The organism is Stenotrophomonas maltophilia group sp. RNC7 (genome assembly GCF_030910085.1).
GTDB classification, from domain to species: Bacteria; Pseudomonadota; Gammaproteobacteria; order Xanthomonadales; family Xanthomonadaceae; genus Stenotrophomonas; species Stenotrophomonas sepilia.
This window is the reverse complement of sequence record NZ_JAVFVN010000993.1, coordinates 57,672-151,607: the sequence shown is the minus strand read 5'-3', so window position 1 is coordinate 151,607 and position 93,936 is coordinate 57,672. Positions and strand designations below refer to the sequence as shown.

At 66.7% G+C, this 93,936-nt stretch carries 77 protein-coding genes (1 of these 77 cut by a window edge); 37 read left to right on the top strand and 40 right to left on the bottom strand.

Going from position 1 to position 93,936, the window contains the following annotated elements:
• Positions 1 to 153 precede the first annotated feature (153 nt).
• A complete protein-coding gene (locus tag RCF13_RS26080; RefSeq protein ID WP_010483110.1) occupies positions 154 to 333 on the bottom strand; it encodes a 30S ribosomal protein THX in 180 nt (59 codons plus the stop codon).
• 110 nt (positions 334 to 443) lie between these two features.
• Complete coding sequence (locus RCF13_RS26075; RefSeq protein WP_005415804.1) at positions 444 to 857, bottom strand: MerC domain-containing protein; 414 nt, start codon at positions 855 to 857, stop codon at positions 444 to 446.
• 134 nt (positions 858 to 991) lie between these two features.
• Here RCF13_RS26075 and RCF13_RS26070 point away from each other — a divergent pair, with 134 nt between their 5' ends.
• The 4 genes from RCF13_RS26070 to RCF13_RS26055 all read left to right on the top strand — a co-directional run bounded on the left by RCF13_RS26070 (position 992) and on the right by RCF13_RS26055 (position 6,860).
• Positions 992 to 3,199, top strand: a complete 2,208-nt coding sequence (locus tag RCF13_RS26070) for a TonB-dependent receptor (protein WP_134968788.1) — start codon at positions 992 to 994, stop codon at positions 3,197 to 3,199.
• 256 nt (positions 3,200 to 3,455) lie between these two features.
• On the top strand, positions 3,456 to 4,022 hold the full coding sequence (locus RCF13_RS26065; protein WP_005415802.1) for a TetR/AcrR family transcriptional regulator: 567 nt from the start codon (positions 3,456 to 3,458) through the stop codon (positions 4,020 to 4,022).
• Positions 4,022 to 5,695, top strand: coding sequence for an MFS transporter (locus tag RCF13_RS26060; RefSeq protein ID WP_061479519.1), 1,674 nt, complete (start codon positions 4,022 to 4,024; stop codon positions 5,693 to 5,695). Before RCF13_RS26065 ends, RCF13_RS26060 begins: the two co-directional genes overlap by 1 nt.
• 10 nt (positions 5,696 to 5,705) lie before the next feature.
• Entirely contained in the window at positions 5,706 to 6,860 is a 1,155-nt protein-coding gene (locus RCF13_RS26055; protein WP_061479520.1) for an HlyD family secretion protein, read from the top strand.
• A gap of 94 nt (positions 6,861 to 6,954) precedes the next feature.
• On the opposite strand, the gene RCF13_RS26050 is transcribed toward RCF13_RS26055, so the two are convergent.
• The 7 genes from RCF13_RS26050 to creB form a co-directional block, all read right to left on the bottom strand.
• Positions 6,955 to 7,446 (bottom strand): Fur family transcriptional regulator, encoded by a 492-nt coding sequence (locus RCF13_RS26050; protein ID WP_005415799.1) that lies wholly within the window; start codon positions 7,444 to 7,446, stop codon positions 6,955 to 6,957.
• A gap of 34 nt (positions 7,447 to 7,480) precedes the next feature.
• The gene (gene gltX / locus RCF13_RS26045) at positions 7,481 to 8,884 is read right to left on the bottom strand and encodes a glutamate--tRNA ligase (protein WP_134968789.1); all 1,404 of its coding nucleotides are present in this window, start codon (positions 8,882 to 8,884) and stop codon (positions 7,481 to 7,483) included.
• Positions 8,885 to 9,039: 155 nt separating this feature from the next.
• Positions 9,040 to 10,632: a M20/M25/M40 family metallo-hydrolase gene (locus tag RCF13_RS26040; RefSeq protein WP_134968790.1), complete on the bottom strand. Its 1,593-nt coding sequence runs from the start codon at positions 10,630 to 10,632 to the stop codon at positions 9,040 to 9,042.
• A gap of 155 nt (positions 10,633 to 10,787) precedes the next feature.
• Positions 10,788 to 11,198, bottom strand: a complete 411-nt coding sequence (locus RCF13_RS26035) for a hypothetical protein (RefSeq protein ID WP_134968791.1) — start codon at positions 11,196 to 11,198, stop codon at positions 10,788 to 10,790.
• Between the two features lie 10 nt (positions 11,199 to 11,208).
• Entirely contained in the window at positions 11,209 to 12,528 is a 1,320-nt protein-coding gene (gene creD, locus RCF13_RS26030) for a cell envelope integrity protein CreD (RefSeq protein ID WP_134968792.1), read from the bottom strand.
• A gap of 81 nt (positions 12,529 to 12,609) precedes the next feature.
• A complete protein-coding gene (creC, locus tag RCF13_RS26025) occupies positions 12,610 to 14,070 on the bottom strand; it encodes a two-component system sensor histidine kinase CreC (protein WP_065197072.1) in 1,461 nt (486 codons plus the stop codon).
• Positions 14,071 to 14,073: 3 nt separating this feature from the next.
• Positions 14,074 to 14,799 (bottom strand): two-component system response regulator CreB, encoded by a 726-nt coding sequence (gene creB, locus RCF13_RS26020; RefSeq protein WP_072166850.1) that lies wholly within the window; start codon positions 14,797 to 14,799, stop codon positions 14,074 to 14,076.
• 35 nt (positions 14,800 to 14,834) lie between these two features.
• Here creB and rlmJ point away from each other — a divergent pair, with 35 nt between their 5' ends.
• From rlmJ to RCF13_RS26000, 4 genes are all read left to right on the top strand, one after another.
• Positions 14,835 to 15,692, top strand: a complete 858-nt coding sequence (gene rlmJ / locus RCF13_RS26015) for a 23S rRNA (adenine(2030)-N(6))-methyltransferase RlmJ (protein ID WP_134969473.1) — start codon at positions 14,835 to 14,837, stop codon at positions 15,690 to 15,692.
• A gap of 95 nt (positions 15,693 to 15,787) precedes the next feature.
• Positions 15,788 to 16,333, top strand: a complete 546-nt coding sequence (locus RCF13_RS26010) for a GNAT family N-acetyltransferase (RefSeq protein WP_004150340.1) — start codon at positions 15,788 to 15,790, stop codon at positions 16,331 to 16,333.
• Positions 16,334 to 16,481: 148 nt separating this feature from the next.
• Positions 16,482 to 19,946 (top strand): transcription-repair coupling factor, encoded by a 3,465-nt coding sequence (gene mfd, locus RCF13_RS26005; RefSeq protein ID WP_061479524.1) that lies wholly within the window; start codon positions 16,482 to 16,484, stop codon positions 19,944 to 19,946.
• A 45-nt stretch (positions 19,947 to 19,991) separates the two neighbouring features.
• The gene (locus RCF13_RS26000; RefSeq protein ID WP_061479525.1) at positions 19,992 to 20,609 is read left to right on the top strand and encodes an HD domain-containing phosphohydrolase; all 618 of its coding nucleotides are present in this window, start codon (positions 19,992 to 19,994) and stop codon (positions 20,607 to 20,609) included.
• Between the two features lie 68 nt (positions 20,610 to 20,677).
• Here the strand turns inward: RCF13_RS26000 and RCF13_RS25995 are convergent, their stop codons facing one another.
• The gene (locus tag RCF13_RS25995; protein ID WP_134967862.1) at positions 20,678 to 22,771 is read right to left on the bottom strand and encodes a M13 family metallopeptidase; all 2,094 of its coding nucleotides are present in this window, start codon (positions 22,769 to 22,771) and stop codon (positions 20,678 to 20,680) included.
• Between the two features lie 138 nt (positions 22,772 to 22,909).
• Here RCF13_RS25995 and RCF13_RS25990 point away from each other — a divergent pair, with 138 nt between their 5' ends.
• The gene (locus RCF13_RS25990; RefSeq protein ID WP_231352623.1) at positions 22,910 to 23,371 is read left to right on the top strand and encodes a hypothetical protein; all 462 of its coding nucleotides are present in this window, start codon (positions 22,910 to 22,912) and stop codon (positions 23,369 to 23,371) included.
• A 110-nt stretch (positions 23,372 to 23,481) separates the two neighbouring features.
• On the opposite strand, the gene gpmA is transcribed toward RCF13_RS25990, so the two are convergent.
• Complete coding sequence (gene gpmA, locus RCF13_RS25985; RefSeq protein WP_014036448.1) at positions 23,482 to 24,231, bottom strand: 2,3-diphosphoglycerate-dependent phosphoglycerate mutase; 750 nt, start codon at positions 24,229 to 24,231, stop codon at positions 23,482 to 23,484.
• A 94-nt stretch (positions 24,232 to 24,325) separates the two neighbouring features.
• On the opposite strand from gpmA, the gene nfi reads away from it, so the two are divergent.
• Entirely contained in the window at positions 24,326 to 25,000 is a 675-nt protein-coding gene (gene nfi / locus RCF13_RS25980) for a deoxyribonuclease V (RefSeq protein WP_134967860.1), read from the top strand.
• 38 nt (positions 25,001 to 25,038) lie between these two features.
• Here the strand turns inward: nfi and RCF13_RS25975 are convergent, their stop codons facing one another.
• Both RCF13_RS25975 and RCF13_RS25970 read right to left on the bottom strand, forming a co-directional pair.
• Positions 25,039 to 26,019: a cation diffusion facilitator family transporter gene (locus RCF13_RS25975; RefSeq protein ID WP_065179784.1), complete on the bottom strand. Its 981-nt coding sequence runs from the start codon at positions 26,017 to 26,019 to the stop codon at positions 25,039 to 25,041.
• 140 nt (positions 26,020 to 26,159) lie between these two features.
• Complete coding sequence (locus RCF13_RS25970) at positions 26,160 to 28,409, bottom strand: TonB-dependent siderophore receptor (RefSeq protein ID WP_134967859.1); 2,250 nt, start codon at positions 28,407 to 28,409, stop codon at positions 26,160 to 26,162.
• A 286-nt stretch (positions 28,410 to 28,695) separates the two neighbouring features.
• Between RCF13_RS25970 and RCF13_RS25965 the strand changes: the two genes are divergently transcribed.
• On the top strand, positions 28,696 to 30,111 hold the full coding sequence (locus RCF13_RS25965; RefSeq protein ID WP_231352622.1) for a GGDEF domain-containing protein: 1,416 nt from the start codon (positions 28,696 to 28,698) through the stop codon (positions 30,109 to 30,111).
• A gap of 101 nt (positions 30,112 to 30,212) precedes the next feature.
• Here the strand turns inward: RCF13_RS25965 and RCF13_RS25960 are convergent, their stop codons facing one another.
• Positions 30,213 to 31,418: an MFS transporter gene (locus tag RCF13_RS25960; protein ID WP_231352621.1), complete on the bottom strand. Its 1,206-nt coding sequence runs from the start codon at positions 31,416 to 31,418 to the stop codon at positions 30,213 to 30,215.
• Between the two features lie 87 nt (positions 31,419 to 31,505).
• Between RCF13_RS25960 and RCF13_RS25955 the strand changes: the two genes are divergently transcribed.
• The 15 genes from RCF13_RS25955 (at position 31,506) to map (ending at position 44,192) form a co-directional block, all read left to right on the top strand.
• Positions 31,506 to 31,955, top strand: a complete 450-nt coding sequence (locus tag RCF13_RS25955) for a helix-turn-helix domain-containing protein (RefSeq protein WP_134967858.1) — start codon at positions 31,506 to 31,508, stop codon at positions 31,953 to 31,955.
• A gap of 73 nt (positions 31,956 to 32,028) precedes the next feature.
• Positions 32,029 to 33,156 (top strand): metallophosphoesterase, encoded by a 1,128-nt coding sequence (locus tag RCF13_RS25950; protein WP_134967857.1) that lies wholly within the window; start codon positions 32,029 to 32,031, stop codon positions 33,154 to 33,156.
• Positions 33,157 to 33,288: 132 nt separating this feature from the next.
• The gene (locus RCF13_RS25945; RefSeq protein ID WP_005415779.1) at positions 33,289 to 33,972 is read left to right on the top strand and encodes a response regulator; all 684 of its coding nucleotides are present in this window, start codon (positions 33,289 to 33,291) and stop codon (positions 33,970 to 33,972) included.
• On the top strand, positions 33,969 to 35,348 hold the full coding sequence (locus tag RCF13_RS25940) for a sensor histidine kinase (protein WP_061479534.1): 1,380 nt from the start codon (positions 33,969 to 33,971) through the stop codon (positions 35,346 to 35,348). Before RCF13_RS25945 ends, RCF13_RS25940 begins: the two co-directional genes overlap by 4 nt.
• A gap of 80 nt (positions 35,349 to 35,428) precedes the next feature.
• Positions 35,429 to 36,265 (top strand): alpha/beta fold hydrolase, encoded by an 837-nt coding sequence (locus tag RCF13_RS25935; protein WP_134967856.1) that lies wholly within the window; start codon positions 35,429 to 35,431, stop codon positions 36,263 to 36,265.
• 1 nt (position 36,266) lies between these two features.
• Positions 36,267 to 36,626: an EamA family transporter gene (locus RCF13_RS25930; RefSeq protein WP_021202495.1), complete on the top strand. Its 360-nt coding sequence runs from the start codon at positions 36,267 to 36,269 to the stop codon at positions 36,624 to 36,626.
• Entirely contained in the window at positions 36,623 to 37,021 is a 399-nt protein-coding gene (locus RCF13_RS25925; RefSeq protein ID WP_032954032.1) for a DMT family transporter, read from the top strand. The genes RCF13_RS25930 and RCF13_RS25925 overlap by 4 nt, the downstream gene beginning before the upstream one ends.
• A gap of 10 nt (positions 37,022 to 37,031) precedes the next feature.
• The gene (locus tag RCF13_RS25920) at positions 37,032 to 38,234 is read left to right on the top strand and encodes a DegT/DnrJ/EryC1/StrS family aminotransferase (RefSeq protein ID WP_061479535.1); all 1,203 of its coding nucleotides are present in this window, start codon (positions 37,032 to 37,034) and stop codon (positions 38,232 to 38,234) included.
• Between the two features lie 174 nt (positions 38,235 to 38,408).
• Positions 38,409 to 39,125, top strand: coding sequence for an MtnX-like HAD-IB family phosphatase (locus RCF13_RS25915; protein ID WP_061479536.1), 717 nt, complete (start codon positions 38,409 to 38,411; stop codon positions 39,123 to 39,125).
• A 64-nt stretch (positions 39,126 to 39,189) separates the two neighbouring features.
• Complete coding sequence (locus RCF13_RS25910; RefSeq protein ID WP_061479537.1) at positions 39,190 to 40,590, top strand: aminotransferase class III-fold pyridoxal phosphate-dependent enzyme; 1,401 nt, start codon at positions 39,190 to 39,192, stop codon at positions 40,588 to 40,590.
• A gap of 28 nt (positions 40,591 to 40,618) precedes the next feature.
• Positions 40,619 to 41,683 (top strand): GNAT family N-acetyltransferase, encoded by a 1,065-nt coding sequence (locus RCF13_RS25905; protein ID WP_134967855.1) that lies wholly within the window; start codon positions 40,619 to 40,621, stop codon positions 41,681 to 41,683.
• Positions 41,684 to 41,686: 3 nt separating this feature from the next.
• Entirely contained in the window at positions 41,687 to 42,571 is an 885-nt protein-coding gene (locus RCF13_RS25900) for a hypothetical protein (RefSeq protein ID WP_134967854.1), read from the top strand.
• 190 nt (positions 42,572 to 42,761) lie between these two features.
• Positions 42,762 to 43,121: a VOC family protein gene (locus RCF13_RS25895; protein WP_061479539.1), complete on the top strand. Its 360-nt coding sequence runs from the start codon at positions 42,762 to 42,764 to the stop codon at positions 43,119 to 43,121.
• Positions 43,122 to 43,189: 68 nt separating this feature from the next.
• Entirely contained in the window at positions 43,190 to 43,402 is a 213-nt protein-coding gene (locus tag RCF13_RS25890) for a ParD-like family protein (RefSeq protein WP_006425741.1), read from the top strand.
• 7 nt (positions 43,403 to 43,409) lie between these two features.
• Positions 43,410 to 44,192, top strand: a complete 783-nt coding sequence (gene map / locus RCF13_RS25885; protein ID WP_134967866.1) for a type I methionyl aminopeptidase — start codon at positions 43,410 to 43,412, stop codon at positions 44,190 to 44,192.
• Here map and RCF13_RS25880 read toward each other — a convergent pair.
• Positions 44,189 to 44,803 carry a LysE/ArgO family amino acid transporter gene (locus tag RCF13_RS25880; protein WP_134967853.1) on the bottom strand — a complete coding sequence of 205 codons (615 nt, stop codon included), beginning with the start codon at positions 44,801 to 44,803 and terminating at the stop codon, positions 44,189 to 44,191. The two genes, map and RCF13_RS25880, sit on opposite strands and share 4 nt — an antisense overlap.
• A gap of 106 nt (positions 44,804 to 44,909) precedes the next feature.
• Between RCF13_RS25880 and RCF13_RS25875 the strand changes: the two genes are divergently transcribed.
• The 5 genes from RCF13_RS25875 to RCF13_RS25855 all read left to right on the top strand — a co-directional run bounded on the left by RCF13_RS25875 (position 44,910) and on the right by RCF13_RS25855 (position 50,590).
• Complete coding sequence (locus tag RCF13_RS25875; RefSeq protein WP_231352620.1) at positions 44,910 to 45,803, top strand: LysR family transcriptional regulator ArgP; 894 nt, start codon at positions 44,910 to 44,912, stop codon at positions 45,801 to 45,803.
• Positions 45,804 to 45,881: 78 nt separating this feature from the next.
• Complete coding sequence (locus tag RCF13_RS25870) at positions 45,882 to 47,288, top strand: TolC family protein (RefSeq protein WP_235643116.1); 1,407 nt, start codon at positions 45,882 to 45,884, stop codon at positions 47,286 to 47,288.
• A complete protein-coding gene (locus RCF13_RS25865; RefSeq protein WP_072166865.1) occupies positions 47,281 to 48,294 on the top strand; it encodes an efflux RND transporter periplasmic adaptor subunit in 1,014 nt (337 codons plus the stop codon). Before RCF13_RS25870 ends, RCF13_RS25865 begins: the two co-directional genes overlap by 8 nt.
• Positions 48,279 to 49,466, top strand: a complete 1,188-nt coding sequence (locus RCF13_RS25860; protein WP_005415762.1) for an ABC transporter permease — start codon at positions 48,279 to 48,281, stop codon at positions 49,464 to 49,466. The genes RCF13_RS25865 and RCF13_RS25860 overlap by 16 nt, the downstream gene beginning before the upstream one ends.
• Positions 49,463 to 50,590, top strand: coding sequence for an ABC transporter permease (locus RCF13_RS25855; protein WP_134967851.1), 1,128 nt, complete (start codon positions 49,463 to 49,465; stop codon positions 50,588 to 50,590). The genes RCF13_RS25860 and RCF13_RS25855 overlap by 4 nt, the downstream gene beginning before the upstream one ends.
• 44 nt (positions 50,591 to 50,634) lie before the next feature.
• On the opposite strand, the gene RCF13_RS25850 is transcribed toward RCF13_RS25855, so the two are convergent.
• The 10 genes from RCF13_RS25850 to RCF13_RS25805 form a co-directional block, all read right to left on the bottom strand.
• Positions 50,635 to 51,927 carry a hypothetical protein gene (locus tag RCF13_RS25850; RefSeq protein WP_181357848.1) on the bottom strand — a complete coding sequence of 431 codons (1,293 nt, stop codon included), beginning with the start codon at positions 51,925 to 51,927 and terminating at the stop codon, positions 50,635 to 50,637.
• 225 nt (positions 51,928 to 52,152) lie between these two features.
• Positions 52,153 to 52,521 carry a glycine zipper 2TM domain-containing protein gene (locus tag RCF13_RS25845; RefSeq protein WP_005415760.1) on the bottom strand — a complete coding sequence of 123 codons (369 nt, stop codon included), beginning with the start codon at positions 52,519 to 52,521 and terminating at the stop codon, positions 52,153 to 52,155.
• Between the two features lie 166 nt (positions 52,522 to 52,687).
• Entirely contained in the window at positions 52,688 to 54,910 is a 2,223-nt protein-coding gene (locus RCF13_RS25840; protein WP_134967865.1) for a methyl-accepting chemotaxis protein, read from the bottom strand.
• 482 nt (positions 54,911 to 55,392) lie between these two features.
• Positions 55,393 to 55,764 carry a hypothetical protein gene (locus tag RCF13_RS25835; protein WP_231352618.1) on the bottom strand — a complete coding sequence of 124 codons (372 nt, stop codon included), beginning with the start codon at positions 55,762 to 55,764 and terminating at the stop codon, positions 55,393 to 55,395.
• Positions 55,761 to 55,979: a hypothetical protein gene (locus RCF13_RS25830; protein WP_134967849.1), complete on the bottom strand. Its 219-nt coding sequence runs from the start codon at positions 55,977 to 55,979 to the stop codon at positions 55,761 to 55,763. The genes RCF13_RS25835 and RCF13_RS25830 overlap by 4 nt, the downstream gene beginning before the upstream one ends.
• 1,022 nt (positions 55,980 to 57,001) lie before the next feature.
• Complete coding sequence (gene cdiI, locus RCF13_RS25825) at positions 57,002 to 57,373, bottom strand: ribonuclease toxin immunity protein CdiI (protein ID WP_141239355.1); 372 nt, start codon at positions 57,371 to 57,373, stop codon at positions 57,002 to 57,004.
• 470 nt (positions 57,374 to 57,843) lie between these two features.
• A complete protein-coding gene (locus RCF13_RS25820) occupies positions 57,844 to 58,227 on the bottom strand; it encodes a hypothetical protein (protein WP_134967848.1) in 384 nt (127 codons plus the stop codon).
• Between the two features lie 154 nt (positions 58,228 to 58,381).
• Positions 58,382 to 58,744 (bottom strand): hypothetical protein, encoded by a 363-nt coding sequence (locus tag RCF13_RS25815; RefSeq protein WP_134967847.1) that lies wholly within the window; start codon positions 58,742 to 58,744, stop codon positions 58,382 to 58,384.
• Positions 58,741 to 71,325 (bottom strand): hemagglutinin repeat-containing protein, encoded by a 12,585-nt coding sequence (locus RCF13_RS25810; protein ID WP_231352617.1) that lies wholly within the window; start codon positions 71,323 to 71,325, stop codon positions 58,741 to 58,743. Before RCF13_RS25810 ends, RCF13_RS25815 begins: the two co-directional genes overlap by 4 nt.
• A gap of 21 nt (positions 71,326 to 71,346) precedes the next feature.
• On the bottom strand, positions 71,347 to 73,023 hold the full coding sequence (locus RCF13_RS25805; protein WP_231352616.1) for a ShlB/FhaC/HecB family hemolysin secretion/activation protein: 1,677 nt from the start codon (positions 73,021 to 73,023) through the stop codon (positions 71,347 to 71,349).
• A 364-nt stretch (positions 73,024 to 73,387) separates the two neighbouring features.
• Between RCF13_RS25805 and RCF13_RS25800 the strand changes: the two genes are divergently transcribed.
• The 4 genes from RCF13_RS25800 (at position 73,388) to katG (ending at position 79,698) form a co-directional block, all read left to right on the top strand.
• Positions 73,388 to 73,780, top strand: a complete 393-nt coding sequence (locus RCF13_RS25800) for a ribonuclease inhibitor (protein ID WP_308141672.1) — start codon at positions 73,388 to 73,390, stop codon at positions 73,778 to 73,780.
• Between the two features lie 135 nt (positions 73,781 to 73,915).
• Positions 73,916 to 76,507 (top strand): DNA mismatch repair protein MutS, encoded by a 2,592-nt coding sequence (mutS, locus tag RCF13_RS25795; RefSeq protein ID WP_308141671.1) that lies wholly within the window; start codon positions 73,916 to 73,918, stop codon positions 76,505 to 76,507.
• Positions 76,508 to 76,713: 206 nt separating this feature from the next.
• Positions 76,714 to 77,313, top strand: a complete 600-nt coding sequence (locus RCF13_RS25790; RefSeq protein ID WP_231352615.1) for a DUF937 domain-containing protein — start codon at positions 76,714 to 76,716, stop codon at positions 77,311 to 77,313.
• Between the two features lie 147 nt (positions 77,314 to 77,460).
• A complete protein-coding gene (gene katG, locus RCF13_RS25785; RefSeq protein ID WP_134967844.1) occupies positions 77,461 to 79,698 on the top strand; it encodes a catalase/peroxidase HPI in 2,238 nt (745 codons plus the stop codon).
• Positions 79,699 to 79,918: 220 nt separating this feature from the next.
• Here the strand turns inward: katG and RCF13_RS25780 are convergent, their stop codons facing one another.
• On the bottom strand, positions 79,919 to 80,326 hold the full coding sequence (locus tag RCF13_RS25780; RefSeq protein ID WP_005415742.1) for an RNA-binding S4 domain-containing protein: 408 nt from the start codon (positions 80,324 to 80,326) through the stop codon (positions 79,919 to 79,921).
• Positions 80,327 to 80,335: 9 nt separating this feature from the next.
• A complete protein-coding gene (locus RCF13_RS25775; RefSeq protein WP_061479154.1) occupies positions 80,336 to 80,575 on the bottom strand; it encodes a hypothetical protein in 240 nt (79 codons plus the stop codon).
• Positions 80,576 to 80,637: 62 nt separating this feature from the next.
• Here RCF13_RS25775 and RCF13_RS25770 point away from each other — a divergent pair, with 62 nt between their 5' ends.
• Positions 80,638 to 82,110, top strand: a complete 1,473-nt coding sequence (locus RCF13_RS25770; protein ID WP_134967843.1) for an MATE family efflux transporter — start codon at positions 80,638 to 80,640, stop codon at positions 82,108 to 82,110.
• Positions 82,111 to 82,178: 68 nt separating this feature from the next.
• Here the strand turns inward: RCF13_RS25770 and RCF13_RS25765 are convergent, their stop codons facing one another.
• The 10 genes from RCF13_RS25765 to ffh form a co-directional block, all read right to left on the bottom strand.
• Positions 82,179 to 82,586, bottom strand: coding sequence for a DUF1801 domain-containing protein (locus RCF13_RS25765; protein ID WP_061479152.1), 408 nt, complete (start codon positions 82,584 to 82,586; stop codon positions 82,179 to 82,181).
• A 38-nt stretch (positions 82,587 to 82,624) separates the two neighbouring features.
• On the bottom strand, positions 82,625 to 83,059 hold the full coding sequence (locus tag RCF13_RS25760) for a DUF1801 domain-containing protein (protein ID WP_231352614.1): 435 nt from the start codon (positions 83,057 to 83,059) through the stop codon (positions 82,625 to 82,627).
• 78 nt (positions 83,060 to 83,137) lie between these two features.
• Entirely contained in the window at positions 83,138 to 83,518 is a 381-nt protein-coding gene (locus tag RCF13_RS25755; RefSeq protein ID WP_134967842.1) for a DUF6404 family protein, read from the bottom strand.
• A gap of 82 nt (positions 83,519 to 83,600) precedes the next feature.
• A complete protein-coding gene (gene rplS, locus RCF13_RS25750) occupies positions 83,601 to 84,002 on the bottom strand; it encodes a 50S ribosomal protein L19 (RefSeq protein WP_005415736.1) in 402 nt (133 codons plus the stop codon).
• A 153-nt stretch (positions 84,003 to 84,155) separates the two neighbouring features.
• Positions 84,156 to 84,914, bottom strand: coding sequence for a tRNA (guanosine(37)-N1)-methyltransferase TrmD (gene trmD, locus RCF13_RS25745; RefSeq protein ID WP_005415735.1), 759 nt, complete (start codon positions 84,912 to 84,914; stop codon positions 84,156 to 84,158).
• Between the two features lie 8 nt (positions 84,915 to 84,922).
• Positions 84,923 to 85,435 (bottom strand): ribosome maturation factor RimM, encoded by a 513-nt coding sequence (rimM, locus tag RCF13_RS25740; protein WP_005415734.1) that lies wholly within the window; start codon positions 85,433 to 85,435, stop codon positions 84,923 to 84,925.
• A 44-nt stretch (positions 85,436 to 85,479) separates the two neighbouring features.
• Complete coding sequence (rpsP, locus tag RCF13_RS25735) at positions 85,480 to 85,740, bottom strand: 30S ribosomal protein S16 (RefSeq protein WP_005415733.1); 261 nt, start codon at positions 85,738 to 85,740, stop codon at positions 85,480 to 85,482.
• A gap of 87 nt (positions 85,741 to 85,827) precedes the next feature.
• Positions 85,828 to 86,640, bottom strand: a complete 813-nt coding sequence (locus RCF13_RS25730; protein WP_231352613.1) for an aminotransferase class IV family protein — start codon at positions 86,638 to 86,640, stop codon at positions 85,828 to 85,830.
• The gene (locus RCF13_RS25725) at positions 86,637 to 87,713 is read right to left on the bottom strand and encodes a nitronate monooxygenase (protein ID WP_061479149.1); all 1,077 of its coding nucleotides are present in this window, start codon (positions 87,711 to 87,713) and stop codon (positions 86,637 to 86,639) included. Before RCF13_RS25725 ends, RCF13_RS25730 begins: the two co-directional genes overlap by 4 nt.
• Positions 87,714 to 87,861: 148 nt before the next feature.
• Positions 87,862 to 89,238 (bottom strand): signal recognition particle protein, encoded by a 1,377-nt coding sequence (gene ffh / locus RCF13_RS25720; protein WP_014036403.1) that lies wholly within the window; start codon positions 89,236 to 89,238, stop codon positions 87,862 to 87,864.
• Between the two features lie 122 nt (positions 89,239 to 89,360).
• Here ffh and ccsA point away from each other — a divergent pair, with 122 nt between their 5' ends.
• Positions 89,361 to 90,155 carry a cytochrome c biogenesis protein CcsA gene (ccsA, locus tag RCF13_RS25715; protein ID WP_134968855.1) on the top strand — a complete coding sequence of 265 codons (795 nt, stop codon included), beginning with the start codon at positions 89,361 to 89,363 and terminating at the stop codon, positions 90,153 to 90,155.
• Between the two features lie 89 nt (positions 90,156 to 90,244).
• On the opposite strand, the gene RCF13_RS25710 is transcribed toward ccsA, so the two are convergent.
• The 3 genes from RCF13_RS25710 to RCF13_RS25700 form a co-directional block, all read right to left on the bottom strand.
• Positions 90,245 to 90,709, bottom strand: a complete 465-nt coding sequence (locus RCF13_RS25710) for a hypothetical protein (protein WP_134968854.1) — start codon at positions 90,707 to 90,709, stop codon at positions 90,245 to 90,247.
• Positions 90,710 to 90,812: 103 nt separating this feature from the next.
• Entirely contained in the window at positions 90,813 to 93,119 is a 2,307-nt protein-coding gene (locus tag RCF13_RS25705; RefSeq protein WP_231352612.1) for a tetratricopeptide repeat protein, read from the bottom strand.
• Positions 93,120 to 93,168: 49 nt separating this feature from the next.
• Positions 93,169 to 93,936, bottom strand: the 3' portion of a protein-coding gene (locus RCF13_RS25700) for an ATP-binding protein (protein ID WP_134969392.1). It continues 1,089 nt past the right edge of the window; only the last 768 of its 1,857 coding nucleotides appear in the window; its start codon lies off the right edge, out of view — the gene reads right to left on this strand; its stop codon occupies positions 93,169 to 93,171.

The window sequence follows — 93,936 nt, the reverse complement described above, 5'->3', positions numbered from 1 at the left end:
GCTCAAGACCACCCTGGGCTGTGTTCCCGTCGAGCCGAGCCCTGGCTGGGCTGATTTGCCCCCGCCGAGCTGGGGCTCGGCTCTACAGAAACGGGCATAAAAAAAACGCGGCGCCAGGCGCCGCGTTTTCTTTGGACCGGTCGGTCGGCCGGATCAGGCCTTGGCGACGGTCTTCTTCGCCACGGCCTTCTTCGCCGGAGCCTTGGCCACGGTCTTCTTGGCAACCGGGGCGGCGGCGCCTACGGCGACCTTGCTCGCGGTGTGCGAACGGGCGTTGCCGTAGCTGGCGTTGTAGCGCTTGCCCTTGGCGGTCTTGCGGTCACCCTTACCCATGTCTTCAACTCCTCAAGTGTGAAATCTGGTTACCCCGTACTGACACGGGTTCGGCGGGGCCGCCTTGCTGGGCGCCCCCGCGCACGATCGGAAATTCTATCACGGAGCGCCTAGTGCGCGCAGCTGGCGTCGTGTACGTGGCCGTGGTTCAGGCGCAGGTTGACCAGATGGGCAACGCCCACCAGCAGGCCGCCGATGGTCATCACCACCGCATGCGGCACGGCGTTGTGATGCAGCGGCTCGTACAGCACGCCGGCCCACAGCGCGACCAGGCCGGGGATCAGGAAGCCCAGCGCACGCAGCGCGCCATGGCGGCGGTAGCCCCAGACCAGGCTGAACAGCCCAAGCAGGGTCACGAACAGCACCAGCGCCTGTTCAACGCCGTCGCTCAGCCAGAACGACAGGCCCAGCGAGGGCGCTGCCGCCAGCAGCACCGGGATGACTGCGCAATGCACCGCGCACAGCATCGAACCGGTGGCACCGAAACGGTCGAGCAGGTGGCGCAGGCGTGAGGACAAGGACATGACTTCCAGCAGGGCGGCGAATCGTTATGGAATAATATAACATCCCTTCCTGACCCGCACGCTTTCCCTTCCCCCGTCCCATCGACGGGATTCGTGCGCCCAGCGATTGATACAGTGTAACAAAGGACCCATCCATGCCCACCCACACCGCACGGCTCAAGCCGCATTCCCTGGCTCTGGCCCTCGCCGCCCTGCTGCCGTCCGGCGCCTTTGCAGCCGGTCAGGACACCGCCCATCGTGACCGCCACCTGACCGAGCTGTCCTCGGTGCAGGTCACCGCGTCGCCGCTGCAGGGCGATGCCGAATCCCTTGCACGCCCGGTGGAGGTGCTGGCCGGTGAACGCCTGGACGAGCAGAAGGCCGGCACCCTCGGCGATACCGTGGCCAAGCTGCCCGGCGTACAGAGCACCTTCTTCGGGCCCGGCGTCGGCCGCCCGATCATCCGCGGCCAGGAAGGCCCGCGCGTGGCCGTGCTGTCCAACGGCATGGACAACATGGATGCCTCCACCGTCAGTGCGGACCATGCCACCAGCATCGAGCCGTTCCTGGCCGACCAGATCGAAGTGCTGAAGGGGCCGGCCACGCTGTTGTTCGGCAGCGGTGCCATCGGTGGCGCGGTCAACGTGGTCGATGGCCGCATCGCGCGCGAGCTGCCCGAGCGCCCGCTCAGCGGCCGCGCCGAGCTGCGTGGCAATTCGGTGAACAACGAGCGCAGCGGCATGTTCCGCCTCGATGGCGTCAGCGGCAATGTCGTGCTGCACGTGGATGGCCTGGTCCGCAATGGCGACGACTACCGCATTCCCGGCTATGCGGTGATCGACAGCCTGGAAGACCACCACGACGACCACGACCATGACCACGCAGGCGAGGAAGGCGAAGAGCCGCGCCGCGGCCGCCTCGACAACAGCTCCATCCGCACCCGCGCCGGCGGCGTCGGCGCAACCTGGCTGGGCGACGGCGGCTACTTCGGCGTGTCGGCCAGCACCTACCGCACCAACTACGGCATTCCCAATGGCGCGCACGTGCACGCCGACGGTGATGATCATGGCCATGACCATGGTCACGACCATGGTGATGAAGAGGAAGGCGGTGACGAGCACGACGTGCGCATCGACATGGTGCAGAACCGCTTCGAGACCAAGGCCGGCATCTACGACCCGGTCTCGTTCCTGAAGAACATCAACGCGCGCGTGGCCTACACCGACTACGAGCACGTGGAGCTGGAGGCCGGCACGCCGTCGACCCGCTTCACCAACCGGGGCATCGAGGCACGTCTGGAAGCGGTACAGCAGCAGATCGGCGGCTGGGACGGCGCCTTCGGCCTGCAGTTCGGCAACAGTGATTTCGGCGCCAAGGGCGAAGAGGCGTTCGTACCGGATACCGGCACGAAGAACATCGGCCTGTTCGTGCTGCAGGAAAAGCAGTTCGGCCCGTTCAAGCTGGAACTCGGCGGCCGCCACGACCAGGTCAAGCTGGACCCGACCGGTGACTACCGTCGCCGCACGTTCGGCGCCACCAACCTGTCGGCCGCTGGAATCTGGAAGCTCAACGACGCGGTCGACCTGCGCATCGGCGTGGACAGCTCCGAGCGTGCACCGACCAATGAAGAGCTGTACGCCGCCGGTGCGCACATCGCTACCCGTTCCCTGGAAATCGGCGACAGCAACCTGAAGACCGAGCGCGGCCAGCGCGTGGAACTGGGTATCCACACCCACAGCGAGCGCCTGGACTTCTCCGCCTCGGTCTACCAGACGAAGTTCAAGGACTTCATCTACCTGGCCGACACCGGCGTTACCGAGGGGCTGCCGGTGCGCGCCTGGACCCAGCAGGACGCGGTGTTCCGCGGCGCCGAGGCCGAAGCGCTGGTGCACCTGTTCGAGGGCGGCGCCGGTGACTGGGACCTGCGCCTGTTCGGCGACTACGTGAAGGCCAAGCTGGATGGCAGCGGCAGCCACAACCTTGACATCGCCGTGCCGCACGGCGACCACAACCACAATTACAGCGTGGAACTGGCCAACACCGGCTACCTGCCGCGCATCGCCCCGGCCCGCGTCGGCGCCGACCTGCGCTGGTCGAAGGACGGCTGGCGCGCCTCGGTCGGTGCGGTGCGCTACAGCCGCCAGAAGGACGTCGCGCAGAACGAAGCACCGAGCGATGGCTACACCCTGGTCGATGCGCACCTGGCCTACCGCTGGGACCGCAACGACAGCAACAGCTACGAGGTGTTCCTGGATGGCAGCAACCTGACCAACCGCGAAGTGCGTCCGCATACCTCGCTGCTGCGCGACTACTCGCCGCTGCCGGGCCGTGGTGTCGCATTCGGCATCCGCGCGTTCTTCTGATCGGATGTAGGGGGGCGGATCCCTTTCCGCGGGAAAGGGCTCTGCCCCCACTCGCCCTTCAACGCATGGCCGGGCCGCACCACGAATACCATTCTCTCTCCCGGGGGGCCGTCTGGCCCCCCGTTCCTTTATGCGTGAGCGAGGTCGCGGCGCCCTCGCTCACACACCCGTCACAAAGATGTGCGTACCACAACAAGCGGACAATCCCGTCACCCAATGTCTCGCCAATCGGACACTTTTGTCCGAAAATAATTCCATGACTGCCCAACGTGCCGATGCCGCTGCCCGCCGTGCCCTCATCCTCGACGCCGCCGATCATGTGTTCGGCCAACACGGTGTCACTGCCCCACTGGACCTGGTGGTCGAACGCGCCCAGGTGGGCCGCGCCACCCTGTACCGCAACTTCCCCGACCGCACCGCGCTGATCCAGGCGCTGCTGCAGCGCACGGTTGATCGCATCCGGCGCCAGGTCGAACAGCTCGGTGACCGCGACGACGCCCTGTTCGAGGTGTTCGAGGGCATGGCCCAGCGCATCATCGATTCGCCCGCACTGGCCGATTACTGGCGCGCGGTCGATTCGGACGTGCCGGCCATGCGCGCGGCGCGCGAGACCGTGCGCGACCTGCTGGAGGAGCCGATCGCCCGCGCCAAGGCCGCCGGACTGTGCCGTGCCGATCTGGAGAAGACGGATATTTCACTGATCTCGGGCATGCTGGGTGCGGCCCTGCGCGGCAAGACCCGCGACGAGCGCGCCCACCTCGCCGGGCGCGCCCTGCAGCTGCTGCGCGGGGGTCTCCAGGGAGCAACCAGCGAGGCGCGCTGATGGTCCAGCCGTATCTGAAGCCGGTTCCGGATTGGGAGGAGCATGAGAAGCCGACCATGCCCGGCTCGGCGTCGATGCCCTGGCACCCGCCGTACCGGCGCGCGGCCTATGCGCTGGTATCGCTGCTGGTGGCGATCACCGGCGGCCTCGGCAATGCGCTGGTCACCGCCAACCTGCCGTTCCTGCAGGGCCAGCTGGCGCTGACCCCGACCCAGGGCAGCTGGCTGGTAGCGGCCTATGCCATGGTCAACGTCACCGCCAACCTGCTGGCCTTCAAGTTCCGCCAGCAGTACGGCATCCGCCTGTTCGCCGAAATCGGGCTGGGGCTATATGCGGCGCTGGCGGTGCTGCACCTGTTCGTCGGCAGCTTCGAGACCACGATGCTGACCCGTGCCGCCAGCGGCTTCGCCGGCGCGGCCTGTTCGACACTGGGCACGCTGTACATGCTGCAGGCGCTGCCGCGCCGCTTTACCGGCAACCTGCTGGTGGTCGGCGTCGGCCTTTCGCAGCTGGCGGTGCCGATCGCCTGGATCGTTTCACCAGGCTTGGTGGATACCGGCCAATGGCACCAGCTCTATTCGTTTGAAGCCGGGCTGGCGCTGTGTGCGTTCGCCGCCGTGGTGGTGTTGAAGCTGCCGCCCGGCATCCAGGTGAAGGCCTTCGAGCCGCTGGATTTCCTTACCTTCGCGTTGCTGGCGCCGGCGGTTGCGCTGCTGGTGATCGTATTGGCGCAGGGCTACACCCGTTGGTGGCTCAACACGCCGTGGCTGGGCTGGGCCCTGGTCGCCTCGATCGTGCTGTCCACCACCGCCTTGATCATCGAGCACTACCGGCGCAATCCACTGCTGCAGATCCGCTGGCTGTCGACGCTGCCGGTGCTGCATTTCATCGTCGGCGCCTTCCTGATCCGCTTCCTGACCACCGAGCAGTCCTATGGCGTGGTCAACCTGATGCGCACGCTCGGCATGGGGCCTGACCAGATGCGGCCGCTGTTCGTGGTGATCCTGGCCGGGGTGATCGTGGGCATCGCCGGTGCCTCGCTGACCTTCGGCCCGAAGCGGCTGATCGCCCAGCTGCTGATGGCGATCCTGCTGCTGGGCGCTGCCGCCTTCTTCGACCAGCACCGCACCAGCATGGATCGGCCGCACGATTTCTACGCCAGCCAGTTCCTGGCCTCGGTCGGCGCCGGCATGTTCATGGGCCCGTTGATCATGCTCGGCATTTCCGCTGCGTTGAAACAGGGCGTGGACCACATGATCACCTTCCTGGTGACGCTGTCGATCACGCAGACGCTGGGCGCCCTGGCCGGCTCGGCAGTGCTGGGCACCTTCCAGCTGCATCGCGAGCAACTGTACTCCAGCGCGCTGACCAGCCAGCTCGACCCCGCCGATCCGGTGGTGGCACAACGCCTGCGCATCCAGCAACAGCTGTACAGCGCACAGATCACCGACCCGGTGCTGCGCAGCGCGCAGGGCAGCGCGCAGCTGGCGCAGACCACGCGCCGCGAAGCCAATGTGCGCGGCTTCAATGATGTGTTCACCCTGAGCGGTTGGCTGGCGATCGGTTTCCTGTGCTGGTTGCTGCTGCTGTCGCTGCGCACCGCCGTGCTCAAGCAATGGCGCAAGCGCCACCCCACTTCACCCGTTGCGGCCACCCCGGCCGCGCACCGCTGAGTCCTCCGCCATGCCCCCCGTTCCGCCCCGATCCGACGACGCCGACAATGTGACGCCACCGCCGCCGACCGACGCGGCACCTGCGCCCACGCCCGTTGAACCGGCAGTCGCGCCGAAGTATCTCAAGCCCAGCGCGCGCAGCGTGGTGGTGATGGTGGTGGTGGCCCTGCTGGGCATTGCGCTGATCCTGCGCGCCTGGCACCTGTGGCCGTTCACCAGCAGCGTGATGGTGACCGACAACGCCTATGTGCGCGGCCAGATCACCGTGATGGCGCCACAGGTCAACGGCTATGTGACCGAAGTGCTGGTGAAGGATTTCCAGCATGTGAGGCAGGGCGAGCCGCTGCTGCGCATCGATGACCGCATCTATGCCCAACGCGTCGCCCAGGCGCAGGCGACGCTCGACAGTGCGCGCGCGGCGCTGGCCAACTCCGACCAGTCGCAGGCGCAGAACCGTGCGCAGATCGCCTCGGCGCGCGCCACGCTCTCGGCCGGCCAGGCCGAACTGCAGCGCTCGCGCAACGAGCTGAAGCGCTACGAGGAACTGGCCGCGCAGCAGTTGGTGTCGATCAATGACCGCGACAAGTTCCGCACCAGCCAAGCCTCGGCGCAGGCCAGCGTGCAGCAGTCGCAGGCGCAGATCCGCATCGCCGAGGAAACACTGGTGTCGACCCAGGTCGCGCGCAAGAGCCTGGAGGCCCAGGTGGAAAGCGCACAGGCGCAGCTGGAACTGGCCCGCATCGACCTGGCCAACACGGTGATCCACGCACCGCGCGACGGCCAGATCAGTGAAGCCAGCGTGCGCGTGGGCCAGTATGTCGCCGCCGGTTCGCAGCTGCTGTTCCTGGTACCTGACACACTGTGGGTGGTTGCCAACTACAAGGAAGGCCAGACCTGGGGAATGGCGATCGGCCAGCCGGCCACGTTCTCGGTGGACGCGTTCCAGGGCCAGGTGCTGAGGGGCCGCGTGCAGGAGATCGCGCCCGCCACCGGATCGGAGTTCAGCGTGTTGCGCCCGGACAATGCCAGCGGCAACTTCACCAAGGTGGTGCAGCGGCTGCCGGTGCGGATATCGATCGATGAAGGCCAGAAGCTGGCCGCGCAGCTGCGGCCCGGCATGTCGGTGATCGTGCGGGTGGATACCGCAGGCAAACCGAAGGACTAGCCCTTGTCATGAAACGGGGTCAGATCCCTTTGCCAATGGCAAAGGGATCTGACCCCACTCAGGATCCCGGCCAGCGGCCGGCACTACCATTGCGTTACCCCGCGCAGCGCGCGCAGAGACCGTGCACTTCCAGCGTCTGTGCCTGCGGCTGGAAGCCCAGTTCCTTGGCCCGCTTCTCCAGCTGGCTGACGATCTCGCGGTCTTCCAGCTCCACTGCGCTGTGGCAGCTGTTGCAGATCAGGAATGGCACCGAATGCGCAGCGCTGCTTGGATGATGGCAGGCCACGAAGGCATTCACCGACTCCAGCTTGTGCACAAAGCCATTGGCCATCAGGAAGTCCAGCGCGCGGTACACGGTGGGCGGAGCATCAGCGCCCACGCCCTTGCCGTTGCGCACCCATTCCAGCAGCTCGTAGGCCTTGACCGGCTTGCCGGCCTCGGCGATCAGCTTCAGCACATTGGCGCGGATCGGGGTCAGGCGCAGCCCGCGTTCGCGCGAGACACGCTCGACCACCGCCACGAAATCCGATGCGTCGTGGACGTGGTGGTGCGGGGCGGTACAGGCAGTGGCGGTCTTGGCGGGCATGCGTGTTCTCCGGTTCGGGCCTGGCAAGGATGCCTCAGGCCGTTGCTACCTTGGTGATGGCCACATCAATGCGTTTCAAGGCCTGCTCGCGGCCGGCCAGGTACACGGTATGGGAAATGTCAGGGCTGACCTGGGTGCCGGTGATGGCCACGCGCAGCGGCTGGGCGACCTTGCCCATGCCGATTTCCAGCGCTGCGGCCGCGTCATGCAGGGCCACTCCCACCGACTCGGCGGTCCATTCCGGCAGCGCGGCCAGCAGCTCGCGGGCCTTGCCCAGCGCCACCTCGGCACCGGCCTTGAAGTGCTTGGCCACCGCCGCTTCGTCGTACTCGGTCAGCGGCTGGTACCAGACCACGGCCTTCTCGGCCATTTCCTTCAGGGTCTGCACGCGTTCACGCAGGGCGATCACCACATCCTCCGGAGCCGGGCCGGCGGCCACGTCCAGCCCCAGCTTCTGCAGCTGGTAGACCAGGTGCGGCACGATCACGGCCACCTCCTCGGTCTTCAGGAAGTGCTGGTTGACCCAACCCAGCTTGGCCATGTCCAGGCGCGAGGCTTTGGAATTGCAGTCCTTCACGTCGAACAGGTCGATCAGTTCCTGGCGGCTGAACAGCTCCTGGTCACCATGCGACCAACCCAGGCGGGCCAGGTAGCTCAGCAGCGCATCGGGCAGGTAGCCGGCGTCCTTGTACTGCATGACGTCGGCCGCACCGGTGCGCTTGGACAGCTTGGCGCCCTGCTCGTCCAGGATCATCGGCATGTGGCCGAACTTGGGCACCGGCGCGCCGATGCCTTCATACAGGTTGATCTGGCGCGGGGTGTTGTTGATGTGGTCGTCGCCGCGGATGACCTCGGTGATGCCCATGTCCCAGTCGTCCACCACCACCGCGAAGTTGTAGGTGGGGTAGCCGTCCGGGCGGAAGATGACCATGTCATCCAGCTCGCTGTTGGCGATCTCGATGCGGCCCTTGATCAGGTCATCGAACACCACCGTGCCTTCCAGCGGGTTCTTGAAGCGGATGACACGGTTCGGGTCGTCCCGGTAGGGCAGGCCCAGATCGCGCGCAGCGCCGTTGTAGCGCGGCTTTTCCTGCCTGGCCATGGCGGCCTCGCGCATGGCATCCAGCTCCTCGCGGGTCTCGTAGGCGTAGTACGCCTTGCCCTCGGCGATCAGCTGCTCGGCCACTTCCTGGTAACGGGCGACGCGGTCGGTCTGGTAGATCGGGCCTTCGTCGTAGTCCAGGCCCAGCCACTCCATCGCCTCCAGGATGGCGTCGATTGCGCCCTGGGTGCTGCGTTCGCGGTCGGTGTCCTCGATGCGCAGCACGAACTCACCGCCGCGGTGACGGGCCTCCAGCCAGCAGTACAGCGCGGTGCGGGCACCACCGATGTGCAGGTAGCCAGTGGGACTGGGGGCGAAGCGGGTGCGGCAGGTCATGGACGGCTCGAGGAACGGGGATCCCCCGATTTTATCAGCCCACCGCCCCCGACGGAAAAAGGGGACGGAGGGGATTAAGTCGCGATTGCCCAGCCCTGGGGTGCTGCAACCGGGAAGCGGAGGGGGAGATACGACTTGATCCCCTCCGTCCCTTTTTACGGTTCTGCCTTTCGCGGGAAGGACGGCTCGCGCATTGCGGCGTTGTAGGCGAACGAAGCGACGATGGCCGCGGCCTGCTTCAGGTCTTCCGGTTCGGCGTGGTCCCAGGTGTCCAGGTGGCTGTGGTGGACGTTGGTGAAGTAGTCCAGCCGGTCCTGGATGAACTGGAAGCCCGGCAGGCCGATGCGATCGAAGCTGATGTGGTCGGTACTGCCGGTGTTGCGGGTGGCCACGGTGGTGGCGCCCACGTCATGGAACGGCGCCAGCCAGGCTTCGAAGATCGGCATCGCCGCCAGGTTTTCCTGCGCGTAGATGCCACGGAAGCGGCCCGAGCCGTTGTCCATGTTGAAGTAGACCTGGAACTTGCTGTAATCGCGGGTCTTCTGCAGTGCACCGGTCGGCTCGCGCAGCGACGCCGGCAGCGCTTTCTGGGCCGGGTCGGTCGGCTCCGGGAACTTGCCGAAGTGCTTGGCCACGTAGGCCTGCGAGCCGATCAGGCCCTGCTCCTCGCCGCTCCACAGCGCCACGCGGATGGTGCGCCTGGGCTTGGCGCCGGTGGCCTTGAGGATGCGCATCGCCTCCATCATCACCGCCACGCCGGCGGCGTTGTCGGCCGCACCGGTGCCGCTGTGCCACGAATCCAGGTGCGCACCGATCATCACCACTTCATCGGGCTTGCTGCTGCCGCGGATCTCAGCCAGCGTGTTGTAGCCGGGCTGGTCGGCCTCGTCGGTGAAGCGTGCTGCCACATCCACGCGCAGGCGCACCGCCTGCTTGGCCTGAAGCGCGCGCACCAGCGGATTGAAGTGTTCGCTGATCATCGCCAGTTCGGGGATGCCCACCGGCTCACCGGCCTTGCGCGAACCGCCGCCGGCAACGCGGATGATGCCGTTGTCCCAGCTGCTGATGCTGATCGAGGCCAGCGCGCCCTCTTCGACGAAGAACGCATTGACCTTGCCCGCCAGCTGCTGGCGCTCCTGGTACTCCTTGACCCGCTTGGCGCGCTCGGCGGTAGCGTCCTTGTCCTTGGGCAGGGTGAATTCCTGCAGGCCTTCCAGCGAGGTGGCGTCGTGGCGGTGCGAATCGGGCTCGGTGCCCCGCTTGTATTCGCGTGCCTCGCCCAGCAGGAGGATCTTGCCGCGCAGCTTGCCGCGGTACTTCTCGATGTCTTCGGGCTTCTTGATGTCGACCTGCACCAGCTCGCCTTCGACCGGGCCCTTCGTACCGGGGGTCCAGGCCTTGGGCAGCGCATGCAGCGGCTGCACGCGGTCGCCCAGCATTTCCACGCTGGCAGAGGTGAATTCCCAGCCGCGGCCGAAGTCATCGAAGGCTTCGTCGTGGACGTTGTCCAGCTTCCATTCGTTGAACTTGCCGCGGGTCCACGCATTGGCGCGGCCCATCGCCGGCGAATTGCTCAGGCGCGGGCCGATGCGCTCGGTGAGATAGCTGAAGGTGTCCATCACCTGCGAACGGTGGAACGCCTCCTGGCGGATGCGGCTGACCATGTCCAGGTCCACCGTCTCGCGCTGCTGCGCCCCTGCATTGCCACCCAGCACCAGCGCTGCGGCCAGCACGCCCCACTTCAACACATCGCACCCCTGCCCTTCGGCTCGATCATCAACCCATCGAGTCTAGCCAGCCGGGGCGCGGCGATACCGTCCCATCGGTCATGGACGGCGCGGAAGCGTGCGAACCAAGGTTCGCACCCACAGGAGAGTGATTGGGTCGTACCCGCAAAGCCGAATCACCCGCTCCATCCCAACCACAACTGCGCCCGCTCCGGCAGCAACAGCAACCAGTGCCGCCGGTCGACGCTGCTGCAGCCGTACACCGCCGCGTGTGCCGGCCAGTCATCCGGAAGGCCGCCGATGCCGATCTCGGCCAATGCCTCCGCGCCGGCCTTCCAGGGCCGATAGCGCGGCACCCGGCCGGCCACCGCGCCGCGTCCCTGCCGCGCACCCTGCAGCCAACGCAATCCCTGCCCCTGCAATCCTTCGCAGGTCACCGCCGCCAGCTGGAAGCGGACCAGGCCGGGGGCGATCCGCGCCCCCGGCAGGGCCGCCAGCACGCCATGTGCCTGCAGCAGTGCATCCACTTCCAGCAGGGCCGGAATGCCCTGCTGTGCCCGTTGCCGCAATCCCTGGCGCCAGCCCATGGCGTGCTCCTTACTTCAGGTCCGCGCCGAGCGCGTACCAGTCGACCCGGCGGGTCACCCACATCGCCAGCGCCAGGATCACGAACAGCAGCAGCGACCCCATCAGCAGTGCGTTGTTCTCCGACACCAGCAGGCCATACAACGCGCCGTACAGCACGGTCAGCAGGGCCGCGAAGCCGAGGCCGCGCTTCCAATGGCCCAGCACGTTGGCCAGGTACACCGCCTGCAGGCCGATACAGGCCACCGCCGAAACCAGGTAGGCCTTCCAGAACGCGACGTGTTCGGACAGGCTGATCAGCAGCAGGAAGAAGATTGCCAGCGCCAGGCCGACCATCAGGTACTGCAGCGGGTGGATGCGCAGCGACTTGATCAGCTCGAACAGGATGAAGCCGACGAAGGTCAGCAGCACGAACAGCACGCCGTACTTGGACGCACGGTCGGCCTGGGTGTAGGTATCGACCGGATCGACCAGCGACACCGTCACTGCCTGCGAGTCGACCGAACCTTCATTGCGCAGCTGCCGCTGTGCGTCGGAGGCCAGCGAGGACACCGCCCAGCGCGCGTCGAATCCCTGTGCATCAACGCGCCGCTCGTTGGGCAGGAACGCACCGCTGAACGACGGATGCGGCCAGCTCGAACGCAGCGCGATGTGGGTGTCATCGCCCACCGGCACCACCGACAGCATGCGGCTGCCATCCAGGCGCAGCTCCAGTTCAACGGTGCTGGCCGCCAGCGTGCCGCCCTGATCCGCAGCGAAACCGGCCACCGGCGCATGCAGGCCACGGCCGACTTCGCTGGCCACGCCGACGCCCGGCAGCAGGCGCAGCTGCTTGCCATCCACGCGCAGGTTCGGTGTACCGACCAGGCCGCGCACATCGGAAATTCCCACCGCCACATACGGCTGGCCATACGTGCGCCCCGCCTTCACCGGATAATCGTCAGCGGCGAAGCTCGCCTTCATCTGGCCGTTCCAGCTGTACACCGGCACCTTGAACAGGCCGACTTCGCGCTGGCTCGGCAGCATCTCACCGCCCACCTCCAGCGACGCCGGCATCTGCAGCCAGTGCCCCTCGGTGACCTGCACCTCGGTCTTCTTGACGCCCAGCGGGTCAACCAGTTCAACCTGCTTGCGTTCCACCCACGGCACCACCCGCACCGGGCCCACCAGCTGCTGCGTGCCCGCGCGGCTGTCGGCCACCCGCGCAAAGGCCTCGTCGCGGTACTGGCTGCGTTCGGTGATCACCCCGCGGATCATCATCAGCGGCACCAGCAACAACAGGATCAGCCCGCCGACAATGGCGAACCGCAGCAGCATCTTCAGGGATTTCATGGTCCATCCTCGTTGGAGAGGGCTGCAGGATGGACCGCTGCGGTGAGCAGGGTTTGTGGCGAATTTGAAGCGAGTGTGAAGTCAGCGGCGCGGGCGCTGGCCCGCAGCACCCAACGGCAGCCACAGGCTTGCCACCGTGCCACCGCCATCGCGGGCGTCGAGGCTGGCGCGTCCGTCATGCAGGCGAGCCACTTCCTGCACGAACGGCAGGCCCAGGCCGGAACTGCGCCGGCCGCTGCCGGGGCGGGCCAGCGAATAGAAGCGTTCGAACACCCGTTCGCGCGCGTAGTCGGGAATGCCGGCACCGCGATCCGCTACCTGCAGGCGCACGCCCGGCCCGTCCACCTCGGCCTGCAGCGCGATGTCCGCGCCGGGCGGTGAGAAAGCAATGGCGTTGTCGATCAGGTTGTGCAACGCCTGCCGCAGCAGATAGGCATCACCCTGCACGCGCAGGTCGGGCACGCTGCCGATGCGCACCTGCACGCCGGCCGCCTGCGCACGCACCTGCGCGGCCGCCGCCGCATCGGCCAGCAGCGTGGGCAGCGCGATCGGATCGCGGGTCTGCAGCCAGCCGTGCTGTTCCACTTCGGCCAGCGCCAGCAGCTTGTCGATCGTCTCGGTCAGCCGCTCCTGTTGATCAACGATGCTGCGTGCGAAATGCACGCGGTCGGCCTCCGGCAGCGGCTCCTGCAGCAGCTCGGCGGCACCGCGGATCGCCGCCAACGGACTTTTCATTTCATGCGTCAGCGACTGCACATACTGCTCGACGTAGGCCTTGCCCTCCAGCTTGCGGCGCATCGTTTCCAGTGCCTGGCCCAGGTCGCCGATCTCGTCGCGGCGACGCCGCGGCGGTGGCACCGGTTCGCCGGCGCTGACCGCCCGTGCATAGCGGCTGAGCTGGCCAAGGCCCGTGGTGAGCCACATCGTCACCAGCACGCCGACCAGCGCCGACAATCCGATCAGCCAGGCGCCGCGCTCGATGATGGCGCGCTGGCTGGCCGCAATGAACGGATCGATGCTGCGGTTGGGCTGGGCCAGGCTGAGCACGCCGATCAGGGTGCGGCCATCGGCCGGGTCGTATACCGGCGCCGCCACATGCATCACCGTATCGCCTTCTTCGCCTGGCACTTCCGGGCTGGAGCGGGCGCCGTACTCGCCACGCAGGGTGCGGTAGACATCGTTCCAGCGCGAATTGTCACGCCCCAGGTCGCGGCCCAGCGAGTCGTAGATGACGATGCCCTTGGCATCGGTGATGGTCACCCGGTAGTCCAGTGAGCGCTTGGGAAAGCGCCAGACCATCGCCTTCAGGTCACGCTGCCGCGCCTTGGCCAGGTTGCGGGTGAAGCTGCCGCTGCGGATGGTGCCGTCCTTGACATCGGCCGCCGCCATCTCGGCCAGCACGTTGGCGGCATCGACCAGGGTCGATTCCATCGCCTGGCGCACACCCGGCTTCACTTCGTTGACGAACACGCGCATCACGAAGAACGCGGCGATGCCGGTGATCAGGAAGAAGCCGAGGAACAGCTTCAGGACCAGGCGCATCGGCTAGACCTCCAGCGCGTAGCCGAGGCCACGGTGGGTGCGGATCGGGTCGTCGCTGGCACCGGCTGCGCGCAGCTTGGCGCGCAACGTCTTTACATGGGTGTCGACGGTGCGGTCGGCACTGTCGGCGCTGCTGTCCCAGCCGCGATCCATCAACTGGGCGCGACTGAGAATGGCGCCCGGCCGCTGCAGCAGCGCTTCCAGCAACGCGTACTCGTAGCGGGTCAGGTCCAGCGCGTGGCCGCGGAAGCGGATGCGCCGGCCTTCGCGGTCGATGGCGAAGGCACCATGTTCCTGCCAGCCCGCATCGGCGCCGGGGGCTGCCGCGACCGGTGCAGCGCGACGCAGGCGCGCACGCACCCGCGCCACCAGCTCACGCGGCGAGAACGGCTTGGTCATGTAATCGTCGGCGCCCAGTTCCAGGCCCAGCACGCGGTCCACTTCATCGTTGCGGGCGGTCAGGAAGATCACCGGCAGCTGGGCCGCCGGCCCGGGCTGCGCGCGCAGCCGCCGGCACACCTCGAAGCCGCCCAGGTCGGGCAGGCCCACGTCCAGCACCACCACGTCGATATCCCCGGCCTGCAGGCGCTTCAGGGCCTCGCCACCGAGCAGGCAGTGGCTGGCGGCATAGCCCTCGCTGCGCAGCGCATAAAGCACGGTTTCGGCGATGGCGGCTTCGTCTTCGACGACCAGGACATGGGCAACAGGAGCTGTCATGGCGCGCAGCATAGCCGCTGCGGCCGCCGCCCCGTACACTGCCGCCCATGAACTATCGCCACGCCTTCCATGCCGGCAACCACGCCGATGTGCTCAAGCACATCGTGCAGCTGGCCCTGATCGACAGCTTCAAGCGCAAGGACAGCCCGTTCTTCGTGCTCGATACCCACGGCGGTGCCGGCCGTTACCTGCTGGCCAGCGAAGAGAGCCGCAAGACCCTCGAGGCCGAGTCCGGGATCATGCGGCTGATGGCCCAGCCCAGGCTGCCGGAGGTGGTCGAGCGCTACCTGAAGGCGGTGCAGGCCGACAATCCGGTGGGCGCACTGACCAACTACCCGGGCTCGCCGCTGCTGAGCGCACAGGCCATGCGTGCGCAGGACCGCATGGCGGTCTGCGAGCTGCAGGAAGCCGAAGCGGCCACGTTGAAGGACCTGTTTGCCCATGACAGCCGCGTCGACGTGCGCCCCGGCGATGGTTACGCCCTGCTGCGCTCGCTGCTGCCGCCCAGGTTCAACGGCAGCAAGATCGGCCGAGGCCTGGTGCTGATCGACCCCCCGTACGAGGCCCAGGACGCCGAATACCAGAACATCCTGGCCGCCCTGGCCGAGACCCTGGCACGCTGGCCGCAGGCCACCTGTGCGGTCTGGTTCCCGATCAAGCAGCGCCGCACCATCCTGCACTTCCTGCGCAAGGCCACCGCCCTGCCGGTGAAATCGGCGATGACGATCGAGTTCCTGGTGCGCCCGGACGACTCGCCGCTGCGCCTCAACGGCAGCGGCATGCTGCTGCTCAACCCGCCGTGGCAGTTCGACCGCGTGGTTGGTCCGGCCCTGCCGGCGCTGCGCCAGCACCTGGGCGAACCCGGGGCCAGCACCCGCCTGGACTGGCTCAAAGCGCCCGAATAACGGCCTTCACGAGGCTGTACCGCCGTGAGCCTTTCGTTCACGGAACGCAGCCCCGGTGATGCCACAATCGATGGACCACCAAGGAATCACCCGGTATGGCCACTCGCAACCGCATGCCGCCCTGGCATGAGATCTTCAAGGCTCCCAGCGGCCACGAGCTGCTGATCCGCCCCATCCGCCCGGAAGATGGCGCACCGCTGCAAGCGGCATTCAGCCTGTTCGGGCCGGAAGAAATCCGTGATCGTTTCCTGCAGGCGGTGACCGAGCTTTCGCCGGAAACCACCCAGCGCCTGACCCACCCCAACCCCAAGACCGAGATCACCCTGGTCGCAGCCGAGTCCCTGCCCGCTGGCGAAGCGGTGGTCGGCGCGGTCGCCCGGGCCTCGATCATCCCCGGCACCCGTGAAGCCGAGTACGCGATCCTGATCAGCCGCTTCCTGATCGGGCAAGGCCTGGGACGGCAGCTGATGCGCAAGCTGGTGAAGTGGGGCCGTGGCAAGTACCTGGACCGCCTGTACGGCGACGTTGCCGCCGAGAACGAACCGATGAAGCAGCTGGCCGCGTCGCTGGGCTTCAAGCCGGTGCCGCACCCGACCGGCGCCGAAGGCCTGGTCCGGATGGTGCTGGAGCTGGACAACTGACGGATGCGCCGGGCCCTGCCCGGCCACGTCTCCCGGTAGTGCCAGCCGCTGGCCGGCATTCCGCTCCGCCAACGGCACATGAGGCTGCCGGCAACCGGCGGCACGACGCACAGGAGCCGGATCGGGCTTCTGCTAAAATCCGGGGTCCATGTCGCGTACCTCATACCCCGCCCCGCCGCTGCCGCGCGCCGGCCAGCTCCGCGCCTGGTGGCGCGCCCCCGCCTCGCCCACCGCACTGGCCTGGTACCTGGCCCAGGCAGCGCGCGTGCACGACGCTCCGCTGCTGGTGATCGCCCGTGACAACCACGGCGCCAACCAGCTCGAAGCCGACCTGCAGACCCTGCTCGGTGGTGACCCGGCCCTGCCGGTGGTCGCCTTCCCGGACTGGGAAACCCTGCCCTACGACCGCTTCAGCCCGCATCCGGACATCATCTCGCAGCGCCTGGCTGCCCTGCACCGCCTGCCCACGCTGAAGCGTGGCCTGGTGATCGTGCCGGTGCAGACCCTGCTGCAGCAGCTGGCCCCGCGCAGCTACGTCATTGGTGGCAGCTTCGACCTGAAGGTCGGCCAGCGCCTGGATCTGGAAGCTGAGAAGCGCCGCCTGGAAAGCGCCGGCTACCGCAACGTGCCGCAGGTGATGGACCCGGGTGACTTCGCCGTGCGCGGTGGCCTGCTCGACGTGTTCCCGATGGGCGCCGGCGAGCCGCTGCGGGTGGAACTGCTGGACGAGGACATCGATTCGATCCGTGCCTTCGATCCGGAAAGCCAGCGTTCGCTGGACAAGGTCGAGGCCGTGCACATGCTGCCGGGCCGCGAAGTGCCCATGGACGAGGCCAGCATCGCCCGCGTGCTGGCCACGCTGCGCGAGCGCTTCGATGTCGATACCCGGCGCAGCGCGCTGTACCAGGATCTGAAATCCGGGCTGGCGCCGGCCGGCGTCGAGTACTACCTGCCGCTGTTCTTCGAGCGCACCGCAACCCTGTTCGACTACCTGCCCAGCGGCAGCCTGCCAGTGGTCTGTGCCGGTGCCGGCGAAGCCGCCGAGGCGTTCTGGGCGCAGACCGGCGAGCGTTATGAGCAGCGCCGCCACGATGTGGAACGGCCGCTGCTGCCGCCGTCGGCGCTGTACCTGTCGCCGGAGCTGCTGCGCGAGCGCCTGAATGATGCCCCGCGCATCGAGGTATGGGCCGCCGACCACGCACGCATCGCCGACGCGCACGCGCTGGGCGACCAGCCGCTGCCCCCGCTGCCGGTGGCCGCACGCGAAGCCCCCGCCGGCGATGCGCTGAAATCCTTCCTCGGCCATTATCCGGGCCGGGTACTGATCGCCGCCGATTCGCCCGGCCGCCGCGAGGCACTGCTGGAAGTGCTGCAGGCCGCCGAGCTGAAGCCGCCGGTGGTGGCCGACCTGCCCAGTTTCCTCGCTAGCGATGCGCGCTTCGCGATCGCGGTGGCGCCGCTGGAAGATGGCTTCGCGCTGGACGATCCGCGCATCGCGGTGCTGACCGAGCGCCAGCTGTTCCCCGAGCGCGCCGGCAGCACCCGCCGCACGCGCCGTGCCGGCCGCGAGCCGGAGGCGATCATCCGCGACCTCGGCGAGCTGACCGAGGGTGCGCCGATCGTGCACGAGGATCATGGCGTCGGCCGCTACCGTGGCCTGATCGCGATGGACGTCGGCGGCATGCCCGGCGAGTTCCTCGAGATCGAATATGCCAAGGGCGACCGCCTGTATGTACCGGTCGCCCAGCTGCACCTGATCAGCCGCTACTCCGGCGCTTCGGCCGAAACCGCACCGCTGCATTCGCTCGGTGGCGAGCAATGGAGCAAGGCCAAGCGCAAGGCCGCCGAGAAGGTGCGCGATGTGGCCGCCGAACTGCTGGAGATCCAGGCCCGCCGCCAGGCGCGTGCCGGCCTGGCACTGCAGGTCGACCGCGCGATGTACGAGCCGTTCGCCGCCGGATTCCCGTTCGAGGAAACCCCCGACCAGCTGGCCGCGATCGATGCCACCCTGCGCGACCTGGCCAGCAGCCAGCCGATGGACCGCGTGGTCTGCGGCGACGTCGGCTTCGGCAAGACCGAGGTGGCGGTGCGCGCTGCATTTGCTGCGGCCAGTGCCGGCAAGCAGGTGGCGGTGCTGGTGCCGACCACGCTGCTGGCCGAGCAGCATTACCGCAACTTCCGCGACCGTTTCGCCGATTACCCGCTGAAGGTTGAAGTGCTGTCGCGCTTCAAGACCAGCAAGGAAATCAAGGCCGAACTGGAGAAGGTGGCCGCTGGCACCATCGACGTCATCGTCGGCACCCATCGCCTGCTGCAGCCGGACGTGAAGTTCAAGGACCTGGGCATGGTCATCGTCGACGAGGAGCAGCGATTCGGCGTGCGCCAGAAGGAAGCGCTGAAGGCGCTGCGCGCCAATGTGCACCTGCTGACCCTGACCGCCACGCCGATCCCGCGCACCTTGAACATGGCCATGGCCGGCCTGCGTGACCTGTCGATCATCGCCACGCCACCGCCGAACCGGCTGGCGGTGCAGACCTTCATCACCCAGTGGGACAACGCGCTGCTGCGCGAAGCCTTCCAGCGCGAACTGGCGCGCGGTGGCCAGCTGTACTTCCTGCACAACGACGTGGAGAGCATCGGCCGCATGCAGCGCGAGCTGTCCGAGCTGGTGCCGGAGGCACGCATCGGCATCGCCCACGGGCAGATGCCCGAGCGCGAACTGGAAAAGGTGATGCTGGATTTCCAGAAGCAGCGCTTCAACGTGCTGCTGTCGACCACGATCATCGAATCGGGCATCGACATCCCCAACGCCAACACCATCATCATCAACCGTGCCGACCGTTTCGGCCTGGCCCAGCTGCACCAGCTGCGTGGCCGCGTCGGCCGTTCGCACCACCGTGCCTACGCCTACCTGATCACCCCCGACCGTCGCGCGATCACCCCCGACGCCGAGAAGCGCCTGGAAGCGATCGCCTCGATGGACGAGCTGGGCGCCGGCTTCACCCTGGCCACCCACGATCTGGAAATCCGCGGCGCCGGTGAACTGCTGGGCGAGGACCAGAGCGGGCAGATGGCCGAGGTCGGCTTCAGCCTGTATACCGAGCTGCTGGAACGCGCGGTACGCAGCATCAAGCAGGGCAAGCTGCCTGACCTGGATGCCGGTGAGGAAGTGCGCGGCGCCGAGGTCGAGCTGCATGTGCCGGCGCTGATCCCGGAAGACTACCTGCCGGACGTGCACACCCGCCTGACCCTGTACAAGCGCATTTCCAGCGCGCGCGACAGCGATGCGCTGCGCGAACTGCAGGTGGAGATGATCGACCGCTTCGGCCTGCTGCCGGATGCAGCCAAGCACCTGTTCGCCATCGCCGAGCTGAAGCTGAAAGCCAATACGCTGGGCATCCGCAAGCTCGACCTGGGCGAGAACGGCGGCCGCATCGTGTTCGAGTCCAAGCCGAACATCGATCCGATGGCGGTGATCCAGCTGATCCAGAAACAACCGAACCTCTATGCCATGGAAGGGCCCGACAAGCTGCGCATCAAGCACCCGCTGCCGTTGCCGGAAGACCGCTTCAATGCGGCCCGCGCCCTTCTGACCACCCTCGCCCCGGGTTGATCGCCCCCCGAACACCCCGCACCGGTCCCCACCCGGTGCGGGCGGATGACCATGTTCCCTGACGCCGTACCCGCCCCCGACCTGCTGCACGCGCAGGCCTGCCTGATCGATGCCCTCTCGATGTCGCTGCAGATGCGCGACGCCTACACCCGCCACCACTGCGACCGCGTCGGCCTGCTCGCGCAGCGCCTGGCCACGCACTGCGATCTTGATGACGAGGCCCGTGCGCAGATCGGCCTGGCCGCGCGCTTCCATGACATCGGCAAGATCGGCATACCCGATGACGTGCTGCTGGCACCCCGCCGGCATACCGACGAGGAGCGCGCGATCATGCGCGAGCATCCGGTACGCGGCGAACACATCTTCCTGGCCACCGGCCGCAGCGACGCCTTGCCGGTGGCGCGGCTGATCCGCGCCCATCACGAGGCCTTCGATGGCAGCGGCTACCCCGATGGGCTGCGCGGCGAATCCATCCCGCTGGGCGCGCGCATCGTCACCATCGCCGATGCCTACGATGCGATGACCAGCGTGCGCCCGTATCGCGACGCGATGGAGCATGAGGCCGCATTGCGGATCATCGACGAGCAGGCCGGCGGGCTGGTGGATCCGTACGTGCTGCAACGCTTCCATCGCATGCTGGAGCGGGAACCGGCGCTGGCCTGAGATCGGCCGGGCAAACGAAAGGCCCGGCGTTCGCCGGGCCTTTCGCTCCACGCGTCACGGGTGATCGATCACCAGATCACCACACGCTTGTCGTCGGCGCGCACCATCGCATCACCCGCCTTGCACTGGAATGCAGCAGCGAACGAGGGCATGTTCGACGGCGCACCGTTGGCACGGAAATTGGCCGGCGCGTGCGGATCGGTGTTCAGGCGCACGCGCAGCTCGCCATCGGTAAAGTTGCGGCGCCACACGGTGGCCCAGTTCATGAAGAAACGCTGATCCTGGCTATAGCCGTCAACTTCGACATTGGCCTTCGGGTCTTCCTTCAGCGCCATCTGCAGCGCGTCGTAGGCCACGGTCAGGCCGCCCAGGTCGCCGATGTTCTCGCCCAGGGTCAGCTTGCCCTTCACGAATACGCCCGGCACCGACTCGTAGCCGTCGAACTGCGCGACCAGCTGGTCGGTACGCTCGGTGAAGGCCTTGCGGTCGGCGTCGGTCCACCAGTTGTCGAAGTTGCCGTTGGCGGCGAACTGGCTGCCCGAGTCGTCGTAGCCGTGCATCATTTCGTGGCCGATGACCGCACCGATGCCGCCGTAGTTCAGCGCCGGATCGGCCTTGGCGTCGAAGAACGGCGCCTGCAGGATCGCCGCCGGGAACACGATCTCGTTCTTGGTGGCGTTGTAGTACGCGTTGACGGTCTGCGGGGTCATGCCCCACTCGGTCTTGTCCACCGGCTTGCCGATCTTGTCCAGCATGTAGCGGTAGTTGAACGCACGTGCTGCCTGCATGTTGCCCAGGTAGCTGTCGCCGTTGGTCTGCAGGCCCGACCAGTCACGCCACTTGTCCGGGTAGCCGATCTTCGGGGTGAAGCTGGCCCACTTTTCCAGTGCCTTCTTCCTGGTTTCCTCGCCCATCCACGGCAGCTGCTCCAGGCGCGCCTTCAATGCCTGCGACAGGTTCTCCACCAGGTGCTGCATGGCCACCTTCGACTCGGCCGGGAACACGGCGTCGACGTACAGCTGGCCCAGGGCCTCACCCATGCCACCGTTGACCGACTCCAGCACGCGCTTCCAGCGCGGCTGCATTTCCTTCTGGCCACGCAGGGTGGTGCCGTAGAAATCGAAGTTGGCCTTCTCGAACTGGCTGCTCAGGTACGGCGCGGCATCGTCGATGGTGTGGAAGCGCAGGTAGGCCTGCCAGGTGCTGGCCGGCACGTCGGCGAGCATCTTGTCCATTTCACCGAAGAAGCCCGGCTGGGCCAGCGAGAACTTCTGCGCGGCCGGTACCTTCAGGGTGTCGAACAGCGCGGTCCAGCTGAAGTTCGGGGTCAGCCTGTCGGCGTCGGCGGCGCTGAGCGGGTTGTAGCGCTTGGCCGGGTCACGCATTTCGATGCGCGACATCGAGGCCTTGGCCAGGCGGGTTTCGAAGGCCATCACGGCCTTGGCCTGCTCGGCGGCCTGCGCCGCGTCCACGCCGGACAGGGTCAGCACCTGTGCGATGTAGGCCACGTAGGCGTCGCGGATCTTGGCCTGCGCATCGTCGAAGTAGTAGCCCTTCTCCGGCAGGCCCAGGCCGCCCTGGCCGACATAGGCGATGACGTTGGCCGAATCCTTGTAGTCGGCATTGGCGAACAGCGAGAACAACACGCCCTTGCCTTCGGCCTGGCTGTCGCGCAGGTACTGGGTGATGGCGGCGGTGTCGTTCAGCGCGGTGATCTTGTCCAGCTGCGGCTGCAGCGGCGCCAGGCCGGCGGCTTCGATCTTGGCCTCGTCGTTGCCGGTCTTCCAGATGTCACCGATCTTGGCTTTCACCGAGCCGGCATTGGCCTGGCTGGCGGCGGCCTGCTGCACCAGCGCGTGCTGCACTTCCAGCGAGCGCTCGCGCAGGATCTCGAAGCTGCCCCAGGTGGTCTGGTCGCCCGGCACCGGGTTGGCCTTCAGCCACTTGCTGTTGACGAAGCCATTGAGGTCGGTACAGGCCGAAATGGCCGGATCCAGGTCGGCGCTGTTGAGCGAGATCAGCGGCGTCTTGATCTGCGACAGGTCGAAGGCCGGCTTGGCGTCGGCACTGGCCGCCGGCGCGGTTTCGTTCTTGCCACAGGCGGCCAGCGAGGCAGCGATGGCGATGGTCAGGCCCAGCGGGACCAGGTTGCGGACGTTCATGAGGCTCTCCTGCGGGTAATTTCACAGGGTAGCCGGGGGCGTGAGGTTGGGGACCGGCCAAAGGTCACAGAGCCCACGGCGTAGCTCCCGCCGCGCGCCGGTATGCTCTGGCCTCTGCGATCACTGGACCTCATGACCATGGACGAACCTGCGCTGCTGCTGGCCCTCGACACCTGTGAGTTTCTGTTTCTTGCTGAGATTGGCGAGCCGGAAGCGAATCGTCTGCGCCTGGTCGTCGAGGAGGGCCGGGTGGTCGGTAAGCCCTCCCGCGTGGAGCTCGGTCATGGACGTTCAATCGATGACGTGCGTGCGATAGAGGTGGTACCCCACTCGCAGCGGTTTGAACTGATCTGGGACCACTACATCAGCTACGCCGTGCACAACGAGTCCTACCAGAGCTGGGACGACTCCGAAGCCTGGAGCGGCAACCTGTTCCGCCGCTACAGCCATTCGAAGTTCCTTGAATATCTGGGCCGTGCCACCTTCGCTGATACCCGTTACCCGGGCCCATTCACGCATTACCAGGTGATATGCCAGGACCACGTCATCGACATTGCTGCGTTGCAGTCGCCGAAGGTGCGCCTGCTGGATCCGTCGTAGCCGGAACATGCAGCCACCATGAAGTGGCTCTACCGGGTTGCGACAGCGTCAGCCGAGCGTGGGCTCGGCTCTACAAAAAGAAAGGCCGGCTTGCGCCGGCCTTCTGCTTCTTATTTCGCCTTGCCCTGGTTGGCTACGGCTTCGGCGGCCTTGCGCGCCGCTTCCGGGTCGCCGAGGTAGCGGAACGACTGCACGGTCAGGTCATCGTTCAGTTCGAACAGCAGCGGGATGCCGGTCGGGATGTTCAGCTCGAGGATTTCCTCGCGCGAGACGTTGTTGAGGTACTTGTACAACGCACGCAGCGAGTTGCCGTGGGCGGTGACCAGCACGGTCTTGCCGTCCTTCAGCTGCGGCGCGATGGCGTCGTGCCAGTACGGCAGCACGCGGTCCAGGGTGGTGGCCAGCGATTCGGTGCCCGGCAGCGCGTTGCGGTCCAGCCCGGCGTAACGGCGGTCATGGATCGGGTGGCCCGGATCTTCCAGGTCCATCGGCGGCGGCGGGATGTCGTACGAACGACGCCACACCTTCACCTGCTCTTCGCCGTGCTTGGCAGCGGTCTCGGCCTTGTCCAGGCCCTGCAGGCCGCCGTAGTGGCGCTCGTTGAGGCGCCAGGACTTGTTCACCGGCAGCCAGTCCTGCTCCAGCTCGGCCAGCGCACCCTGCAGGGTGTGGATGGCGCGCTTCAGCACGGAGGTATGGGCGACGTCGAACTGCAGGCCTTCCTCGCGCATCAGGCGACCGGCGGCAGCCGCTTCCCGTCGCCCCTGCTCGGTCAGGTCGACATCGACCCAGCCGGTGAAGCGGTTGTCCAGGTTCCACTGGCTCTGGCCATGGCGCAACAGTACGAGTTTACGGGTCACTGCAGGGTCTCCAACGCGAGGAAAGGCAGGCCGCCATTGTAGCCCCGGTGGCCGCTCACCGTGCCGTGGCGCCGCGCATGCGATGCTGGAGCCAATGAATACGGTGATCGACCCCGGGCGCTGGGAAGGCAGCGTCACCGCTGCCCGCGCGCAACAGCTGCAACTGGCCGCCCGCGTGGAACGCCAGGACCGCCTGCCCCGTGACGTGCGCTGGCTGGCCGGGCTGGACGTCGGCTTCGAGGACAACGGTGCCATTACCCGCGCCGCGGCGGTGCTGCTGGATGCAAGGACGCTGCAGCCCGTGGCGCAGGAGATCGCGCGCATCCCCACGGTGATGCCCTATATCCCCGGCCTGCTCAGCTTCCGCGAGCTGCCGGCGCTGCTGGCCGCGCTGGCGCTGCTGCCGCGGGCACCGGACGTGGTGTTCGTCGATGGCCACGGCATCAGCCATCCGCGCCGGCTGGGCGTGGCCGCGCATCTGGGCGTGGTCACCGACCTGCCGAGCATCGGCGTGGCGAAATCGAAACTGGTGGGAAGGTTCGTCGAACCGGGCGCCGAGGCCGGCGCGCATACACCACTGCTGGACGGCGAAGAGCAGCTGGGCTGGGTGCTGCGCAGCAAGGTTCGCTGCAAGCCGCTGTTCGTGGCCGGTGGCCATCGGATCAGTGCCGATACCGCGCTGGGCTGGGTGCAGCACACCCTGCGTGGCTATCGGCTGCCGGAGCCAACCCGGCTGGCGGATCGGCTGGCCTCGCGGCGGGACGAATAGCTGCGCCGGGCGTCTCCCGGCGCGCGCGTCATCTTCGATCAACGATGCACATGGCCACGATGGCCCTGCGCGTCCTCGCCGTGGTCGTGGCCTTCATGGCCCTCGTGTCCGCCGCCCTTGGCCGGCGCCGGCCCGCCACAGGCTTCGCCGCAGTGGTCCGCTTCGATCTGCAGTGTCACGTGCTCGATACCGAAGTCATCATGCAGGCGTCCGCCCAGCTCACGGCGCAGCGCATCGGCATCGGTGCCCTCGCGCATCACGATGTGCGCGGTCAGCGCCGGGGTGCTGGAAGCCAGCGCCCACACGTGCAGGTCATGCACGTCCAGGACTGCGGCGTGGCCGGACAGGCTGTCGCGCACCCTGTCCACGTCCATGCCCTTGGGCACGCCTTCCAGCAGCACGTTGATCGCTTCACGCATCAGCACGTAGGTACGCGGCAGCACCCACAGGCCGATCAGCACGGCCAGGATCGGGTCGATCGGTTTCCATCCGGTCCACTTGATCAACAATGCGCCCGCAATCACAGCCACCGAGCCGAGCATGTCGGCCCACACTTCCAGGTAGGCGCCCTTCACGTTGAGGCTCTCGCCACTGCCCGCCTGCAGCAGGCGCATCGAGATCAGGTTGATGACCAGGCCCGCAGCCGCGATCACCAGCATGCCGGAGGAGGCGATCTCCTGCGGCTGGCGGAAGCGGCCGACCGCCTCCCACAGGATGTAGGCGGCGACCACGAACAGCATGGCACCGTTGATCATCGCGCCCAACGCTTCCAGCCGTGCATAGCCGTAGGTGCGGCGCGCATCCGGCGGGCGCCGGCTCAACCGTACCGCGACCAGCGCGATCATCAGCGCCAGCGCATCGGTGGCCATGTGCGCGGCGTCGGACAACAGCGCCAGGCTGTTGGTCCAGAACGCGCCCACCACTTCGACGACGAGGAAGGTGGTGGTCAGGCCGAGTGCCCACCACAAGGGTTTCTCGTGGCGGATCTGGGATGGCAGGTGATCGTGGTCGTGGCCCATGGCAACAGCTCCTTTGCGATGCGGTGCAGGCTACGCCGTGCTGGCGGGGGAGACTATTACGGTGTTTATAACATTGCAGGCCACACGAGCCCTCGTCGGGCATGGCCCGGCGAGGGCTGCAGACCGACGCCGGCCTGCGGTCAGAAGCCGAAGCGAAGGCTGGCCCAGTAGGCCCGGCCCGGTTCGTTGTAGGTCGCCGCACCGGCATCGCTGCTGTTGGCCTCGCGGAACAGGCGCTTGTCGGCCAGGTTGTTCACGCCGAAGCCGAAGCTGACCGTCTCGGTCACCTTGTAGCGCGCGCTCACGCCCCAGATGTTGTACGCGCCACGATCCTGCAGCGCGATCGATGCATCGCAGCTGCCGGTGCAGCGCGGGTCGTTGTTGATGTTGGTCGTGGCCGGTTCCTGCTTGCCGTAGAAGGTGCCGGTCAGCAGTACGGACAGCCTGTCGGTGGCTTGCCAGTCCAGCATGGTGTTGATCGTGTACTTCGGAATCACCGACAACGGCTGGTGCGTGGTCTTGTTCTCGTTTTCCACCATGTAGGTGAAGTTGTTGCTCCACTTCAGGCGGTTGCCCTGCTCGCCCAGCAGCGGAATGACCAGGTTGCCTTCCAGCCCCTGCACGATCGCCTTCGGCGCGTTCTCCCAGCGGAAGATGCGGCCCTTGGTGTCGGCGGTCAGCCCGATCTGGGTGTAGCCGGCCTGGATCTTGTCCTTGTAATCGTTGTGGAAGTAGGTCAACGACGCCTGCCAGCCGCTCTGCGGTGCCCATTCGATGCCCAGTTCCTTGTTCAGGCTGGTTTCCGCCTTCAGGTCCGCGTTGCCGCGCATGTAGCAACCGGCGCCCAGGCTCGGCAGCGCATTGGGGCAGCCGTTGCCGCGGGTGTAGTAGAGATAGTCCGGATTGGACTGATACAGGTTCGGCGCCTTGAACGCGCGGGCAATGCCGCCCTTCACCCCCCAGTCGCTGCTGATGCGGAACTGCGCGTTGAGGCTGGGGCTGGTGTTGTTGCCGAACTGGCTGTGGTGGTCGAAGCGCAGGCCCGGGGTAACGATCCAGCGCTCGCCCAGGTAGATGTTGTCTTCCACGAACACCGCCGTGGTCTGCGCATCGGCCTTGCCGCGCGCACGATCGGCCGACAGCCCCGGGATGCCACCGCCGCTGCTGCTGGACTGGCTCATCGAGTACGGGTCGGTCAGGCGGCTGTCCAGGTATTCAAAGCCCAGCGTCCAGATGTTCTCGGCGCCGCCCAGCGTGGTCGGAAAGCTCACTTCGCCATCCAGCTGGTAGTTGCGCAGGCGCGAGGTCGACCAGTCGGTGCCGTTGAAGCTGCCCTCCGGGCCACCGGCCAGGCCTTCATTGATGCGTGAGTTGTTCACCGCCTCCACCGCGGCGGTCACCCGCGAGGTCACATCGCCCCAGCGGCCACGATGGGTGACCGCGCCGGTGTTGCGGTACATGCGGTTGGTTTCCGCCTTGCCGTCGGCCAGCGCAGCCAGATCGATGCCGGTCGAAGTACCCGTGGTGCTGACCGCGCGGTCGCCGGCGTAGATGTTGCCCTGGCGGCTGGTGCCGGCTTCGAACTCGACCACCTGGTCGGCGGTCACGTCCCAGCGCAGCAGCGCGTTGATGTCGCGGTTCTTGACGCCCTCGCGGCCAGCCGGTGGCACTGCGTTCGGCTGGGTGGCGTACCGGCGGTTGAGATCGAGTGAATCGGCGTCGGTCTTGTTGAGGTTGCCGTACAGGCGGAACGACAGCGTGTCGGTCATCGGCCCACTCAGCTGCAGGCCGACGCGCTCGCTGCCACCTTCGGCGCTGTGTTCGGGCACCAGCCCGTACAGGTCGACGGCACCGGTCAGGTCGCCGGTCGGGCGCTTGGTGATGATGTTGACCACGCCACCGGAAGCACCGGAGCCATAGCGTGCCGCCGCCGGGCCGCGCAGCACTTCGATGCGCTCGATCATCTCCGCCGGCACCCAGTTGGTGTCGCCGCGCGTGTTGCGCTCGCCACTGCGGCCCATGCGCACGGCATCGCGCGCACCGATGCGCTTGCCGTCGACCAGGATCAGGGTGTTTTCCGGGCCCATGCCGCGCAGGTCGATCTGGCGGTTGTTGCCGTACTGGCCCGAGGCGCTGTTGCCGGTGAGGTTGACGCCCGGCATGGTGCGCAGCAGTTCGGCGATGTCGTTGGCCGGTGGGCGCCTGGCGATGTCCTCGGCGGTGATCGTCGAGGTACCCAACGCCTGGCGGGCAATCTGCGAGGCGGTGACGTGCACCGTGTCGATATCGGTGGCGTCGGCTTCAGCCTGGGCGGTCAGGGCGCTGCCCGCCAGCAGGGCGGCAACGGCGAGCGCCAGCGGGCGCGGCGAGAGGACAACGGCAGGAGACATGATCTGGACCTTCTGGCAGGGCAACGTGGCCTCTGGCAAAGGGCTTGAGGCAACGACGAGGGGGAGGCGGAGCGTCGCTGCAGTCGCCTGCGGCCCGATCCGTGCGCGCATTCTCCCATCAATGCGAGTGATTCTCAAATGCGTTCGCTCATTGATACCGCAGGCGTGATGTGGCCTGCGTGCCGGACGACCCTGCATCGCGCTTAAACTGGCCGGCTTGCCCACCATCAACCGCACGCCACCGCGGCCGATACCCGTGGTTTGCCGTACGCAGTCAGAGATCGACGTGGAACCACCCCAACTGGACGATGCCAGCCAGCCGCTGGCCGAGGCCTGGCAGCACTGCCTGCAACAGGCCGGCCCGGCCGCCACCGCGCTGCTGCACGCCGCCGCAACCGATGCCCCGCCGGCGCTGGCCCAACGCTTCTACGAAGTGCTGTTGCAGGACGGGCGTGCACGCCGCTTCCTGTCCCACGATCAGGTCAAGCAACGCCTGCAACCGGCCATGCAGCGCTGGCTGGTGCAGCTGCTGACCACTGATGCCGACGGCATTGCCGCCACCGTTGCCTCGCAACGCGTGATCGGTGATGTGCATGCCCGGGTCGGCATTCCGGTCGACCTGGTCACCCGCGGCGCGCGCGTACTCAAGCACGAGCTGTTCGTGCGCCTGCGCGACGACGCGCCCGACAGCGCCACCGCGTTCGCCGCCATCGACTGCCTCAGCGCGATCATGGACATCGCCATGGAAGGCATGACCCTGGCCTACACCCATGCACGCGAGCGCTCCACCCGTGCCGATGCTGCCTATCGGCTGTTCTCGCTGGTGCAGAATGTCGGTACTGAACGCGAGCGCCAGCGTGCACTGCTGCTGGACTGGGAGAACGCCCTGCTGTACGCACTCGCCGGCCACGTGCAGGCCAGCGAAAGCGCCAGCCTGGCGAGCTCGGAATTCGGCCTGTGGTTCACCCACAAGGGCATCCCCAGCTTCGGCGATAGCAGCGAAACCCAGCAGGTCGGCCAACTGATGGCCCGCATCGACGGCAACCTGCAGCGGGCAAGCCATGACACCCCGGCGCAACGACTGGCGGTGCTGCCGGCCATCCGCGAGGACCTGGCCGCCATCCGTACCCTGATGACGCTGTTGTTCGAACGCATCGGTGAACTGGATGCCGGCAGCGATGCCCTGACCAACCTGCTCAACCGCCGCTTCCTGCCTACCGTGCTGCGCAGGGAGATCGAGCTGGCCACGCGCAACCGCACGCCGTTCTCGCTGCTGCTGCTCGACCTGGATCACTTCAAGGCGATCAACGACGGCCACGGCCACGATGCCGGCGACCGCGCGTTGCAGCACGTCGCCGGCCTGCTCGGCCAGCTGACCCGCGGCAGCGACTACCTGTTCCGCTACGGCGGCGAGGAGTTCGTGGTGGTGCTGGTTGCCGCCAGTGAGTCACAGGCCACGGTGATCGCCGAGAGCCTGCGCCGGCAGATCGCGCAGTCGCCAGTGGCACTGGCCAACGGCCAGGCTCTGTCGCTGACTGCCAGCATCGGCGTGGCCGGCCATGATGGCCACCCGGACTACGAGCGGTTGATGGCACGTGCCGACGCGGCGATGTACGAGGCCAAGCGCAGCGGCCGCAACCGCGTGGTGGTGGCCAGCGCGGACCTGCAGGAAGCCCCGGGGCGGCGCGCGTTGCAGCGCTGAACTGGCGGAAATGAAAAATCCCGGTGGCGGGTAGAGTCGACTGTTAGTCGACTACCGCGCGCAGCGCGGAGCTTTTCGCCGTCGGAACGAGGAGCAGTCGACTAACAGTCGACTCTACCGATTCGCGCGCCAGCCGCTGCTTTCACCGCCCGCCTCCGCCACGCTGCCCACCACAGCAGCGCCAGCAGCGCGATGCCGGCGCCCAGCAGGCACACGGCAGGCCAGCCGTGCCGGGCCTGCATCCAGGGCCCGGCAGCCGCACCGACACCACTACCCACCGCATAGAAGAGCATGTAAAGCGCCACCAGGCGTCCATGCTGCTCGCCCGGCGCGCGCAGCAGCAGCGCCTGGTTCGAGACATGCAGCGCCTGCCCACCCAGATCGAGCACGATCACGCCCAGCAGCAGCAACGACAGCGACTGCGGCAGGCCCAGCAGCGGCCACCACGCGACCAGCATCAACAGCAGCGCGCCAAGACTGACCCGATCGGCAAAACCGCGGTCCATCCAGTGCCCGACCCGCGACGCCATCAATGCACCTGCCACCCCGGCCAGGCCGAGCGCACCGATGGCCGCAGTGGACCACTGCAGCGGTGGGGCCGACAGCGGCAAGGGGGCCGCCGCCCAGAACACGTTGAGTCCGGCAAACAGCAGCAACGCCAGTGGACCGCGCTCGCGCAGCGTTCGATCCCGGCGCAGCATGCCCAGCATCGAGCCCAGCAGCTCATGCCAGCGTGGAGGGACCGACGGCACCGGTACTGCGGGCAAGCGCTGCCACAGCAGCGCCGCCAATGCCGCCATCACCACCGCGGACAGCAGGTAGACCCTCTGCCAGCCAAAGGCCGCCGCCACCGTACCAGACAGCACGCGCGCCAGCAGCAGGCCGATGAACACTCCGCCCTGCACCACGCCAACCATGCGACCGCGCTGCTCGGGCGGTGCCAGCGTGGCGGTGTAGGCGATCAGGCCCTGGGTCAGCGCCGTGCCCAGCAATCCGGCCAGCAGCATGCCAGACAACAGCCAGCTCGCCGTGCGCGACGCCGCCAGCCACAACAGGGCCAGCACCAGTGCGATCAGCTGCAGCCGCAGCAGGCGTCGCCGGTCACCGCGGTCCGCCAGCGGCAGCAGGCCAAGCAACGCCAGCACGCTGCCGGCCTGGGTGGCAGCCAGCACCGCGCCGGCCACGGCCCGGTCCAGTGCAAAGGCGCGTGCAAGCTGATCCAGCAGCGGCTGCGCGTAATAGACGTTGGCAACGCTGGCGCCGGCGGCAACCGCAAGCAGCACCAGCAGGGGGCGTGGAATCGGCATGGCATTCGTCATCTGGTTTCATATTGAAACCGGATGCAGGCTAGCCACTTTGGTTTTAAACTGCAACCACATAGGACGGAGACCGCCATGCACGCAGACAGCCCCTGCCCCGTTGCCCGCAGCGCCGACCTGCTCGGTGATCGCTGGGCACTGCTGGTGATCCGCGATGCCTTCGACGGCGTCAGCCGCTTCGGCGACTTCCAGCGCAGCCTCGGCGCGGCGCGCAACATCCTCAGCGATCGCCTGCGCAGGCTGGTCGAGGCCGGCATCCTGCAACTGCAACCGGCCTCCGACGGCTCGGCCTACCAGGAATACGTGCTCACCGCCGCGGGCCAGGCGCTGTTCCCGGTGCTGGTCGCGCTGCGCCAGTGGGGCGAACGCCATCGCTTCGCTGCCGGTGAGGCCCATTCGCAGCTGATCGAATCCAGCACACGTCGCCCGCTGCCGTACATGCAGCCGCGCGGGCGCGACGGTCGGCCCCTGCAGGCCGCCGCCACCCGTGTGCGCAAGCTCAGGGACGACGGGCACAGCGCCTGACCCGCCCATTCGCGCACACCGCGACCCGGCCGCGCCGGTTAGCATCGGATGTTTCCACCGCCGGACACCGACGATGTCGCGCTATCGCCCTTCCCTGATGACCGCCCTGCTGCTGCCGTTGCTGGCCTGCAGCGCCGGAACCACGCAGGCGCGCGAGGTGGCCGCGCCCGCCGACCACGTGCAGGCCGATGGCCCTTATGTGTTCCGCCAGGGCGACCAGGTGCAGGCCCAATGGATCTGCGCCGACATGGTCGAATCGCGCACGCTTGCCTCCGGGGCAACAGGGACCGATATCGCACCGCGCTGCGGCTACGAACACACCGTGCACGTGGCTGCGCCGAATGCAGCCTCGGTGTCGGTGCTGCCGGCCACACCGCGCATCGTCGCGCTGTCCGACATCCACGGCCAGTACGGGTTGCTGGTGCGCCTGCTGCGTGCCCACCACGTGATCGACGCGGAAGATCGCTGGGCGCTGGGCAAGGACACCCTGGTCATCGCCGGCGACGTGTTCGACCGCGGCCCGCAGGTGACCGAGGCGTTCTGGCTGCTCTACGGCCTGCAGCAGCAGGCGGCCGCCGCCGGTGGCGCCGTGCACTTCGTGCTCGGCAACCACGAAACCATGGTGCTGTACGACGACCTGCGCTACGTCAACCCGAAGTACCTGCGCAGCGCCCAGCTGCTGGGCCGCAGCTACCCGCAGCTGTATGGCGCCGACTCGGTGATCGGGCAGTGGCTGCGCACCCGACCGGTACTGCTGAAGATCGGCGATACCCTGTTCCTGCACGGCGGCATCTCGCCCGAGGCGGTGCAGCTGGCGCTGGACCCGGCACGCACCAACGCGGCCTACCAGGCCTCGCTGGGCCTGCCCAAGGCCGAAGTGAAGGCCGACCCGGCCACCGCACCGCTGTATGACGGCAAGACCAGCCCGATCTGGTACCGCGGCTATTTCGATGGCCGCCTCGACACCGCGGGTGTGCAGGCCGTGCTCGACCGCCTGCAGCTCAAGCGCATCGTGGTCGGCCATACCTCGATGCCACACGTCAGCAGCTTCCACGGCGACCGCGTGATCGCCATCGACAGCAGCATCAAGAACGGCGAGAACGGCGAACTGCTGTTCATCGAGGAGGGCAAGCTCAGCCGTGGCCTGCTGGATGGCTCCCGGATGCCGCTGGCGCTGGGTGAGCCGGGGCTGCAGGACTGAATGGAGGGACAGCGTGACGGCGCCGGGAGGTCCCGGCGCGCTCCACCTTCACCCGGTTTGCGGCTACCCTTCGGCAGCCGAGAGGCCCGCCCCGTCCAGCCGGTGGGCCTGACCGTTACAGGAGCCCCGCGCATGCGCGTTCTGATTGCTGAAGACGACCCGGACATCGCCTCCGGCCTGTGCGCCTCGCTGCGCCGGCAGGGGCACGTGGTCGACCACGTCGACAACGGTGCGCACGCCGATGCAGCACTGGGCTCGACCCAGTATGCACTGCTGGTGCTGGATCTGGGGCTGCCGCAACTAGATGGCCGCGACGTGCTGCAACGACTGCGCCAGCGCGGCGATGGCCTGGCGGTGCTGGTGGTGACCGCGCGTGACGGCCTGGCCGAGCGGGTGCGCGTGCTCGACCTCGGTGCCGACGACTACCTGGTCAAGCCGTTCGCACTGGATGAATTCGAAGCCCGCGTGCGTGCACAGCTGCGGCGGGTCACCAGCAATGGCAATCCGGACCTGCGCATCGGCCGCTTGCGCCTGGACCTGGCCGGGCACCGCGTATGGATCGACGACCAATCACTTGAACTGACCGCACGCGAGTTCGGCCTGCTGTCGGCGCTGGCGGTGCGTGCAGAGCGCATCGTGTCACGCGCGCAGCTGGTGGAAGCGCTGTGCGACTGGGGCCAGGACCTGACCGACAACGGCCTGGACATCGCCCTGCACCGCCTGCGCCGCAAGCTGCAGCCGGGCGGCATGGGCATCCGCACCGTGCGCGGGCTGGGCTACATGCTGGAAGACGCGCAGGACGGCAGCGCGCCGTGATCAGCGGCCCCCCCAGCCTGCGACGGCGCCTGCTCGCCTTCCTGGCGTTGCCGATGCTGGGCCTTCTCACCTTCAATACGATCCTGGCCTATTACGTTGCGCTGGACTATTCCAACCGCATCCACGACCGCAACCTGATCGACGACACGCACTCGTTCGCACAGATGCTGAGCACCATGCCGGTGACCAGCGACCTGTCTCCGCAAGCACGCTTCCTGATCGAGTACGAACCCGACGGCCATCGCTATTTCAACGTCGACAGCAGCCGCCAGGGGACGCTCAGCGGCAATGCAGATTTCAGTGCCTACGCGCCTTCGCAGGAATGCACCGGCGTGGACCCCACCCTGTACGATGGCATTCTCAACGGCCAGCCGGTGCGCATGGCCACCGTCTGCACGCGTGCGATGAACGATCCGCAGGACCAGCTGGCGGTGACGGTGGCCGAAAGCATGGCCGAACGACGCCAGCGCGCGCGAGAGATCCTGATGATCATCATCCCGCTGATGACCATGCTGGCGCTGGGCACTGCCGCGCTGGTCTGGTTCGGGGTGACCCATGGCCTTCGCATCCTGACCCCGCTGAGGACCCGCCTGGCACAGCGCCGAGGCGAACTGGCGCCGATCTCCGACGCCGACGTGCCGGAGGAAATCCAGCCACTGATCAGCACCATCGACGATCTGTTTGCCCGCCAGGCGGAAATGATCACCCTGCAGAACCGTTTCATCGCCGACGCCGCGCACCAGCTGCGCTCGCCGTTGGCCGGCATGGCCCTGCACGTGGACCAGGCACTGGCGCATGGCGACCCGGACACGGTGCGCGAGGCACTGCAGCACATCCGCCGGCTCAACCAGCGCACCGCGCGGGTCAGCACCCAGCTGCTGGCGCTGAGCCGGGCCCAGACCGTGCCGGAGACGGTGGAGGTACTGGACCTGTGCGAACGGGTGCCGCAGTGGGTCGGTACACGCGTGCCTGAAGCGATCCGCGATGGCATCGATCTGGGTTACCGCGGCAGCCCCCAGCCGCTGCGCGTGCTCGGCAACGGTGCCCAGCTGCAGGAAGCACTGGACAACCTGATCGACAATGCGCTGCGCTATGCCGGCCGCGATGCGACCGTTACCGTCGGCGTGCACGCGCTGGATGACAACGACGTCGAACTGTACGTGGAGGACAACGGGCCCGGCGTACCCGAGGACGTGATGCCGCGGCTGGGCGAGCGCTTCTTCCGCGCCCCCGGCACCACCGCCAGCGGCACCGGCCTGGGCCTGGCCATCGCCCACGAGGCGGTGGAGCACTTCGGCGGGCGCCTGACCTTCCTCAACCGCCCCGGCGGCGGGCTCAAGGTCGCCATCACGCTGCCGCTGCTGAAGGGCCCCTGACCCGGACCGGGGCGCTGAAAGGCTGGCGAAAATCGCGGTTGCGATCCTGACCCTCCCCACTGCCGTCCCGGAGCCGCCAGGTGACCGACTCGCACGACTTCTTCCTCCCCGGTGGCCCGCAGGGCGTGCTGCTGGTCCACGGCCTGACCGGTACCCCGGCGGAAATGCGCATGCTGGGCAAAGGGCTGAACAACGCCGGCTTCACCGTACACGGCGTGCAGCTGCCCGGCCATTGCGGCACCGTGGATGACCTGCTGGCGACCACCTGGGAACAGTGGTACCAGGGCGTGGAAGATGCGGCGGCAAGCCTGCGCGGCAAGGTCGACCAGCTGTTCGTCGGTGGCCTGTCGATGGGCGCGGTGCTGTCCCTGGCACTTGCTGCTCGACGACCGGACTGGGTGTCCGGCGTCGGCGTGTATGGCGCCACGTTCCGCTACGACGGCTGGAACATACCCGCCGTCGCCCGCCTCTCGTTCCTGCTACCGTGGTTCAAGCGCTTCAACATCGGCCGCGACCGCATGTTCATGGAAGAACCGCCGTACGGCCTGCGCGACGAGCGCCTGCGTGCGCAGGTCAGCGCCGCCATGTTGTCCGGCGACAGCGCGGCGGCAGGCCTTCCGGGCAATCCCTGGCATGCGCTGGCTGAGATGCGTGCGCTGAGCAACTGGACCCGCCGCCACCTGCACCAGGTCACCGCCCCGTGCCTGGTGATGCACGCCCGCGAAGACGACGTGGCCAGCATGGGCAATGCCGAACTGGTGATGTCGCGGGTCAGTGGCCCGAAGGAACTGGTGGTGCTGGAGGACAGCTACCACATGATCACGATCGACCGCGAACGCCGCGAGGTGATCCGCCGCAGCGCGCGCTTCTTCACCGGGATCGGTGAACACAGCGGCGTCCTCAAGGCGGTGGCCTGAGATGGGGGCACTTGCCACGCTGCTGTGGCTGGCCAATGTCGTGCTCGATACCGGTGGCCAGCTCGCCTTCAAGGCCGCCGCCAGCGACCCGCAGGAGGGCGAGGGACTGCAGCGCTGGAAGCACATGCTCAGCCGCCCCTGGCTGTGGATCGGCATCGCCTGTTACGTGCTTGAATTCGTCGCCTGGATCGCGTTCCTGTCACTGGTTCCGCTGTCCAAGGGCGTGCTGCTGGGCTCGATCAACATCGTGGCGCTGATGATCGCCGGCCGCATCCTGTTCCGCGAGAAGCTCACGCCATTGCGGGTGACCGGGATGCTGCTGGTCACAGCAGGCGTGGCGGTGGTGGGGGCCGGCTCATGAGGCGCCTGTATGTGATCGGCTTCCCCCTGCTGATGGCCTTCGACACCCTGGCCCAGCTGTGCTTCAAGTACGCCGGCGATGCTGCGCTGCCGGTCGAGGCCAACACCACCTGGCTGCTGCGCGTGCTGTCGCAACCATGGGTGTACGGCGCCATCCTGGGCTACGTGGGTGCGTTCTTCACCTGGATGAGCCTGCTGCGGCATGCGCCGATCGGCCCGGCATTCGCGGCCTCGCACCTGGAAGTGATCAGTGTGCTGCTGCTGTCGGCCTGGCTGCTGAAAGAGCCGCTCACCCTGCACCACCTGGTCGGTGCGGTGCTGATCGTGGCCGGCATCGTCTGCCTCGGCCGCGCGGAAGCGGACGACCCGCACAGCCCCGCCGAAAGCACCTCGTGAGCGGGCTGCGATGAGCCTGTTCGCGCGCGAACTGCCACCGACCGCCGGCCTGCCGATGCAGGCCAGCGACTTCCTTCCCGGTGGTGGTGACCTGCGCGGGATCCTGGCCAACCAGCTGGGCACGCCGCCGCTGCAGCTGACCTGTTCCGGCACGCACGCGCTGCTGATCGCCCTGCGCACCCTGCGCAAGCGCGCGCCCAGGCGCGACACGGTGATCATGCCGGCCTACACCTGTCCGCTGGTGCCGATCGCGGTGCACAGCCTCGGCCTGCGCGTGCAGCTGTGCGATACCCGGCGCGGCCACTTCGACTTCGATCCCGGCCAGCTCAAGCGGTTGGCCGATGCGCGTACGTTGGCCATCCTGCCGACCCACCTCGGCGGTCGCATCGCCGATGTCGAACGGGCCTGCGACATCGCGCGCGGCGCCGGCGCCTGGGTCATCGAAGATGCCGCACAGGCGCTGGGCGCACGGGTGGGCAACAGCAGTGTCGGCCTGCGTGGCGACATCGGATTCTTCAGCCTGGCCGCCGGCAAGGGGTTGAGCCTGCACGAAGGCGGCCTGCTGGTCAGCCGCGATGACGAACTGCGCGCCGAACTGGCCGAGCATGCCGCCGAACACGTGCGCTTCAACCTGCGCTGGGAGCTGCTTCGCAGTGTGCAGCTGCTTGGCCTTGCCGCCTGTTATCGCCCCTCGCTGCTGTCGCTGGTGTACGGCAATCCGCTGCGCAACGCACTGCAGCGTGGCGATCTGGAAGACGCGGTCGGTGATGTTTTCCCGCTGGACATACCGCAGCACCGGGTCAGCCGATGGCGGCAGAACATCGGTGCCCATGCCGCGCGGCGATTGCCGGCGTTCCTGCAGGCCGGGCGCCTGCGCGCACTGCAGTTGCGCGTGCAGCTGGCACAACTGCCGGCGGTGGAGGTGGTCGATGGCCTGGCCGGTAGCGGCGGCACCTGGCCGATGCTGATGCTGCTGCTGCCCAGCCAGCGCGCGCGTGACGCCGCACTGGACACACTGTGGCCGCGCGGCCTCGGCGCCAGCCGTATGTTCATCCGTGCCCTGCCCGACTACGCCTACCTGCGTGGCATCGTGCCGCAGGAGGACGTGCCCAATGCACGTGACTTCGCCGCACGCATGCTCACCCTTGGCAACAGCGCCTGGCAGACCCGTGAGGAGACGGCCGAAATACTGCAGGTCCTGGCCCGTGCCTGACCCGCACGTGCATGCATGGCCTGCGCGCCGCGCATTCATCCATGCATCTTCCTGAACGCTTTCCCAGCCCGTAAAAAAAGCCTTTCAACAGGAAAGGAACGAGAAAGGCGGCCTGCCTACATTGAGCCTGCCCCGGCATCGTGCCGGACGCTTCTTTCATCGACGGACCTGCCCATGCGCTGGAGCATCCTGTGTGACTTCGACGGCACCATCAGCCTCGAAGATGTCATCGACTCGCTGCTGGAAAAGTACGGCCAGCCGGGCTGGCAGGAACTGGAAGACCAGTGGAAGGCGGGAAAGATCGGCTCGCGTGAATGCATGCAGGGCCAGGTGCGGCTGCTGAAGCTGGACCCGGCCACGCTCGATGCCCATCTGGACCAGGTGCAGATCGATCCGGGCTTCGCCGCCTTTGTCAGCCGTGCCGGACAGCTGGGCGTTCCGCTGCGCATCGTCAGTGACGGCCTGGACTATGCGATCCATCGCATTCTCGCCAACCACGGCCTGGCGCAGCTGCCGGTGGTGGCCAACCACCTGCGCTGGTGCGATGACCACTGGGAACTGGAATCGCCCTACCAGGCCGAAGGCTGCCGCAGTGGCACCTGCAAATGCACCTGCGCCGCGCAGGCGCGCGCCAACGAAGCACCGCGCGTGCTGATGATCGGCGACGGCAGTTCGGATTTCTGTGTATCCGAAGATGCCGACTTCGTGTTCGCCAAGCGCCGCCTGATCACCCATTGCACCCATGCCGGCATCGAGCATGCCGCCATCGACACCTTCCACGACGCAATCGCACTGCTGCCGCGCTTGCTCGATGGCAGCCTGCTGCAGCCACGTCGTCTCGACGCCAGCCCGCAGCCCGCCGCACTGCCCCTGCTGCTGGCCACCGCCTGAGCACTCCCTTCCAGGCGCGCTCCCCTGTTACCCCTTTCGAACGTCCTTCACGGAACCGAACTGCATGAACATTTTTGACAAGAACGCCGCCGCCGCTGCCTCCGATGCGCAGCTGCTGGCCGACGAAGCCCGCTACAGCTCCTTCGGCGATACCGTCCACTACGTCGATCCGCCTAAGATCTTCCAGCGCGGCGAAGGCAGCTACATGTTCGACGGCGCAGGCGTGCCCTACCTCGACCTGCAGATGTGGTACTCGGCGTGCAACTTCGGCTACAGCAACAAGCGCCTGAACGATGCACTGAAGGACCAGATCGACACCCTGCCGCAGGTCGCCAGCCAGTACCTGCACCCGACCCGCGTGCAGCTGGCCAAGACCATTGCCGTGGACATGCACGAGAAGTTCGGCCTCGACGGCCGCGTGCACTTCAACGTTGGCGGTGCGCAGGCCATTGAAGACTCGCTGAAGATCGTGCGCAACGCGCGCGGCGGCAAGAGCCTGATGTTCGCCTTCGAGGGCGGCTACCACGGCCGCACCCTGGGTGCGTCGTCGATCACCTCCAGCTACCGCTACCGCCGCCGCTACGGCCACTTCGGCGAGCGCGCGATGTTCATCCCGTTCCCGTACCCTTTCCGTCGCCCGAAGGGCATGACCCCGGACGAGTACTCCGACCACTGCGTGTGGCAGTTCGAGCGGCTGTTCGAAAGCGAGTACAACGGCGTGTGGGATCCCAAGGTCGGCCAGGCCGAGTACGCCGCGTTCTACGTCGAGCCGATCCAGGGCACCGGTGGCTACGTCATCCCGCCCCGCAACTTCTTCACCGGCCTCAAGCGCGTGCTGGACAAGTACGGCATCCTGATGGTTGTCGATGAAATCCAGATGGGCTTCTGGCGCACCGGCAAGCTGTGGTCGATCGAGCACTTCGGCGTGACCCCGGACGTGCTGGTGTTCGGCAAGGCGCTGACCAACGGCCTGAACCCGCTGTCGGGCCTGTGGGCGCGCGAAGAGCTGATCAACCCGACCGTGTTCCCGCCGGGCTCCACCCACTCCACCTTCAACTCCAACCCGCTGGGCACCCGCCTGGGCCTGGAAGTGCTGAAGCTGGGCAAGGAAATGGATTACGAGCGCACCGTGCCGGAAAAGGGCGCGTACTTCCTCGACGGCCTGCGCGGCCTGCAGAAGCGCCACCCGGAAATCGGCGACGTCGACGGCCTGGGCCTGGCGCTGCGTGCGGAAATCTGCCAGGCCGACGGCTACACCCCGAACAAGGAGCTGCTGGACCGCATGGTCGACATCGGCCTGGCCGGTGACCTGCTGCACGACGGCAAACGCATGGGCCTCGTGCTCGACGTGGGTGGCTGGTACAAGAACGTGATCACCTTCGCGCCGTCGCTGGACATCAGCTACGAAGAGATCGACCTGGCGATCACCCTGCTCGACCAGGCGCTGACCAAGGCCAAGGGCTGAGGTCGATGCACTGCCGGTTCCCGTGCCGATGGAAATGACGTCACGCGCATCCAGCACCGCGCTGGAACCGGCCGCGCTACTGGAGGGCTTCCTGGCCCACCCGCCGCTCGGATTCGAGGCGGGCCGCCTTCCCAGCGGCCTGCCGACCTTCCGTGCCCCGTTGGACCTGACCACCACGATGGACGACGAACTGCGCGGCAGGCTGCTCGGCCTGCCGCTGTCGCGCCTGTGGCGGCCTTGGATCACCTGGAAGACGCGCTTCGTCGGTGCCACCAGCACCGAGTACACCCCGTTGCCGGCGCACGTGGCGCCGGAGGCGCTGGCCGAGGACGTGACACGTCACGCGATCGGCGATACCCGGCTGCTGGTGGTGAAGGACCTGGCGATCGATTCACCGCTGCTGGACGACGCCGCCAACGCACACAGCGGCGCCTTCCTGCAGGCGCTGCTGGCACGCGGCTTCGTCGAACTGGAAGGCATGCCGCTGGCCTGGGTGGCGATCGATTTCGATTCGCTCGAGGACTATCTCGGCCGCCTGTCATCCTCGCGCCGCAAGAACATCCGTCGCAAGCTGCGTTCGCGCGATGACCTGCAGATCGACTGCATCGCCACCGGCAACCCGGCCCTGGCCGACCCGCACCTGCAGGCCGAACTGTACGCGCTGTACCTGGGCGTATACGCGCAGAGCGCGGTGCATTTCGACCAGCTCGACCTGCCCTATTTCCAGTACCTGCTGGCCGACAGCCAGGGCCAGGGACGGATGTTCCTGTACCGCCACCAGGGCCGGCTGATCGGCTGGAACCTGTGCTACGTGCATGCCGGCAAGCTGGTGGACAAGTACATCGGCCTGGCCTATCCGCAGTCGCGCGAGCACAACCTGTACGCAGTCAGCTGGATGCACAACCTCGAGTACGCGCAGCAGCACGGCCTGAGCCACTACGTGGCCGGCTGGACCGACTCGCGGATCAAGGCCGAACTGGGTGCGCGCTTCACCTCCACCCGGCATGCGATCCATGCTGGTTCCCCGTTGCTGCGCGCTGCGCTGCGCAGGCTGGCACCCTATCTGCAGGGCGAACCTGATGGAGGCGGTTGAATGATGCCGTTGCGTTCCCCGCTGATCCTGGACCTGGACGGTGGCGTGCTGCCGCTGCCACAGGCGCAGACCCTGGCCCTGCCGCAGTGGCATGACCCGCTGCGCTTTGCCTGCAGCAATGCCACCCTCGACCGTTTCGCCGCTGACGTGCTGGCACCGCTGCCGGCCCAGCTCGGAACCGTCATGCTCGGCAGTGGCGACTTCCACCACCTGAGCCTGCCACTGCTGCGCCGCATGCATGGGCAGGCCCCGTTCCAGCTGGTGGTGCTGGACAACCATCCGGACAACATGCGGTTCCCGCTCGGCATGCACTGCGGCTCGTGGGTGAACGCCGCCAGCAAGCTGCCGCAGATCTCGCACATCCATGTGCTCGGCATCACTTCCAGCGACATCGGCCCCGGTCATGCCTGGGAGAACCACTGGCGACCGCTGATGGGTGGACGCCTGACGTACTGGTGCATGGACGTGGACGTGGGCTGGGGCCACCGCCTCGGCATGGGCCGTGCGTTCCGACGCTTCGAGCACCCGGAGGCACTGGTCGCCGCGTTCGCCGCCGAGCAGGCCGCATCCCCACAGCCGACCTACCTGTCGATCGACAAGGATGTATTCGCCGAGGACGTTGCGCGCAGCAACTGGGACCAGGGCCGCTTCCAGCTGGAACACGCACTGGTGGTGATCGAAGCACTGCGCGCCGGTGGCCTGGTCGGCAGTGACATCACCGGCGAAGTCTCGCTGGCGAACTACCAGAGCCGCTTCAAGCGCTGGTTGTCGTCGCTGGATGGCCAGCCGGACATCAGCGCCGATGAACTTCCCGTCTGGCAGGCACGGCACCAACAGGTGAACCGCGAACTGCTGGCGGCGATGGCCGCCGTGCCGACGGCCTGCTGACCGCGTCGGTAGGGCCGGCCGCTGGCCGGCAATGCCAACCAAGGTTGGCATCTACCAGCGCCGGGTAGAGCCGAGCCCACGCCCGGCTGGCGCCTTCTGTAGAGTCGAGCCATGCTCGCCTGAGGGGACCGCGAACAGCAGCCGAGCATGGCTCGGCTCTACACTGGGTTCCCACCTCGGAGCCGCCGCCATGCCCCAGACCGTCATCCCGCAACTGCGCATGCGCCATGCCGATACCACCCTGCCGTTCTACGTGCAGGGGCTGGGTTTCGTGGTCGACTGGGAACACCGCTTCGAAGCCGGTTTGCCGTTGTTCGCCCAGCTCACCCGCGATGGCCAGACGATCTTCCTCACCGAGCACAGCGGTGACTGCGAGGTCGGCAGCGCGGTGTACTTCATCGTCGACGACGTCGACAGCGTGTACCGCGCCTTCAGCGCCGCCAGCGTGCCGATCGAGCAGCCACCGCATGACACCGACTGGGGCAGCCGCGAAATGCTGCTGCGCGACCCCGACGGCAACCGCCTGCGCTTTGCCACCCACCTGGACTGAACAACGCGGGCTTGAGGCAAATATACGAAACATATACGATTCGTATATTCCCTGCTCCAGGACCGCCAATGGGCATCGTCAACATCGATGACACCCTGCACGACCAGCTGCGCCGTGCCTGCACCGTCTCCAGCCGCTCGATCAACGCCCAGGCCAACTTCTGGATCCGGGTCGGCATGCTGTGCGAAATGAACCCCACGCTGAGCTTCCAGGACATCGTCGCCAGCGAACTGCGCGCCGCCGGCGTGCAGCCACAGGCGCTGGCACCCGGACGGGCCTGACGTGGCGGTGATCAAGCAGCCGCACGAAATCGCGCTGATGGCCGAATCCGGGCGCCTGCTGGCGCAGGTGTTCGCCGCGCTCGACCGGCTGCCGCTGCAGGGCCGCAGCACGATGGAGATCAACGAGTTCGTCGAACGCATGATCGTCGATGAACTGCAGGCGCGGCCGGCCAGCAAGGGCCAGTACGGCTTCCCGTATGTGCTCAACACCTCGATCGACAACGTGGTCTGCCACGGCGTTCCCAGCACCACCGACGTGCTGCGCAATGGCCAGATCGTCAACCTCGACATCACCCTGGAGAAGAACGGCTACATCGCCGACTCCAGCACCACCTACCTGGTCGGTGAGGTCGACTACGCCGCGCGCAGGCTGGTGCAGACCGCCTACCAGGCGATGTGGAAAGGCATCGCTGCGGTGCGCCCCGGCGCGCGCCTGGGCGATATCGGCCACGCCATCGCCCGCCACGCGCGCAGCCACGGCTACAGCGTGGTGAAGGAATACTGCGGCCATGGCATCGGCCAGGAAATGCACGAAGAACCGCAGATCCTGCACTACGGCCATCCCAACACCGGCAGGGTGCTGGAAGAAGGCATGGTGTTCACCATCGAGCCGATGCTCAACCAGGGCAAGCCGGCCATCCGCCAGCAGCCGGACGAATGGCCGGTGTACACCCGCGACGGCAAGCTGTCGGCGCAGTTCGAGCACACGGTGGCGGTCACCCGCAACGGTGTACGCGTACTGACCCTGCGCCCCGGCGAAGCGCCACTGTGCGTGGTGGACGCGGCCTAGAGCGGACGCAACAGCAGTAGCGTGGCCAGGCAGAGCATGAACATCGCCACGCCTGCATCCAGCACCCGCCAGGCACTCGGCCTGCGGAACACCGGCTGCAACAGGCGCGCCCCATAGCCGAGCGAGCAGAACCAGGCCACGCTGGCCACGCAGGCCCCGGCGGCGAAGGCCCAGCGCAGATCGCCCGGGTAGCGCGTGGACAGGCTGCCCAGCAGCACCACCGTATCCAGATAGACGTGCGGGTTGAGCAGGGTGAACGCCAGGCAGGTCAGCAGCACCTTCCGTCCGCTGCCCCCCTGCGCCTCGGCGGCGGCCAATACGCTACCACCGCGCCACGCGCGCAGGCCGGCCCGCAGGCCATACCAGAGCAGGAACGCCGCGCCACCGAAGCGCAGCCCCTGCAGCAGCAGCGGCCACTGCAGCACCAGCGCGCCCATGCCACCGACGCCGGCCAGGATCAACGCGGTGTCCGCGCCGGCGCAGGCCAGCACCACCCTGCCCACATGCCGCTGCTGCAGGCCCTGGCGCAGCACGAAGGCATTCTGTGCGCCGATGGCGATGATCAGGCCGGCACCTGCGAACAGGCCGGCGGCGGTAGCGGCGATCCACATCAGGACAGGCCAGGCAGCGAGGGGACGCGCAGGGTGCGGCCACCGCCCCTGTTTAGACAATCTGATTTTTCTTTATCCTGTGCAGGAAAACTGAAGGGGCACCGGCATGGATCTGGTACATCCACAATTGGCCGCATTCGCTGCGGTGCTGGAAGAAGGCAGCTTCGAGGCCGCGGCACGCCGCCTGTCGATCAGCCCATCAGCACTGTCGCAACGGATCAAGGCGCTGGAAGACAGGCTCGGGCAGGTCCTGGTGGTGCGCCAGGCACCCTGCCGACCGACTGCCGCGGGGGAAGCGCTGCTGCGCCGGGTACGCCCGATGCAGGCGCTGGAAGCCGAGGCGCTGGCCGAGCTGCTACCCGAGCGTGGCAACGACGCTGCGCGTACGCCCATCCCCCTGGCGGTCAACGACGACTCGCTTGATACCTGGTTCGTGCCCGCCGTCGCCGACCTGCACCAGCGCCATGGCTACCTGTTCGACCTGCGCATGGACGACCAGGACCACACCCTGCAGTTGCTGCGCGATGGCAGCGTGCTCGGCGCAGTGACCGCCGAAAGCCAGCCGGTGAAGGGCTGCAACGTGTACCCGCTCGGCGCCATGCGTTACCACGCGATCGCTTCGCTCGGCTTCGCCCGCCAGTACTTCAACGATGGCATGCAGGCCGCGGCCCTGGCGCGCGCACCGATGCTGGTGTTCAACCGCAAGGATGAACTGCAATGGCGCTTCGTGCGGCGCCTGACCCGCGCGCGACTGCAGCCGCCGCTACACTACCTGCCCTCTTCCACCGGTTTCGTCGAAGCCGCCGCGTGTGGACTCGGTTGGGGCATGGCCCCGGAAACCCTGGTCGCGCCCGCCGTGCGCGCCGGCCGCGTGGTGGTACTGGAACCCCGCCGCTGGCTGGATGTGCCGCTGTACTGGCAACATGCCGCCGTGCGCTCAAGCACGCTGCAGCACATCACCCAGGCGCTGCGCACTGCAGCCAGCGGCACCCTTCGTTGAGGACAATCCGATGACCGCAGACTCGGGCTTCACGCCGCGCGCACTACCGTTTGCGCACTTCTTTACCACTGGGACGGCATGGGCGTGATCGGCCGACGTACAAGGATGCACCGCGCGAAGGCCGCGCTGGCGCTGGTGCTGGCGACCTGCCTGCCAACCGCTGCGTCCGCGCAGAACAGCAACGAAGCCCCCGCATTGGACTGGGAACAGGCACGCCAACGCCTGGAGCAGGTCTCCGATGCGCTGGCGGCCGCTGATGCAGCGGTACGCAACAAGCAGGACCTGCAGGACGCCACGCGCCTGCTGCGCCTGCCGGAGATCACCGGCGAAGTGCGCCGCCTGCAGTTCCAGAAGACCCTGACCCTGCCACTGGGTTCGCTGGCGCCCGTGGCTGAAGCCTTCGGTATCGATTCGCCGCTGTCGTTCACCGAGCGCGACTGGCGTACACGCCCGGTAGTGACCGCGGTGCTGCCGCTGTACACCGGCGGCGTGATCCCGGCCGCGCAACGTGCGGCCAGCGCCGCCCATGAGCAGGCCAACGCCGAGCGCGAGGCGCAGCGCCAATCATTGACCGTGCAGCTGGCCCAGGCCTACTTCGGCCAGCGCCTGGCCGAGCAGGCGGTGGACGTGCGCCGCGACGTGCGCGACGGCCTCAACCGCCACCTGTCCGATGCAGAAAAGCTGGAACGCGAGGGCTTTGCCACCCGCGCCCAGCGCCTGCAGGCCACCGTGGCCCGCGACAAGGCCGAGCGCGAATACCAGAAGACGGTGAACGATCTGGCTACGCTGAAGGCCGCGCTGGCCACGCTGCTGCGCAGTGGTGGCGAGGTGCAACCGGTGTCGCCGCTGTTCGTGCAGCGCGTGCCGCTGGAACCGGTGGCCAGCTTCGAGCGCACGGCGCAGGCGCGCCAGCCGCAGATCGCGCGCTTGCGGGCGATGGTGGCGCAGGCCGAACAGGGCGTGCGCGTGCAGCAGGCCAAGCTGAAGCCGCAGATCTTCGCCTTCGGCCAGTACGACTTCCGTCGCCGCGACGAGATGCTGACCGACCCGGACTGGGCGTTCGGCATCGGCCTGAAGTACACCTTCCTGTCGCCGAACTCGCGGCCGGCGCAGATCAGCGCCGCGCGTGCGCAGCAGGAGCAGGCCGAAGCAGGCCTGCGCGAGGCCGAGAACCAGGTCGCACTGGGCGTGCGCAAGGCCTGGAACGAACTGGAAACCGCGCGCCAGCAGTTCGTGCTGCTCGACAGCAGCATCGCCCAGGCGCAGGAAAACCTGCGCCTGCAGGAGCTGGCGTTCCGCGAAGGCCAGGCGACTTCGCTGGATGTGATCGACGCGCGGCTCGGCCTGGGTGGCGCCCGCGTCGAGCGCGCACAGGCCGCCTACCAATACGATATTGCGCTGGCACAGTTGCTGGAGGTCAGTGGACAGATGGACCGTTTCGAAGAGTTCCGGCGGCGTGCGGACGAGGTGATCGACCATGAGTGATGTGCTGCACGACGATGCGACGACGCCCCCGGGCAAGCGGCGGCTGGGACCGATCCTGCTGGTGGTCCTGCTGGTCGCGGTGGTGCTGGGCCTGTGGCTGGCCTGGCGCAGCCCGGCCGACCAGATCCAGGGCATGGCCGATGCGGACACCATCAACGTGGCTGCCAAGATCACCGCGCGCGTGGCCGAACTGAAGGTACGCGAGGGCGACCGCGTGCAGCCCGGGCAGGTGCTGTTCCTGCTCGACAGCCCCGAAGTGGCTGCCAAGGAACAGCAGGCGCACGGCGCATTGGCGGCTGCGCAGGCGGTGGCCGACAAGGCCGACGAAGGCGCGCGCAGCGAAGACATCCGCGCCGCCGAAGCGAACTGGAAGCGGGCCGAAGCCGGCGCGACACTGGCCGAAGCCACCTACCGGCGCGTGCAGAACCTGTTCAACGAAGGGGTGATGACCCGGCAGAAGCGCGATGAAGCGCATGCCCAGGCCACCAGTTCGCGCGAACTGGCCCGCGCCGCCCGCGCGCAGTACGACATGGCACTGGCCGGCGCACGCGAGCAGGACAAGCGTGCCGCGCAGGGCCAGGTGCAGCAGGCGCAGGGCGCGGTGGCCGAGGTCAACGCCGCGCGAGCCGAAGTGGAAGGACGCGCGCCGGTGGCGGGCGAGATCAACAAGCGCATGGCCGATCCGGGCGAGCTGGTGCCGGCCGGCTATCCGGTGTTCACCCTGGTCGACATCGACCGCATGTGGGTGGCGATGAACCTGCGCGAATCGCAGATGCAGGGCCTGAAGGTCGGCAGCAAACTGCAGGGAAGCGTGCCGGCGCTGGGCCTGGATGGCGAGTTCGAGGTCTACTTCATCAATCCGGCCGGCGACTACGCAACCTGGCGTACCACCCGCCAGTCGTCCGGCTATGACGTCCGCAGCTTCGAGGTGCGGGTGCGCCCGGTACGCCGCATCGAGGGCTTCCGCCCCGGCATGAGCGTGCTGTTCGCATGGCCCCAGCACTGAGCCCGGACCGCAACGGCTTCGCCGCTTCGTGGCGGCGCGAGCTGCAGTCGCTGCGCGGCAACCGTGCCGACCTGCTGCTGGTCACCTTGCTGCCACTGCTGATGCTGGTCGTGATGGCATGGATGTTCACGCCGTCGGTGATGCGCGATATCCCGATTGCTGTGGTCGACCTTGACCACAGCAGTGACAGCCGCCTGCTGCTGCGCATGCTCGACGCCAGTCCCGGCGTACGCGTCGCCAGCCAGCCAGCGGACCTGGAGGAGGCACGATCGCAGCTGCGCAGCCTGGACGTGTTCGCCATCGTGCTGGTGCCGCGCGATGTCACCCGGCAGGCGCTGCGTGGGCGCCAGGGCACGGTGTTCGCCTATTACAACGCCACCTACATGACCACCGGCCAGTCGGCGTCGCGCGACATCGGCGACGCGGTTTCCGCATGGAACGCACGCCTGCTGCGCGAGCGCATCGGCCTGCAGGTCGGCCCGGGCAAGCTGCGCGCGGCGCCGATCGCGGTGCAGTCGGACATCCTCTACAACCCGGCGCGCAGCTACGAACTGTTCCTGCTGCCACTGATCTTCCCGGCGGTGCTGTCACTGGTACTGGCACTTGCGGTGGCCGGCAGCCTCGGCCGCGAGATCCGCGATGGCACCCTGCCCGCCTGGCTGGCTCGCACGCCGTGGTCGGCGATTGCCGGCAAGGTCGCGCCGTACCTCCTGCTGTTCTCGCTGTATGGCGCGCTCGGCATCGGCTACCTGGCGTGGCTGCGCGGCGATGGTGTGGCCGGCAGCGTGCTTCTGCTGCTGCTCGCGCAGCCGTTGTTCTACCTGGCCACGGCCGCCTACGCGCTGTTCTTCGTCGGCGTCACCCGCGACATGGGCACCGCGTTGTCTGCGGTCGGTCTGAGCATCGGCACCGCACTGGCGTTCTCCAGCGCTACTTTCCCGGTGCTGGACGGGCCGTTGTTTACCCGCGTCTGGCACCAGCTGCTGCCATTGAGCGCCTACATCAAGCTGCAGACCCAGCAGCAGTTCATCGGCGCGCCGCTGCAGGTTTCGGCATGGCCGCTGGCTACGCTGCTGTTGATGACGGTGGTGGCCGGTGGCATCGGCGGCCTGCGCCTGATCGCCTTTGCACGCACGCCTGCCGCCGCACAATCCGCAGGGGCTGACGCATGAGCATGCTCTGGCGCAGCCTGCGGCAGACCCTGATGGCGGTGCTGTGCGACCGCTACGCGATCGTGGTGATGGTCGGTGCGGTGATCCTGTATTCGTTCTTCTATCCAGCCGCCTACCGGCACCAGGTGGCCGGCAACCTGCCGGTGCTGGTGGTGGACGAAGACCATAGCGCGACCAGCCGCGAGCTGCTGCGCAAGCTCGACGCACTGCGCGTTGCGCGCGTGGTCGGGCAACCGGCGGACGTCGACAGCGCACGCGAGCAGCTCGAAGCCGGCCACGCCGAAGGCATCGTCGTGATCCCGGCCAACCTGGAGCGCGACATCCTGCGCGGCCATCCGGCCAAGCTGGTATTGCTTGGCAACGGTGCCTACCTGGGCCGCGCCAGCTGGGTGCTGGGCAGCGTAGCTGATGCGCTGGGTGCGTTCGGGCGTGATGCGGTGGTCGGCCAGGCCGCCTTCATGGGTGCGCCGCAGGCACCGCCGGTCACCCTGGTGCAGCGCCCGCTGTACAACACGCAGGAAGGCTATGGCAGCGCCATCGTGCCCGGCGTGGCCGAGCTGATCGTGCACCAGACGCTGTTGATGGGCATCGGCGTTCTGCTCGGCGGCCGCCGCCTCGCACTGGGCCGGCGCCTGCGCTTCGACCTGCCGACGCTGGCCGGCATGGCGTTGGGCTTCGGCCTGATCGGCCTGTTCGGCCTGTTCTGGTACGCCGGTTTCACCGCCTGGGTGCAGGACTATCCGCGCGGCGGCAACCCGATGGGCCAGCTGCTGGGCGGCACCTTGTTCATCGCCACCACCGTGGCCTTCGGCCTGTTCGTCGGCAGCTTCTTCCGCACCCGCGAGCGCGCCTTCCAGTACATCATCGCCACCTCCATCCCGCTGTTTTTCCTGGCCAACCTGTCGTGGCCGGCGGTGATGACGCCGCAACCGCTGGTCTGGCTGGCACAGCTGCTGCCGACCACCTCGGGCATCAATCTGATGGTGCGCCTGAACCAGATGGACGCCCGCCTGGCCGACGTCAGACACGAACTGATCACCCTCACCGTCCTGCTGCTGCTCTATGGCAGCCTCGCCACCTGGCGCCTCCTCGCCAAAAAGGGGACGGAGGGAATTAAGTCGTAAGCGGCCTGTTCAAGCGGCGCGGCATGGCCGCTTTGATCCAAGGTTCAGGGGTCCGGGGCGTACCAGAACGGGATGCGGAACGCGCGGCGCCGTCCGGCCCCCCGCTCGCCGCCTGCAGCATTCCACACCAGCTCCAGGTCATGGCGTCCGGGTGCGAGTCCCCGGGTAGGCAGGTACCCCACCAGGCCCCGCATATCCAGGTCACGCCGCTCCATGGGCACGAAGCCATGCAGGTCGACCGGGGTGCCGTCCAGCTTGACCAGCCAGAGCCGGGAAAGGCACTCCACTGCGGCATTGGCGGCCTGTTGCCCGGTGGCCTCATTGCGCGCGTCCGGAAGTGCGGTGCAATGCTGGCGCGCCAGCGGATTGTCGCGTTGCGGGCGATGCGGAATGAACAAACGAAGCTGCGCACCGCTGATCGTGTCCGACGGGATCATCGGGTACGGCAGCAGCTGGTCATGCGCCGAACGCATCGATTCGTAATGCGCACTCAGCATGCCGTGCTCAACCGCCGCTTCCGTGACGATCTGGTAACGGTTGAACAGCGAGAACTTCAACGACGCCATCACCTGCACGGCCGCCAGCAGCATCGCTACCAGCACCGCGAACAGGTAGGCCGCCATGAACGAGCGCGAGCGCAGGTTGCTCTGCATGGTCAGCTGCATGGTCTGCATCAGGCGCAACAGCGGAACCCGTTGCAGTGCCGCCAGCATGCCCTGCAGCAGTCGCTGCGGTCGCTCATGGGGCTGCCCGCGCGCCTGCCGCCGCGCCACGATCTTTTCCAGGATCCCGGGGGTAACAGCCAGCGCCAACATTGCGGCCAGCACGGTGCACAGGGCGAGCATGGCGACATGATCGGCGCCACCGGACAGCGCGCCGATCACCATCGACACACCAAGCGTCAGGACGGCCAATACCAGCGTGCCCGCCAATGTCTGTACGGCAAGCAGGGTGGTCGAGAACAGCATCGTCGCCAGCCGGTCGGCACGTTCGATGCTGCCATCTAGGCCTCCGTCCCGGGCCTGCAGGAAGGCGCGCGTGACCGCCCCCATTCTTGGCAGGCGCCCCCAGTCAATGCCATCGGGGAAATGCGACCTGAGGCCGATCAGCCCGATCCAGTAGCCGCGCACCGTGAGATGGATGATCAAGGCCACTGCCAGCACATAGCACATGCCGACACTGATGCTGAAACCGAACCAGAGCATCTGGAAGTACATGCCTTCGGTGTGCAGGCTGCTGCGCGCCCAGGCGTCGAACAGATAACCCGGCACGGCCAGCAGCGCGAACGCCAGCAGGCCCGAAATGAAGAGCTCGAGTTCATCGGTGCGATCACGCACCCGATGGGAATGGGCAGTCGCTTCCGGTATCGGGTCGTGCCTTGCGAGCGGTGCCGGTTGGGGAGCTGGAGCCGATTCGTTCACTGGACATTCATCCGTTGAGTCGGCGCAGTATAGGCACGACGCCGGAGTCAGCGATACAGGTCCGGAACGAAGAACGCCGGCGCGGGGCCGGCGTTCGAGTACTGCGATGTGTAAGGGGGAACGGGCGCTGCCGGCAACCGATCAACGATAGACGCGCTCGCAACGGCGCTCGACCACGCGGTCGCCGTTCTTCTGCTGGCTGTTGCCCTGGATCTGGCGACCGGCCGCACCACCGGCCACGGCACCGGCCACGGTAGCGAGCTTCTTGCCATTGCCGCCGCCCACCTGGTTGCCCAGTAGGCCGCCGATCACTGCGCCCGTGGCCGTACCCGCAATGCGGTTCGGATCGCGCGAGTTGCGCTGCACTTCCACGTTCTTGCAGACCACACGGCTGCCGTCGTTGAACTTGCGTCCCTCATCGCGCGGGCCATACGTCTGCGCGCCGGCCACCGACGAAGCCGCCAGCAGGGTGCCCAGCACAAGCAATCGGGTCGAGGTCTTCATGGCCATCTCCTGAGTTCCGGTATGGCGCAAGTCTCCTCCTGCGGTTGGCAACCGGAAGTGAAATGCGCGTGTCCGCCACCTCATCGGCCATAGCGCGTTCAGGAAGAAAATCCGCGCCCATCACGATCAGCCGTCGTGATGGGCGCCGTCTCCCTAATGGCGCGCCACGCCCCTAGAACTCTTCCCAACCACCGGCATTGGCCGCCAGTGTCGGCTCGATGCGCGGCGACAGTGCCGCCGGCCTGCGCACCGGAGTAACCGTCGCGGCCACCGCAGCCAGGGCCGGACGCACGGGTGCAGCCGCGGTTGCCGCACCGGTGCGGAACACCGATACCGCCTCGGCCAGCAGGGTGGCCTGCTCCGCCATGGAGCGTGCCGCCGCGCTGGCTTCTTCCACCAGCGCCGCATTCTGCTGCGTGGTTTCGTCCATCTGCACCACCGCCTGGTTGACCTGTTCGATGCCCGAGCTCTGCTCCTGCGACGCGGCAGAGATCTCGGCCATGATGTCGGTCACGCGCTGCACCGACGCCACGATCTCGCCCATCGTAGTGCCTGCCTGGCGGACCAGCGCCGATCCATCGGCGACCTTGCCGACCGAATCCTCGATCAGGCCCTTGATCTCCTTGGCCGCACCGGCCGAGCGCTGTGCCAGCGTGCGCACCTCACTGGCCACCACCGCAAAGCCCCTGCCCTGTTCACCGGCACGCGCGGCTTCCACCGCCGCGTTCAAGGCCAGGATGTTGGTCTGGAAGGCGATGCCGTCGATGACGCTGATGATCTCGGCGATCTTCTTCGACGAGGCTTCGATGGCCGACATCGTGGTGACCACCTGGCCGACCACCTCGCCGCCCTGCGAGGCGACACCGTGCGCGCCGATCGCGAGCTGGTTGGCCTGGCGGGCGTGCTCGGCGTTCTGCTTCACGGTGGAGGTCAGTTCCTCCATCGACGCCGCCGTCTCTTCCAGGTTCGCCGCCTGCTGCTCGGTGCGCCGCGACAGATCGGTGTTGCCCGAGGCAATCTCGCCTGCCGCCAGGTTGATGCTGGACGCGCTGGACTGGATGCGGCCGACAATCTGCTTGAGCTGATCGACGGTGGCATTGCAGTCATCGCGCATGCGGGCGAACACGCCGCGGAAGTCACCCTGCATGCGCACGGTCAGGTCACCGCGCGAGATCGCCTGCAGCAGCGTCGACACCTGCACCAGGTTCTCGTCGGTGGTCTGCATCAGGCAATTGAGCCCTGCCACCATGTCGCGGAAATCATAGGCGAAGCGATCTTCATCGCCGCGCAGGCTGAAGTCGCCTGCCGCGGCCGCTGTCGCCAACCGGCGGATCTCGCTGTTGATCGCCGACAGGCTGGTCTTGGTCTCGTCCATTGCCTGGGTGATCGCCGCCTTCTCGCCCGGCAGCGGATCCATGTCCACCGACAGGTCGCCCTGGGCGTAGTGCTTCATCACTTCGATCAGCCGGTTCTGCACCTGCACATGCGAGCCGACCAGCGCATTCGTCTCGTGCACCATGCGCCCGTAGTCGCCGGGGAAGGCACTCTCGTCCATGCGATAGCTGAGGCTGCCGGCATCGTGCTGACGGGCCAACTCGCCCTGCGCCGCCATCACCGACTGCAACTGCGCCTGCATGCGCTGCATCGATCTGAGCAGCTGCGTCACCTCATCGTTGCCGGACGCGTCGATGCTGTTGTCCAGCCGCCCGTTAGCGATGCCGTCGGCCAGCCTCACCGCGCCTTCCAGTGGGCGGGTCAGGCTGCGGGTGATCGCCCACGCGGCAAGCGAGCCCAGTACCAGGCTCAGCACGCCGAACACGATCGACAACGTGCCGGTCCAGGATTCGGTTGAACGGTATTCCTCGCGGCTGCGCGCGGTCAGTGTCTCCTGATGCCGCAGCAGGGTCGAGATCGTCTCGTTCCATGCGGTCGCCAGGCCGTGCTCGGCGAGCAGCTCCTTGGCCGCACCGTCAAAATCACCCGCCTTCATGCGCTCGTGCAGATGCTGGGTGGAGGCGTCGGTGGCCTTGCGTGCCGCGTCGATCTTCGCGACCAGGGTATCGCCGGTGGCGTCGCGCGGAATCTTGATGTACTTGGCCCAGATACCGTCGTAGGTCTGCGACAGTTCCTGCGCCTTCTGATAATCCTTGTCGAAATCCTCGCCGCGCTTGATCACCATCAGCCGGCGGTGCATCAACACCGCGTTGTTGGTATCCAGCATCTCGTTCAACAGCCGCATCTTCACCATGTTGACGTCCACCACTTTCGAGAACTGGGCGGACTTCAGATGGTTTCCGTACAGCGCCAGGCCGACGATGGCCACGATGAACAGCAGCAGCAATCCAAACCCGGCACCCAGCCGGGATCCCACTCGGAGGTTGCGTAAGGCGAGCATCTCAATTCCCTTGATCATGGCCGTATGATCGATGGCGGCGCAGGCAAGGGAAACTTGATAGGGCGATATTATTATATCGATCCAAAACTCTGGAACTGTGCAGACAGGTGTGAAAGCGGGCGACCCACGAGGGCGTTATATCCAGAAGGCATATCGCCACGTGTACCGAGAATAGGATAAGGCCGGGGCCTGCCGCCCCGCTATCTGGCATTACAGGGCAACAGGCCCCGGGAAGACCAGAGCCTTCCCGAGACTTGCCGCATAGACGCTCTCGAACTGGAAGGAGAGCACAAACTGGAACTCGCACGTCGCGGCGTAACGCTTGATGAAGTGGCATATTTCCTCCCAGGCGCTTTTAAACCCGGGGGGACGTCGGTGGTTCGGGTCCAACTTGCTGCCGATGAAGTAAGCGGCATAGGGCGCCAGCGCACCAACTACTCCTGCGCACCAAAAATTGGACCCAACAAAGAGACGACATGGCCCTAGCTACTAACTCCCCAGCCGTCACCCTCATAAGATAGTGGCGGGGCGTACTCCCCATCCCGAATCACCGGACACCAACCCATGCTGGCATAGAAGAACTGCAGATCAATAATATCATAGAGACCCAAACTCACCGGCCGAATCGTGATAAGCCCTCTCGCATAATGAGAGTACTTCCCGCCGGCGCCCGCAACCGCCCGCAGCGCCAGCTCCCGACGATCCCACTCCTCCATAACACCTGTGACTTCAGGACTGCTGTCGAAGATGACAACTTCAAAGCAATCAGCCACTTTACACAAGCACGGAATTCGCTCCTGATTTATCAGACCCTCAGAAGCAAGATTATCTGGAAAGCTAACCCTCAATTTCATTTTTGCACTCCCCTCGGAACTACAACATCACCTGAGAAATTTCTCTCGAACGTGGACAATGCACTGAAGTAATGAACACCATGAGGATCTCGAATAGCTACAACCTTGACACCGGCGCGCTCTGTCACACCATCGACCACGACAAAATGGGAGAACGTGGAACCTCCACTTGACAGGATCGCAAGATAAGCAGCCATCTCTTCGGTCTTCGTCATGACCGACGATTGATCGATAGCACACTGCATGTAGATGTCAGGGTGAAGAGATGATACATAGCCCCGCATCAAGCTCAACGTCGAAGATAGACCTCCAAAGTTGCCTCGAGGTTTCGCCGACTCTCGTCCATGAACCATCGATCGAGACCCTTGTCCATCACCTCTCCGACGGCTGTCATACCCGAAGCGAGGGCGACATTTTTAAGCTGACGATAAGCAAATTCTGCGTCCGCTCCCGGCGTGGGTCCAGCGACCCTGTCCTCAACCGCAACACCGTACTGTTCCCAGTATTGATCGACACGAGTCGCCCACTCGTGCTTCCAGTCGTCCTCTGAAGTAGCTGGAGAGGAGCGCATGCTCAGCTCAACAGCAGCACCGTACGCAAGCAGTTCACGGTCGCGTTATGCGTTCAACTCGTCATACGCACGTGTCACAGAGTCCTTGCAGGCTCGGACATCGCCCCCTTCTCCATCACACGCGGCCCGCTCGGACTCCATGAGTTCGATTTCCTGCCTGCCCAGCCAGTTGCCCGCATGGGTGCTGGCAATCGCCTCGCCCACCAGGGTTCAAGTGGCCGGCATCGACCTGGTAGCCGCCATTGCCCCAAACAGGCCGCTCTGCTGGCCGACACCCTAATAGCTGCCGCTGGCCTTTCCTGCACTGGCTGCAATAGCCATCGGAATTCCACTAGTAATAATCAGATGATGCCTGATTTTAATATTCAACACTACGTCTACCAGCTGAATTGATGAAGCGCCCATGCTACCTCGCTGTCAGTCCCCGCTCGTGACAATCGCATGCGGCAAGTTGCCCTGGGCAAATCGGGGAGCGCGGAACGCAAGCGATCAGTCATTCAAAGAACTCAGTAACCCCCTCCACTTCATACCCAAACCTTAAACTCCCGTCCGGATAGCAAACAACAAACCGCCCCTCCAGATCAGGGACATCACTGAAGTGATCTCCAACCAGCCACAGCGCCCGCATCAACGATGCTGCAATCATCAGCAGGGCCGCAGTCTGGATTAGCCATTTCCCAGCTCATTCCGGCACAGCATTGAGCGAACGTACTCAGCCGATCCCGGAGTTCTTTCTATATACTTGAGACATGCCATACCCAGGTATCGACTAAACTCTTCATCACTAACAATCACAACGTCCGGGTCATACTTGAGCCCATATGAAAATTCCACCCCAGAAAAGTGATCATCCACGTCGAAGCTACTATTATCTGGGAATCTACAGTCAACATCATCGGTGCCAAAACCCCAGCCCCTTGATAAACACTCGAGCATCTGAATAAACACTCCCGAAGAATAAATCCAATCAAAGTAAGCAAAAACCACCCAATCAGAATCCCTCTTATCCATCCAAGATCCAAACAACTGATCACTCATACCAACCTCACTTAGGGTGGAAATTTTTAACTACACCGGCATCATCGATGTACACAACGAAAGAGACGCCTCCCGCATTGGACTCATATATCCTCTTCCCCGCAGCAACAGCGTCCTTGTAACCCTTCACAGCAGCTTCCTGGCCGAGCACCAAAACCTTCCTATCTGACATTATAGGATGCGATCATCGGTCGCCGTGGCACCACGCAACGCGGTATCGCCCCCGGCCTTCATCGAGATGTTATTGCGCGCCTCGCATCTTCTGCAGGCGATCATTGGGATTTCGAGCCGCGTCGACGTTGATGATCGGATCGATCAACGGGGACTTCGCCCCCCACCCGTAGAACCGATCCCACTCAGCTTCACGTAGTACCCAACCCTTGTGAATCACCCTTGCCGCAATCGCCAGTGGTTGAAATCCCCTAAGAGATCAAGCCTAAGCCCTCACGGAGCGGCGATTCCCTTCCAGATCAGACAATGGAACTCCCCAAAGGGCCGCGCGCATCATCAGTGAAAAATCTAGTGTCCAGATCCTGCGCCGGCTCCATCCCTCCAAACACAGTGCGCGCTTCACTCAGCAACTTCAATTGCTGGAAATGCCGATGCAGCATAGGCATGGCCACGGCAACATTCGACCAATCCATGTCGAATGAAAAATCGAAAATTATCGTCCCGTCAACCTTAAAGACACGAATCAACAACGCTGGAATATAGACGGCAGATCCCAACCTAAAACCATTGATCATCTGGATCATGCAAGAGCTGCATGGGAAGCCGTCGACACTTCCTGCAAGCCAGTCGCCAATCGCTATCGGCTCGCCATCCAGCTCGGTCCGCGAGACGGAATCAGCCATGCGACCGATCGATTCCAGCACCGCGGACAGAACGCATCATTCATCAATAGCTCCCCCTCAGATCCCGTCAGCGACCGAATGGGTCAAGACCCTTGTCCATGTTTCGGATTCATCCTCCTTCGTCCGACGTCTCCGCCCCCAGCAGCACTTAGATCTACGGACTGAAATAACTACCATCTTCCAGCTTCCAGACAAAACCGCTAGGAACCCATCCATATCCAGGCTTGGCAACCCAGAACATGTCCGGATCCCAGTCCAACTCAGGCGGCCACGCCGCCATGAAACGCTCAATCTGCTCATTAACGGTACCACCCCAAAAACCATTCACATCTTCGAGCCTGGCCCTCCCCTCCCTCAAAACAGCACCCAACCCCCACCGGAAGAACTGCTTCCTTTCTTCAAACGAAAGACCCGGAAGATAGTCAAAACTATTCCACCAGATCACATCAACATCAAGAAGCTCCACCCTACCAATAAATTCCCTTGCATCAAGATCACCCAACCAGTTATTGATCACTTGAACTTAATCTCCACTCTTTTTGCCCTGATCCCATTCGGCGACATTATATCTATAGTCCACTTCGCACCAGTAACATTGCTCGAACTAGAACCATTTCTTAAATTTATACTCACACCATCCTTTCTGGTGAGAGTATAGACCTCAGCACTCGAACCCCTGATCATAACCGACTTAGGGAGGGGCAATGAATCAACACCACCCAATTGCATGAAATAGCTCTTTACAAGATTATCAGACGCCCCTTGAAATATTGGCGCATTAATACTATTTACGGGATCGGCGCGCATGAATTTCCCATCAATCGTTATTGTAAAATCCTTTGGCCTCAATGCAGGATCCGCAAACTTTGATATTATATCATTCATTAGATTGTTAGAATGAGCAACCGGATCACGACTTATTACCCCGCCGGAAATAAGACCCGTACCATTGATGTTGTCTGGCAGCATATTTACCGGCAACATCCCTTCAGACGCTAAATCCTTAGCCGTGTTACGCCCAGCGTTCTGACCAGAAGTCTCAACAACGTCTCGCAACGCACTTTTTCCTGCTGCTCGCGCAACAGTACTACCGCCAGCATATGCAGCAGTCGCGATGTCGACCACGGTCATAAATCGGGCATCGAATGCGTCGACACCGACCACCTCGAGGCCGGTCACGGGATTTATCCCTGTCCATGCACCTACGGTTTGCCCAAGCCCAATCAACGTATTCGCGAGAATTCGAGGACTGGTTCCGCTCCCCGGGATGAAGCGATCCATTAATGCGGAATTATCCAGTGCAGCATCTGCAAACAGATGCAAGGCACCCAGCTGAGTGGGTCTCATCCCAGGTTGCGTAAAGACTACGGACTGGATATCTTCCCCATGCCTCTGCCAATAGCGATTTTCAATCGCCGCCATCGCAGCGGGAGTGATTGCATACCCCTGTGCGACCAAGGCCTCTCTTGCCGCATTTACAAATCCGGCGTGATCGACATCGCGCTCATGGGAAAGATTCTCCAGCTTTCGTTGAACACTGCAACTCGCCTCGTCCCCATTCTTGCAACCTACTTTCGCTTCGTCGTACTGACGCCCTTCCTTCCTACTAAGCCAGTTGTTCTCAACCGAATTCTTGGCAATCCCCGCATTCAATGCGATCCCAGCCAGATCCTGCCCCGACAGCCCACCCGCCAGCGCTCCCACCGCTTGTGAAAGCGCCAGAACTGCCTCCCTTTGCTGCGGGCTGAGATTCGCGGGGTTGCCGCCGAACAAGGTGTCCGTCAGCAACTTCGCCGCCAACTCACCACCACCGGCCGCCAACGCCCCACTCCCCGCCTTGCCACCATTGGCCTCAGCCAACAGCGCGCCCAGCAGCGCGTGCGACAGCATCTGCATGGCCTCGCTAGGCACAGCACTCTGCTTGTTCGGGTCAAACGTCTTGCCGATCAGTTCAGCCGCATACGGCGCCAGCGCATTGGAACCCAGCTGACCCAGTCCCTGTCCTTCAACACCACCGACCAACGCGCTGGTCACTGCGCCGAGCGCGCGACCATAGACGCCATCAGGGGCCCACTTCTGCTGGGTCACCAGCGCATCGGGGTAGGATGCATCGAACGCGACAAGGCGCTTGAACTGCTCATCGGGAAGAAGCGCGTCGAACGCCCGTCTCTCTTCGGGACTCATCGGCTCCCGATACTTGTCCGTGATCTTTTTCGCATCCGCACTGCCAATATCCCAGGCAATCTGCTGGCTGGTGGCCATCACCGTCCCCGCCGCAGCCGCCATCGCCTGCTGGTCCGCCAGCAACTTGCTCGCATCCGGCAATGCATCCAGCGCACGATGTGCCCCACTGGCATCGGTGTTGATGCCCAGCTCCGCCGCCGACGTCTGCTTGCCACCGATGGTGATGTTGCCCTCGGTCAAGGTGGCAAGGGTGGAGCTGCTGTCGCTGCCCTTTTCCATCATCGGCAGGCCCGGACCACCTCGGGGTGCGGCCGTTCCCGGCTTGGGCGCCCAGCCATCCATCTGCCCGCCCGCACCACCACTGATGCTGCCGGAGCTGGCCGTGTAGTCCATGTGGTTCTGCAGGTCGGTGAACGTCAGCGAGCCCGCAGTCAGTTCACTGTTGCCTGCATTAGTGCTGGCAATCGCCCCGCCCACCAGGTTCACGTGGCCGGCATCGACGTGGTACCCGCCATTGCCGGCAAACAGGCCGCTCTGCTGGCCGACACCCTGATAGCTGCCGCTGGCCTTGCCAGCGCTCGCATACCCGTCGGCATTCCACGCGGTACCGAACGACACCTGCACGCGGCCACCCACCTGGCTGTTCCTGGACATGCTCTCGGCAATGTCCTGCAGCGACTCGATCGTCAGCGTGCCGCCGGTCTTGACGTCGATGCGATCAGCGGTCGCCGTGGCGCCACGCAGCGTGGTATCGCCCTCGGCCTTCATCGAGATGTTCTTGCCGGTCAGCGTGGTGTTCTGCCAGGTGCTGCTCTCGGCATTGGCCTTGCTGCTGCCAACACTGGCTTCGGCGTACACGTACACGCCGGTCTGCGCGCCCACCGAGACGCCCACGCCGACTTCGGCGCCGGCATTGCTGCTCTTGCTGCGGTCGGCCACATTCGCCTTGCCTGCTTCCAGCAGGATGTCGCCGGCCGAATCCAGGCTGAGGGTGTTGCCTGCACTCAGGTTGCCCTGCACCACATGGATGTCGCCCTGGGTGCTGGTGAGGTTGACGTTGCCGCCGCCCTGGATGGTGGAGCCACGCGAAACCATGCTGCTGCCATCTGCACTGCTGTTGGCGGTCTTGAAGCCGATGCCTGCTTCAGCACGGAACAGTTCGCCACTGCCGCCACGGCCGGACAGTGCCGAGATCGCACTGGCTGCCTGGTACGCGTTGGCGCCCGCCGCCATGCCCTGCATCTTCTGCAGGCGGTCATCGGACTGACGTGCCGCGTCCACGTTGTTGATCAGGTCGATCAACGGCGACTTCACCCGCGCGAACACGCCGATCTTCAGGTCCTTGTCGCTCTGCGAGTAGTGGCCGCTCTCGTCGGCGGTCAACAGCTCGATCTCGGCGGCGGTGATGTTCACATCCTTGGCGGCCACCACGTTGCTGGCCGTCTGCGTGTACTTGCCCCCGGCGGTCAGGTTCACGCTGCCGCCAAGGCTGCCGATGCTGCTGGCCACCTGTGACACCTGCGCGCTGTCGTCCTGGTGCTGCTCGCGGTGCCAGCCGGAGAACTTCTCTGTATCCGATATCTGTACCGTGCCGATCGCCTTGCTGTCCGACGTATTGGCGTTGCTGACCGTATCCTGCCCGCTGCGCACCAGCAGATCGCCGGCCGCACGGATGCTGACGTCCTTCTCGGCGGCGATGTTGGCCGCGGTCAGGCTGATGTTGCCTTCGGTGGTGGCCATGCGCACGCCGCCGCCAACGGACAGCTGCGTGCCAGTGATGGTGTCACTGCTACCGCTGCCCTGACTCTGCGAGTTGTTGGTACCGAACGGCAAGCCGCTGGTGTTGTTGGCAAAGCCCCAGCCCTTGCCATGGCTGCTGCTGTCGCTGCGCTCGGTGTTGTGGGCCACGTCGAACACGATGTCCTGGGTGGCCAGCAGCACAGCGTTGCCCTCGGCCGACATCTGTGTGCCCTGGCTGAGGATCGAGCCGCCGTTGGCAATCAACGTGAGATCGCCGCCTGCAGCCAACTGGCTGACGCGGGCATCACTGGTCGAATGGCTCTGTTCGCTGTTGGTGCGCTGGCTGCCGGCAGTCACCACGGTCGACGTGGTGGCCGCGCGCAGGCCGGAGGCGGCGCCTTCGGCGGTGCGGGTGATCCGCCCCATCGCCGAGCCACTATCGGCCATACCGTCGGTGGTCGAATCGCGGGCGCTGCGGTAGGCCTTGGTCGGGTCGTAGGTCACGCCCACCGAGAAGCCGCTGGACTTGCTGGCCTGACTGGATTGGCTGTCCGTGGTGTCCTGTCGCGCCAGCAGCGCAATCTCCTTGCCCACCAGTGTCAGGTTCTCGCCTGCGGCGACGTCCGACGCCTCGATCGTCAGTGTGTTGCCAGCATTGATCAGCACATTGCCGTCGCGCGAGGCGATCGCCGATCCCACCTGGGTGGTGGATTGCTCGGCGCGGGTGCTGCTGTTCTTCGCGCTGCTGTAGCCGACCGATGCCACGCCGTTGCCGAAGCCTCCGGTAACGCCGGATTTCTTTTTGCTCTCGCTGGACTCACTGCTGTGATGGTCCTCGGCGGCAGTGATCAGCACATTGTTGCCAGCCCCCAGAATCACGTTGCCGGTGGCATCGACCACCGCACCTACCGCAGTCAGATCGCGTCCAGCCGTGATGTTGATACGCTCGCCCTGGATCGCCGTGCCGATGGCATAGCTGTCGCTCGCGTCGACGCTGCGCGTGGTGGTGGTACTGGAGAGCGTCTTCTTTTTCTTGTCGTAGCTGTCCAGGCTGTAGTCGTGCGTCTCGTTGGCCGAGAGCAGGTTGACGTCGCGGCCCGCAGCCACGCTTACCGCGCCGTCATTGCTGTCGACCAACGCGGCTGTCAGGTTCACATCCCGGCCCGCGTTCAGCAGCAAATCTTCCCCGGCCTGCAATGTACTGCCCCGCACGGTCTCATCACTCTGGCTGATCTGCAGCGAGCTGCGCTTGCCCGCGTTCGCAAAATCCCGGCTCTCGCTGTCCACCAGCGCCTGGCTGTTGATGTCCCCACCGGCCTGCAATGCCAGACCGCCCGCCGCCTTGATCTGCGCGGCTGCCAGGTTGATGTCCTTGCCGGCCGCCAGCACCACATCGCCAGCGCCCTGCACTGACGTGGCAGCGTGTGTCGTCCTGCTGCTGCGCTGATGGTTGCGTTCATCGAAGGTGGCGTCGCGGCGTTCCTCCAGCGCAATCGCGCCAACATCCAGAGTGCCGCCTGCGGCCAGCTGGGTCAGACCGTCGGCGCCGGCGTTGCGGATCTGTGCGGCCTGCAGGCTGATGTCACCACCGGCCACCACCGACAGCATGCCGTCGCCACTGGGATTGGTTACATACAGACCGGCGACCCGATCGATGCGGTTGGTCTCGTACTGGTAGGTGCCACCGCCCTGCTGTGTCTCCACCGTGGAGGCCACCGTGACATTGCCCGCAGCCTTGACCGACAGCGCATCGCTAGCCGTCACGGCGGCACCGACAACGCGGATGTCCTTGTCCGACGACAGCCCGACGTACTGGCCGGAAATGCTGCCGCCCAGATGCTCGATGTTGCCGGCATCGATGGTCACCAGCTTGCGCCCGGCGATGTTGCCGGTGTTGACCAGGCCATTGCCCAGTTTGATATCGACATTGGCGCCGGCCAGCAGTGCACCGTTGCCGTCCAGGTCGCCCGGGCGCAGGCGCAGGTAGACCTGCGGCACCAGCGCGGTGGTGGTGCTGCCATCGACCAGGGTGACGGTCTGCTCGACCAGCCAGACGATGTCGCTGGTCAGCTGTGCCATCTGCGCTTCGGTCAGCGCCACGCCGGGGCGAAGGCCCCATTCGCTGGCGACCGTGGCACCGGCCTCCAGCAGCGCGCGGTACCGCGCCTCGTCACTGGCGTAGCCGTCGAGGAAGCGGCGACCGGTCAGCTGGCCGATCTGCTCGCGCACCAGCTTCTGCTCGTAGTACCCATCACCCAGCCGCTTCTGCACGGTATCGGGCGAGTAGCCCATCTGGCCCAGCAGGTGGTCCGAACTCAGCCAGGTCTTGTGGTCGGTGAAGCGCGGATCGGTCTCGACCAGATAGTGGCCGCCGTTGGGATTGACGTTGAACAGGCTGGCGCTCGGCGCGCGCGTGTCCGGTGCACCCATCGCGATGCGATCCGGCGATCCTCCACTGGCTGCGACCACGCGCGGCCCGGACGTACCGGTGTTGCCGCTCACGCCGCCGACGCTGCTCCCTTGCTGGGTACTGGCACCATCGGCCGCCTGTGCCAGCGCGCGTTCGGCACCGGTGCCGGCGGACTGGCCCGGCCCCTGCGCACCGCCATGACCCGGCCCATCCGGCAGCGCCGTGGGCCCCTGCACGTTGAGGTTGGCCATGGCCGAACCGTTCTGCACGTTCGGCGCGTTCCGTCCCTGGTTGAGGTTGCTCAGGTCACCGACGTCGATGCTCAACGAGCCGCCGCTGACAATGCTGCCGCCAATCTTACCGGTCACCTCGGAAATGGCCGGAGCACTCCAGGTCATCACATCCCCGCCGAAGGTGTGGCTGACGTTGGAGAACTGGTGCGTGCGATACAGCGTGGCCGCCAGGTTCTCCACCTTTGCCGCGCCGGTCAGGCCGATGATGTCCAGATCGCCGCCGGCGGCAATGCTGCCGTAGTGGTTGCGCAGGTCATCGCTGCGGATGCGCATCGCACCGCCTGACCGGATGACCGCATCGGCACCGACGCTCGGCTGCAACACATCTTCGGTCACGGTGCGCGTGGCCAGGCGATACTGCTCGTTGGCACTGGTGGAGTTGCCGCCCGCAAACTGTGGGCTGGTCAGAATGCGGTCGGGATCGTAGTCCTTGTAGGTCCACAACTGCACGCAGTTGGTCGTACAGGTGCCATACGCTGACGAGTAGGTGAGTTTGTCATCGACGTAGCGGAATGGCGGCGAATCGGGATGCAGGGTGGCCAGCTCGGCAAACGGATCGTCGGCACCAGCGGCAACCTGGTCCGGATTGACCTGGTTGTCCTGGCGGCCGACGTAGTACATCACCACCGTGCCGTCCTGCACGTTCAGCCGCGCACGCTCACCCAGCGCGGCATACAGCCCACCGCGCCCGAAGAAGTAGGCACTGGTCTGCGCGGTCAGTCGTACCACCGCACGGTGCACGGTGAAGCCATCCGGCGTGATGTGCGGCGTGTCTTCGAGGATATCGGCTGGGTCGAGGTAGTACACCTCGTGCGCGGAATAATGGCTGGTGCTGCGAATGTCCTCGGTGCCATTCTTGCCGTTGCGCCACCAGGCGGGTCGCTCCATGCGCACCGGAGCGTTCAAGGTGGTGGTCTGTGTGATGACCACGTTCTCGCGGATGTTGTTGACCACCTGCGCATCGATGGACAGGTTGCCGGTGACATCGATGACCGAGCTGATGTTGTCGATCCGCCCGGCAATGCCGCTGGCGATGCGATCGGCACTCAGCGTGCCGCCAATGGCAGCATCACCGCCGCTGTAGATCAGGCCCTTGCCGGTGTTCTGCAGCTCGCGCACGCCCAGGTCCAGGCGCTCGCGTGCAGCCACGGTGCCGACGCGGGTGGCACCACCGGCCTCTTCGGCGCGGTTCTTCAGCACGCCGGTGGAGATCGCCACGCGATCACCGTAGATGCGCCCGGTGCCGAGATTATCGATTTCGCCGGCCTCCAGGTGGGTCAACGCGCCATCGATCAGGCCGCGGTTGGTCAGCTGTCCACGGGCGTTGAGGTGGGTCGTGCCCTGGCTGGAGATCTCGCCTGACGCGGCATTGGTGATGTTCTGGGCGTTGAGGTCGAGGTTGCCACCGCGCACCACACCCTGGTTGTCGAGGTCGCCGGACAGGTTCAGCGACAGCGTACCGTTGGCGATCCATTCGCCACGATGGCGCATGCCCTGCTGCAGGGTGAGGCCGAGGTCCCGCTGCGCATGCACCTGGCCGTCTTCGCTGAGCGCACGTGCGACCAGGGTCTGGCTGCCATCGGCGCGCAGCAGGCCGCCGCTGTTGCCGACGTTGTCCGCCTGGCTGTCCAGGTTGCCGCCGGTGCTGATCACGCCGCCGGTGTTCTGCAGCTGGCCGTTGATCTGCAGCCGCGCACCGCCATCGGTGACGATCTGGCCTTGGCTGTTGTCCAGCCACTGTGCACCGAACTGCAGCTGGCCCGCCTGCAGGCCACGCGTGCCGTCGCCGCCACGGGTGTTGCGGTTGTCCACGCTGGCGGCCGTGAGGGTCAGCAGCTGGCCGGCCGCGATCGCGCCGTCGGCGTTGTCCAGGTGCCCGCCCAGGGTCAGGTCGAGGTTGCGCCCGGCCTGCACGCGACCACTGGCATTGGCCAGGCTCGCCGCCTGCAGCGACAGTTTCGCGGTGCTGGCAAGTGTTCCACCGGAACTGTTGTCGACGCGGGCCAGCAGCAAGCGCGCATCGCCTTGTGCATTGACTGCGCCGCCACGGTTGTCCAGCACGCCACCATCCAGCTGCAGCTTCCCGGCCGCCAGCAATCCACCGCTGCCGGCGGTGGTGCGGTTGTCGATGTCCTGCCCGGCCGTGTTGATGGCCAGGTCGGCCGCCGACTGCACGCGACCGCCCTGGTTGTCCATCGCGCCACTGCGAACGCTCAGCGCGCCCTTCTGCGTGCCCAGCGTGCCGGCGCGGTTGTCCAGCCGCTGGCCGCGGGTATCGATGTCCAGCTGGCCGCCCAGCAGCGTGCCGCGCTGGTTGAGCAGGCCGTTGCCCTGCAACTGCAGCCGTTCGCCGGCCTGCATCGCGCCGTCGCTGTTGTCCACGCCTGCCGCCGTGGTCACCGCCAGGTCCTGGCCAGCGACCAGGGTGCCGTGGCGGTTGTCGAGACTGCCGGCGCCGAGGGTCATCGTGCCGGTGCTGGACAGCAGGCCCTGCTCGCCATTGTCGAGGCGACCGTCAACGCCCAGCACCAGCGCGCTGCCGCCCGCATGCACGGTGCCGCCCTGGTTGCCGAGGCTGGCCGCGGTGACCGTGCCGGCACCGCCGAGCAGGATGCGGCCCTTCTGGTTGTCCAGCGCCTGGCCGATCGCCAGCGTGGAGTGACCCGCGCCTGCACCCTGCAGCGTGCCCTGTGCATTGATCAGCTGCTGCGCGGTGACAGCCAGCGCGCCATTGCTGGCCAGCGATCCACCGCGATTGTCCAGCACACCCTGTACGCGCAGGCGCAGCGCGTCTTCACCGGTTGCGGTGAGCGTGCCACCGGCGGTGGTCAGGGTATCGGCGCTGATGTCGACGCGGCGCGCCGAGGTGGTTGCCGCGGTCAGATCGAGGTTGGCGCCGTCCAGCGCGAAGCTGCCATTGCTGAGCACGCTGCCGCCGTTGCCCAGCAGGGTCTTCGCCGAGACCTGCAGCTGGCCGCTCCCCGCGTGCTGGATCCTGCCTGCACGGTTGTCCAGCGCCTGTGCCAGCAGGGCCAGGTCGCCATTGCTGGCCAGCGTGCCACCGGCATTGCCCAGCGTCGTGGCCTTGATGCGACTGGCGCCTTCGCCGCTGGCGATGATGCGGCCACCGGCGTTGTCGAGCGTAGTGGCCTCAAGGTCGAGACGATCGGCGCCCAGCGTCGCGTCACGATGATCCACGTCGCCAGCACGCAGGGTCAGCGTGGCCGAGGAGACCAGCGTGCCCTTGCTGCCGTCCAGGCGGCCGGTGGTGATGTCCAGGCCCTGGTTGCCGGCCTGGCGGATGCTGCCGCCACTGTTGTCCAGCCGTGCGGAAGTGACCGTCAGGCGATTGGCATTGCTGGCGATCGTGCCTTCGTGGTTGTCCAGCGCAGCGACGATCTGCAGCGTGCTGTCAGCCGTTCCGGCGCCGCTGAGCGTGCCCGTGCGGTTGATCAGTTCACCAGCCTGCACATCCAGTGCCCCATTGCCGGCGATCGTGCCGCCACTGTTGTCCACGCCCTGCGCCACGTGCAGCCGCAGCGCGTCGCTGCCGGTCGCGCTGAGGTTGCCGCCAGTGTTGTCCAAGCGCTGCGCATCGATGGCAATGCGCTCTGCCTGGGTAGTGCTGCCGGCCCCCAGCAGCAGGTCGCCGCCCTCAAGTTCCAGCGCCGACTGGCTGAGGATGCGGCCGCCCGCACCCTGCAGGCTGTCGGCGCGGATCTGCAACGTACCGCCGCCGGCGTGTTCGATTGCACCGCTGCGGTTGTCCAGGCTTGCCGCCTGCAGCCGCAGATCACCGGTACCGGCCACGCGGCCACCGTTGCTGTTGTCCAGCAGCTCGCGGGCCAGCACCTGCAATGCAGCGCTGCCTGCGGCCAGTACCTTGCCGCCCTGGTTGACCAGGCTGTCGGCCTGCAGCTGCACCTGGCCATTGCCGGATATCGCGCCGCCCGTGTTGTCCAGGGAGTCGCGTACCGTCAGCACCAGACCTTGCGTGCCGGCCGACTGCAGCGTGCCCTTCTGGTTGTCGATGCGACCGGCGGCGATGCGCAGGCCGCCGTTACCGACGATCTGGCCGCCCTGGTTGTCGAGCGCATCGCGCACGTCCAGCGCCAGCGCCGAGACACCCTGCGAAACGATCTGGCCCTGGCGGTTGCGCAGTGCCCCGGCGTGGATCTGCACACTCTGCGCCGATGTCGTACCGCCACTCACGTCCAGCTCGCCGCCGGACAGCACCAGCGCGCCGTTGCTGAGCAGGCGCCCTTCGCTGCCACGCAACGTATCGGCCTGCACGCTCAGGGTGCCGGTGCCAGCCTGCTGAACCAGGCCGTTGCTGTTGTCCAGCGTGGTCGCGACCAGTGCCAGATCGCCGTTGCCGGCCAGCGTGCCGCGGGCACGGTTGTCCAGCGTCGTGGCCTTCACCGAACTGGCCCCGCTACCCAGCGACAGCAGGCTGCCGCCCCGGTTGTCCAGCGTCGCGGCCAGGATGTCGAACCCGGCCGCACTGAGCGAACCGCTGCGCAGATCGGCGTTGCCGGCCGACCATTGCAGGCGGCCCAGGGTACTGAGTCGCCCACCACTGCCGGCCCAGTCGCCCGTAACCAACGCGAGACCATCGCCACCGGCATGTTCGATGCGGCCACCGGCATTGCCGACCTGGCCTGCACGCAAGGCCAGCTGCGTGGCATTGGTGGCCAGCAGACCACCGTCGTTGTTGAACAGGCCCTGCACCGTCCACGACGATGCCGCCTTGCCGGCGTGCCGCAGTTCACCCCCGCGGTTGTCGAGCGACTGCGCATCCAGCCACAGGTCGCCGGCCACGCTCAGCGCACCCTTCTGGTTCGACAACAGGCCCACCTGCAACGCGGCATCGCCATGCACCTGCAGCATGCCGCCGTCATTGCGCAGCTCCCCCCCGGCCTGCAGCGCGCTCACGCCCAGGCGACCGCCGCTGTTGTCGAGACCGTTGCGTGCGGCCAGTGACACCGCGCCGCCGTTGCTGATGCTGCCGCCGTCGTTGTCCAGCGTACCGGCGATGGCGATCAGGCCCTCGGCCAGGGGCAGCTCCGGCGACGTCGGCGTGCCCGCCGAGCCGCCATTGCCGCCTCCGGTTCCCGGCGTTCCCGGCGTGCCGGTTCCGGGTGTTCCACCGCCATTGCCGGGCGACGTGCCGCTGCCAACGCTGCTCCCGTTACCACCTGACGCTACGGCATCCAGTGCACCCAACAGGCCATTGCTACGGTTGCTGGCTGCGTCGGCCTTGAGCGCCAGCGCTTGCGCGCCGGTCTGTTCAATGGCGCCGCCATGGTTGCGCAACCCGTGCGCCTCCACCTGCAGGCGCTGTGCATTGAGCGTGCCGCCGCTGTTGTCCAGCGTGCCACCGGCGGTGATCGCAACTTCGCGCGTGGCCGCGATGGTGCCGCCATTGGCAAGATCGCCACTGGCCTGCACGCGCACGTTCTGCCGCGACTGCAGGGCGCCGGTGTTTTCCAGCCGGCCATCCACCGTCACCACCAGCTCGCCGGCCTGTGCGCCAATGCTGCCGGCATTGCGCACGCCCACGCCGTGCTCGTTGCCGACCAGCCAGATCTTGTTGGCGAACATGCCGCCCAGCGCGCCAACGTCCAGCGCGAAGGCCGGTGCCTCGCCGCTGGCCGCGGTCGCGCTGGCCTGACTGTGGTCGGCACTGACCACGTTGTTGCCCAGCGTCGCCTGCAGCTGGTTGGCCCAGATGCCGGCGTTGACCTGCAACGAACGGGTGATCAGGTCGGTGTAGTCGGCGCGGCTGGTGTCCAGGCCCTGACCATCGATCTGGATCGCGCCCCCTGTGACGCGATATCCCTCAAGTGCGCCTGCACCCGTGAACATCGGCGTGCCGGTGGTCAGGGTCACGCGGCTGGCGTTGAGGAAGCCGCCGCCGTTGACCTGGATGCCGGCCGGGTTGGCAATGATCACCTCGGCGCGCTGCCCGGCCACTTCCACGTAGCCGTTGAGCCGGCTGGCCGGACCGTTCACTTCATTGAGGATGACCCGCGCACTGCCGGTGGCAAGCCACGGATTGCCCTGCACCCAGCCACCCAGCTGCGTCTGCACCTGGCCGCGGGCGTTGTTGAGGATGACGCCCTCGCGTCCGACATCGAACTGCGAATAGCGGTTGCGCGACACACCCGCCGCCGACGGCGTGGTGATGTTCACCATCGGCACGCCATTGGGGGCCGTCACCATCGTCGGCCGTTCACGGCCCGGCGCATTGGGGTCGGAAATGATGCGCGCATCGGATTGCGCCAGCGCAGGGGGTACCAGGCTGACCCAGCCCAGTGAGCACATCAGTGCGAAGCCCAGGGGCGACAGCGCGGCGCTCTGCCGGCCCGGCACATGGCCGACCAGGCCACCGCCCCCCTTCACCAGCTCCGACGCCACCTGCCAGACGCGCAGCGCGCGGTTGAAAACCAGACGATAGATAGTGTTCATGTCACGTGTCCTTGTGGCAGATCAGTAGCGCCAGGCCAGGCTGAAGCCGAATGTGGTGTAGTCGGTGGGGAAATGGGCGGGCTTGTGCAGTGCCGAACCCACGAAGCCATCCCAGGAAAGCTGCTGCCAGCCGCCGCGCAGGCCCAGCGCCATGCCCGCCAGGTCACGGCCGGACTGCCACTGCGCGGATGGGCCGCCGATGCGGCCGTAGTCGGCGGCGACGTAGAACTCCTGGCCACCGCCGATGCCCAGCGAAAGATCGTTGCGCAGCGACCAGCCGCGCTCACCGCTGAGCGAGCTTTCACCATCGAAACCGCGCACGGTATAGCGGCCGCCGATGGCGAAGCGGTCCTGTGGCGAGAGCGGCGTGCGGTTCCACTGTGCCCGCCATGCGGCGGTGTAGCGCAGGCGCTGCCTGCCCAGCTGGAACGGCACGCTGAACTGCGCGTCGGCGGTGATCAGCTTCATCCGCGAGGTCCCTTCCAGCGGCAGCGTCGGATCCCACTGCTGCGCCATCTCTTCTGGCGAGCGCAAGGCGTGGAAGGCCCCCGTGCCACGCCGGTAGGCCACGCTGGCATCGAGCGTGGCGTTGCCGATGAACTGCTTGTGGGTCAGGCCCAGTTCCCAGCCCGCGGTGCGGCGACGCTGTACTTCGATCTCGGTATCGTCGATGTAGTTCTTCGACTCTCGCTGCCAGCCGCGCGCGTAGGCGCTGAACTTGACCTTGGCATTGCGCAGCAACAGCCGGTCTACCCGCGCTTCGGCGTTTTGGCTGCGGCCGCTGTAGTCATAGCGTTCAAAGGCACCAACCACGTTCTGGCTGTAGTCGTAAGCGCTGGCGGTGGCACCGAACAGCCAATACCCGTAGGGCACGTCGTAGTGCGCGGTCCAGCTGTTGGTGTCCTTGCCTCGGCCATTGAACACGCCACGGCCGGCGCTGATGTAGAACAGCTCGTTCAGGCCCAGCGGATTGTCCAATGACAGCGTGGCATTGGCCTGCAGCTTGCCGGTGCCACGGCTGCCGGCATCGTCCAGGGTGACGCTGGCGCGTACCGGTGAACGCTGCGTCCAGTCGATCTGCAGGTCGCTCTGGCCCGGCGCCGCGCCCTCGCCGTCGGCCGGCGCGATCTTGATGTCGGCGCTCACGGTGGGCACGCGCTGCAGGTTCTCCAGCCCCTGCTCGATGTCACGCAGGTTGAGCAGGCCGCCGCTGCGGATCGGCAGTGCATTGGCGAGGACCGGATGCCGTCCCTGCGGGTCGGAGAACACGGCCTCGCGGAACCGGCCTGGCACCACCGACAACGTCAGCGTGCCCTGGTTGAGGTCCTGCGGTGCCGACAGCACCCGCGTGGTGACATAGCCGCGGGCGATGATCGCGTTCTGCACGCGCTTCATCACCACGTTGATGCCTTCGGTCCCCAGGCAACGGCCTGTGGCCGGATCGTCCGCCGGGTCGGCGGCCGCCAGTGCCCAGCCGAAGCGCTGGCTGTCCTCGCCTTCCAACACGATGCGATCGATGCGCACGCAGGGGTGCTCCTGCGCCGGCAGGCGGTCGCCCTCCTTCTGCGCGTTCCGCTCCAGGCGGACGTCGGGGCGTTGTTCCTGCTGCTCGCGCAGCACGCGTTCGCGTTCCTGTTGCCTCAGCAGTTCCTGCGCGGCTGGATCACCGGCCTGCTGGGCGGCAACACCGAAGGTCATGCCAAGCAACACCACCCACCCACCACCACGGCACGCCTGTCGTGCCTGCTTCTTCCCTGACCGCACAGTGTTTTCCTGATATTGATGCAGGCCGTCAGGCGCTCTGTCCGGAAAAGGACAAGGCATCGACGTGCCGGCTTGATTCGGGTCTGCCGACGCACAGGCGACAGCACGCCGCTACGCGAAGCGCAGAAAGGCGCAAAGGGTATCGGCCGCCTCAGGAACTTCTATAGGAAAGATTGCAAATTCAGTCGACTGCGGGGCAACACACCGCAAACGCCCAGGACGCTGCGCGTTCGGGCCATGGCGCGAACCCTGGTCCTACAGCACGCCAGCTTCCGCCTGCTGACGCTACAGTCGCCGCATGACCATCGTCCTACAGATTGAAGGCGCCGCCATCAATGACATCCCCAGCCTGTACGCGGAGATCAATCGCGTGTTCATGGCCGGCGGGAACTGGCAGCTCGGGCCAAGCCTGGATGCCCTGGATGACCTGCTGCATGGCGGCTATGGGGTGTTGGCCGGCCACGACCGGGCCACGGTGATCTGGGGTGATATCGAGCACAGCCGCGCCGCACTGGGACGAACTACCACATGTCAGTGGCTGCAGTCCAAGCTGGAAGCCCCGGGCACGTTCAATACGCGGACCATTGCGCTCAAGCTGGACGCCCTGCAACGTGGCCAGGGCCAGACCTACTTCGAGATCGTAATGGAGATCTTCGCAAGCCACCGGCAGATCACCCTGGTTCCGGCCTGACTGTGTGCCCCGCACGGGCAATGCCCACCAACCGCAGCGGCGCCCACCGGCCCCAGCAGTTACCATGGACGGCCCTGTACCCGCTCCGCTGCCGCTGCCGCCCGGCGCGGCCGGACGCCCTGATCCACGAGTCCCATGTCCAAAGACAAGTCCGCCGAACATACCCCGCTGATGAAGCAATTCTTCGCAGCCAAGTCCGAGTACCCGGACCTGCTGCTGTTCTTCCGCATGGGCGACTTCTACGAGCTGTTCTACGACGATGCGCGCAAGGCCGCGCGCCTGCTCGACATCACCCTGACCCAGCGTGGCAGCTCCGGCGGAGCGCCGATTCCGATGGCCGGCGTGCCGGTGCACGCCTACGAGGGCTACCTGGCACGGCTGGTGGCGCTGGGCGAGTCAGTGGCGATCTGCGAGCAGATCGGTGACCCGGCGCTGGCCAAGGGCCTGGTCGAACGCAAGGTGGTGCGCATCGTCACCCCCGGCACCGTCACCGACGAAGCGCTGCTGGACGAGCGCCGTGACACCCTGCTGATGGCGCTGTCGCGCACGAAGCAGGGCTACGGCCTGGCCTGGGCCGACCTGGCCGGTGGCCGCTTCCTGGTCAACGAAGTGGAAACCGACGACGCCCTGGAAGCCGAACTCGCCCGACTGGAGCCGGCCGAGCTGCTGGTGCCCGACGAAGAGAACTGGCCGGAATTCCTGCGCCAGCGCACCGGCATGCGCCGTCGCGCCCCCTGGTTGTTCGACGCCGACAGTGGCCGCCGCCAGCTGCTGGCCTTCTTCAAGCTGCATGACCTGAGCGGCTTCGGCATCGATGACAAGCCGCGCGCGACCGCTGCCGCAGGTGCCCTGCTCGGCTATGTCGAGGAAACCCAGAAGCAGCGGCTGCCGCACCTGACCTCGATCGCGATGGAAACCGCTGGCGAGGCGATCGCGATGAACGCCGCCACCCGCCGCCACCTGGAACTGGACACGCGCGTCGACGGCGATACCCGTAATACCCTGCTGGGCGTGCTCGACAGCACGGTGACGCCGATGGGCGGCCGCCTGCTGCGGCGCTGGCTGCACCGCCCGCTGCGCCTGCGCGAGGTCCTGGTACAGCGTCACCATGCGGTGGAAACCCTGATCGACCGCGGCAGCGACGCCGATATCCGCGAACAGTTCCGCCGCCTGGGCGACCTGGAACGCATCCTCACCCGCGTCGCGCTGCGTTCGGCGCGCCCGCGCGATTTCTCCACCCTGCGCGATGGCCTGGGCATGCTGCCCGCCGTGCGCGAGGTGCTGGCGCCGCTGGATTCGCCGCGCCTGCAGGCCCTGCACGCCGCGCTGGGCGAGCATGACGCGTGCGCGCAGCTGCTGGCCAGCGCCATCGCCGAGATGCCACCGCTGAAACTGAGCGACGGCGGCGTGCTGGCTGACGGCTTCGATGAAGAGCTGGACGAGCTGCGCCGCCTGTCCACCCATGCCGACCAGTTCCTGGTGGACCTGGAACAGCGCGAACGCGAAAGCAGCGGCATTCCCACCCTGAAGGTGGGCTACAACCGCGTGCACGGCTACTACATCGAGATCAGCAAGGGCCAGTCCGACCGTGCGCCCGTGCACTACACCCGCCGCCAGACGCTGACCAATGCCGAGCGCTACATCACCGAAGAACTGAAGGCGTTCGAAGACAAGGTGCTGTCCGCGCGCGACCGTTCGTTGTCGCGAGAGAAATACCTGTACGAGCAGCTGCTGGACACCCTCGGCGAACAGCTGGAACCGTTGAAGCAGTGCGCCGCTGCGCTGAGCGAACTGGACGTGCTGGCCGCCTTCGCCGAGCGCGCGCAGGCACTGGACTGGTCGCGCCCGGAGCTGGAAACGGCACCGTGCCTGAAGATCGAGCGTGGCCGCCACCCGGTGGTCGAAGCGGTGCGTGAGCAGCCGTTCGAACCGAACGACCTGGACCTGCATCCCGACCGTCGCATGCTGGTCATCACCGGCCCGAACATGGGCGGTAAATCGACCTACATGCGGCAGAACGCGCTGATCGTGCTGCTGGCCCATATCGGCAGTTTCGTGCCGGCCAGCCGCGCTGTGATCGGCCCGATCGACCGCATCCTGACCCGCATCGGCGCCGGTGACGACCTCGCCCGCGGGCAGTCGACCTTCATGGTCGAGATGGCCGAGACCAGCTACATCCTGCATCACGCCACCGCCCATTCGCTGGTGCTGATGGACGAGATCGGCCGTGGCACCTCCACCTACGACGGCCTGGCGCTGGCGGACGCGGTGGCCCGCCACCTGGCCCACCAGAATCGCTGCTACACGCTGTTCGCCACCCATTACTTCGAACTGACCGCGCTGGCCGACGAACAGCATGAGGGCGGCCGCAGTGGCATCGCCAACGTGCACCTGGACGCCGTCGAGCACGGTGAGGGGCTGGTGTTCATGCACGCGGTGAAGGATGGCCCGGCCAACCGCAGCTTCGGCCTGCAGGTGGCGGCACTGGCCGGCCTGCCGCGGGCTACTGTGGCGCAGGCGCGTCGCCGCCTGGCCGAGCTGGAACAGCGCGGCGGTGAAAGCCACGCGGCCGAACTGGCACCGCAGGCACTGGATGCACCGCAGCAGTTCGGCCTGTTCAGCGCGCCGTCCAGCAAGGCGCAGGAAGCGCTGGCGGCGATCGACCCGGACGAGTTGACGCCGAAGCAGGCGCTTGAGGCGCTGTACCGGTTGAAGACGCTGCTGTAACCGCGCCCGCTGGCAGGCCTGGGCCGAGCGCGGGCTCGGCTCTACAACTCACGCCCTGCCTGTAGAGCCGAGCCCATGCTCGGCTCCACAACGACCCCGTGGCGCTCTGTCTGTAGAGCCGGGCCCATGCTCGGCTGCCTTCGCATTCCCGTAGTGCACGCAGCGTTATGCTCGGGCCGTCCTTCCTTCACAGAACAGAGACTGCCATGAACACCGAATCGCTCGCTGCATCCCTCTTCCAGCAGCTGCAGCAGGGCCAGGGCCTGCAGCAGGTGTCCCAGCAACTCGGCCTGGACAGCAGCCAGACCGCCCAGGCCGTCGGCAGCGCCCTGCCCCTGCTGCTTGGCGCGATGGGGCAGAACGCCAGTGAGCCGCAGGGCGCGCAGTCGCTGCTCAACGCGTTGCAGCGCGACCACAGCGGTGGCGGCGGTTTCGACCTGAGCGGGATCCTGGGCGCGGTGATGGGCGGGGGCGGCAGCGGCGCCACCGATGGCGCCGGCATCCTCGGCCACGTGTTCGGTGGCCAGCAACCGCAGGCGGCACAACTGCTCGGGCAGAAGACCGGTCTCGACAGCGGCACTTCGGGCAAGCTGCTGGCAATCCTCGCCCCCATCGTCATGTCCTTCCTGGCCCAGCGCTTCGCCCAGGGTGGCAACGCAGGCCAGCTGAGCCAGGCATTGGGCCAGGAAACGCAGCAGTCCGGCGGCATCGGCAACCTGCTCGGCGGCGTCCTGGACCAGGACGGCGACGGCCAGTTCGGAGCCAGTGACTTGATGAAGCTGGGCGCGGGCCTGCTGAAGCGTTGATCGGACACGACCGTCCTAGTCGGACGGCTCCATAGTTCGCCACTATCGCATCGGTTGAATCAATCGAATTTACCCATTGGTAGGCGCCACCTATCGTGGTCAGGCCTCCCCCGATTCCACCTTTCGCCAGTCCACAGGTAGAGACCCATGAAAAGCGAAGCGAAGTGCCCGTTCAACCATGCCGTCGTCGGCGACGCGACGACCAACCGCGACTGGTGGCCGAACCAGTTGCGCGTGGACCTGCTCAACCAGCATTCGGCGCGCTCCAATCCGCTCGATGCCGGCTTCGATTACGCCAAGGCCTTCAAGGGGCTGGACTACGCCGCGCTGAAGGCGGACCTGAAGGCGCTGATGACCGATTCGCAGGACTGGTGGCCGGCCGACTTCGGGCACTACGGTGGCCTGTTCATCCGCATGGCCTGGCACAGTGCCGGCACCTATCGCATCGGCGACGGCCGCGGCGGCGGCGGTCGTGGCCAGCAGCGCTTCGCACCGCTCAACAGCTGGCCGGACAATGTCAGCCTGGACAAGGCCCGGCGCCTGCTGTGGCCGATCAAGCAGAAGTACGGCCAGGCCATTTCCTGGGCCGACCTGCTCATCCTCACCGGTAACGTCGCTCTGGAATCGATGGGGTTCAAGACCCTGGGCTTTGCCGGCGGCCGCCCCGATACCTGGGAGCCGGACCAGGATGTGTACTGGGGCCGCGAGACCACCTGGCTGGGCGGTGACGTGCGCTACAAGCATGGCTCGGAAGGCGTTGAAGAGAACCATGGCGTGCTCGTATCCGATGACGATGCCGACGGCGACGTGCACTCGCGCACGCTGGAAAACCCGCTGGCCGCAGTGCAGATGGGCCTGATCTACGTCAATCCGGAGGGGCCGGATGGCAACCCGGATCCGGTGCTGGCCGCGCATGACATCCGCGATACGTTCGGCCGCATGGCCATGGACGACGAGGAAACCGTCGCGCTTATCGCCGGCGGCCACAGCTTCGGCAAAACCCACGGTGCCGGCCCGGCCGACAACGTCGGCAAGGAACCGGAAGCCGCCGGGCTGGAAAACCAGGGCCTGGGCTGGGCCAGCAGCTTCCGCAGCGGCAAGGGCGGCGACGCCATCACCAGCGGCCTGGAAGTGACCTGGACGCGCACCCCGGCGCAGTGGAGCCACGATTTCTTCGAAATCCTGTTCGGCAACGAATGGGAGCTGAGCAAGAGCCCGGCCGGTGCCCACCAGTGGGTGGCCAAGAACGCCGAAGCGGTGATTCCCGACGCGCACGACCCGTCGAAGAAGCACCGCCCCACCATGCTCACCACCGACCTGTCGCTGCGCATGGATCCGGCCTACGAAAAGATCTCGCGCCGGTTCCTCGCCGAGCCCCAGGCCTTCGCCGATGCCTTCGCCCGCGCCTGGTTCAAGCTGACCCACCGCGACATGGGCCCGCGCGCACGTTACCTCGGCCCGGAAATTCCGGCCGAACAGTTCATCTGGCAGGACCCGCTGCCGGAAGCACAGCACCCGCTGATCGACGCCAGGGACATCGCCGCGCTGAAGCAGCAGATCGCCGCAGCGGGCCTGAGCGTCGCCGAGCTGGTGTCCACCGCATGGGCGTCGGCTTCGACCTTCCGTGGTTCGGACAAGCGCGGCGGCGCCAACGGTGCGCGCATCCGCCTGGCGCCGCAGAAGGACTGGGAGGTGAACCAGCCGCAGCAGCTGGCCAAGGTGCTGGCCGCGCTGGAAAAGGTGCAGGCCAGCTTCAATGCCGGCGGCAAGCACGTGTCACTGGCCGACCTGATCGTGCTGGCCGGTGGCGTAGGTGTCGAGCAGGCGGCCAAGGCCGGTGGCCATGAGGTCAGCGTGCCGTTCACCCCGGGCCGCACCGATGCCAGCCAGGAACAGACCGACGTCGAATCGTTCGCGGTGCTCGAGCCGGTCGCCGATGGCTTCCGCAATTACCTGAAGGGCGCCTACAGCGTGCCCGGGGAGGCGCTGCTGATCGACAAGGCGCAGCTGCTTACGCTGACCGCGCCGGAGATGACCGTGCTGGTCGGCGGCCTGCGCGTGCTCGGTGCCAATGCCGATGGTGGCAAGCACGGCGTGTTCACCACGCGCCCAGGCACGCTCAGCAACGACTTCTTCGTCAACCTGCTGGACATGGGTACGCAGTGGAAGGCCACCGGCCGCGAAAGCTACGAAGGCCGTGGCCGCACCGACGGCGCTGTGCGCTGGACCGGTACCCGCGCCGACCTGGTGTTCGGCTCAAACGCGGTGCTGCGCGCATTGGCCGAGGTCTATGCCAGCGCCGATGGCGAGAAGAAGTTCGTGCAGGATTTCATCGCCGCCTGGACGCGGGTGATGGAACTGGACCGCTACGACCTGCACGGTTGAGGCGATCGGGGTAGTCGCCGGGCATGGCCCGGCGCTACCGGCGCGCTTCACCGGGTGCGAAGCGTCGGTTCGCATGCTCTCCACAGCAGGTACGCCATTTCGGCTGGCGTCCCGCAGCGCCTGGACGCAGGCACGGTCCGGCGAACTCTCGTTGAAGCCGTTGCCACCGCGCTGCGGCGTATCCCGGAAGGTGATGTCGCCGGCGAACGCCGGGGCTGCGTCACAGCGCGTCGATGTCCCCCAGCGCGCGGATCAACCGGCGTGCGCGCTTATCCGGCTTGTGCTCCGGCGGCTGGAACCCATCGCGCGCGGCGATGCGCAGCGCACGCTGTTCGGCACGACGCGCCTTGGAGGCCTCGCTCTCGGCATACAGCTGCTGCGCCGTCGCTGCGGGCCCACGCTGATCGCTCAAGCCGAGCACCTGGACCTCGAAATGCTCTTCACCACGGTCGACCTGAAGCTGCTCGCCCACGCGCACCGCGCGTGAGGATTTCGGACGCTGCCCGGCAACGCTGACCTTGCCGGTCTCGATCGCCTGCTTGGCCAGGCTGCGGGTCTTGAAGAAACGGGCCGCCCACAACCAGATGTCCAGGCGGACACTGGGTGACAGCGGGGAAAGCTCGGGCATGGGGGCAGGCTACTCCAGTGGCTTGTTGAGGGGACGCGGGTTGTCCGGGTCGGCGCGGCAGCCTGTGCCGCCGATCAATGGCCGCACCCCGGAGGCCAGGTCCTGGCGCTGGCTGCCGACCAGGCACTCGGGACGGTCGGTTGGCCGGATCTGGGTATCACCCAGCCGGTCGTCCATCGAACATGCGGCCAATACAGCGCTGATCAAGGCCAGCGCCAACCTCCGCTCCACCTGCAGTCGTTGATGCATTGCCACATCCCGCGAACCGGCTTGGTGCTAGTGTGCGCCTCCCGGGATTCGATCACCACTCCATGGCCAAAGCGCCGCTTGACCTGACCTCCGGCCCGATCGGGCGCAATCTCCTGTTGTTCTCCCTGCCGATCCTGGCGGGCAACATCGCGCAGTCGCTGAACGGTTCGGTGAACGCGGTCTGGGTCGGGCGCTTCCTCGGCGAGGCGGCACTGACCGCCACCGCGAACGCCAACAACATCATGTTCTTCCTGATCGGCTCGGTGTTCGGTTTCGGCATGGCCTCCACCATCCTGATCGGCCAGGCGATCGGCGCGCGCGACATCGTGCAGGCGCGGCGCGTGGTCGGCACCAGCGCCACCTTCTTCATCGGCCTGTCGGTGATCATCGCCCTCGCCGGCTGGTTCATGGCCCATCCGCTGCTGGCGGCGATGGGCACGCCGGCCGCTTCGCTGCCATTGGCCGAGGCCTACCTGCAGATCATCTTCCTGGCGATGCCGACGCTGTACGCGTTCGCCTTCCTCACCGCCGCGCTGCGCGGTGCCGGTGACTCGCGTACGCCGTTCCGCTTCCTGATGGTGTCGGTGGCACTGGACATCGTGCTGAACCCGGTGCTGATCTTCGGCATGGGGCCGTTCCCCGCGCTGGGTATCGCCGGCTCGGCCTGGGCCACGCTGGTCGCACAGACGCTGTCGCTGGCCGGCCTGCTGCTGTACATGCGGCACAAGCGCCACACCCTGTGGCTGGGCCGCGCCGACATGCGCCTGTTCAGGCTCGACATGACCATCCTCAAGGCGCTGGTGGTCAAGGGCGTGCCGATGGGCCTGCAGATGGTGCTGATCTCGCTGTCGGTGATCCTGCTGATGACCATGGTCAACCAGTACGGGACCGACACCGGCGCGGGCTACGGTGCTGCCCTGCAACTGTGGAACTACCTGCAGATGCCAGCGATGGCGATCGGTGCAGCGTGCTCTTCGATGGCCGCACAGAACGTGGGTGCGCAGCGCTGGGACCGCGTGCGCGGCACCGCGCGCCAGGGCGTGCTGTTCAACTTCCTGCTGACCGGCGCGTTGATCCTGCCGCTGGTGGTGTTCGATCGCCAGCTGCTGGCGCTGTTCCTGCCACCGGCCAGCCAGGCGCTGGAGATCGCGCGCCACCTCAACCACGTAGTGATCGGCTCGTTCCTGTTCTTCGGCGTCAGCTTCGTGATCTCCGGCGTGGTGCGCTCCACCGGCGCGGTGATTCCGCCGTTGCTGATCCTGGCCGGCTCGCTGTGGGGCGTGCGCGTGCCGTTCGCCGAACTGCTGCAGCCGTACTGGGGCGCCGATGCGATCTGGTGGAGCTTCCCGGTCAGCTCGCTGGTGTCGATGCTGCTGTCGCTGGCGTATTACCGCTGGGGTGGCTGGCGCAAGGCGAAGATGATGGGCAAGCCTTCGCATGCCGAAACGCTGGCCACGCCCTCGGAGATTCCCGCCTGCCCACCCTCGCCGGTGGCCGACCCGGATGCCGCACTGGAGCCAGCGCCGCCACGTTGAGGTGGGTGCGGACCGTTGGTCCGCACAGGCCTGTCAGCCGAGCATGGGCTCGGCTCTACAGAAGACGGTCAGCGCTTCTTCTTCGCCGCGTTGAACGTCGCCGCCGCGCGCAGCAGCGCCTTGAACGCAGCGGCATCCGGCATCGCGCCTTGATGGATATCGATCGCGCGCCGGGTGTTGCCGTCCAGGCTGGCATTGAACAGGCCCTTCGGGTCCGGCAGCGCCGCGCCGTGGGCGAAGGTCAGTTTCACCGCCTGCCTGTAGGTTTCGCCGGTGCACAGGATGCCGTCCTGCTCCCACACCGGCGTGCCGCGCCACTTCCAGGTTTCCTGCACGTCGGGCAGGGCTTCATGGATCAAGGCGCGCACGCGTGCCAGCGTTTCGCCGCGCCAGTCACCCAGTTCGGCGATGCGCGCGTCGATCAGTTCAGCCGCCGGTGTTCCGGCATCGGCAGGATTCGGTGCATGCGTGACCATCAGCGGCTCTCGTCGGGAAGGGAATCGGAACGTCGGGGTTACATGCGCTCGCCGGGCAACGCGGCGGCCTGGCGCACCCAGTCGCGGAACTGCGTTTCATCCAACGGGGCATCTTCGAAGATGTGCAGGTAACGCGTATTGGCGCTCCTGGACGGCTCCGGCGGCACTGGCGCCAGTGCCGCGCCGCGGAAGAACGCCACCTTGATGTAGCGGGTGAAGCAATGGAAGCTGAGAAACCACCCTTCGCCCGGCGCAACCGCATACATCGGCGAGTTCCACTTCACCGCCTTGTGCACGCCAGGTACGGCCTGCTCGATCAATGCATCCAGTCGCGCGCCGATCACACGTTTCCAGTCCGGCATGGCGGCGATGTATGCCTGCACCGGCGCATCGCCCTCGCCCTTGGCGATCTGCGGGTTGCCACCGGACAGCAGCGTGGGCGCAGTGGAAGGTGCGGTTCGCTTGGCAGGCATCGCACGATACGTCCATCGGGATGAAGCTGCAGCCTAGCGCGGGCCCGCCGTGTGGTCACGGCGCAGTGCGCCATCGGCTCAATCGGCCTGCCGCGCCCGGAACCGGCGCCAGTCCGGCAGCTTGCGGTGGCGGCGCAGCGAGCGCATCAGCGCCGCCATCACCATGCCGAACAGCGCTCCGGCCAACAGGCCGGCCACCAGCAACAGCACCAGCGGACGTTCGCTGCCCTGCCACAGCATCAGCCACATCAGCGCGGTCCAGAACAGCCCGAACAACAGGCCCTGCACCAGCGCATTGGTACCAAAACCAGCCAGGATCGGTGGTGGCAGCGCGATGCCCGCGCGCCACAGCAGGCGGTGCAGCAACGGCGCCGACTGCACGCGCGCCAGCCCCTTGCCGTCGAGAAAGCGCAGCGCCGACTGGATCACGGCGGGATAGCGCGGGTTGATATCGTTCATCAGCTGATCGTGGCCGATGCGATGCCGGAAACGCAAACGGCCACCCGAAGGTGGCCGTCGCGGCAACAACCGAAGTTGTTTATCAGGCCTTGTCGGCCAGACGGGCAGCCTTGGCGGCAGCAGCGGCAGCCAGGTCTTCCTTGATGCGGGCAGCCTTGCCTTCCAGGCCACGCAGGTAGTACAGCTTGCCGGCGCGGACCTTACCACGACGCTTCACTTCGACCGAGTCGATGATGGCGCTGTGGGTCTGGAAAACGCGCTCGACGCCGTAGCCGTGCGAGATCTTGCGGACGGTGAACGAGGAGTTCAGGCCGGCATTCTTGGTGGCGATGACGACGCCTTCGTAGGCCTGCACGCGCTCGCGGCTGCCTTCCTTCACCTTCACGTTGACGACAACGGTGTCGCCCTGGCTGAACTTCGGCAGTTCACGGGTGATCTGGGCGGATTCGAATTCCGCGACGATGGACTTGTTCAGCTTGCTCATGGGTTACACCGATTCTTGTTCGGGTGGGCGTGTCGTATCGACAACGTGGGCTCATGCAGTCACCGGACTGTGCTGCACGTTTGTTTTGGGTACTGCGCGCGCCAACGGGGCTGGCGGGAATTGGCCATGATAGCCGATAAAGCCAGCCCTGCGCTAGGGGCTGGCCTTCTGGTTCCGGGCCTGGCGGCCCTGCTCCAGCAGTTTGCGGTCGGCCTTGCCCAGTGCCTGTTCATCCAGCAGGTCCGGGCGCCGCTGGGCGGTCCGGAGCAGCGACTGCTGGCGGCGCCAGGCGGCGATGGCCGCGTGGTTGCCCGAGCGCAGCACCTCCGGCACGTCCCCCAGCGGGTGCTGGGCCGGCTGGCTGTAATGCGGGCAGTCGAGCAGACCGAGGTCGCCCTCGAAGCTGTCCTGCGCCGCCGACTCCGCATCGTTCAGGGCACCGTCCTGCAGGCGGGCCACGGCGTCGATGATCACCGCCGCGCCCAGCTCGCCCCCGGACAGCACGTAGTCGCCGAGGGAGATTTCCTCGTCGACATTGGCCTCCAGGAAACGCTCGTCGATGCCCTCGTAGCGGCCACAGAGCAGGACCATGCGCGGCAGCGCCGCCAGTTCCCGCACCTTGGCCTGGGTCAACGGCGCGCCCTGCGGACTGAGGTAGATCACCCGCGCAGGGGTTGGATCGGCCTCTCGGATCGCCTGCAGGCAGGCCTGCAGCGGCTCGATCAGCATCACCATGCCCGGGCCACCACCGAACGGACGGTCGTCCACCCGGCGGTAGTTGCCTTCGGCGTAATCACGGGGGTTCCAGCCATGCAGGCTGAACAGTCCCTTCTCCTGCGCGCGCCCGACCACGCCCAGTCCAGCGGACTGGGCGAGGAACTCGGGAAACAGGGTGATGACGTCGAAACGCATGCTCGCACTCAGAACTCGGGGTCCCAGTCGACCACGATCAGGTTGGCCTCGAAATCGACCGATTTGACGAAGTCCGGCTGCACGAACGGAATCATCCGCTCGCGGTCACCCCGGACCACCACCACGTCATTGGCGCCGGTGCTGAACAGGTGCGAGACCTGGCCCAGGGCGACGCCCTCGGTGGTCTTCACATCCAAGCCTTCCAGGTCCACCCAGTAATATTCATCGGGCTTCGGCGGCGGCAAGGCACTGCGGGCCACGTAGATCTCGGTGCCGCGCATCGCTTCGACCACATCGCGATCCTCGACCCCGGGAAAACGGGCCACCAGGTGCTTGCCGCTGTCGCGGCCGCGTACACCCTCAACCGTGGTTTCCACGCCGGACGGGCTGCGCACGATCCACGGCTGGTAACGGAAAATGGCGGAACGAGGCTCGGTCCAGGACTCGAGCTTGATTTCGCCGCGCACACCAAAAGCGCCGACAACCCTGCCCAGCAGGATGCGGCGCTCGATATCTTTCATCTGCTTCAACCAAGAGGGCCACGCCGAAGCGTGGCCCGTCAGGATCAGGCCGCAGCGGCCTGGGACTTGGTCGCTTCCTTGATCAGGTTGCGGACCTTGTCGGTCGGCTGGGCGCCGTTCTTGACCCAATGGTCAACGCGGGCCAGGTCCAGCTCGATGCGCTTCTCGGCGCCCTGGGCGACCGGGTTGTAGAAGCCAACGCGCTCGATGTTGCGGCCGTCGCGCGCGCTGCGCACGTCGGTGACGATGATGTGGTAGAACGGACGCTTCTTGGCGCCGCCGCGGGTCAGTCGGATCTTGACCATGGTGTTTTTCCTATTGCCCAGTCGCCAGGATGGCGAGGTAAGCGGGCGATTATAGCGGCAGATCGCGGCCGGGCCAACCCCGGGGGGTCAGATCGCTTTTGTGCCGCAAAAGGGGGCTGACCCCAATCCCTGCCAGGCCACCGCCGCCAGCACCGCCCTGCCCTGTTCAGCCAGCGCCTGCGAGCCGGGCAGGACATGTCCGTCGATGGCCTCCAGCGCCCACAGGCCGCTGGCGTTGCAGGCAAAAGCGGCCTTCACACTGCCTAGTTCAGCCAGCGCCAACGGCCGCGTCAACTGCGCATCGGGCCAGTGCCGCTTCAGCAGCGCCTCAGCCGTACCGCGCAGGGCCGGCGCCTGTGGCCAGCGCAGCCGCTCACCATCGTGCACGGCCAGGTTCCAGGTGCTGCCTTCACTCACGTCGCCATCGGCGGTCACGAACAGCGCATCGTCGAATCCTTCGGCCAGCGCCGCGCGACGCTCGGCGAACAGGCCGAAGGTGCCCACATGCTTGATCTGCGGCAGTTCACGCTGCCAGGCCACGCTGCGCACGCGCTTGGCGACGGTCAGCGTCACCGGCGCTGACACCGCCACCAGCACGTCCACCGGCACCGCCGCCAGCGGATTGCGGAAATCGAAGCGGCGCGAGTACACCGTCACCCGCAGCGAGGCATCGGCCTGCCCTGACTGCTGCAATGCCTGCGCCATCCATGCCTGTACCTGCACCGTGTCCAGTTCGCTGCCGAACAGTTCGCGCGTAGCCTGTGACAGCCGCGCCAGATGCAGGTCCAGCCCCTGCACTGCACCACCACGCACCTGCAGCGAGGTGAAGTGGCCGTAATTCACCAGCGCCGGCAGGAGATCCTCCACCTGCGCCGCCCGGCCGTTGCAGCTCACCATCATGGCAGCAGTGCCTGCGCCTGTTCCCACATGCCGCGCAGCACGTCGGCGGCCGGCTGCGCCGGCGCCATCCACGCCGACTGCCCGGCCCAGGCCTGCATCGCCGCCAGACGATTCTCCTGTGCCGCCTGCCTGCGCATCGGGGCGGTCAGGCCGCGCTGCACCGGGTATGGACGCGGCGCGGGGGCGCCTTCTGCGGCAGCGGCGCGCACATAGGGCGTCGCCAGGCCACGGCCCAGGCGACCACTGAAGGCGCGGGTCGGCCAGGTGTCTTCCGGTTCGCTGGCGGCCAGCCCATCGGCCCACGCCGAAGCAATCGCCGCTTCCGGCGTGCGCAGGAAGGCGGTGCCGATCTGCACCGCACTGGCGCCCAAGGTGAGTGCGGCAGCGATGCCACGGCCATCGGCGATGCCGCCGGCGGCAATCACCGGAATCTGCAGCTGATCAGCCAGGCGCGGCAGCAGCGCAAACAGTCCCACCAGCTGGCGCTCGGCCATCGCCGGATCAAAGGAACCACGATGGCCGCCGGCCTCCGCGCCCTGCGCCACCACCGCGTCGGCGCCGGCGTCCTGTGCCGCGCGCGCTTCGGACAAGGTGGTGGCACAGGCGATCCAGGCGATGCCGGCGTCCTTCAACTGCTGCACGTGGCGCGGCAACAGCACGCCCATGATGGTCGAGGCCACCGCAGGACGCGCCGCCAGCAGTGCGGCGAACTGTTCTTCGAAGTCGGCCGGCGTGGCGTCGGCGGCACTGGCGGGCACCTCCGGGCCCCATTGCGCGAGGAAGGCGCGGCTGGCGGCCTCGGCGGCAACGTCACGGGCAGGTACAGGGTCCGGCATCCACAGGTTCACTTGCGCCGGACCGCTGGAGGCTGCGCGGAAGTCATCCATCCAGCGACCGATATCGGCCGAAGAGGACAACACCGCGCCCATTGCGCCCATGCTGCCGGCGTTGGCCAGCGCAGCCGACAACGGTACCGGGCAGGCACCGGCCATCGGTGCCAGCAGGATCGGAACGGAAACGCCAAAGCGCCGGCAGAACGCCTCGGCGCGGGAAGCTACAGCGGAACTCTGCATGACGGCCCATCGTTTCGGACAGGCCCCCATGGTGCGCGCAGGACAGGGGAAGAGTCGAGCCTGCTGCCCGACGGCCTGCTGCGGCGCTTGTGCGCCGCCGCCCGAGCGTGGGCCCGGGCGCTACATCAGATTGCGGAGGGGGCCGTCATCAACGGAACGGCATGCCGCGGCCGCCCATGGCGCCCATCATGCCCTTCATGCTGCGCAACATGCCCTTCATGCCACCGCCGGCCATCTTGCTCATCATCTTTTCCATCTGCATGTACTGCTTCATCAGCTTGTTGACGTCGGCCGGCGTCACGCCCGAGCCCTTGGCGATGCGCGCGCGGCGCGAGCCGTTGAGCAGGTTCGGATTGCGCCGTTCCTTCTTGGTCATCGAGCCGATGATGGCGATCATGCGCGGCACTTCCTTGCCCTGGCTGACCTGCTGCTTCAGATGGTCGGGGATGTTGCCCAGGCCCGGCAGCTTGTCCATCAGGCCGCCGATGCCGCCCATGTTCTGCATCTGCTCCAGCTGGTCACGCATGTCGTTCAAGTCGAATTTCTTGCCCTTGGCGACCTTCTCGGCCAGCTTGGCGGCCTTGTCCTTGTCGACCTGCTGCTCGACCTGCTCGACCAGCGACAGCACGTCGCCCATGTCGAGGATGCGGCTGGCGATACGGTCCGGGTGGAACACGTCCAGGCCTTCCGGCTTTTCACTGACACCGACGAACTTGATCGGCTTGCCGGTGATGTAGCGCACGCTCAGCGCGGCGCCGCCGCGGGCGTCACCGTCGGTCTTGGTCAGCACCACGCCGGTCAGCGGCAGGGCATCGCCGAAGGCCTTGGCGGTATTGGCCGCGTCCTGGCCGGTCATGGCATCGACCACGAACAGCGTTTCGGCCGGATTCACCGCAGCGTGCAGGGCCTTGATCTCGGCCATCATCGCTTCGTCGATGGCCAGGCGGCCGGCGGTATCGACCAGCAGCACGTCGACGAACGACTTGCGCGCATCGTCGATGGCCGCGCGCACGATGGCTTCCGGCTTCTGGTCGGCGCTGGACGGGAAGAACAGCACGCCCACCTGCTCGGCCAGGGTCTTCAGCTGCTCGATCGCGGCCGGGCGGTAGACGTCGGCCGACACCACCATCACCTTCTTCTTGCGCTTTTCCTTCAGGTGCTTGGCCAGCTTGCCGACCGTGGTGGTCTTGCCGGCACCCTGCAGGCCTGCCATCAGGATGATGGCCGGAGCGGGAACGTTGAGGTTCAGGTCGCTGGCTTCGGCGCCCATCACCGCGGTCAGCTCGTCGCGCACGACCTTGATCAGGGCCTGGCCCGGGGTCAGCGACTTCAGCACTTCCTGGCCGACCGCACGCACCTTGATGCGCTCGATCAGGGCCTGCACCACCGGCAGCGCAACGTCGGCCTCGAGCAGCGCGATGCGCACTTCGCGGGTCGCCTCGCGGATGTTCTCCTCGGTCAGGCGGCCACGGCCACGCAGGCGCTCGATGGTGCCGGAAAGGCGCTGGGTCAGGGACTCGAACATGCGGCGCAACCTGTCTGAAAGCGGGGGACAATAAGGCAGACAGTATAACGGGTCCGGCTGTCTCCCCGGACTGCGGCCACGGGGCCGTCGCCAGCATCACGGGGGTATGCGAAACTGCAACGATGACAATCGTTCTCATCGCCGTCCTGCTCTACCTGGCTGCCAGTGCCCTGCTGGTGCGCGCGCTTGGCCGCGATGAGACGACCGGCTCCCCCATCTGGCTGTGGCCGGCCCTGCCCGCCATGCTGCTGCACGGCGGCTACCACGTGATGGTGGCGATGCGCACCAACGGCGGGCCGGACATGCACTTCTTCGCCGCACTGTCGCTGGTCGGCCTGGGCATGGCCTGGCTGACGTCGCTGGTCGGCGCGCGCGGGCGGATGTCGGCGCTGGGCGTGGTGGTGTTCCCGCTGGCCGCCGTGCTGCTGCTGGCCTACCACGGTTACGGCCACGAATCGAGCAAGGTACTGGGCTGGCGCCTGGCCAGCCACGCCTGGCTGGCCCTGCTGGCCTACGCCACGCTGAGCGTCGCCGCGTTGCTGGCGATCATGCTGTGGCTGCAGGAACGCGCGCTGCGCCGCCGCGAGTTCCGGCCTTGGCTGCGGGCACTGCCGCCGCTGGCCGACCTGGAATCACTGCTGTTCCGGGTGATCACCGTCGGCTTCGCGCTGCTGACCCTGACCCTGGTCACCGGCGTACTGTTCGTCGATGACCTGCTGGCGCAGAAGCTGGTGCACAAGACCGTGCTGAGCGTGCTGTCGTGGATCGTGTTCGGCGTGCTGCTGATCGGCCGCCGCCGCTACGGCTGGCGCGGCATGAAGGCGGTGCACTGGACGCTGGCGGCGATGCTGTTGCTGCTGCTGGCGTTCTTCGGCAGCCAGTTCGTGATCGAGCTGGTGTTCGGGCATTCGCGATAAAGGCGTGCCGACCAACGGTCGGCACCCACCCCAGCATCACCGGGTAGTGCCGGCCGCTGGACCGCACCATGCGTGGATGCCGTGGACGGTCAAGGCAGCGGCTGGGCCAGGATTTTCCGCACCGAACGACCACTGTTGGTGAGGATGTCATCAACCTGCCAGCACCCCTGCCCGTGGCGCACCATCGGCAGGCGGGTCAGGTAGGCCTTCTTCCACACCGAATAGCGCATCTCGACCTGGCCGGCGGAGGCCGAAGCCTCCTTCCAGCTGTAGCGCACCGGGGTTTCGATGTCACCGTCCTGCGCATCCAGCCACGGATCCGAATCGATCGTGCAGATGCCCTCTTCGCGCTGCTGGCAGGCGCGCTCTCCACGCAGTGCCTTGCCGAAGGCAGGGCTGACCAGCGCGGCCGGCGGCTCCAGCAGGTCACCGTTGCCGGTCGTCGCCTCGTAGAAAGCGCGGGCGACAGCCGCAGGCTCCTGGCATGCGGGTGCAGCCTGTGCGGTAGGGGCCAGCAGCACCCCGGCGATCACGAACATCCTTGTCCCGCGCATATCGCGTTCCTTGGTGATGATGATTCGTTGTAGAGCCGAGCCCATGCTCGGCTGATTATCCGCATGAGCCGAGCGCAGGCTCGGCTCTACACGAGCCTGGGGCCTACAACCCGTAACGCTCGATCACGTCCAGATGCGGCTGGCGATCCTGGTCACAGGCTTCAGCCAGGCGCAACCAGCAATGCGGATGCGGCCACGTCGCGGTGTGCTGCTGCAGGAAGCGGTGCAGTGCCAGCGGTGCGTGGTCCTGCGGCTGGGCCACGGTGAACAGCAGGCCGGGCAGCGTCCCCTCTTCCACATCGGGGTCGGTGACGGTGTAGTCCGGCCGGCTGTGTGACCACACTCTCCAACCCTGTGCTTCGGCCGCCTCGACGAAGGCATTCCAGGCCTCCTCGCCCGGGTGCGCGCCATCGATCATCCAGCTGCGGGCGAAGCCGCCGCGCTCCAGCACATGCACCTGCGCATAGGTCGGGATGAAATGCTCGCGTGCATCCTCCTCCTCGGGTGCCGGATGCACCGGCGCGGCATCGAACACCACCCAGTCGCCCACCTGCTGGGCGCGGTTGGACGGCGCGTTCTCGACGATGCGCGCGGTCACCGGACCGCTGCGACGGGCGTAGTACTCCATCGGCTCGCCGTTTTCTTCGCTGCGGATGATCACCCAGCCCCACGGCTCCTCTACCACGCCGTCCTGGCTGGACAATTCCATGCCAAGCGCCGACGCCGAGCGGCGCACGGCGTCCCAGTCGCGCGCGGCGCTGGCTGCGCTCATGTGGTCCCAATGCGCGGCATTGGGCTCGTCCAGCAGCTCCACCAGCTGTGCATAACAGGCCTGGGCCTCGCTGAAACGGCCGGTTTCCATGTACATGCGCGCCAGCGTGCCGCGCGCGCCGTGCGAGCCCGGAGACAGCTCCAGAAGCGATCGGGCCGCCTGCTCCAGCGCCGGCCAGTCGGACACGCGGCGTGCACGCTGCACCTCGCACCAGTGCGCGAACACGGGCACGCTGCCGCGATACAGATCGGCCAGCTGGCGCAGTCCGTCGTCGTCGCCCTGTTCGGCCAGCCAGCGCATCAACGTGTAGGCCACGGGGCCATCGTGCTGCACATGGCCGCGTACGAACCGCCACAGCAGCGACCGCGCCTCGGCCTGCGCGCCGCAGGCATTCAGTGCCGAGGCGGCCATGTCGGCCAGCGCCTCGTCATCGGGCAGCTCGGCATGCGCCTGCAGCAACCACTGCGCTTCGCGCTCGGGATCGCGCGACTGGTTTTGTTCGCCCTGCGCGTCCAGCCATGCCAGCAGCTCGCCCGCCGGCACCGGCAGCGGCGCGACGTCCGGCAATGCCTCGATGCGCGCGGCCAGGCCTGCCACCAGCGCCGCAGCACCCCGATCCTGGCGCAGCTGCGCCAGATGGGTGCGGGCCAGTTCCAGCTGCCGCAGTGCGACCCAGCGCGCGCCACGCTGCAGGGCGAGTTCCAGGCTCAACGCCGCGACTTCGATCAGCAGGCGGTGCGAACCGACCCGTGCGAAGTGCTCGATGATGGTGTTGAAGCGCGTGCCCAAATCCCACGTATTGCGCGCGGGATCACGCTGGCACAGCGCTGCGGCGGTGTTTGCCCACAGCCGCCAGTAGTTCGGGGTAAGCTCGCTCCACGGCACCAGCTGCTGCAGCGCCTCTTCGTCGCGGCCCAGCTGGGCCAGCGCCCAGGCCTTGGACAGGCGGCGCGGCACCGTGCAGTTGGCCGGCTCGTACTCTCCGGACGCAGCAACTTCGGCCTCCCGCTTTTCGATCAGCGCCAGTGCCTCATCGGCACGGCCCATGCCCAGCAGGATCTTGATCTGCATCTCCGGGAAGCTGTCGAACACTTCCTTGCCACAGGCTTCCACGGCATCGGCCTGCACCTGCAGGTAATCCAGCGCCGCCTGGCCACGGCCATCATCGAGCAGCGCATCGGCCTTCTCGCAGCTCAGGCACTGGAAACAGGCCCAGCTCGGATCGATGCGGCCAAGGGTTTCGTCGCAGACCTCGATGCGCTCGGGCACCCAGCCCGGGCCGTCGATGTTGCCGTAGCAGGCGGCCAGGTCCTGGGTCACGCAGATCGACTGCGGGCATTCCAGGGTGTCCTCGCGGTGCGCGCGCTCGAACAGCGCTACGGCTTCGCCGAGTGCGCTCTCGCCTTCCACGCGGTTGCCGACGCGGTTGCGCAGCGCCCAGTGGCCGACATAGACGTCAACCCACGGGTTGTCCAGTGCCTTGCCCAGGGCGCGTGCTTCGGGCAGCAGGGCATCGACGCGGTCGATCTGCAGTTCACTGACCTCGTCGGCGAGGCGGTTCAGCAGGTGCGCGTTCTGCGCCTGGCCGGCCTGGCGCAGGTCACCCTGCAGCTTTTCGACCCAGTTCCAGATGTCCATGGGGGTAATTGCTCCTGTCTAGCGAAGGCTGGATGAGAAGGTGCGGTGCTCAGCGCAGCATCTGCTGCAGGGCACCGGCGATATCGGTGAAGGCACCATTGAGATCCGGGCCCGGCGTAGCAGTCGCGCGTGCCAGCGGGCGGCCCTGCGCGGCGACGATGACTTTCAGCGAGCGCAGCAGGCGGGCTGCGGCCTCGGCCTGTGGGTGGCCCTCGCGCTGGGCGCGCAGCAGTGCCTGCACCGCCGGGTTGTCGAGATTGAGATACAGCCGCGACGGTGCGCGCGATTCGATGCGCGCGGTGAACTGTCGCGCCAGGCGCAGCGCGGCCATCGAGACGCGCTTGTCGTTCTCGTCGTCTTCCAGCCGCTGCTTCAGCTCGGCCTCGCGGTCGGGCACCACCACCACCGGCAGCGCCTCCGGGCTGAAACGCGCGGGCAGCAGCTGCTCGCCGTCGCCCAGTTGTTCGCGCAGCCACGCCAGCTGCGCCTCGTCGAGGCTGTCATCACTGCGGAACAGTGCGCGGTTGCCCTGTTCGGTACCCAGCTCGACCAGGCGCAGGCCCTTGGCCTGGGCCCAGCGCCGCAGGAACGGCACCACCGCATAGCGATGGCCATGCGCGACCGGTACGCCCATCGCCCGGAACAGCATCTCTTCAAAGCCACCGCCGTTGTCGAGGATGACATGCACGGCACCGCGCGCCGGCAGCGCACTGGCCGGCAGGTCGCCCTGCGAAGTCGGCACCCGCACATGCTCCATCAGCAGTTCGAACAGGCGGTCATCGCACAGTGCCGCACCCAGCAGCGCCTCGTTGTGGCG

Bases quoted from the DNA above. Each gene is read 5' to 3' on its own strand.
- RCF13_RS26080 (WP_010483110.1), bottom strand. From the start codon at position 333: ATGGGTAAGGGTGACCGCAAGACCGCCAAGGGCAAGCGCTACAACGCC.
- RCF13_RS26075 (WP_005415804.1), bottom strand. From the start codon at position 857: ATGTCCTTGTCCTCACGCCTGCGCCACCTGCTCGACCGTTTCGGTGCC.
- RCF13_RS26070 (WP_134968788.1), top strand. From the start codon at position 992: ATGCCCACCCACACCGCACGGCTCAAGCCGCATTCCCTGGCTCTGGCC.
- RCF13_RS26065 (WP_005415802.1), top strand. From the start codon at position 3,456: ATGACTGCCCAACGTGCCGATGCCGCTGCCCGCCGTGCCCTCATCCTC.
- RCF13_RS26060 (WP_061479519.1), top strand. From the start codon at position 4,022: ATGGTCCAGCCGTATCTGAAGCCGGTTCCGGATTGGGAGGAGCATGAG.
- RCF13_RS26055 (WP_061479520.1), top strand. From the start codon at position 5,706: ATGCCCCCCGTTCCGCCCCGATCCGACGACGCCGACAATGTGACGCCA.
- RCF13_RS26050 (WP_005415799.1), bottom strand. From the start codon at position 7,446: ATGCCCGCCAAGACCGCCACTGCCTGTACCGCCCCGCACCACCACGTC.
- gltX (WP_134968789.1), bottom strand. From the start codon at position 8,884: ATGACCTGCCGCACCCGCTTCGCCCCCAGTCCCACTGGCTACCTGCAC.
- RCF13_RS26035 (WP_134968791.1), bottom strand. From the start codon at position 11,198: ATGGGCTGGCGCCAGGGATTGCGGCAACGGGCACAGCAGGGCATTCCG.
- creD (WP_134968792.1), bottom strand. From the start codon at position 12,528: ATGAAATCCCTGAAGATGCTGCTGCGGTTCGCCATTGTCGGCGGGCTG.
- creC (WP_065197072.1), bottom strand. From the start codon at position 14,070: ATGCGCCTGGTCCTGAAGCTGTTCCTCGGCTTCTTCCTGATCACCGGC.
- creB (WP_072166850.1), bottom strand. From the start codon at position 14,799: ATGCTGCGCGCCATGACAGCTCCTGTTGCCCATGTCCTGGTCGTCGAA.
- rlmJ (WP_134969473.1), top strand. From the start codon at position 14,835: ATGAACTATCGCCACGCCTTCCATGCCGGCAACCACGCCGATGTGCTC.
- RCF13_RS26010 (WP_004150340.1), top strand. From the start codon at position 15,788: ATGGCCACTCGCAACCGCATGCCGCCCTGGCATGAGATCTTCAAGGCT.
- mfd (WP_061479524.1), top strand. From the start codon at position 16,482: ATGTCGCGTACCTCATACCCCGCCCCGCCGCTGCCGCGCGCCGGCCAG.
- RCF13_RS26000 (WP_061479525.1), top strand. From the start codon at position 19,992: ATGACCATGTTCCCTGACGCCGTACCCGCCCCCGACCTGCTGCACGCG.
- RCF13_RS25995 (WP_134967862.1), bottom strand. From the start codon at position 22,771: ATGAACGTCCGCAACCTGGTCCCGCTGGGCCTGACCATCGCCATCGCT.
- RCF13_RS25990 (WP_231352623.1), top strand. From the start codon at position 22,910: ATGGACGAACCTGCGCTGCTGCTGGCCCTCGACACCTGTGAGTTTCTG.
- nfi (WP_134967860.1), top strand. From the start codon at position 24,326: ATGAATACGGTGATCGACCCCGGGCGCTGGGAAGGCAGCGTCACCGCT.
- RCF13_RS25975 (WP_065179784.1), bottom strand. From the start codon at position 26,019: ATGGGCCACGACCACGATCACCTGCCATCCCAGATCCGCCACGAGAAA.
- RCF13_RS25970 (WP_134967859.1), bottom strand. From the start codon at position 28,409: ATGTCTCCTGCCGTTGTCCTCTCGCCGCGCCCGCTGGCGCTCGCCGTT.
- RCF13_RS25960 (WP_231352621.1), bottom strand. From the start codon at position 31,418: ATGCCGATTCCACGCCCCCTGCTGGTGCTGCTTGCGGTTGCCGCCGGC.
- RCF13_RS25955 (WP_134967858.1), top strand. From the start codon at position 31,506: ATGCACGCAGACAGCCCCTGCCCCGTTGCCCGCAGCGCCGACCTGCTC.
- RCF13_RS25950 (WP_134967857.1), top strand. From the start codon at position 32,029: ATGTCGCGCTATCGCCCTTCCCTGATGACCGCCCTGCTGCTGCCGTTG.
- RCF13_RS25945 (WP_005415779.1), top strand. From the start codon at position 33,289: ATGCGCGTTCTGATTGCTGAAGACGACCCGGACATCGCCTCCGGCCTG.
- RCF13_RS25930 (WP_021202495.1), top strand. From the start codon at position 36,267: ATGGGGGCACTTGCCACGCTGCTGTGGCTGGCCAATGTCGTGCTCGAT.
- RCF13_RS25925 (WP_032954032.1), top strand. From the start codon at position 36,623: ATGAGGCGCCTGTATGTGATCGGCTTCCCCCTGCTGATGGCCTTCGAC.
- RCF13_RS25920 (WP_061479535.1), top strand. From the start codon at position 37,032: ATGAGCCTGTTCGCGCGCGAACTGCCACCGACCGCCGGCCTGCCGATG.
- RCF13_RS25915 (WP_061479536.1), top strand. From the start codon at position 38,409: ATGCGCTGGAGCATCCTGTGTGACTTCGACGGCACCATCAGCCTCGAA.
- RCF13_RS25910 (WP_061479537.1), top strand. From the start codon at position 39,190: ATGAACATTTTTGACAAGAACGCCGCCGCCGCTGCCTCCGATGCGCAG.
- RCF13_RS25905 (WP_134967855.1), top strand. From the start codon at position 40,619: ATGGAAATGACGTCACGCGCATCCAGCACCGCGCTGGAACCGGCCGCG.
- RCF13_RS25900 (WP_134967854.1), top strand. From the start codon at position 41,687: ATGCCGTTGCGTTCCCCGCTGATCCTGGACCTGGACGGTGGCGTGCTG.
- RCF13_RS25895 (WP_061479539.1), top strand. From the start codon at position 42,762: ATGCCCCAGACCGTCATCCCGCAACTGCGCATGCGCCATGCCGATACC.
- RCF13_RS25890 (WP_006425741.1), top strand. From the start codon at position 43,190: ATGGGCATCGTCAACATCGATGACACCCTGCACGACCAGCTGCGCCGT.
- RCF13_RS25880 (WP_134967853.1), bottom strand. From the start codon at position 44,803: ATGTGGATCGCCGCTACCGCCGCCGGCCTGTTCGCAGGTGCCGGCCTG.
- RCF13_RS25875 (WP_231352620.1), top strand. From the start codon at position 44,910: ATGGATCTGGTACATCCACAATTGGCCGCATTCGCTGCGGTGCTGGAA.
- RCF13_RS25870 (WP_235643116.1), top strand. From the start codon at position 45,882: ATGGGCGTGATCGGCCGACGTACAAGGATGCACCGCGCGAAGGCCGCG.
- RCF13_RS25865 (WP_072166865.1), top strand. From the start codon at position 47,281: ATGAGTGATGTGCTGCACGACGATGCGACGACGCCCCCGGGCAAGCGG.
- RCF13_RS25860 (WP_005415762.1), top strand. From the start codon at position 48,279: ATGGCCCCAGCACTGAGCCCGGACCGCAACGGCTTCGCCGCTTCGTGG.
- RCF13_RS25855 (WP_134967851.1), top strand. From the start codon at position 49,463: ATGAGCATGCTCTGGCGCAGCCTGCGGCAGACCCTGATGGCGGTGCTG.
- RCF13_RS25845 (WP_005415760.1), bottom strand. From the start codon at position 52,521: ATGGCCATGAAGACCTCGACCCGATTGCTTGTGCTGGGCACCCTGCTG.
- RCF13_RS25840 (WP_134967865.1), bottom strand. From the start codon at position 54,910: ATGCTCGCCTTACGCAACCTCCGAGTGGGATCCCGGCTGGGTGCCGGG.
- RCF13_RS25835 (WP_231352618.1), bottom strand. From the start codon at position 55,764: ATGAAATTGAGGGTTAGCTTTCCAGATAATCTTGCTTCTGAGGGTCTG.
- RCF13_RS25830 (WP_134967849.1), bottom strand. From the start codon at position 55,979: ATGACGAAGACCGAAGAGATGGCTGCTTATCTTGCGATCCTGTCAAGT.
- cdiI (WP_141239355.1), bottom strand. From the start codon at position 57,373: ATGAGTGATCAGTTGTTTGGATCTTGGATGGATAAGAGGGATTCTGAT.
- RCF13_RS25820 (WP_134967848.1), bottom strand. From the start codon at position 58,227: ATGGCTGATTCCGTCTCGCGGACCGAGCTGGATGGCGAGCCGATAGCG.
- RCF13_RS25810 (WP_231352617.1), bottom strand. From the start codon at position 71,325: ATGAACACTATCTATCGTCTGGTTTTCAACCGCGCGCTGCGCGTCTGG.
- RCF13_RS25805 (WP_231352616.1), bottom strand. From the start codon at position 73,023: ATGACCTTCGGTGTTGCCGCCCAGCAGGCCGGTGATCCAGCCGCGCAG.
- RCF13_RS25800 (WP_308141672.1), top strand. From the start codon at position 73,388: ATGACCATCGTCCTACAGATTGAAGGCGCCGCCATCAATGACATCCCC.
- mutS (WP_308141671.1), top strand. From the start codon at position 73,916: ATGTCCAAAGACAAGTCCGCCGAACATACCCCGCTGATGAAGCAATTC.
- RCF13_RS25790 (WP_231352615.1), top strand. From the start codon at position 76,714: ATGAACACCGAATCGCTCGCTGCATCCCTCTTCCAGCAGCTGCAGCAG.
- katG (WP_134967844.1), top strand. From the start codon at position 77,461: ATGAAAAGCGAAGCGAAGTGCCCGTTCAACCATGCCGTCGTCGGCGAC.
- RCF13_RS25780 (WP_005415742.1), bottom strand. From the start codon at position 80,326: ATGCCCGAGCTTTCCCCGCTGTCACCCAGTGTCCGCCTGGACATCTGG.
- RCF13_RS25775 (WP_061479154.1), bottom strand. From the start codon at position 80,575: ATGCATCAACGACTGCAGGTGGAGCGGAGGTTGGCGCTGGCCTTGATC.
- RCF13_RS25770 (WP_134967843.1), top strand. From the start codon at position 80,638: ATGGCCAAAGCGCCGCTTGACCTGACCTCCGGCCCGATCGGGCGCAAT.
- RCF13_RS25765 (WP_061479152.1), bottom strand. From the start codon at position 82,586: ATGGTCACGCATGCACCGAATCCTGCCGATGCCGGAACACCGGCGGCT.
- RCF13_RS25760 (WP_231352614.1), bottom strand. From the start codon at position 83,059: ATGCCTGCCAAGCGAACCGCACCTTCCACTGCGCCCACGCTGCTGTCC.
- RCF13_RS25755 (WP_134967842.1), bottom strand. From the start codon at position 83,518: ATGAACGATATCAACCCGCGCTATCCCGCCGTGATCCAGTCGGCGCTG.
- rplS (WP_005415736.1), bottom strand. From the start codon at position 84,002: ATGAGCAAGCTGAACAAGTCCATCGTCGCGGAATTCGAATCCGCCCAG.
- trmD (WP_005415735.1), bottom strand. From the start codon at position 84,914: ATGCGTTTCGACGTCATCACCCTGTTTCCCGAGTTCCTCGCCCAGTCC.
- rimM (WP_005415734.1), bottom strand. From the start codon at position 85,435: ATGAAAGATATCGAGCGCCGCATCCTGCTGGGCAGGGTTGTCGGCGCT.
- rpsP (WP_005415733.1), bottom strand. From the start codon at position 85,740: ATGGTCAAGATCCGACTGACCCGCGGCGGCGCCAAGAAGCGTCCGTTC.
- RCF13_RS25730 (WP_231352613.1), bottom strand. From the start codon at position 86,640: ATGATGGTGAGCTGCAACGGCCGGGCGGCGCAGGTGGAGGATCTCCTG.
- RCF13_RS25725 (WP_061479149.1), bottom strand. From the start codon at position 87,713: ATGCAGAGTTCCGCTGTAGCTTCCCGCGCCGAGGCGTTCTGCCGGCGC.
- ffh (WP_014036403.1), bottom strand. From the start codon at position 89,238: ATGTTCGAGTCCCTGACCCAGCGCCTTTCCGGCACCATCGAGCGCCTG.
- ccsA (WP_134968855.1), top strand. From the start codon at position 89,361: ATGACAATCGTTCTCATCGCCGTCCTGCTCTACCTGGCTGCCAGTGCC.
- RCF13_RS25710 (WP_134968854.1), bottom strand. From the start codon at position 90,709: ATGCGCGGGACAAGGATGTTCGTGATCGCCGGGGTGCTGCTGGCCCCT.
- RCF13_RS25705 (WP_231352612.1), bottom strand. From the start codon at position 93,119: ATGGACATCTGGAACTGGGTCGAAAAGCTGCAGGGTGACCTGCGCCAG.